Raw genomic sequence first — 114,073 nt, 5'->3', positions numbered from 1 at the left:
TTCGACATGGGTGTCGTCGGGAACGACGACAAAGCTGCGGTCGGCTGGCGGCGTTACGGTGAAACGCCAGTTCAGCACCTTGGGACCGAGAAGAACGGGAAAACGCCGCGCCTCGCCCGTGTCGAGATAGGTCTGCGGCGGGTCGTTCGGCGCAAAGTCCGGCAGGTCCGGCATGATGAACCCGGACAGCCGCACGGCGCGCGCCGCCCGCCAGCTCATCGTCAGATCGAAGGGGAGGTCGATATCCTGAGGATCGGTGGTGGTCAGCTGGCCAAGCGACGGTTGGGGCAGGTCGGCGGCAGCGGTCTTCATGCCCTCCTTGCGCCGCTTCTCGGTGGAGAGCGCATGGCGAAGATAGATGCTGAGCAGCGGCGTCGCCGTTGCCGTGGCCGTGCCGGTCATCGATCCGTCGGCGGCGATGGTGATGGCGCCCTCAGTGGTGAAAACCGCATCCTCCGGCTTCAGCCCCGGCGTCCGCCGCATGGTGGGCTCGGCCGTGGCATGCAGGACCTGCTTGTCGGTGAGCGCATAATCCAGCACGCCGAAAGGCGCGAATTTATCGGTCGGATTGGCGTAGAGGTCGTAATCCGGCAGGTAGAGGATCATGTGGTTGAAGGCGCCCGTTTCCGGTGCCGGCCAATCCTTGCGCGCCTGGGTCCACTTGACGATGACCGGCTCCGACCGGATGCCCCTGGCCTTCAGCAGGGCCTGCAGGAGAACCACGTGATCCTTGCAGTCGCCATAGCCGGCTTTCAGCACCGCGGCCGCATCATGCGGAACATAGCCGGCCTCGTCGCTGAGATAGACGGCCACGTAGCGGATGTTGCGCGCCAGCCAGTCATAGAGAGACTGCGCCGCCTCGCGGCCCGTCTTTCCGGCTGTCACCTGGTCGGCAAGGGCCTGGATTTCCGGCGTCACGGCATCCTTGCCGGCTGCCAGGACATGATACCGCCGCCCGAGATCCTCATAGCCCTTCAGGGTTGAGACGGTCAGAAGCGGCATCAGATCGACAAAGGGCGGCATGTGCCGCTCCTCGCTTTCGACAGACACGTCACGCACCTGCGCGGTGGCCCGGATCAGCCGCTGGCCGGCCTGCGTCGTGTCGGTTACCTTGAAGCCGTTGCGCCAGCCGAGCGACAAAGGCAGATCCGCCGGCGCCTGGATCGTGACATTGACATCGCTGGCGCGCAGCAGCGGCGCGAAGAAAAACGCGTTGTAGCCGGTGGCCGAAAACGGCTTGAAGGTATGGCTTTCCACCTTCACGTGGATCTTGGACCCGACAACCACCTGCGGGATCAAGAGCGTTGCGGTGAGCGTGGAAACGAAGCCGGGAGCATTTTCAGAGGCTCGGCTGGGACGGATCAGGACCGTCTCCGGCGCCACTTCGGTGCGTTTGCCGTCCTCCTGCTCGACCCAGGCCTCGATGATCCTGAACGTCTGATGGTCCGGATCATAGGTATAGGAGAACTTGCCGGCATCGGAAATATCGGCGGTGCGCAGGACGCGGCGATCCATGACCTCGATGAGACGCCCCGTCTCATCGGCATTGATCACCAGGTCATCGTGGAAAATGCTTTCGACACCCTCGGCGAAAATCGTTTCGGCCGCCCGACCCGATGCGCTGGAAACACAAGCAAGGCTGAGACCCAGCAGCAGGCTGACGGCGTATGTCTTCATTGGCGGCACGCTCGTGATCGAATGCGAACCGGCCAAAGATAGGGCGATGCCCTCTGGAAGTAAATTCACGCGGCGAAATGAAAAGCCGGTGCGTCCCCGCGGACACAGTTGCGCCGCCCGGCCCGGACCGCGGGTTTCGCCGGGAGCCTGGGCCAAGGGCTCGCTGGCGGGAGAACAAGGCGTAACGTCGAACCGGGCCGGCCGGGGCGTCACGATGTCAGGGGCGAAGGGTTGCGGGCTTGCTCAGCACCCGCAACCGCTTCTTGCCGCTCAATAGGACAGGATCGTGCCGACCTTCGGCGTTTCCACCCGGGTCTTCAGTCCATCCATGCCTTTCACGAATTTTTCCGGGCTCTGGTCGATGATCGGGAAGGAGCCGTAATGGCATGGAATGGCATGTTTGAAGTCGAAGAAGCGCTGGCAGGCGAGGGCGGCGACGGCGCCGCCCATCGTGAACCGATCGCCGATCGGCACGAGGCCGATATCCGGCTGGTGGAGCTCGTTGATCAGGCCCATATCGGTGAAGATATCCGTATCGCCCATGTGCAGGAGCGAGGGCTCGTTCTCGAAATGCAGCATCAGGCCATTGGCATTGCCGAGCGCATGCGAGACGCCATCCTCGGTGATCTGCGCCGAGGAATGCAGGGCCTGGGTGAAGGTCGCGGTGAAACTGCCGAAACTGACGGTGCCGCCGGTATTGCCCATTTCCAGCCGCGTCACGCCTTTTGCGCCAAGCCATGCGGCGAGATCGGCATTGGCCAGCACCACGGCACCGGTTTCCGCCGCAAGCGCGATGGTGTCGCCCACATGATCGCCATGGCCATGGGTCAGAAGGATATGGGTGACGCCCTCGGCGGCCATCTTGCGATCATGATCGGCAAAGGCAGGGTTTCCGGTGAGGAAGGGATCGATCAGGATCTTGGCATCCTCGGTCTCGATCCGGAAGGCGGAGTGGCCTAGCCAGGTGATCTTCATGGAAAATCTCCTTGTTATCTCTTCGATTTGATGTGATGGCTCGGCCTGACCGAGCGGCGAATGGTGTGATCGGCGCGGGAGGCAGATACAGGGCCGGCAGGTCCTCGATCGGCGCTCTCTCGCGCCACCATATAAGCCTCGGCCGAGAGAAGGAAAGCGGGCAGCCGCCCGATGAAGGAGAACAGCGTGGCGACATGCACGATCGAGGAACTGGCAGCCACGCTCCAGCCCGGCCAGGCGATTGCCGGGCTCGACCTCGGCACCAAGACGATCGGCCTTGCCATGTCGGATCTCGGCCGCCGCTTTGCGAGCCCGCGCCCGGTGATCAAACGGGTGAAATTCACCAAGGATGCCGAGGTTCTCCTGGCTTTCGCAGCCCGGGAGAAGGTGGCGGGCTTCATCATCGGCCTGCCGATGAACATGGATGGCTCGGCCGGGCCGCGCGTCCAGGCGACCCGCGCCTTCGTCCGAACCATGGGCGAGAAGACCGATATTCCCTTCGTCTTCTGGGATGAACGGCTTTCGACCGTTGCGGCCGAACGGGCGCTGCTCGAAATGGATGTCTCGCGCGCCAAACGGGCCGAGCGCATTGATTCGGCGGCAGCGTCCTTCATCCTTCAGGGCGCGCTGGACAGGCTTTCCCTGTTGGCGAGCGATGCCACCGAGCGGACAGACTGGCTCTCGGACGGGCGTGCGGACTGACGGCTGCGCCAGAAGGCGGCAATCTGCTTTCGCCGCCGGAATGCCAGGATCGCAACCACGACGAGACTATCGAGCGCAATCGCCCTTGCGACCAGCGGCGGAAGATCCTGCGGCGCAATGCCCAGGATATTGCCGTAAATCTCGAAGACGAGGTCGTGCGTCTGGCGGGTCAGCATGAAGAAGCCGAAGCTCATATCGTAGTAGGACAGGCCGTACCACGCGCCGAGCAGAAGAACGGGACCAGCCCAGAGGATCAGAAACCACTTCATGCAGCCTCTCCTTTCATCGCCATTTCGTCCACCGGTGCGACGCTCCAGCGGATCAGAGCCATCATGCTCAGAACAACCGCCGGAACGGCAATATCAAGCGGCAGAACCGCAAAAACGGCGAGCGACGTCAGATGCAACGCAAGACTGTAGACGCGGTTTCCCGGCACGGCTCGACCCTTCGACGCATGGTTAACATTTCGTTAACAGGGAAGGTAGAGAACGGCTGGCAAAGTGCAATCCGAACCCGTCAATATGGTTAACGCGCGCCGGACTGTCACTGGCGCAAGCGGCCGCTTTTGCCAGCCTTTGCCGGCTTTACCGGGTCGCGCGCAGGCTGTGGAAAGGCTGGAAGACGCAGCGCGGCATACGGCTGCGTGCGGTCAATTGGCGGCGGGATAGAGAAGATCGACGATATAGGCGGCGTCGAAGCGCGAATCGAGCATGCCATAGGTGGTGCGCCAGCCGCCTGCGAGCCTTGTTTCCAGAAAGGCGTCGGCGATCTTGCCGGCACCGAGCCGGAAGAGTTCGGCGGCACCGGCTGCCAGCGCCAATTGCTCGACGAGAAGGCGCGCCGCCCCCTCGTCCCGCTCTGCAAGCGCCATGGCGGCCCGCAGGACATCCGTCGTCTTGCGGCCGCTCGGCCCCAGATCGCGCTCGAGAGAGGCGAAGACAGTCTCGAAGAGATCCCGTCCGCGGCTGAGCACGCGCAAAACGTCGAGCGCCATGACATTGCCCGAGCCTTCCCAGATCGCATTGACCGGTGCCTCGCGGTAATGGCGGGCAAGCGGGCGCTCTTCCACATAGCCGTTTCCGCCCAGGCACTCCATCGCCTCGTAGATCAGCGAGGGGGCGATCTTGCAGACCCAATATTTAATCACCGGCGTCATGACCCGCGCATAGGCCGCATCGGCGGGATTGCTGCCCGCTTTGTCGAAGGATTCGGCCAGGCGGTAAGAGAGAGCGGTCGCGGCGGCCACGTCGAGCGCCATATCGGCCAGGACGCGCGTCATCAGCGGCTGGTCGATCAGGTTCTTGCCGAAGACGGACCGACCGCGGCAGTGATGCACGGCTTCGGCCAGCGAGGCGCGCATGATGCCGGACGATGCCAAAGCGCAATCGAGGCGGGTCAGCGTCACCATGTCGAGAATGGTGCGCACGCCACCGCCGGCTTCGCCGAGGAGATAGCCGAAGGCATCGGAGAATTCGACTTCGGACGAAGCGTTGGAACGATTGCCGAGCTTGTCCTTCAGCCGCTGGAATTGCAGCCCGTTGGCGGTGCCGTCCTCCAGAAGCCGCGGCACCAGGAAGCAGCATATCCCTTCCTGCGTCTTGGCGAGCATGATGAAGGCATCGCTCATCGGCGCCGACATGAACCATTTGTGGCCTGACAGGCGGTAGACCCCCTCGCCCACCCGTTCGGCGGTGGAGCGGTTGGCCCGCACATCCGTGCCGCCCTGTTTCTCCGTCATGCCCATGCCAAGCGTGATGGCGCTCTTCTGGAAGGCGGGTCGATTGGAGCTGTCATATTTACGCGACAGGATCCGCGGCGCCCATTCCTTGTGCACCCGCGGCGAAGCCATCATCGCCGCCACAGAGGCGCTCGTCATCGTCAGCGGGCACAGATGGCCGCATTCCAGCTGCGAGGACAGATAAAAGCGTGCGGCGCGGGCGCGGTGCTGCGCATTGCGCGATTCCGGCGCATTTTCCCACAGCGAGGAATGCAGGCCGCTGGCCATGGACCGGCGCATCAGCGCATGCCAGGCCGGATGGAATTCCACCGTATCCAGCCTTTCGCCGCGCGGCCCGTGCGTCTTCAGCTTCGGCGGATTCTCATTGGCCATCCGCGCCAGTTCCTGCGCTTCCGGCGAGGTGACATAGCGGCCGAGCGCGTCAAATTCCTCGCGCACGCTGCGATGCAGCCCCGCGGTCAGATCCACCATCAGCGGGTCTGTCCTGTAGGCATTGATACCGGACCAGAGGCTGGGCTGGTTCAGCTCGTTGAATGTATCGTCGGTCCGGGTCATTTGATTCATGCCGTGCTTGTAATCTATATTGGCGGAAATTGCATGGGGATCTCATCGCCTCGATGAAAGCATCCGCTTGCCCCGTGGCCTGCCTGTCTCTATAGACCGCGTGACATCAGCGGAGGACGTTTTTACGTGGTCTTCTTTCCCCACCGCCATCTCCTCGGGATCAAGGGCCTGACCGAGCAGGACATCACCTTCCTTCTCGACAAGGCCGACGAGGCGGTCAAGATCAGCCGGCAGGTGGAGAAGAAAACGTCGACGCTGCGCGGACTGACGCAGATCAATCTCTTCTTCGAAGCCTCCACCCGCACCCAGTCCTCCTTCGAACTGGCCGGCAAGCGCCTCGGCGCCGACGTGATGAACATGTCCGTCGGGAACTCCTCGGTCAAGAAGGGCGAGACGCTCATCGATACGGCCATGACCTTGAATGCCATGCGGCCCGATGTGCTGGTCATCCGCCATGCAAGCGCCGGCGCCGCCGCCCTTCTGTCGCAGAAGGTGGCCTGCTCCGTCATCAATGCCGGCGACGGGCAGCACGAGCATCCGACCCAGGCGCTCCTCGATGCGCTGACGATCCGTCGCGCCAAGGGCAAGCTGTCGCGCATCATCGTCGCCATTTGCGGCGATGTCCTGCATTCGCGCGTGGCACGGTCGAACATCCTGCTCCTCAACGCCATGGGCGCCCGCGTGCGCGTCGTGGCACCGGCAACGCTGCTGCCCTCCGGCATCGCGCAGATGGGTGTCGAGGTTTTCCACTCGATGGAAGAGGGGCTGAAGGATGCCGATGTGGTGATGATGCTGCGCCTGCAGCGCGAACGCATGGCCGGCGCCTTCGTGCCTTCCGTGCGGGAATATTTCCACTTCTTCGGCCTCGATGGCGACAAGCTGAAGGCGGCGAAGCCGGACGCGCTCGTCATGCATCCCGGGCCCATGAATCGCGGCGTGGAGATCGCGTCCGAAGTGGCAGACGGGCCTCAGAGCGTCATCGAGGCGCAGGTGGAAATGGGGGTTGCGGTGCGCATGGCGGTTCTCGAAACGCTTCTGGTCTCGCAGAACAGAGGCCCGCGCAGCGAAGGAGCCGGAGCATGAACAAGCCTCTCGTCCTGAAGAATGCCCGCATCGTCGATCCCTCGCGCAATCTCGACGAGATCGGGACACTGGTCGTCGATGACAGCGGCCGCATTCTTGCGGCAGGCCGCGACGCCCAGAACCAGGGCGCCCCGGAGGGCGCCGAGATCCGCGATTGCCAGGGCCTTGTCGCCACGCCCGGTCTCGTGGATGCCCGCGTCTATCTGGGGGAGCCGGGCGCCGAACACCGGGAGACGATCGAATCGGCCGGACGCGCCGCGGCAGCCGGCGGCGTGACGAGCTTCATCATGATGCCGGACACCGATCCGGTGCTGGACGACATCGCCCTCATCGAATTCGTCAAGAAGACGGCGCGGGACAAGGCTGCCGTCAATGTCTACCCGGCCGCCGCCCTCACCCGGGGTTTGAACGGCGAGGAGATGACCGAGATCGGCATGCTGAAGGCAGCCGGCGCCGTCGCCTTCACGCAAGGGCGCCACGCCATGGCCGATACGCAGGTGCTGCGCCGGGCGATGACCTATGCCCGCGCCTTCGACGCCGTGATTTCACTGGAGGCGCGCGATCCCTATCTCGCCGTGCATGGGGTGATGAACGAGGGCCTGTTTGCCAGCTGGCTCGGCCTGTCGGGCGCGCCGCGCGAGGCGGAAGTGATCCCGCTCGAACGCGATCTGCGGATCGCCGCGCTGACCGGCGCCCACTACCATGCCGCCAAGATTTCGGTGCCGGAATCGGCCGAGGCGATCCGTCTGGCGCGAAAGCGCGGCGCCACCGCCACCTGCGCCGTCTCGATCAACCACCTGTCGCTCAACGAGAACGATATCGGCGAGTACCGGACCTTCTTCAAGCTGTCGCCGCCGCTGCGCAGCGAGGATGACCGCCAGGCCATGGTCGATGCCCTGGCGGATGGCACGATCGACATCATCGTCTCCTCGCATGATCCGCAGGATGTCGATACGAAGCGCCTGCCCTTTTCCGATGCCGCCGATGGTGCGATCGGCCTGGAGACCATGTTGTCGGCGGCGCTGCGCCTGCTGCATGCCGACCGGGTGCCGCTGATGCGTCTGATCCATGCCATGTCGACCCGGCCTGCCGAGATCTTCGGCCTCGATGCCGGCACGCTGAAGCCGGGCGCGAAAGCCGACATCGCGCTGGTCGATCTCGACGAACCCTGGCTGGTTTCCAAGGACATGATCCTGTCGCGCTCCAAGAACACACCTTTCGATGAAGCCCGCTTCAGCGGCCGCGCCGTGGCCACCTATGTCGCCGGCCGCCTCGTTCATTCCCTGTGAGGAGAAAACCTGCATGGCCGATATCCTGACCTGGTCGATCACCCTGCCGGTTGCGGCAATGGCCCTGGCTCTCGGCTATCTGCTGGGATCGATCCCCTTCGGCCTGCTGCTGACCAAGGCTGCCGGTCTCGGCGATATCCGCGCCATCGGCTCGGGCAATATCGGCGCCACCAACGTGCTGCGCACCGGCAACAAGAAGCTCGCCGCCGCCACGCTGTTTCTCGATGCCTTCAAGGCCACCGCCGCCGCGCTTCTCGCGCAGGCGCTCTGGGGTCCGGAAGCCGGGCTGCTGGGCGGGTTTGCCGCCTTTCTCGGCCATCTTTTTCCGATCTGGCTGGGCTTCAAGGGTGGCAAGGGCGTGGCGACCTATATCGGCATGCTGCTCGGCGTCGCTCCGGCCATGGTGATCGTCTTCGCCTTTGTCTGGCTGACGATCGCCAAGCTCAGCCGCTATTCTTCGCTGGCGGCGCTGGTGGCGACCCTTGTCATCCCTGTGGCGCTGTGGATAGTAGGCGAGCAGAAGATCGCGCTGGTGATGGCGGCAATGACCGTGATTTCCTATTGGAAGCACAAGGCCAATATCGAGCGCCTGATCAGCGGCACCGAGAGCAAGATCGGCCAGAAGGGGTAATGCTTCATGCCCACCGACAGCGCAAGACGAAAAGGAATTGCGCTTTCGGACCGGCAGAGGATCGCCTGGCTGCGCTTGATCCGCAGCGATAATGTCGGCCCCTCGACATTCCGCGACCTGATCAATCATTTCGGCTCCGCGGAGGCCGCCCTTTCGGCCCTGCCCGACCTGTCGCGCCGCGGCGGCGCGGAGCGGGCGATCCGGATTGCGTCGGTGGACGATGCCGAGCGCGAGCTGACGCAACTGGCGAGGATCGGCGGACGGATCGTCGGCATCGGCGAGCCGGATTATCCGGCCGCCCTGCGGCAGATCGATGCCGCCCCGCCGATCCTGTCGGTCAAGGGCGATGCCACGGCCGCGGCCCGCCCCTCGGTCGGCATAGTCGGATCGCGCAATGCCTCGATCAGCGGTGCCAAATTCGCCGCCATGATCGCCCGCGATTGCGGCCGGGCCGGCTACACCGTCACCTCGGGCCTGGCGCGCGGCATCGATGCGGCGGCCCATCGCGCCAGCCTCGAGACCGGCACGATCGCGGTTTTGGCCGGCGGCCTGGACCAACCCTATCCGCCGGACAATCTGGGCCTGCTGCAGGAGATCACCGAAGGACGCGGCCTCGCCGTCACCGAAATGCCGCTCGGCTGGGAGCCCCGCGCCCGCGATTTCCCGCGACGCAACCGCTTGATCGCCGGAATTTCGCTGGGCGTCGTCGTCATCGAGGCCGCCGAGCGATCCGGCTCGCTGATTACCGCCCGCATGGCTGCCGAATTCGGCCGGCTGGTCTTTGCCGTGCCCGGCTCGCCGCTCGATCCACGCTGCCACGGCACCAATGCACTTCTCAAGCAGGGCGCAACCGTGACCACCGGATCCGCCGATGTCCTGGAAGCGCTCGCGCCGCTGTCCGAGCTTGATCTCTTCACGCCGCCCATGGTCGACGAGCCGGACGAAAGCGACGTCAATGCACCCGTTCCCCCGCCGGATGCGTCCGAGCGCGCCCGCATCACCGGGGCGCTGGGTCCGACGCCGGTCGAGATCGACGACATCATCCGCCACACCGAACTGCCGGCATCCACCATCTATATGGTTCTTTTGGAACTGGACCTGGCGGGGCGTCTGCACCGTAATCCAGGCGGCATGGTCTCAATTCTGATGCCCGACTGAACGGCCCGCCTGACGGGTCAGAAGGTCGCCTGCCTCCACATAGGCCATCTCGATCAGATAGCACAGGAGATGCGCCTGTTCCCGTGCCGCCACCTGACGCAATTGCCCGAGCATTTGACGGACATAGGCGATGTTCGCCGTCGACATTTCTTCGGTGCCGGGATCGTAATTATTCCTGACCATCGTAACCTTCCACCGATCAATACTACTTTAGCGAGAATAAATAAGTATGATTGCAAGATGACACAGCTTATTAACCGTTGCAATTACATTTATCACCCCTTTTAGTTGCAAGACCCGGCGCCGGCAAAAATGGCTGCTGCCTCTTGACCGCGGACGAAAGCCCATCCATGTCGAGAGGTCAGATCGACGGCCGCTCATCCCGAAGCCGCCACCCGCACGTCCCAGAGAGTCATTATGAATGTTGTCGTCGTAGAATCTCCGGCCAAGGCCAAGACCATCAACAAGTATCTTGGATCCGGCTACAAGGTTCTCGCTTCCTTCGGTCACGTCCGCGACCTTCCCGCCAAGGACGGCTCGGTCCTTCCCGACCAGGATTTCGAAATGTCCTGGGAGGTCGATGGTGCTTCGGCCAAGCGAATGAAAGACATTGCCGATGCCGTCAAAGGATCCGACGGCCTGTTTCTGGCCACCGACCCGGATCGCGAAGGGGAAGCCATTTCCTGGCATGTGCTTGACCTTTTGAAGAAGAAGCGGGTGATCGGCGACAAGCCGGTCAAGCGCGTCGTCTTCAATGCCATTACCAAGAAGGCCGTCCTCGACGCCATGGCCAATCCGCGCGATATCGACATCGCGCTGGTCGATGCCTATCTCGCAAGGCGCGCGCTGGATTATCTGGTCGGCTTCAACCTGTCTCCCGTCCTGTGGCGCAAGCTTCCCGGCGCCCGATCGGCCGGCCGCGTGCAATCAGTCGCGCTGCGTCTCGTCTGTGACCGCGAATCCGAAATCGAGCGCTTCGTTGCCGAGGAATACTGGAATATCTCCGCCCGGCTGAAGACGCCGCGCGGCGACGAATTCGAGGCCAAGCTGGTTTCCGCCGACGGCAAGCGCCTTCAGGCCCGCGGCGTCAAGAACGGCACCGATGCCAACCGCCTGAAGAACCTGCTCGACGGTGCGGCCTATAGCGTGGAATCGGTCGAAGCCAAGCCGGTCAAGCGCAATCCCGGCCCGCCCTTCACCACATCTACGCTGCAGCAGGCCGCTTCGTCCAATCTCGGCTTCTCGGCCTCGCGCACCATGCAGGTCGCGCAGAAACTCTATGAAGGGGTCGATATCGGCGGAGAGACGGTCGGTCTCATCACCTATATGCGTACAGACGGCGTGCAGATGGCACCCGAGGCGATCGATGCGGCGCGCCGCGCCATCGGCGATCAGTTCGGCCAGCGTTACCTGCCCGAAAAGGCGCGCTTCTACTCCACCAAGGCGAAGAATGCCCAGGAGGCGCATGAAGCCATCCGCCCGACCGACTTCAACCGTTCGCCGGACAAGGTTCGCCGCTTTCTCGACAATGACCAGATGCGCCTTTACGAACTGATCTGGAAGCGCGGCATTGCCAGCCAGATGGCCTCTGCGGAAATGGAACGGACGACCGTGGAAATCATGGCCGCCAACGGCGCCGAGCGGGCGGGCCTGCGTGCCGTCGGCTCGGTCATTCGCTTTGATGGCTTCCTGGCCGCCTATATGGACCAGCGCGAAGAAGGCGAATCCGGTGACGAGGACGAGGATGGCCGCCTGCCGGAGATCAATGCGCGTGAGACACTCGCAAAGCGTCAGGTGAATGCAAGCCAGCACTTCACCGAGCCGCCGCCGCGCTATTCGGAAGCCTCGCTGATCAAGAAGATGGAAGAGCTGGGCATCGGCCGGCCCTCCACCTATGCGGCGACGCTCAAGACGCTGAGCGACCGCGAATACATCGTCGTCGACAAGCGCAAGCTCATTCCGCATTCCAAGGGGCGGCTGGTGACAGCGTTCCTGGAGAACTTCTTCACCAAATATGTGGAGTATGACTTCACTGCTGATCTGGAAGAGAAGCTGGACCGGATCTCCTCGGGCGAGCTGAACTGGAAGCAGGTGCTGCGGGATTTCTGGCAGGACTTCTTCGCCCAGATCGAAGACACCAAGGAATTGCGTGTCACCAATGTCCTCGATGCGCTGAACGAGGCCTTGGCGCCGCTCGTCTTCCCGAAGCGGGAGGATGGATCGGATCCGCGCATCTGCCAGGTCTGCGGCACGGGCAATCTGTCGCTGAAGCTTGGCAAATACGGCGCCTTCGTCGGTTGCTCCAACTATCCCGAATGCAATTTCACGCGCCAGCTCTCCTCCGATGGCACGGAGGCGGAGGCCACTGCGCTGAACGAGCCGAAGGCGCTCGGCACGGACCCGATGACGGGCGAGGAACTGACCTTGCGGTCCGGCCGGTTCGGACCCTATATCCAGCGCGGAGACGGCAAGGAAGCCAAGCGCGCCTCGCTGCCACGCGGCTGGAAGCCGGAGGAGATCGACCACGAAAAGGCGCTCGCCCTCATCAACCTGCCGCGCGATGTGGGCAAGCATCCCGAGACCGGCAAGATGATCTCCGCCGGTATTGGACGCTATGGTCCCTTCCTGCTGCATGACGGGACCTATGCCAATCTGGAAAGCGTCGAGGACGTCTTCTCCGTCGGCTTGAACCGTGCGGTAACCGTTCTGGCCGAAAAGCAGAGCAAGGGCCCAGGGCGCGGGCGCACCGCGGCGGCTTCCCTCAAGGAACTGGGGAACCATCCCGATGGCGGCGCCATGACGGTTCGGGAGGGACGGTATGGACCCTATGTGAACTGGGGCAAGGTCAATGCCACGCTTCCGAAGGGCAAGGATCCGCAGAGCGTGACCGTCGAGGAAGCTCTGGCGCTGATCACCGAAAAAGCGGGCAAAATGCCGGCCGGCAAAGCCAAATCGGCGAAGGCCGCCAAGTCCCCGGCGAAGGCCGCCAAGTCCCCGGCGAAGGCCGCCAAGACGCCCAAGTCTGCGGCCAAGGCCAAGGCCGCGGATGGTGACGGGGCGACGCCCGCAAAGAAAAGCCCCGCCAAGACAAAAACCGCCGCCAAACCGAAGGCGGCAGCAAAAACAAAGAAGACGGACACGTGAAGAAGACCACGCGCGAAGCAAAGCCCTCCCCTTCGACCAGCCGCAAGGCTGCCCTTCGCGCGGAGCTCGCCGCCTCCGGTGACACGTCGACGATCGTGCAGGGAATGGTGCCGCCGCGCGAGGTCCTCCTCGAATTCATCGCCGACAATCCCGACCGCGCCACCAAGCGGGAAATCGCCAAGGCTTTCGGCCTGAAGGGCGAGGCGCGGGTGGAGCTGAAGGACCTGCTGCGCGATCTGGAAGATGAAGGCCTGCTGCAGAAGAACCGCAAGGCGCTGACGAGGCCGGGCGCCCTGCCGCCGATGACGGTGCTCGACATCACCACGCGTGACAAGGACGGTGACCTGATCGGCCGGCCCGCCGAATGGCTGGAGGAACAGGGCGCAGCACCCGCGGTGCTCATTCGCCAGTCCTCCGACAATCGCAGCAAGAGCAAGGCGCCCGCCGCAGGTCTCGGCGACCGCGTGCTGGCCAAGATCTTCGCCAACAAGGACCGGTCCGGGCCGGCCTATACGGCGCGTGTCGTCAAGGTCATCGACAAGCATCGCAATGCCTCGCTCGGGGTGATCCGGATGATGCCGGAGGGCGGCGCGCGGCTCATGCCGATTGATCGCCGGGGCGAGGAAATGCAGATTGCGCAGGCGGATCTGGCGGATGCCAAGGATGGCGACCTGATCGAGGCGGATGTCTTGCGCGGCAACCGGTTCGGCCTCACCCGCGCCAAGGTTCTCAAGGTCATTGGATCCGTCGCCTCGGAAAAGGCGATCTCGATGATTGCCATCTATTCGCACGGCATTCCCCACATCTTCCCGAAATCGGTGATGGACGAGGCGGAAGACGCCAAGCCGGCAAGCATGGTGAAGCGCGAAGACTGGCGCCACCTGCCGCTGATCACCATCGATCCGGCAGATGCCAAGGATCATGACGACGCCGTCTATGCCGAGCCTGACGCGTCTCCCGACAATCCGGGCGGGGTGATCGTCACGGTGGCGATCGCCGATGTGTCCTATTATGTCCGCACCGGCTCCCCCCTCGATCGGGAAGCGCTCAAGCGCGGCAATTCGGTCTATTTTCCGGACCGTGTCGTGCCCATGCTGCCGGAGCGCATCTCCAACGACCTCTGCTCGCTGCGGGAGGGCGAGGATCGTCCGGCGCTTGCGGTGCGGATGGTGTTTTCGCGGGAGGGCAAGAAGGCAAGCCACACCTTCCATCGCATCATGATGAAGAGCGCGGCGAAACTCTCCTACAATCAGGCGCAGGCAGCGATTGACGGCAAGCCCGACGACAAAGCCCAGCCGCTGCTCGACCCGATCCTGAAGCCGTTGTGGAACGCCTATGGCATCATGAAGCGCGGCCGCGACCGGCGTCAGCCGCTCGAACTCGACATGCCGGAACGCAAGCTCCTTCTCAAATCCGACGGCACCGTCGACAAGGTCATCATTCCCGAACGTCTCGACGCCCACAAGCTGATCGAGGAAATGATGATCCAGGCCAATGTCGCCGCCGCCGAAACACTGGAAAAGCGACGCCAACCGCTCGTCTACCGCGTCCACGATGCCCCATCGCTGGCCAAGCAGGAGGTCTTGCGCGAATTCCTGGCCAGTCTCGGAATGTCCATGGCCAAGGGCGGGCAGGTCCGCGCCAATTCCTTTAACGGCATTCTGGCCAAGGCCGAGGATACGCCGCATCAGGTCATGGTCAATGAAATGGTCCTGCGCAGCCAGAGCCAGGCCGTCTACAGCCCGGAAAACATCGGGCATTTCGGCCTGAACCTGATGAAATACGCGCATTTCACCTCTCCCATCCGCCGCTATGCCGACCTGATCGTGCATCGCGCGCTGGTGGGATCGCTGGGGCTCGGCGAAGGCGGTATCACCAAGGAGGAAGAGGCTCAGCTCGACGATATCGCGGCCGAGATCTCGACCTTCGAGCGGCGCGCCATGGCCGCCGAGCGCGACACGATCAACCGGCTGATCGCCCATCATCTGGCGGAGCGCGTCGGCCAGGAATTCGAGGGGCGCGTCTCTGGTGTGACCAAGGCCGGACTATTTGTCACGCTTCCCACCTATGGCGCCGACGGCTTCGTGCCCATATCTACGCTTGGAAGCGATTATTTTCACTATGACGAGAGCCGCCAGGCCCTGATCGGCGAAAAGACCGGTCTCGGTTTCCAGATCGGCGATCCCGTCGATGTGAAACTGGCGGAAGCCATCCCGCTGGCCGGTGCTCTGCGTTTCGAAATGCTGAGCGAAGGCCAGAAGATGGGCGCCGCGACCCGGTCCTTCCACAAATCGGGTCGACGCAACCGGCAGGCGCCCCGCAAACCTGGAACGAGGCCGCCCCGTCGCGGTCGGTAGGAGAGAGCAGATGACCATATCGGACAATCATGCCGATACGCTGCAGCGGCCCATCCGTTACGGCGGGGCCGAGACGGCCGAACGCGCCCTTGGCCCATCCGTGCTGCGCGGGCTGAAATGCACCTGCCCCCATTGCGGCGAGGGACGGCTGTTCCGCGGCTTTTTGAAGCCGGTGGATCACTGCGCCGTCTGCGGCGAGGAGTTCACCCATCACCGGGCCGACGACCTTCCGCCCTATCTCGTAATCTTCATCATAGGCCATGTCACGGTCGGCGGGTTCATGATGACGGAGAAGGTCTGGTCGCTGTCGATGTGGGCGCATCTCGCCATCTGGGTGCCGATCACCATCCTGATGTCGCTGGCGCTCATGCAGCCGATCAAGGGAGCCGTAATCGGCCTGCAATGGGCCATGCGCATGCATGGCTTCGGTCAGGAAGACGAGAGCCGCGATCCCGGTCGAGGCGACCCCATCGAATGACGCCGGGCCTCCAGCCGGTTGCTGAGGGGGCGCAAGGGCAGGCGCAGCGGACAGAGCCGCTGCGGCCAAAGCCTTCGGCATCGCTGATCCTGATCGATCGCAGTGGCCCCACCAAGCGCGTGCTGGTCGGCCGGCGGGCCAGCGGCCATGCCTTCATGCCCGATCTCTACGTCTTTCCCGGCGGCAGGCGCGATCTGCGCGACCATGCCCTGCCCTTCGCAAAAGACCTTCATCCCGCCGTCCTGGACATCCTCCTGCGGCGCTGTTCGCCGCGCCTGACGCCGGCCGGCGCCCGCGCCCTGGCTTTGGCTGCGCTTCGCGAATTGCGCGAGGAGACGGGTCTGAGCCTCGGCCCGCAGGCTGGGTCCGAGGCGCCCTATCGCCCGGATCTCTCCTCCCTGCGTCTCATCGGACGGGCGGTTACGCCACCCGGCGCCGTGCGTCGCTTCGACAACCGCTTCTTTGCGACCTTTGTCGATGAGGCGCAGGTGGATCTCGGCAATCTCCAGTCCAGCACCGAGCTTACCGACTTCCATTGGCTGGATCTGGCCGCGCTCGATTCGGTCCGTCTGCCGCCGATCCTGACGGCTGTCGCTGGCGATCTGAAGATTTTGCTTGAGTCCGAGCCGTCTTTGCCGTTTGGAAGCCAGGCCTATGCCTATTCTTTCCGAAAGGGTGAGTTTGTGCGCCATCGGCTGTAACTCTTGTCAAGGATTGTGCGTTAACTCTCCACGCGGCAATGGATGCAGCGATGCGGCTCAAGGCAGTCGGCCACTCAAGACCATTCGGTCGGAATGACGGGAACGAGAAACGTGGCAGCGCAGATTTTCACATCCAGCCGAAGCCGGCCGACAGGCCAGGCCCTTGGCGGCTCTTGCCGGTTGCAGGGCTTGCGACTGCAGCTGCGCGCCGGACCCGTCGCGAAATCGCCCCAGCCATGGTGTCAATGGTGATCCGGCAGACCCCCGGTTCAACCCATCCCACTCACCGAGACCTAATGTAAAATGGATTTGCAGGCGAAGGAACGAGAAATGTCCGAACGGACGTGCGGCGGCGACGGCCACCGGGAAGATATCCACTGGCCCTCGCTCTTTGCCGCCATTTCGGCCATCAGCGCGGTCGGGATCGCCATCGGTCTCGGCCTGCCGCTGCTCAGCATCATTCTCGAAAAGCGGGGCATATCCTCCACGCTGATCGGCCTGAATTCCGCCATGGCCGGGGTGGCCGCGATGATCGCCGCGCCGATCACCACCAGGCTTGCGCATTCCTTCGGCGTCGCGCGCACCATGCTCTGGGCCGTGGTGATCTCCGCCATCAGCGCCCTCGGCTTCTATTACGCGAGCGAGTTCTGGATGTGGTTCCCGTTGCGGTTCGCCTTCCACGGGGCGACCACGACACTCTTCATCCTCTCCGAATTCTGGATCAATGCCGCAGCGCCTCCGCGACGCCGCGGGCTTGTGCTCGGCATCTATGCAACGGTGCTCGCCGTCGGTTTCGCCATGGGACCGCTGATCTTCTCGGCCATCGGCAGCGAGGGCATCCTGCCCTTCCTCATCGGTGCCGCCGCCATCCTGCTGGCCTTTGTGCCGATCTATATAGCGCGCGACGAGAATCCGGTGCTGGATGAGAAGCCGCAGAAACATTTCCTGCGCTATGTGTATCTGGTGCCGACAGCCACGGCGGCCGTCTTCGTTTTCGGCGCCGTCGAAGCGGGCGGCCTGTCGCTCTTTCCGGTCTATGCCAATCGCGCCGGGTTGAACGAATCGCATGCGGCACTGCTGCTGACCGTCATGGGCCTTGGCAACATGGTCTTCCAGATCCCCTTCGGCATGATTTCCGATCGCCTCAAGGATCGCCGTCCCATGCTGTTCATGATGGCCGTGGCGGGCCTGGCAGGGGCTCTGGCGCTTCCCTATCTCATCGAGCACTGGTGGCTGATGGCCGGCCTGCTTCTCGTCTGGGGCGGCTGCGTGTCCGGCCTGTATACGGTGGGGCTGGCGCATCTCGGCTCGCGGCTGACCGGATCAGACCTGGCGGCGGCCAACGCGGCCTTCGTCTTCTGCTATGCGATCGGCACGGTCGCCGGGCCTCAGGCCATCGGCGCGGCCATCGATATCACCGGAAATAACGGCTTTGCCTATGCCCTGGCCGGCTTCTTCGCGCTTTATGTGCTGATATCCATCGGCCGATTGCTTTTCGGCCGCAATCGGGCTTGACTTTTCGGGCGCGATTTGTAGTTTCGCGCCAGATTTCGCCGTGGACAGCGCTCAGGCATTCCCCGGCTTGATTTTTATTTAAAGGCAGGAAGACCATGGCGAAAGCTACGACCATCAAGATCAAGCTGCTGTCGACGGCCGATACCGGTTTCTTCTACGTCACGACGAAGAACAGCCGTACGATGACGGACAAGATGACGAAGACCAAGTACGACCCCGTCGCGCGCAAGCACGTCGAGTTCAAGGAAACCAAGATCAAGTAAGCTTGACCTTGTTCCAGTCAAAGGCGCGGTGCCGCAGGGTTCCGCGCCTTTTTTATTGCCCGCCGCCTTCTTGCCCGCCGCCTTCTCTCCCGCCGGCCCTTACCCGCTATCCGTGCCTGCCCCTCATTCCCGGGTTTTTTGCTGCTCCTCCTCGCTCGCCTGTGGAAGGACTTCGACACGGCAAGCAAGTTAAACGCGCAGCGCGTGACAGCCCCAGCCAGAATCCACGGCGCGAGACAGCGCCGCCGGGATCAGCGGCGCAATGCGGCCTTGCTCCGAAGGACCGGCTGACGATCAGCCGCCCCGGAACTTAAGGCTTACCTTCAATGATGAGAGCGTTTGTGCGGAGCCCCAAAAGGGGGTCGGCCAGCATGCAGGGCGGTACGAGGAACCGCTGATTTGCACGCCGGCCGACCGACCCCACGACCCAGGAGATGCGGCGGACCTGAGCATCATGGGGTATAGCGCGCTCCCGAAGGAGCAAAACCCGATGTCGCTAAACTCGCGTAAAACCTTCCGAAAATCAACCTAATCTTAACGCAACACACAATTCTCGGTACTCATGGTTAAAATTGAAAGCTCCATAACTGTGGCAACCTCAAGTCACAATGTGGAATTTCTTACATTTCAACCCAAAAATACGAGCTTCTCTCGCATCCCAACCAGTTTAAACAGCAGCGGCGTGGTCGGGTCGCAAGCTTGCCGGTAACGGTTATGGTCGCGCTTGCCTTGCCTCGCCTCGCACTGCGCCGAACTATAGGGTCAAAAGAGTGACGTCGTCATGACCAATACCAAATAGCTATGGTAGAACGCAGCTAAGTCGGGTTGCAGACCTTCCGACTGGAACACACTCGCCCGAATGCTCAGCAAGGCACGACAAGATCGAGTAAGGCGGCGAATCGCCAGGCGGCAGGTAAAGTCCGGCACCGATTTTGCGGGATGCAGCAGCACAGATGAACGTCCGGCTGGACCGTTCGCATCGGCTGACCGACACGCCACCGACGCGCGCTGGGCCGGACTTTATGCCGCCGATGCCACGACGCGATTGCGGCCGGAATTCTTGGCCTGGTAGAGCGCGCGGTCGGCATGTTTCATCAGCTGTTCCGGCGTATCGATGGCGCCGCTATTGCTGGCCAGCCCGATCGAGGCGGTGATGGTCAGGCTATGGCCCGTGCCCGGCAGTTGGAAGGGCACCGATTCGATCATGCTTCTCAGGCGTTCGGCAATCGCTGCGGCCGACACGCTGTCCGTATCCGGCATGACCAGCACGAATTCCTCGCCGCCATACCGGCAGGCCAGGTCTGCGCCGCGCACGGTCGCACGGATGCGGCGCGCGAACTCCTTCAGAACTTCGTCACCGATGTCATGTCCATAAGTGTCGTTGACCTGTTTGAACCGGTCGATATCGGTGATGCAGACCGAAAGCGGGCGGCCCCTCGCCGCGGCACGGTTGAACAAGGTCTTCAAGTGGTTGTCGAGATAGCGCCGATTGTTCAGCCCGGTCAGCCCGTCGGTCACAGCAAGCTCGATCGTCTGGCGCACGCTGGAGCGCAGGCGATCGTTGAAGCGCTTGCGCTTGATCTGGGTCAGGGTCCGGGCGACCAGCTCGTTCGGGTCCAGCGGGCGCACGATGTAATCATTGACGCCGAGATCCAGCGCGCGGACAATCATCTCCTCGTCGCCGGTCTCCGTCACCAGCAATAGCGGCAGAAAACGCGTCCGTTCGAGCGAGCGCAGCTGCGAACACAGGCGAAGCGGATCGTAATCTTCGCCATTGCCGCTGATGATCACCAGGTCGAAGGGGTTTTCCGCTGCTTCGAAGACGCCGGCCTGCGGATCGGACAAGGCCGTGACCTCAGCAACCGGCTTGAGGCCTTTGATGATTCGCTCCTGCGAACTGGCGCGCCCATCGATCAGCAGGACTTGGCCGGCGGCGTCGAGATTGTCCATCCGCAGATAGTCCTCGAAGCCGATATTACGGGCCGTTTCGGCGCGGATGCGCAATTCGTCGCTGAGGGTCTTCAGCCGCACCAGGCTTTTGACGCGGGATACGAGCTGCAGGTCATTCACCGGCTTGGTGAGGAAATCGTCGGCACCGGCCTTCAGGCCGCGCACGCGATCGGTCGGCTGGTCCAGCGCCGTCACCATGATCACCGGGATATGGGAGGTCTTGGGATCGGATTTCAGCCTTTCGCAGACCTCGAAACCGTCCATGCCCGGCATCATGATATCGAGCAGAATGATATCCACATGGGTATTGGCAACGATATCGAGGGCCTTGAACCCGTCCTCGGCGGTCAGCACGTCGAAATATTCCGCCAGAAGCCGCGCTTCCAGCAATTTCACATTGGCGGGAATGTCATCGACGACGAGGATCCGTGCGGTCATCGCTTATCGCCTTCCCTCACGCGTCACCGAGATAGGTCTTAATGGTTTCGATGAATTTCGGCACGGAGATCGGCTTCGAGACATAGGCCTCACATCCGCCCTGGCGGATCCGCTCCTCATCGCCCTTCATCGCGAAGGCGGTGACGGCAACAACCGGGATCATGTGCAGCTCGTCATCTTCCTTCAGCCATTTGGTCACTTCGAGCCCGGATACTTCGGGAAGCTGAATATCCATCAGGATGAGATCGGGCCGGTGCTGCCGCGCCAGATCCAGCGCCTCCATTCCATTTCGGGTCTGGATTGTGCTATAGCCGGATGCCTCGATCAGATCGCGGAAGAGCTTCATGTTGAGCTCATTGTCTTCAACAATCATCACCCTCTTGGGCATAAGCACATCCTTAAAATCCGGCGTTGCACGCCTGTCATGCATATATAGGCTTGCAAGGGGCCGATTTCATCATCAGCTTCGGCGAGACTAGAGCGATTTGGTTGAGGAAAAGGAAATTTATTACCGCATGTCCGCAGATCCTGGAAAAACGCAAAATCTGGCTGCCCCGGACGAAACCGCGGCGGCTATCCTGCAATGGCTTGCCAGCGAGCCGGACATGCTGGGCCGCTTCCTGGCGCTGTCCGGCGTCCAGCCCGGCCAGATGCGGGCAGCCATGCAGGATCCGGGTTTCCTGGCGGGCATGGTCGATTTCGTCATGGCGCATGAGCCGACGCTGATGAGCTTTTGCGAAGCGAGCCAGTGGCAGCCGGAGGCCGTTGTGCGGGCCTGGCATCATTATTCGGGGCCGGGCCTCGATTCGGGGCAGTACTGATGAGCGAGATAATCGATCTGGATCACGTCCGGCTGACGGACCGCCCGCTGGTCGTCTGCGATGTGGACGATGTTGTTCTCGAATTCATGATGCCCTTCGAGCAGTTTCTCGTCAGCCTTGGGCATAGGCTGGAGCCCCGCTCCTACCGCCTGCATGGCAATATCCTCTCGACGATCGACCAGCAGCCGCTGGCGGACACGCTCGTATCGCAACTGGTTCTCGATTTCTTCGAGGCCCAGGAACAGTGGCAGACGCCGTTCGGCGATGCCGTTTCCAGCCTGAAATCGCTGGGTGCAGAGGCCGATGTGGTGTTTCTCACCGCCATGCCGCCGCGCTACACGCAGATGCGCCGGCGCCTGCTGGACCAGTTGGAGCTGACCTTTCCCCTTCTGGCGACGGAAACGCCGAAGGGGCCGGTGATCCGCCGGATGCATGGTGAGCGCGACCTGCCGCTGGCCTTCATCGACGACATGGTGCACAACCATGTTTCGGTGGGCGATAGTATGCCGAACTGCCTGCTGGTGCATCTGATGCCGCAGCGGGAGATCCACAAACATGCGCCCAAGCCGGGGCCGCACGTGGTGCAGGTGACGGATTGGCGCAATGCCGAGGACAAGGTGCGCGCGCATTTCAACCAGGCGCTCGACCGGCAGGGCAGCGGCAGCGGCGCGGATTGATCCTCTACGGATCTCTCCGGGACAGGCCTGCTTGCCACGCCGTCAGACCAGGATTATGGTGCGGATGTTCAACCTTTGTTCTGCGCCATGACCCATCTCGCCGCCCATGATCCCGGCTTTTGTCGCGATTGCCTGACCGGACAGCCGGACGGGCGGCGGCGTTGCCGCTCCTGCGGCAGTCCGCGGCTCCTCTATCACCGCGAGCTTTACGACCTGTCCATTGCCCATATCGATTGCGACGCCTTCTATGCCTCGGTGGAGAAGCGCGACAATCCGGATCTTGCCGACAAGCCGGTCATTATCGGCGGCGGAAAGCGCGGCGTCGTCTCGACCGCCTGCTATATTGCCCGCATCAGCGGCGTCCGCTCCGCCATGCCCATGTTCAAGGCCCTGGAAGCCTGTCCGGATGCCGTGGTGATCCGTCCGGACATGGAGAAATATGTCTCGGTGGGGCGGCAGGTGCGCCGGCTGTTCGAAGAGCTGACGCCGCTTGTTCAGCCGATCTCCATCGATGAAGCCTTTCTCGATCTCAACGGCACGCAGAGGCTTCACCATGATCCGCCGGCGCGCATTCTGGCGAGGCTCGTTCGGCGGGTCGAAGAGGAGATCGGCATCACGCTCTCCGTTGGCCTCTCCTATTGCAAATTCCTGGCGAAAGTGGCGTCGGACCTGCAAAAGCCGCGCGGCTTTTCGGTAATCGGTCGCGAGGAGGCACTGGCCTTCCTTGCCGACAAGCCGGTCACCATCATCTGGGGCGTGGGAAAGAGCTTTGCGGCGACCCTGAATGCCGACGGCATCCGCACCATCGGGCAGTTGCAGATGATGGAGGAAGGCGCATTGATGCGCCGCTACGGCGTGATGGGGCAGCGGCTGTTCCGCCTGGCCCGCGGGATCGACGACCGCAGCGTCCATCCGAACGAGGCCGCCAAGAGCGTCTCGGCAGAAACGACCTTCTTCGCCGATTTTGCCCGCTTTGAGGATCTGGTGCCCATCCTGCGGCATTTATCGGAAAAAGTCTCGGCCCGGCTGAAGAAGCAGGCGATTGCCGGCCAGACTGTCGTCCTGAAGTTGAAGACGGCGGATTTCAAAAGCCGAACGCGCAATCGAAGGCTGGACGACCCGACGCAGCTGGCCGACCGGATCTTCCGGACCGGCCTCAACCTCCTCGAGAAGGAAACCGACGGCACGCGCTTCCGGCTGATCGGCATCGGGGTCAGCGATCTTACCGATCCGGCTCGCGCCGATCCGCCCGACCTTGTCAACCCGCAGGCAGGGCGCAGGGCTGCCGCCGAGGCCGCCATGGATCGGCTGCGGGACAAGTTCGGCAAGACAGCCGTCGAGACCGGTTTCACCTTCGATCGCCCCAGAGGCCGGGGGTGAGGCCCGCAGGCCGGGCCTCCTGGATTTATCCTCAGCTTTCGGACGGGCAGAACCGACTGTGTTCACAGTCAAAAAATGCTGCCCAGCTCTGAATTCTGCCATGCTTCAAATCCCGATTCGCTTTGACCCTAAGCCTTCCTTAAGTTCGCTCTGCTAATGTGTGGGCCTGGTTTTGCGTCAAGGGTAGCTCAGTCATGTTCAAGCGTGCGGCGATCGTTTTCACTCTCGTATTGCATGGTGCGACAACGGGCGCCGCTGCCGAGGACAAGCGAAGCCTGCAGATCCTGGTGTCCAAGGACACGCAGTCGCTGACCGTCTATGACGGCGGCAGGGCGATTGCCTCCTCCCGCGTTTCGACCGGAAAGCCCGGCCACGACACGCCAACGGGCATATTCTCGATCCTCGAAAAGCGCAAATATCACGAATCGAATATCTATTCGAACGCCCCCATGCCGTGGATGCAGCGTCTCACCTGGTCGGGCATCGCGCTGCACGAATCCGGCAGTGTGCCACGCTATCCCGCCTCGCATGGTTGCGTGCGCCTGCCGGCCGATTTTGCCAAATCACTTTACAAGATGACGGCGCGCGGCATTCACGTGATCATTTCCGATCGGCCCGTAATGCCGGAACCGATCACGCATGCAAGCCTCTTTGCGCCGCCGGCGCAAAGGCCCGCCGGTGACGTTCTGTCCGATGCAAGTCTTCGCCCCTCCTCCGCCGATCCCTCGATCCGGCATGTCGAGGTGGCAATGAACATGCCGCACCCGCCGCTGCCGCTTGCCTTGCCGAAAGCCGATACGGCGACGGCGGCCGATGAGCCGGAGCCGCTGCGCATTCTCATCACCCGGCGCAGCGAGCGCGACCGGGTGGCCGATGTCCAGGCCATGCTGACGGAACTCGGCTTCGATGCCGGAGCGGCCGATGGCCTTGCAGGCGACATGACCCGCGGTGCCATTACGGCCTATAAGCGCTGGAAGGGCCTGCCGCTGAACGGTCCCCTGCTCGACGACGCCTTCCTCTCCGCCCTCTATGCCTCCACCGGCCGCGCCGCGCCGCCCGCCGGCCAATTGCTGGTGCGCCAGGGATTCCAGCCGGTCCTGTCGGAGCCGGTCGGAATCGCCGATCCGGAGGTAGCGCTCGGGACGTTTTTCTTCACCGTCACCAGGATGGACCGCGACCGCGGCACCGCCGCCTGGCAGGGCCTGCGTCTCGAGGATGATCTGCCGCAAGCCACGCGCAAGCGGCTCGGCATCACCCGGATGACCGCCGGCCTCGAAGAACCGGGCAGCAGCGCCGGAGACCGCACCGCCATGCAGGCCGTGACCATGAAGGCCGTGCTCGACCGCATCCATGTGCCTGCCGCGCTGCGGGCGCGGCTAAGCGAGATGATGTCGACCGGCACCTCGCTGACGATCACCGATGCCGGCCCCGGCCTGGAAACCACCAAGGGCACCGATTTCATCACCGTCACCCATTCGACGCCACGGCGCGCCTCGAAGACCTGACGCGGATCCGAGAGAAGGTCGAGACTCGCGTTAGACGAGTTCGACATCCAGAACGCCCGGCGCGGCACGCAGGGCAGCGGCCACTTCCGGAGAAATGCGGAACCTGTCGGTCAGTTCAACCTCGATCTCGCGGCGGCCGTCATCCTTGATGACCACGAAGGAGACGACGCCGTCGCCGCGGGCATTCAGATGCCGCGCCACAGTTTTCAGCGGGCCGGAATCGCGGATGAAGACGCGCAGCGCCTTTTGCATCTGGACCGATTTCTCCTCCAGCGACTGAACCGTCTGGATGCGCAGACCGATTCCTTCCGGCCGCTCATCGGCCTGCACCGTGATCACCAGCGATTTTCCCGGCTCCAGAAGATCGCGATACTGGTTGAGCGCCTCGGAAAACAGGATGGCTTCGAACTGGCCGGTCGCATCGGAGAAGGTGACAATGCCCATCTTGTTGCCGGTGCGCGTCTTGCGCTCCTGCTTGGAGGTCACGGTTCCGGCCAGGCGTCCGGCGCTCGCGCCGGCCTTCACCGCCGCGGAGAATTCCGCATAATTCTGCACCCGCATCTTGGCGAGGACGTCCTTGTAGGTATCCAGGGGATGGGCCGAGAGATAAAAGCCCAGCACCTGATATTCCCGCATCAGCTTTTCCGACGCCGTCCAGGGATCGAAGGCGGGAAGAATGAGCTTTTCCGGACCTGCGGCCGAAGAGGAACCGAACATGTCGTGCTGGCCGCTGGTCTTGCCTTCGGCCGCGCGTTGCGCATAGCCGATGATGCGGTCGAGCCCGGCGATCATCTCCGCCCGGTCGCGGCCGAAACAATCAAAGGCGCCGGCGAAGATGAGACTTTCCAGAACACGGCGATTGACCTGTTTCGGATCGATGCGCAGGCAGAAATCCTCGATGCCGGCAAAGGGCGTCTCGCCCCGCACCGCCACGATATGCTCGACGGCGGATTCGCCCACGCCCTTGATGGCGGCCAGCGAATAGAAGATGCAATTGTCGCCGGTCTCGAATTTGCGGAAGGAGGTCTGGATCGACGGCGGTACCACCTTGATGCCCAGCCGCGCCGCATCCTGCCGAAAATCGTTCAGCTTGTCGGTATTGGCCATATCATAGGTCATAGACGCGGCGAGAAACTCGACCGGGTAATGCGCCTTCATATAGGCCGTCTGGTAGGAGACGATGGCATAGGCGGCGGCATGGCTCTTGTTGAAGCCGTAATTGGCAAACTTGGCCAGGAGGTCGAAGATCAGATCGGCCTGCGGCTTCGAAACCTCGTTCTGGATGGCGCCGTCGACGAAACGCGCCCGCTGCTTGTCCATCTCCTCCTTGATCTTCTTGCCCATGGCGCGGCGCAGGAGGTCGGCCTCGCCCAGCGAATAGCCGGACAGGACCTGGGCGATCTGCATGACCTGCTCCTGATAGACGATGACGCCTTGCGTTTCCTTCAGCAGGTAATCGATCTTCGGATGGATGGATTCAAGCTCCTCCTCCCCGTGCTTGCGCGCATTATAGACCGGGATATTCTCCATCGGGCCGGGGCGATAGAGCGCCACAAGCGCGATGATATCCTCGATACAGTCCGGCCGCATGCCCAGCAGCGCCTTGCGCATGCCGACGCTTTCCACCTGGAAGACCCCGATCGTCTCGCCGCGCGACAGCATGTCATAGGTCTTCTGGTCGTCGAGCGGGATCGTTGCCAGATCGATCTGGATATTGCGCTTGGCAACGAAATCCACCGCGGTCTTCAACACCGTCAGCGTCTTCAGGCCGAGAAAGTCGAATTTGACGAGACCCGCCTGCTCCACCCATTTCATGTTGAACTGGGTCACCGGCATATCGGAGCGCGGATCGCGATACATCGGGACAAGCTTCGACAGCGGACGGTCACCGATGACGATGCCGGCCGCATGCGTCGAGGCGTGGCGATAAAGACCCTCGATCTTTTGGGCGATATCGAGAAGGCGGGCGACGACCGGTTCGCGCTCGGCCTCCTCCTGGAGTTTCGGCTCCTCCTCGATGGCCTTGGACAAAGGCGTGGGATTGGCCGGATTGTTGGGCACCAGCTTGCAGATCTTGTCCACCTGGCCATAGGGCATTTCGAGCACCCGGCCGACATCCCGCAGGGCAGCGCGCGCCTGCAGCGAGCCGAAGGTGATGATCTGCGCCACCTGCTCGCGCCCATATTTCTGCTGGACGTAACGGATCACCTCTTCGCGGCGATCCTGGCAGAAATCGATATCGAAATCCGGCATGGAGACGCGTTCGGGATTGAGGAAGCGCTCGAAGAGCAGCGAGAAGCGCAGCGGATCGACATCGGTAATGGTCAGCGCATAGGCCACCAGCGATCCCGCGCCCGATCCGCGGCCCGGGCCAACGGGAATATCCTGGATCTTGGCCCATTTGATGAAGTCGGCAACGATGAGGAAGTAGCCGGGAAACTTCATCCGCTCGATGACCGACAGTTCGAAATCGAGGCGATCGCGATAGTCCTGCTCGGTATAGCCATCGGCCATGCCGAGCGCCGCAAGCCGCTGCTCGAGGCCTTCCACCGACTGGCGGCGCAGTTCCGCCGCCTCGGCCCGCTCCGCCTCCTCCTGATCGTCCGTTGCTCCGGTGAAGCGCGGCAGGATGGGCTTGCGGGTCTTCAGGATGAAGCTGCAGCGGCGGGCGATCTCCACCGTATTGTCGAGGGCCTCCGGCAGATCGGCGAAGAGTTTCGCCATGTCAGCCCGGCTCTTCAGATAGTGGTCGGGCGTCAGGCGGAACCGGCTGTCATCGGAGACAATGGCATTATGCGCCACCGCCATCAGCGCGTCATGCGCGTCATATTCGTCCCTGGTGGGAAAGAAGGCCTCATTGGTCGCCACAAGCGGCAGATCGTGTTCGTAAGCGAGTTCGATCAGCTTGCGTTCATGGCGGCGGTCATAGCGCCCGTGCCGCTGCAATTCGACATAGAGCCGGTCGCCGAAGATCGCCTTCAACCGCAGCAGACGCTGGACGGCCTGGGCCTGGTGGCCTTCCTTCAGCAGGGGGTCGATCGGGCCGGAATTGAAGCCGGTCAGCGCAATAATGCCTTCGGCGCCGCCTTCCTCCAGCCAGGACATGCAGATATGCACCGACTGGTGATTGCCCTCGCCCCCCAGATAAGCGCGGCTGACGAGATCCACCAGGCGCTCATAACCCTGCGGATTCGTGGCGAGGAGAATAAGCGCCGGCAATTTCACGAAAGCCGCGGCATTGCCACGCTTCTCCTCGCCCTGATCCTGCATGTCGATGGCCATTTGGCAGCCGATGATCGGCTGAACACCCTCATCCATCGCCTTTTGCGAGAATTCCAGCGCCACGAAGAGATTATTGGTATCGGTGATGGCAATGGCCGGCTGCCCGTCGGCCGAAGCCTTTGCCAGGATCTTCTTGAGCGGCAGGGCGCCTTCCAGCAGCGAATAGGCGGAATGCACGCGCAAATGGACGAAGCCGGGCGTCGCATCCGGCTTGGCAGTGTCCTCCGCCGCGCCTGCCGCCAACCTGATGTCGATCATATCTGCCATGTCACCGCCGCCTTTCAGACTCGGACCTATTTTCGGGCAGTGCGACCGCGAAGTCCAGCCGATGCATCACCGGCGGGACCGAAAGCTGTGAAGATCCGGCGCGATCCGGGCTCAATCAGAAGGCAGAGCAGGATGTCAGGCGCCGAGGAACGGATCTGTCGTCAAAACCGGCCCGGGCGTTTACGCGACAGGCCGACAATCGGGCTCTTAGAGAGCCATCATCAGGACGCCAATGCTGGCGACGAAGGTCATGATCGAAGCGAAGGCGGCTACGTCGCGAATGATATCGGTCATCTGCTTTCTCCTTTTCCCTTTATGTTTTTATTTTGTTCCATTTCTGTTCTGGCGTCAAGAACAAGAACGAAAGCAGAACGATTTTGTTTAACGAGGTGTTACGGGCTGACCCTGCCTCCGCCTTTCCGCAAGGCGGGGTCTGTCGTCACGGTGGCTGTCGTGGTGAGACCAGACCGCTCCACCACCATCCTCGGGTTGGGCCGAAGGATGGTGGTGTGGGCGGAGGTGGGTGGCGCCAGAGGAGACGGCTTGGGTGGGGGCGGGTGGCGCCATAGGAGACGGCGCGGGTGCGGACCGGTGCTGCAAAAAGAGGCGGCGTTGCTGTTTGCGGAAAGGGCGGTGCGCTTGGGATCGAGGCCGGAGCCTCTCTCCCCTCATCCTCGGGTCTGACCCGAGGATCTGCGGAACAGGGAATGTCCACGAGAGACGGTGGGGTCTCCAGAGGAGGATCGCGGATCAGAAATCGCGGATCTTGCCGCCTTCGATCGTTACCCGGCGGTCCATGCGGGCTGCGAGATCGTGGTTATGCGTGGCGATCAGCGCTGCCAGGCCAGACTGGCGCACCAGCGCCTCCAGAGCATCGAAGACATAGGACGCGGTTTCCGGATCGAGATTGCCGGTCGGCTCGTCGGCCAGAAGCAGAAGCGGCGCATTGGCCACCGCGCGCGCAATGGCGACGCGCTGCTGCTCACCCCCCGAAAGCTCGGCCGGACGGTGGCTGGCGCGATGGCCGATGCGCATGTAATCGAGCAGCTGCGCCGCCCGCTCCGCCGCTTCCTTCTTGGCAAGCCCGCCGATCAGCTGCGGCATCATGATGTTTTCCAGCGCCGTGAATTCCGGCAGCAGGTGGTGGAACTGGTAGACGAAGCCGATATCGCCGCGGCGAATGGCCGTGCGCCGCTCGTCGGGCAATCCGCCGCAGGCTTCGCCATCAATATAGATTTCGCCGGAATCGGGATGTTCGAGCAGGCCGGCCAGATGCAGCAGCGTCGACTTGCCGGTGCCGGAGGGCGCCACGAGCGCAACGATTTCGCCGGCATGCAGCTCGAGATCGGCGCCCTTGAGGATCGACAGGACGGTGTCGCCCTGGCCGTAATGACGGTCGACACCGGCAAGCTTCAGGATGGTTCTACGGGGCATGAGCGAGTCGCGATCCTATTCGTAACGCAGAGCCTGAACCGGATCGAGCCGCGAGGCCCGCCAGGCGGGAAAGATGGTGGCCAGGAAAGACAGGGTCAGCGCCATCAGCACCACCGAGGCGGTTTCGCTGACGCTCATTTCCGCCGGAAGCTGGCTCAGGAAATAAAGCTCCGGATCGAACAGCACCGTGCCCGAGACCCAGGAAAAGAACTGCCGGATCGATTCGATGTTCAGGCAGACGACGACGCCCAGCACCACGCCGGCAAACGTGCCGACAATGCCGATCGCAGCACCCGTCATGAAGAAGATGCGCATGATGGCGCCGGAGGAAGCCCCCATGGTGCGCAGGATCGCAATATCGCTGCCCTTGTCCTTCACCAGCATGATCAGGCCGGAAATGATGTTGAGCGCCGCCACGAGGACGATCAGCGTCAGAATCATGAACATGACATTACGCTCCACCTGCAGGGCGGAGAAGAAGGTCTGGTTGCGCTGCCGCCAGTCGCTGACAAAGATCTGACGTCCGGCCGCCGCTTCGATCTGCGGCCGCATCTCGTCCACATGATCGGGATCGGTCAGAAAGAGTTCGATGGACTGCACGATGCCATCGGCGTTGAAATAGGCCTGGGCCTCCGCCAGCGGCATATAGATCATGGATGCATCATATTCCGACATGCCGACTTCGAATATGCCGGAGAGGCGATAGGACTTCACCCGCGGCGTCGTGCCCATCGGCGTCACGTCGCCCTCGGGCGACACGAGCGTGATCTGGTCGCCGGCGCCGAGGCCGAGCGACGCGGCCAGCCGCGAGCCCACCAGCACGCCATCGCCCGTGGCGAAGCCCGTGAGGTCGCCGGAGCGGATATTGCCCGAGACCTCCTTCAGCTTTTCTAGATCTTCCGTGCGAATGCCGCGCACCAGCGCGCCGGTGCCGGCCCCCTGCTTGCCGGAAGCGAGCGCCTGGCCCTCGACCAGCGGCAAGGCCATGGTGACGCCAGGGACGGCGGCGAATTTCTGCGCCAGCTGGGGATAATCGTTCAGCGGCTGATCGACCGCCTGAACGATCATATGGCCGTTGATCCCGAGGATGCGCGAGATCAGTTCGGTGCGGAAGCCGTTCATCACCGCCATGACGATGATCAGCGTTGCAACCCCCAGCATGATCCCGATGAAGGAGAAACCGGCAATCACGGAGATGAAGGTTTCGCGCCGGCGCGAGCGCAGATACCGCCAGGCCACCATCCGTTCAAAGGCGGAGAAAGCGCCGGCAGAGGGGATCTTGTCCTGCTGCTCGACCGGCTTTTCCGCTGCACCCTTTGCCATAGTCTCTCCTGTCGTCGCCCTGCGGGCATGATGTCATCGGTCCGATGCCGGGCCGCCAGGGCGGCCTCAGGCCATCAGCCGGTTCAGCGCCGCCTCGACCGTCATGGTCTCGCGTGCACCCGTCTTGCGATCCTTGACCTCGACTTCGCCCGTGGCTGCCGAACGCGGTCCGACAATCAGCTGGACCGGAACGCCGATCAGGTCGGCGGTCGCGAATTTCGTGCCGGCCCGGTCGTCCGTATCGTCGTAGAGCACATCCTTGCCGGCCTTGGTGAGGCCGTCATAGAGGCTCTGGCACACCCGGTCGCAGGCTTCGTCACCGGCCTTCATCGTGATGACCATGGCATCGAACGGAGCGACCGAGGCCGGCCAGATGATTCCATTCTCGTCATGCGAGGCTTCGATGATGGCGGGAACAAGGCGTGTCGGGCCAATGCCGTAGGATCCCATGTGGACAAGATGTTCCTTGCCGTCCGGACCCTGCACCTTGGCGCCCATGGGCTCGGAATATTTCGTGCCGAAATAGAAGATATGGCCGACTTCGATGCCACGCGCGGAAAGTCGGTCGCCTTCGGCAATGGCGTTAAAGGCGGCTTCGTCATGCATTTCCGACGTCGCGGCATAGACGGAGGTCCATTTGTCGAACACGGACTGCAGACCCGCCACGTCGTCGAAATTGGTGTCTTCGCCGGGAATGTCGAAATCGATGAAGCTCTTGTGCGAGAAGACCTCCGACTCGCCGGTCTCTGCCAGGATGATGAATTCATGGCTGTGATTGCCGCCGATCGGCCCGGTATCGGCGCGCATGGGGATGGCGCGGACGCCGAGACGCGCGAAGGTGCGCAGATAGGCGACGAACATCTTGTTGTAGGAGTGGATGGCGTCCTCGCGGGTCATGTCGAAGGAATAGGCATCCTTCATCAGGAATTCGCGCGAGCGCATGGTGCCGAAGCGCGGACGGATCTCGTCACGGAACTTCAGCTGAATGTGATAGAGATTGAGCGGCAGGTTCTTGTAGGACCGGACATAGGAACGGAAGATATCCGTGATCATCTCCTCATTTGTCGGACCATAGAGCATCGGCCGGTCCTGACGGTCCTTGATGCGCAGCATTTCCTTGCCATAGGCCTCGTAGCGGCCGCTCTCCTGCCACAGTTCAGCCGATTGCAGCGTCGGCATCAGAAGTTCGATTGCGCCTGCCCTGTCCTGCTCCTCGCGCACGATGGCGCAGACCTTGTCGAGCACCCGCTTGCCGAGCGGCAACCAGGAGTAAATGCCCTGACTCTGCTGGCGGATCATGCCCGCGCGCAGCATGAGCCGGTGGGAAACGATTTCCGCTTCCTTGGGGTTTTCCTTCAGGATGGGCATAAAATAGCGGGACAGACGCATCACGTTTTCCGGGGTTCGAGGCCGCTTCCGCCAGCAGGCGGAGAATCGGCGTGGACGCAGGGGTGTTGGGGAGGCTTCATAGCGGTTTCAACCGTCCAAGGGAACCCGCGCAGGCGGCCAAGCGCCGCACTGTCCACCAGTGGCATCGCCACGAAAACCCGGATTGCGCCATTCGTATGACATGTCGGATAAATTTCGTGTCAACTCGAAAATTTCCACAGGGTGTAGCAAAACTGCCAAATTGGGTAGTGACAAAGCCGAAAGTCTAGGCTAGTTTCGGCTCATAAAAGAGGCAGGGAGTTCAAATTTCTGCCAATCGCGGTCAAGTCTTGGGAGGATCAGATCTTAGGCGCGCTCGCACGCAGCCCCGGCAACGGTTAAGGATCACGCGAAACTTTAAACAAGGCTGCAAGGCCTTGTTTTTTTTTGGACTACGCTCTCCTGCCGGCTCCTTCGGCCCCCTCTCTCCGGGGCCTCTCTTCGGGGCTACTCTCGGACCCTTCCCCAGGCTCTGTTCCAGGCCCAGCTCTCCAGACCCCTTTTTCCCGGCGCTCCTTCAACCCTAATTTCGGGCACTGGCGCCCTCGCTTGCGCCTTTATCAGGTGCGACCGAAATCCGGAACGATCCGCGGTAGGGAGGAGAGGCTCAGGCCGAACTGGCTGGAGACGAGATACCAGGTGCCATAGACGAGAGCAGAAATCGCAGTGGTCAGAAGCAGCACCCGAACCGCGCGAAAACGGGCCGGCGCGCTCGCCACGGTTCCCAGGACAACCTCGTTCTCATCCGCCTGCGTGCGCAATCCGATCGGCAGAACGGCGAAGAGCGTGATCCACCAGATGATGAAATAGACGGCGAAGGCCGAGAGAAACGAGACCACAGGACACTCCTCTTCCTGACTGCATTGCATGCAGAGACATTGACGATGACGCTCCGCTTCTAGAGCAGGTCCAGCAAAACTGCGTTAGCGGATTTGCGTCCGGACTGCGTAAAAACAAAGAGATAGACCATTACAGGCGATCCCGTTTCCACCGGAATACTCTAGCCTTCGATCACCCTCGGTCCGCGGCTGACCGAAGACAGGCTGAAGCGGACGGCTAGGATCGGCGACCAGGGAACTGTAGCGGAGAAAGCCGCATCCCTGAAGGGGCCGGGCGCGGACGAGGTGTCACACCGTCTCCGGCCAGGGCGCCGCTCCCCCTCTGCCGCTGAGGCGCCCTTAAACCTCTTCCAGTTCCACCAATGTGCCGCAGAAATCCTTGGGGTGCAGGAACAGCACCGGCCTGCCATGCGCGCCGATACGGGGTTCGCCATCGCCCAAAATCCGCGCTCCACCCTGTTTCAGCTGGTCCCTCGCCGCCCGGATATCGCTCACTTCATAGCAGATGTGATGCATGCCGCCCGACGGGTTCTTGTCGAGAAAGGCCGCGATGGGCGAGCCCTCCCCCAGAGGTTCCAGCAGCTCGACCTTGGTATTGTCGAGTTCGACAAAGACCACGGTGACGCCATGCTCCGGCAGCGCCTGCGCCTGCGAGACCCGCGCGCCCAGCATATCCCGATAGGTGGCGGTTGCCGCACCGAGATCCGGCACGGCAATGGCAATGTGGTTCACACGTCCGAGCATGGCTTTCCTCCCCTTTGCTCCCCGTCTTTGGCCCCTGTTTCGCCACAGGCTGCGGCATCCGGCGCCATGACCATGCGTGCGGCCAATTGCGCCGTGCCTCTAGACCTTGCTGACGAAAACCGTCACCACCGGCTTCTTTCCCCAGGCGGTGTTTGCAGCCGCCCGGATGGCGCGACGCACGGATTCCTGCACGGCGCCCAGATCCTTGCGGCGGCTGCGCGGAATGCTCTCCACGGCGCCGAGAACGGCATCATACAGCGTATCGACCATATCCTCGCCTTCATCATCATATTCCGGCAGGCCAAAGGGCACCAGATCGGGATCGGTGAGGAAGTCATAGCGGCTGTCGAGCAGAATGCTGACGGAGACATGGCCGACATAGCTCAGCTTCCGCCGCTCCGAAATGCCCATTTCGTCGATATCGCCGAGCAGCTTGCCATCCTTGAAGATCCGGCCATGGGCCACATCGTCGATGACTTCGGCCGGACCGGGTGCGAGCCGCAGCACATTGCCATTGCGCACTTTCGGCACGTTGACAATGCCGGCGCCGCGCGCCAGTTCGGCCTGCGCCGTCAGATGCGCTGCCTCGCCATGCACCGGCACGAGCACCTGCGGGCGAACCCATTCATACATTTTCAGCAATTCGTTGCGACGCGGATGGCCGGATACGTGCACCAGGGCATCGGCATCGGTGACGATCTTGACGCCCTGTTCGATCAACCCGTTCATGATTTCCAGGATGGGTTTCTCATTGCCGGGAATGGTGCGGGAGGAGAAGACCACCGTATCGCCGGCCGCAAGCGCGACATGACGCATCTCGTCACGCGACAGCTTGGCAAGCGCCGCACGGGCTTCGCCCTGGCTGCCGGTCAGGATCACCACGATCTTGTCACGCGGGATATAGCCATATTCGTCTTCGGCAATGAAGGGTTTGATATCGTCCATGATGCCAATGTCGCGGGCGACACTGACCACCCGCTTCAGCGAAGACCCGAGGAGAAGAACCTCGCGACCCGCCGCCTGCGCCGCCAGAGCGATCGACCGGATGCGCCCGACATTCGACGAGAAGGTGGTGACCGCGACGCGGCCTTCCGCCTCTTCGATGACCTTTCGCAGCCCCTCGGACACTTCCTCTTCGGATGGCGACACGCCCTGGCGCATGGCATTGGTGCTGTCGCACATCAGCGCCAGCACGCCCTCATCGCCCACGGCACGAAAGCGCGCCTCATCGGTCAGGGGACCGAGCGACGGCTGCGCATCGATCTTCCAGTCACCGGTGTGCACGACATTGCCGAGCGGCGTACGGATCACCAGGGACATGGGCTCGGGGATGGAATGGTTGACGCCCACCGCCTCGACCTCGAAGGGACCGATGGTGATCCGGTCGCCGGCCTTGAACGGCGTGATCGGGATCTCGGCGCGCGTCCCCTCATATTCGCGCTTGGCCTCCAGCATGCCGGCCGTGAAGGCCGATGCGTAGACCGGAACGTTGAGGCCCGGCCAGAGGTCGTTCAGCGCGCCGTAATGATCCTCATGCGCATGAGTGATGATAATGCCCTTGAGCCGCTTGCGCTGATCGGCCAGGAAGCGGATATCGGGCAGGACGAGATCCACGCCCGGCAGGTCGGGGCCGGCAAAGGTCACGCCGCAATCCACCATGATCCACTGGCGTTCGGCGGCCGGGCCATAGCCGTAGAGCGCGAGATTCATGCCGATCTCGCCCACTCCGCCCAGCGGCAGAAATACCAGTTCGTCCTGTTTGGCCATTATGCACTCGTTTCACTGTCAAAGATAAAAGACGTCACCCGCGGCGATCGCCATGGTTGCCTGTCCGGTATCGAGTATCAGAAGTCCTTGCGGATCGATACCGGCAAAACGCCCTTCGATGGACCGGTCCGGAAGGTTGACGCGGATGGGCGCCCCGATGCCGCAGGCGGCCTTGCGCCAACGCTCGGTGATGGTGGCAACCGCCAGTCCCTCGTTCCACTGCGTCAGCACGTCGGCCATTTCCCGGTAAAGATGGGCAAACAGCTCTTCCGGGGCAAGATGGCAGCCCTGCTCCTGCAGCGAGGTGACGCCATAGGGCGCCTCGTCCGGCCGATGGCGCATATTGATGCCAATGCCCGCCACGACGGCCCTCCGGCCATCCGCCAGGGGTTCGGATTCGAGCAGAATGCCGCAGGACTTCTTTCGACCGATCAGCACGTCGTTCGGCCATTTGATCTCAAGGGCTTCGGCATCGGCCGGAAGCACTGCGTGCAGGGCGGCATGAACGGCGAGCGACACGGCCAGCGGCAAGGATCCGATGCGCTCGGGCGGGGCCGGATCGATCAGCAGGAGCGAGGCGTAGAGATTGCCGCTCTCCGATGTCCAGGCACGGCCGCGGCGGCCGCGGCCGGCTGTCTGGCGCTGCGCGGTGATCCACAGATTGCCCGGATCACCCTGGCGCGCGCGGACCAGGCACTCGGTATTGGTGGAGGTGACCTCCCCCAATGCCTCATGGCGGAACGCCTCGAGGGGGTAGCGCCCCCCTCGCCCGGCACTCATCAGAAGAAGGCCCGTGCGGCGGCTTCGGCAGCGCTGCCGACCGGGCCGCCGAACAGGACATAGGCGGTGACGAAGAGGCCCGATACGCCGAAGACAAGGCGAAGCTCACCGGCGATCCGGCTGAACTCGCCGGTCGGCTGATCGAACCACATGACCTTGATGACCCGCAGATAGTAATAGGCGCCGACGACGGAGGCGAGAACGCCGATCACCGCCAGAGCATAGAGCTTGGCTTCGATGGCCGGCAGGATGACGAACCACTTGGCCCAGAACCCGGCAAAGGGCGGGATACCGGCAAGCGAGAACATCAGCGCCGTCAGCACCAGGGCCATGAAGGGATTGGTCGAGGAGAGGCCGGCCAGATCGTCGATATTCTCCACCGCGCCGCCTTCCTTGCGGCGCATGGCCATGATGCAGGCAAAGGTGCCGAGCGTCATCACCATGTAGATCAGCATGTACAGCGCAACGCCCGAGACGCCCGACTGGGAGCCCGCGGCAAGGCCGACAAGCGCATAGCCCATATGGCCGATCGAGGAATAGGCCATCAGCCGCTTGATATTCCTCTGGCCGATGGCGGCAAAGGAACCGAGCAGCATGGAGGCGATGGAGATGAAGACGACGATCTGTTGCCAATCGGCGAAGACGGGCATGAAGGCCTCGGTCACCACGCGCACCAGGACGGCCATGGCCGCGACCTTGGGGCCGGCGGCGAAGAAGGCCGTGACCGGGGTCGGTGCACCCTCGTAGACATCCGGCGTCCACATGTGGAAGGGGACGGCCGAGATCTTGAAGGCAAGCCCGGCGAGGATGAAGACCAGGCCGAAGACGATGCCGAGCGAGCGGGTTTCCGTCGACAGGACAGCGGCGATATTGGCAAGGTTGGTATTGCCGGTAAAGCCGTAGACCAGCGACATGCCATAGAGCAGCATGCCGGAGGACAAGGCGCCGAGGACGAAATATTTCAGGCCCGCTTCGGTGGAACGAAGGCTGTCGCGGTTGATGGCGGCAACGACATAAAGGGCAAGCGACATGAGCTCGAGGCCCATATAGACGGCCAGCAGATCATTGGCCGAGATCAGCAGCATCATGCCAAGCGTCGCCAGCACCAGCAGGACCGGAAACTCGAAACGATCGAGCTGTTCGGAGCGGGCATTGCCGACCGTCATTACCATGGCGGTGATCGAGCCGATCAGCGCAATCACCTTCATGAAGCGGCTGAACGGATCCAGGATGAAGGCACCGCCCCAGGCCAGGCCTTCGGCCGGCACGAGGACGAGCCAGAGGCCCGCGGCGATCATGATCGCCACGGCAAGACCGGTCACCGTCGGAGCCGACCGGTCGCCCGAGAAAACGCCGATCATCAGGAGCGCCATCGCACCGATCGCCAGGATCAGTTCGGGCGTCGAGATCTGCAGGCTCGCAAGCAGGATTTCAGCAGTCATGTCCAGTCGTGTCCCGTCTCAATGCACCAGAAGTGCAAGTTTGCCGGCCGCCTGCAGGGCAGCGGAATAATTGTTGATCAGCATATCCACCGAAGCCGCCGTCGCGTCGAAGACCGGAGCCGGATAGACGCCGAAGAAGATGGTGAGCGCGATCATCGGATAGAGGATGACCTTCTCCCGCGTGTTGAGATCCAGAAGGCCTTTCAGGCTTTCCTTCTCGAGCGCCCCGAAGACCACCCGGCGATAGAGCCAGAGCGCGTAGGAGGCCGAGAGGATCACACCGGTGGCGGCAAACAGCGCAACCCAGGTGTTCACGCGGAAAACGCCGATGATCGTCAGGAATTCGCCGACGAACCCGGATGTGCCCGGCAGGCCGACATTGGCCATGGTGAAGACCATGAAGGCGACCGCATATTTCGGCATATTGTTGACGAGGCCGCCATAGGCCGAGATCTCGCGGGTGTGAAGACGATCGTAGATCACCCCGACGCAGAGGAAGAGCGCGCCCGACACGATGCCATGCGACAGCATCTGGAAGATCGCTCCCTGGATGCCCTGCGCATTCGCCGCGAAGATGCCCATGGTCACGTAACCCATATGGGCGACGGAGGAATAGGCGATCAGCTTCTTGATGTCGTCCTGCATCATGGCCACCAGCGAGGTGTAGATGATGGCCAGCACAGACAGCGTGAAGACGAAGGGCGCGAAGTAATCCGATGCCAGCGGGAACATGGCGAGCGAGAAGCGGATGAACCCATAGCCGCCGAGCTTCAGCATGACGCCGGCCAGGATGACGGAGCCGGCCGTCGGCGCCTGCACGTGCGCATCCGGCAGCCAGGTATGCACCGGCCACATCGGCATCTTGACGGCGAAGGAGGCGAAGAAAGCCAGCCATAGCCAGGTCTGCATGCCGGCCGGGAAGCCGAACTTCAGGAGTTCGGTGACATCGGTGGTGCCCGCCTGCCAGTACATGGCCATGATGGCGACCATCATCAGCACCGAACCCAGCAGCGTGTAGAGGAAGAATTTGTAGGACGCGTAGACGCGATCCTTGCCGCCCCAGACACCAATGATGATGAACATCGGCACCAGCGTCGCTTCGAAGAAGACGTAGAACAGGACGATGTCGAGCGAGACGAAGACGCCGACCATGACCACTTCCAGAAGCAGGAAGGCGATCATGTATTCCTTCAGGCGCTTCTCCACCGATTCCCAGCTGGCCAGGACGCAGAAGGGCATCAGGAAGGTCGTGAGGATCACGAACAGCATGGAAATGCCGTCGACGCCCAGGTGATAGGCAATCCCGGTATTCATCCATTCATGCTTCTCGACCATCTGGAAGCCGGGATTGGAATTGTCGAACCCGATCCAGATGAACAGCGACACCACGAAGGTGAACACCGTCGTCAACAGCGAAACGTTCAGTATATTCCGGCGGCCAAAGGGGCCGTCCTCCCGCGTCAGAAGCAGGAGAACGACGCCGACGAGCGGCAGGAAGGTGACCGTTGAGAGTATCGGCCAATCGGTCATCAGAAGGAACTCCCGAGCATCATCCAGGTGACGAGGGCTGCGATGCCGATCAGCATCGCAAACGCATAATGATAGAGGTAGCCGGATTGCAGCCGCACGACCCCGCGGGTCACATCGGCAACACGGGCGGCAATCCCGTTCGGACCGTAGGCGTCGATGACCGCCACGTCACCCTTCTTCCACAGGAAGCGGCCAAGCGCCTTGGCGGAGCGGACGAAGAGGACATCGTACAGCTCGTCGAAATACCACTTGTTGAGCAGGAACTGGTAGAGGACGCGATGGTTCTCGGCCAGCCGCTTCGGCGTGGAAGGCGACTTGATATACATGTACCAGGCGGTGACCAGGCCGGTCAGCATGGCAATGAAGGGGCTCCACTTCACCCATAGCGGAACATGGTGGAACTCCTCCAGGATCTCGTTGCCGGGTGCCGTGAACAGCGCGCCTTTCCAGAATTCGGCATAGTGGTGGCCGAAGAAATAGCCTTCGAACACGACACCGGCAAAGACGGCGCCAACGGTCAGGAAGGCGAGCGGCAGAAGCATGACCATCGGCGATTCATGCACGTGATGCATGACGTCGGAGGATGCACGCGGCTTGCCGAAGAAGGTCAGGAAAGCGAGACGCCAGGAATAGAAGCTCGTGAAGAGCGCCGCGACCACCAGCATGGTGAAGGCGAAGCCACCGACGGGCGAATGCGAAGCGAAGGCCGATTCGATGATGACATCCTTGGAGAAGAAGCCGGCAAAGCCGATCATCGTGCCGGGAATGCCGACGCCGGTGAGCGCGAGATTGCCGATCGTCATCGCCCAGAAAGTATAGGGGATGTGCTTGCGCAGGCCACCCATGTAGCGCATGTCCTGCTCGCCATCGACGGCGTGGATCACCGAGCCGGCGCCGAGGAACAGGAGCGCCTTGAAGAAAGCGTGGGTGAAGAGGTGGAAGACGGCCGCGCCATAGGCGCCGACGCCGAGCGCCACGAACATGTAGCCGAGCTGCGAACAGGTCGAATAGGCAATGACCCGCTTGATATCGTTCTGCACCAGGCCGACGGTCGCCGCAAAGAAGGCGGTGATGGCGCCGATCAGGGTGACGAAGGTCAGCGCATCCGGCGACAGTTCGAAAATCGGCGACATGCGCGCCACGAGGAAGACGCCCGCCGTGACCATGGTTGCGGCGTGGATGAGGGCGGAAACCGGGGTGGGGCCTTCCATGGCGTCGGGCAGCCAGGTGTGCAGCAGGAACTGCGCGGATTTACCCATGGCACCCATGAACAGCAGCAGGCAGACGCCGGTGATCGCATGGCCCTTATCGAGCTGCATGCCGAAGAGGTTGATCACCGCCTGGCCGGCATCGGCGGCACCCTCGGCCGGCAGATAGGTCTGCGCGGTCGCAAAGATCGTGTCGAAATTGATCGAGCCGAACAGCACGAAGACGCCGGAAATGCCGAGTACGAAACCGAAATCGCCGACGCGGTTGACGATGAAGGCCTTCATGGCGGCCGCCGAAGCCGAAGGCTTCTTGTACCAGAAACCGATCAGCAGATAGGAGGCGAGGCCGACGCCTTCCCAGCCGAAGAACATCTGCGCCAGGTTGTCGGAGGTCACCAGCATCAGCATGGCGAAGGTGAAGAGCGACAGATAGGCGAAGAAGCGCGGCCGATGCGGATCGTGATGCATGTAGCCGATCGAATAGAGATGGACCAGGCACGAGACCGAGTTGACGACGACGAACATCACGGCCGTCAGCGTATCGATCCGGAATGCCCAGTCGAAATCCAATCCGCCGGACTGGATCCAGCGCAGCACGCTGACCTTGATCACCTCATGGCTTTCGCTGTGACCGAGCGCCACGTCGAAGAAGACGACCCAGGACAGGAGGGCCGCAACGATCATCAGCCCGGTCGTCACATATTCGGACGCCTTGGCGCCGATCGAACGGCCGAACAGGCCGGCGACCAGAAAGCCGATCAGGGGGAGAAAGACGATAGCCTTGTAGATCATGTCCTGATCAGCCCTTCATCATGTTGACGTCTTCAACCGCGATCGAGCCACGGTTGCGGTAGAAGACCACCAGAATTGCAAGACCGATCGCCGCTTCCGCAGCCGCAACGGTCAGAATGAACAGCGCGAAGACCTGCCCGACGATATCGTTCAGGAAGGAAGAGAAGGCGATCATGTTCAGGTTGACCGAGAGAAGGATAAGCTCGATCGACATCAGAATGATGATGACGTTCTTCCGGTTCAGGAAGATGCCGAAGACGCCCAGGGTAAAGAGGATGGCGCTGACGGTCAGGTAGTGAGAAAGTCCGATTTCCATAGTCGCTGTTCCTTGATCGCGCGCTCAGAGACCCTGGCCAGGCTTGACCTTGACCACTTCGACAGCCGTTGCCGGCGTGCGGCGCACCTGTCGTGAAATGTCCTGGCGCTTGATATTCTGCCGGTGACGCAGGGTCAGAACGATCGCGCCGATCATGGCCACGAGGAGGATGAGACCGGCCACCTGGAAGAAATAGATGTAATTCGTATAGAGCACGTCGCCGAGGGCGGCCGTGTTGGTGCGTTCAACCGGAGACGGGATCGGCATGGTGATTGCCTGTGCCGCTTCCGGCGTGATGTAGCTGCCGCCGATCACGATAATCAGCTCCGCCGCGACGATCAGGCCGATGAGTGCCCCGATCGGCGCATATTGCAGGAAGCCGGAGCGCAATTCGGAAAAATCGATATCCAGCATCATGACGACGAAGAGGAAGAGCACCGCCACCGCGCCGATATAGACGACGAGCAGGATCATGGCGAGAAACTCGGCGCCGGTCAGCAGGAAGAGACCGGCGGAGTTGAAGAACACCAGGATCAGGAAGAGGACGGAATGCACCGGGTTCCTGGCCGAGATGACCATGAACGCCGACGCGACCGCGACGAAGGCGAACAGATAAAAGAAAACAGCCTGCAAACCCATTGTGGTGCCTTTTCGTCTTCCCCGGCGAGGTCAAGATCCCCTCACCGTCAAAACCTGGCGGTCGGTTTCGCCGGCCAGGTTCAAAGTTCAATATCGATCCGGCACGGAGGAGATCCTGTGCCGGCAGTGTCCATCATCGATGACCGGTTGGGCCGATTACCGGTACGGCGCATCCATTGCGATGTTGCGCGCGATTTCCCGTTCCCAGCGGTCGCCATTGTCCAGAAGGCGCTGCTTGTCGAAATACAGTTCTTCGCGCGTTTCCGTGGAGAATTCGAAATTCGGGCCTTCGACGATCGCATCAACCGGGCATGCTTCCTGGCAGAAGCCGCAATAGATGCACTTCACCATGTCGATGTCGTAGCGAACCGTACGGCGCGTGCCGTCATTGCGGCGCGGGCCGGCTTCGATGGTGATCGCCTGGGCCGGACAGATCGCCTCGCACAGCTTGCAGGCAATGCAGCGCTCCTCGCCGTTCGGATAGCGGCGCAAGGCGTGCTCACCACGAAAACGCGGCGATACGGGTCCCTTTTCGAAGGGATAGTTGATCGTGGCCTTCTGCTTGAAGAAATAGCGCATCGACAGGAAGAAGGCGCCGACAAACTCCTTCAGGAACAGCGAACTGACCGATTGTGCCAGACTTGCCATGGGTATTTTCTCCTTCAGCCGAGTGGCGGCGCCGCTTTAGGCGCCAGCCGTCAGCTTCACAACGAATGCAGTCACGATGACCAGAACGAGCGACAGCGGCAGGAACACCTTCCAGCCCAGCCGCATCAGCTGGTCATAGCGGTAACGCGGAACGAATGCCTTCACCATGGCGAACATGAAGAAGACGAAACCGGCCTTCAAGACGAACCAGATCAGACCCGGCACCCAGTTCAGGAACCAGACATCCACCGGAGGAAGCCAGCCGCCGAGGAACAGGATGGTGGTGAGCGCGCACATCAGGACAATGGCGGCATATTCCCCCAGCATGAACATCATGTATGGGGTGGACCCATATTCGACCATGAAGCCGGCGACAAGTTCCGATTCCGCTTCCGGCAGGTCGAAGGGCGGACGATTGGTTTCCGCCAGCGCCGAAATGAAGAAGATCACCATGGCCGGGAACAGGACGAGCCAGTTCCAGTCGAGGAAGCTGTTGGGCAGTCCGACCATCGTGCCGATGCCGGTCTTCTGGGCAAAGACGATATCCGACAGGTTCAGCGAGCCGACCGTCAGAAGGACGGTGACGATGATCAGGCCCATCGAGACTTCGTAGGAGACCATCTGCGCGGCCGAGCGCAGCGCGCCGAGGAAGGGATATTTCGAGTTGGACGCCCAGCCGCCCATGATGATTCCATAGACTTCGAGCGAGGAGATGGCGAAGACGAAGAGAATGCCGACATTGATATTGGCAATCACCCAGTTCTCGTTCACCGGCACGACGGCCCAGGTGGCGAGCGCCAGCGTCACCGATACTAGCGGCGCCAGCAGGAAGACGCCTTTATTGGCGCCGGCCGGAATGATCGGCTCCTTGAAGACGAACTTCAACAGATCGGCAAAGGACTGGAACAGGCCCCAGGGCCCCACCACATTGGGTCCGCGGCGCAGCTGCACCGCCGCCCAGATCTTGCGGTCAGCCAGCAGGATATAGGCGATGAAGACCAGCAGGCAGACCAAGAGCAACAGGGACTGACCGATCATGACGATCGCCGGCCAGAGATAGGTCAAGAAGAAAGAGTCCATGTTATTTTAAGCCTTTACTCTGCCGCAGCCTTGAAGTTGTTGCGGGCCAGCGCAGAACATTCCGCCATCACCGCCGAAGCACGTGTGATCGGGTTCGTGAGATAGAAGTCTTTGATCGGCGACGCAAACCCCGTCTTGCTCATGCCCACCGGTTTTGTGGCCAGAGTGGCAATATGGTCGACGGTGCCGGGCGCAATCTCGTCCAGATCGTTGAAATGCGGATAGGCCGCATAGAGCTTCTGGCGCAATTGCGACAGCGAATCGAAGGGCAGTTTCTTGCCAAGCACGTCGGACAGCGCCCGCAGGATCGCCCATTCCTCACGGGCCTCGCCCGGAGCAAAACCGGCGCGATTGCCCATCTGTACGCGCCCTTCAAGATTGACCCAGGTTCCGGATTTCTCGGTATAGGCTGCGCCGGGCAGGATCACGTCGGCATTGTGCGCGCCGGCATCGCCATGGCTGCCGATATAGACGGTGAACTTGGCGTGCTTGGAGGAGAATTCCATCTCGTCCGCGCCGAGCAGGAAGAGGACATCCATGGAGCGCAGCATGGTGGCCGCATTGGCGCCTGCCGCCCCCGGCACGAAGCCGAGATCGAGGCCGCCGACCCGCGAGGCCGCCGTGTGCAGGACGCCGAAGCCGTTCCAGCCCTCGCCGACCGCGCCGACCGTCTGCGCCAGATTGGCCGCGACTGCCAGAACGCTGTCGCCGTCATCGCGCGTCAGCGCACCCGGACCCAGCACGATCATCGGCCGTTCGGCCTTGCGCAGGATCTCCAGGAAGCTGTTCGACCCGTTGACCAGATCGTTCAGCGTTTCCGGACCGGCGCCGAGATAATCGTAAGTGTAGCGCAGATCCGAGGCTTCGCCGATCACGCCGATCGGGAAATTGCCGCGGCGCCAGCGCTTGCGGATCCGGGCATTCAGGATGGAGGCCTCGTAGCGCGGATTGGCGCCGATCAGGAGCAGCGCATCCGCATCCTCTATGCCCTGAATGGTGGGGTTGAAGAGATAGGAGGCGCGGCCGAGCGACGGATCGAGCTTGGCGCCGTCCTGGCGGCAATCCATGTTCTGCGAGCCGAGTGCGGTCAGCAGTTCCTTCAGGGCATACATTTCCTCGACCGAGGCAAGGTCGCCGGCAATGGCGCCGATCCGCGCACCGGTTGTAGCCGACACCGCGCCCTTGATGGCGGCGAAGGCCTCGCCCCAGCTCGCCGCCTGCAGGCGACCGTCGCGCCGCACATAGGGGCGGTCGAGACGCTGAGTCTTCAGGCCATCCCAGATGAAGCGGCTCTTGTCGGAAATCCACTCTTCGTTCACCTGCTCGTTCACCCGCGGCATGATGCGCATGACTTCGCGACCACGGGTATCGACGCGGATGGCCGAGCCGACAGCATCCATCACGTCGATGGATTCGGTCTTGCCCAGTTCCCAGGGACGCGCGGTGAAGGCGAAGGGTCGCGAGGTGAGAGCGCCGACCGGGCACAGATCAATCACATTGCCCTGAAGCTCGGAGGTCATCGCATGTTCGAGATAGGTGGTGATCTCGGCATCCTCGCCGCGGCCGATCAGGCCGAGCTCGGAAATGCCGGCCACTTCCGTGGTGAAGCGAACGCAGCGCGTGCAGTGGATGCAGCGGTTCATCACCGTCTTCACCAGCGGGCCGATATACTTGTCCTCGACCGCACGCTTGTTTTCCGTGTAGCGGGAGGAGTCCATGCCGAAGGCCATGGCCTGGTCCTGCAGATCGCATTCGCCGCCCTGGTCGCAGATCGGACAATCCAGCGGATGGTTGATCAGCAGGAATTCCATCACGCCTTCGCGGGCCTTCTTGACCATGGGCGTGTTGGTATAGATCTCCGGGAGCTCGCCATTCGGGCCGCCGCGGACATCGCGCACGCCCATGGCGCAGGAGGCCGCCGGCTTCGGCGGGCCGCCCTTCACCTCGATCAGACACATACGGCAGTTACCGGCCACTGACAGGCGTTCGTGAAAGCAGAAGCGCGGTACTTCGGCACCAGCTTCCTCACACGCCTGCAACAGCGTGAAGTGATCCGGAACCTCGATCTCTTTGCCGTCAACCTTGAGCTTAACCATCGTCACTTACGTCCTGTTTCCAGTCCCCCTGCCCTCTCCGATCGAGAGAGCGGCGACACTTTCCGTCACCGCAGCAGGGCCTTGGCCTGCGCGATCCAATCGTCCTTGGCAATACGCCCGTCGAGCCCGAGCTCGCGGTCGAATTGCTCCACATCCTTTTGCGTCCAGGCAGCGATCTGCGCATAGCGGCGCACACCCATCCCGGCCAGTAGTTCGGCAAGCTTGGGGCCGATGCCGGCGATCGCCTTGAGATCGTCACCGGCCTCGACTGCCTGGCTTGCAGCCTTCTTTCGTCCTGCCGGCTTTGCCACCACCGGCTTGTCCTTCAACGGTTTCGGCGCCGAAGGCTGATCCAATCCCGCAAGGCCAGGGCCGGCTTTGACAGGCCCGAGCGGCTTGCGCGCCGTATCGGCCTTGCCGGTTGCGGCCGTCACCACCTCATCTGCCAGCGGCGCGGCGCCTTTCGCCTTGCGGGCAAGGCCCGATTTGCCGGCCGGCTTTGCCTCTGCCGGCGGCAAAACCGCCGTCTCGCTCAGCAACGCGGTCTTCACGACGGCTTTGGCCCGACCGGCGCCGGGCGCCTGCCTTGCCGATCCGTCCGCGGCCTCCTTGGCAATGCGCGGCCGGGCCGCTGCCTTGCCTGCAGGCTTTACCGGTCCTGCGCGCGTCACATCTCCGGTCGGCAAGATTGCCGTCGGATCGCTTTCCATCGACAGGCCCTCCGTCGGCAGGCTTTCTGCCGGCGAAACATCTCTCGTTGCGGTCCGGCCGTGTCCGGCTTGCTCCGCTCCCGCCACTGGCGAAACCGGTGCCGCGGCTTGCGGAACCGATTCGGGCGCGGTTGCCGGAGTGGCAGCCGAAGGGCTGGCCTGAGTGGCTGCCTCAGCGGCCGCAGGGCCTTCAGGAGCGGTCGGGCGCTTGGCCGATACGGGCCTGCCGGATGCTTCCATGGCCGCCTGCATCATGCCGAAGAAGGCGCTGGCGAAATGCGTGCTGAGCGCCATGCCCGCGGCTGTCGCCGCAGCCATCATCTCCATCGGATTGGCCGGCGCACGTTCTGCGAAGGGCAGCGAAAATCCAACAGACGGCTTGCCTGTCGTTGTCTCTTTACCGTTCTTGTCCGTCTCGCCTGCCATGGTTCGTCACTCCGCTGCTTCGAGAACCGCTCCGACGCTTGTGGCGTTGGCGGTATATTGATCGATCCGCTTTTCGATTTCCGGGCGGAAATTGCGGATCAGACCCTGAACCGGCCAGGCCGCAGCATCGCCCAGAGCGCAGATCGTATGACCTTCGATCTGCTTGGAGACCTGCAAGAGCATGTCGATCTCGCGCTTTTGCGCATTGCCCTTCACCATACGCTCAAGGACGCGCATCATCCAGCCGGTGCCTTCACGGCACGGCGTGCACTGGCCGCAGCTTTCGTGCTTGAAGAAGGCCGCAATCCGCCAGATCGCCTTGATGATGTCCGTCGACTTGTCCATCACGATCATGCCGCCGGTGCCGAAGGAGGACTTCACCTCGCGCATGCCGTCGAAATCCATGATCGCGTCGGCCATGTCCTCGCCGCGCACCACCGGGCAGGATGCCCCGCCGGGAATGACGCCGAGAAGATTGTCCCAGCCGCCTCGAATGCCGCCGCAATGGCGCTCGATGATCTCGCGGAAGGACAGGCCCATGGCTTCTTCGAAGGTGCAGGGCTTGTTCACGTGGCCGGACACCATGAACAGTTTCGTGCCGACATTGTTGGCGCGCCCGATCGACGAGAACCAGGAGGCGCCACGACGCAGAATGGTCGGGGCGACGGCGATGGATTCGACATTGTTGACCGTGGTCGGGCAGCCATAAAGGCCCATATTGGCCGGGAATGGCGGCTTCAGGCGCGGCTGGCCCTTCTTGCCTTCCAGGCTTTCGAGAAGGGCGGTTTCCTCGCCGCAGATATAGGCGCCCGCGCCGTGATGCACGTAGACATCGAAATCCCAGCCGCATTTGTTGTTGGTGCCGAGAAGGCCGGCATCGTAACACTCGTCGATGGCCGCCTGCAGCGCCTCGCGCTCGCGGATATATTCGCCGCGAACATAGATATAGGCCGTATGCGCGCCCATGGCGAAGCCGGCGATCACGCAGCCTTCGATCAGCGTATGCGGATCGTGACGCATGATATCACGGTCCTTGCAGGTCCCGGGCTCCGACTCATCGGCATTGACGACGAGGTAATGCGGACGGCCATCGCTCTCCTTCGGCATGAAGGACCATTTCAGGCCGGTGGGGAAGCCGGCGCCACCACGACCACGAAGACCGGAGGCCTTCATCTCGTTGATGATCCAGTCGCGGCCCTTCTCGATGATCTGCTTGGTGCCATCCCAATGGCCACGGCTCATGGCGCCCTTCACGGACTTGTCCTTGAGACCGTAGATATTGGTAAAGATGCGATCCTGATCTTTCAACATGATCTATTCCACCAGTCCGCCGCCACCTTAGGTCGGCTTTTTCGAATGCAAGATGCGCCGGCTGGCCGGACGCGGTTCCTCAGGCGGTTCCGTTACCGATCGCCGTCGGATGTCGTGGTCTTCGTCTTTGCGGCGTCCGCCACCGGTGCGCCCTCGGCGGTGCTGCCGGGTGCCTTCGGATCGGGCTCGGAGGCCTTGGTCGCCGAAAGCTCTCCGGTCTCGGCGGCCTTGGCATTGGATTTCGCAGCCTCGGGTGCCGTCACCGGGGTCTTCAGCGAAGGATTGGTCTCAGCGGCCGTGTCCTTCGGCCGGCCGGCTTCCGCCGGCGGGACCGAGGCGGCCGGCGCCTCCGGCTGCGCTTCCAGATTGGTGCGGACAGGCTTGACCTCTTCCAGAAGCGTCTTCGGACCGCCTTCCGGTGCGGATGTCACTCGGTCGATCTGCGGGCCGGTCTTCACCTGCGCCCCCTTGCCTGCATCGAAAGCATCGATGATCTCTTCCAGACGCTCCGGCGTCAGGTCTTCATAGGCGTCCTTGAAGATCATGACCATCGGCGCATTGACGCAGGCGCCCTGACATTCCACCTCTTCCCAGGACAGCGTGCCGCTGGCATTGCGCTCGAAGGGCTCGTGGTGGATCTTGCGCCTGCAGACATCCATCAGCGCCTCGGAGCCTCTCAGCATGCAAGGGGTCGTTCCGCAAACCTGGACATGCGCCCGGGTGCCGATCGGCTTCAGCTGGAACTGGGTGTAGAAGGTCGCCACCTCCAGCACGCGGATATAGGGCATTGCCAGCTTCTGCGCGACAAATTCGATGGCGGCCCGGGTGACCCAGCCATCCTGCTCCTGGGCGCGCATCAGCAGCGGAATGACCGCCGATTGCTGGCGGCCTTCCGGATATTTCCGGATTGTCGCCTCTGCCCAGGCTGCGTTATCCGCAGTGAAGGCAAAGGCGCCCGGCTGGAACTGATCTTCGGCTAGTCGACGAACGGACATTCTTTCTCACGCCTTATCAATTGATCGATGCACAACGCGTCTTCGCGACATTGACGAATTCGCAGGCATAAGCAGACGTGCCCTTCTGCATGAAGACGATCAGCTTCGATCCATTGGGCACGGCAGATTTGATTTCATACTCCCGGACGAGAAGTTCCGCCATGGTGGCGTCGGCGCCCCGCTCCGTCTGGACGCTGCCGTTCAGGCTCTGGGCATTGGCCGCAGAGGCGAGACAGAATCCCAACAGGGCGAGAGCGACGCCACGCATCAGCGGTCCACCTCGCCAAACACGATGTCAAGCGAACCAAGGATCGCCGACACGTCGGCAAGCTGGTGGCCACGGCACATGAAGTCCATCGACTGCAGATGCGCATAGCCCGGCGCCCGGATCTTGCACCGATAGGGCTTGTTGGTGCCATCAGAGACCAGATACACGCCGAACTCGCCCTTCGGCGCCTCGACGGCGGCATAGACCTCGCCTTCCGGCACGTGGAAGCCCTCGGTATAGAGCTTGAAGTGGTGGATGAGCGCTTCCATGGAGCGTTTCATCTCGCCACGCTTCGGCGGCACGATCTTGCCGTCGATCGACGAGACCGGGCCGGTCTTGGCATCCGACAGAAGGCGATTGACGCACTGCTTCATGATCTTCACCGACTCGGCCATCTCGATCATGCGGATCAGATAGCGGTCGTAGCAATCGCCATTCTTGCCGATGGCGATATCGAAATCGAGGTCGGCATAGCATTCATAGGGCTGCGACTTGCGCAGGTCCCATTTCGCGCCGGAACCGCGCACCATCACGCCGGAGAAGCCCCAGGCCCAGGCGTCTTCCAGCTTCACCACGCCGATATCGACATTGCGCTGCTTGAAGATGCGGTTGTCGGTGATCAGGCCGTGAATGTCGTCGAGCGCCCGCGGGAAGGCATCGCACCACTTGCCGATATCCTCGACCAGTTCGTGCGGCAGGTCCTGGTGAACCCCGCCGGGGCGGAAATAGGCGGCGTGCATGCGCGAACCGGACGCCCGCTCATAAAACACCATCAGCTTTTCGCGTTCCTCGAAGCCCCAGAGCGGCGGCGTGAGCGCGCCGACGTCCATGGCCTGCGTGGTGACGTTGAGCAGATGCGACAGGATGCGCCCGATTTCCGAATACAGAACGCGGATCAACTGGCCGCGGATCGGAACCGTGATGCCGAGCAGCTTTTCCACCGCCAGGCAATAGGCATGTTCCTGGTTCATCGGCGCGACGTAATCCAGCCGGTCGAAATAGGGAAGCGCCTGGAGATAGGTCTTGGCCTCGATCAGCTTTTCGGTGCCGCGATGCAGGAGACCGATATGCGGATCCACGCGCTCGACGATTTCCCCGTCCAGTTCGAGAACCAGACGCAGAACCCCGTGCGCCGCAGGATGCTGCGGGCCGAAGTTGATGTTGAAATTGCGGACGTTGTGTTCAGTCATTGGCGCGCTCCGCGCATCGAGGCATTAGCCAGTAGGCAATAGCCATTAGGGCTTTTCATCACTCGTGCGACCATTCCGTTCATCCTGTAAGCTGCGGATCAGCGACCACAGCATTTTCCCGATTTCCTCGGCCAGCATCATCGCGTTCTTCAAGCGACTTTCCGGGACCAAGCTGAGGCGAACACTCAGGAGCAAATGCGTTTCCAATTCCTTGAGAGAACCCTGAGCGATCTTCAGGTGCTGGACATATGCACCTGTCGAATGTCGACCGTAGCCTTCCGCTATGTTCGCCGGGACAGAAGTGGCTGCCCTTTTGATCTGGGAGTTCAACCCGTAGGCCTCGCTCGCCGGAAAGCTCCTCGTAAGCTCATAGCTCTCAACCGCCAGATCCATAGCGCGTTGCCACACCTTCAGATCACGGTAGGAGTTGATTGTCGTCTGACTGCTCCCTGTTGTTTTTCCTACTGCCTACCGGCATTACCCACTGGCTATTGCCTATTGCCTATTGCCTATTGCCCGAAGCCTACTTCGCGGCCTTCTCATCCCCCGGCAGCACGTAATCCGTGCCTTCCCAGGGACTGAGGAAGTCGAAGCTGCGGAATTCCTGCCTGAGATTGACCGGCTCGTAAACGACCCGCTTGGCGCTGTCGTCGTACCGCACTTCGACAAAGCCGGTGAGCGGGAAATCCTTGCGCAGCGGATGCCCTTCGAAACCATAATCGGTGAGAATGCGGCGCAGGTCCGGATGGCCGGTGAACATGATGCCGTACAGGTCCCAGGCCTCGCGCTCGAACCAGTCGGCACCCGGATAGACGGAACAGGCCGAGGGAATGGCCACGTCTTCCGCCGTCTCCACCTTCACGCGCACCCGCATGTTCTGGCGGGGCGACAGGAGGTGGTAGACCACGTCGAAACGGCGTTCCCGCTGCGGCCAGTCGACGCCGCAGACATCGATCATGTTGACGAAGCCGCACTGCACGTCGTCGCGCAGGAAGGTCAGCAATTCAAGCAGCCGGTCCGGGTCGGTCGTCAGGGTCAGTTCGCCATAGGCGATCGTCGCGGTCTGAACCAGGCCGGGGCGAGCCTCGGCCAGGTAGGCGGCGAATTCGTTCAGGGCTTCACTCATTGTCCGTCCTCGCCCTTATCGCTCGATCGTGCCGGTCCGGCGGATCTTCTTCTGCAGCAGAAGCACGCCGTAAAGCAGCGCCTCCGCCGTGGGGGGACAGCCGGGAACATAGATATCCACCGGCACGACGCGATCGCAACCGCGCACCACCGCATAGGAATAGTGATAATAGCCGCCGCCATTGGCGCAGGATCCCATCGAGATGACGTAGCGCGGCTCCGGCATCTGGTCATAGACCTTGCGCAGCGCGGGCGCCATCTTGTTGGTCAGCGTACCGGCAACGATCATCACGTCCGACTGGCGTGGGCTGGCGCGCGGCGCAAAGCCGAAGCGCTCGACGTCATAGCGCGGCATGGAAAGCTGCATCATTTCGACGGCGCAGCAGGCCAGACCGAAGGTCATCCACATCAGTGAGCCCGTCCGGGCCCAGTTGATCAGTTCGTCGGTCGAGGTGACCAGAAAACCCTTGTCGGCGAGCTCATTGTTGATCTCGCCGAAGAAAGCGTCGTCGCTGCCGATTGGCTTGCCCGTGCGGGGATCGATGATGCCCTTGGGCTGCGGCGCCATAAGGGTTGTAGAATGATCCACTACTCCCATTCCAGCGCTCCTTTCTTCCATTCATAGATAAAGCCGATGGTCAGAACCCCGAGGAAGACCATCATGGACCAGAAGCCGAACCAGCCGATTTCCCCGAAGGACACAGCCCAGGGGAAGAGGAACGCCACTTCCAGATCGAAAATGATGAAGAGGATCGACACGAGATAAAAACGAATGTCGAACTTCATGCGCGCATCGTCGAAGGCATTGAAGCCGCATTCGTAAGCGGACAGCTTTTCCGAATCGGGCGCCTTGTAGGCCACGGCGAAAGGCGCGATCAGAAGCGCCAGGCCGATCACGAGGGCGATGCCTATGAAGATCGCAATCGGAACATAGGAACTGAGAAGTTCTGTCATGGTATTCGATCCCTGCTTGCCAAGCAGTGCCGGGCGGCACGAAAGCGAATGCGCGGCAAGCGAACGTGCATTGCAACAAGCCGTGACTAGCGCAGGCGGGGTCCGGGCGCAAGAGCTTTGAGGGCCCGGTCCCGAACCAAAATGGCACATGGTGCAGTGCAAGCGATCCATTCCGGATCATGCCTGCCCCAGCCCCCTTCGCCGGCCGCCACGTCAAGCCCTGGCAGGGCCGAGCAGCAAGGCCCTTGCCCGTGGCAGGTCGCGCACGGACTTGCTGCGCTGCGCCCTTGAACCATCAGGCAAAACCGACGGGGCAAAACCATGGAACCGGGCCATGGCCCGAACCCCCGCTCACGACTGATGCGCCGGACATAAGACTCGGCACCGCCGCCTGCAATGGCCCGGATTAATATTTTAGCAGTTGCTGATAAAATGTCGCAGCCGGTTTGGGCGGGATGGCACTTTCGCACGTCTCGACAGTTTGAGCAGCCGGAAATCGACGTCAACAGAAAGGAGAAGAGCACGACCGATCACGGAAAGATGACAGGGACCAGCGCCGTTTCCAGGATGCGGCGTGACTGGTCCGCGGCGGTGGCAGGAAAGACAGATTGGGAAAAAAGGAGGCAACGCCTCGAGCGGCGTGGGAGAATGGCGCGAGTGACGGGGCTCGAACCCGCGACCTCCGGCGTGACAGGCCGGCACTCTAACCGACTGAGCTACACCCGCGCATTGCTGCCACTTGCGTGACAAGGGTTTGATTTTGAATGGCGCGAGTGACGGGGCTCGAACCCGCGACCTCCGGCGTGACAGGCCGGCACTCTAACCGACTGAGCTACACCCGCGCATTTCAAAGGGGAAAACCAACCCCGTCGACCGGCAGCGCCAATCGATGTGCGGCTCTCTAAGGGGTTCATCCGGAGGTGTCAAGCAGGTTTCAAGACAAAACGGTGACGAAGCCGAAAATGATGCCAGAGCCCTCCGCCCCATGCTGCCAAAGCTGTGGACGAGACTTCATGGCACCGCAGTCAAATCGCTGAATTTGAAAACTTTTCTTGCAGCTGGCAGAAGGCGGCGGCGAAAAAAATCAAAAAAAATTCACAAACACTCTTGCGTCTTTTCCGCGATCCGCATAGATGACGGCCACCGACGCGGCGGACACTGGTTCGCCATCACGTCCGGGCGATTAGCTCAGTTGGTAGAGCGCTTCGTTTACACCGAAGATGTCGGGAGTTCGAGTCTCTCATCGCCCACCATTTCTTCCCAATCTCCCATTTTTCCCGCAATACCTAATCTTGACGCTGGCCCGCCAATCGTTACGGCCTTGCCGATGCGTTCGACTGGCGCGTGGAGCCAGCGTGGCAGGCTTTGCGACCCTATTTTTTATATTGAAACTGGCTTGAGGTGCGAAAGCCTCGGGCGAATCGTGCTTCACGCTGGCGAGATCCGGCGGACTGCAGACCACCCGAGGCTTCTTCTCGATTGAGGTCAGCTGGAGCGGCAGCGGCCGGTCTTCGTCGTCTCCTTGTCGCCGTCATCATAGGCGATACCGATCTTCTCACCGGCCAGCGACGAGATCGTGCCGGAATACCATTGTCCCTGCCCCTTGAAATTGCACTCGACCTTCTTGCCGATCGACCAGTCATAGGGCCTGGTTTCATTGATCGACACGGTTTCACGGTCGCCGTCATCGTATTGGATGGTGATTTTCGACCCCTGGATAGAAGAGATCACGCCCGGATACCAATAACCGGCGCCCTTGTAATTACCGAGCACCCAATCGCCCTTGGTCTGTGCAAGCGCAACAGACGAGACAGACATAAGAATGGCCGTTGCTACGGCCGCTGCAAGACGAAATTTCACGATGACTTTCCCCCCGGGACTGTGTCCCAACCGCCCGCCGAATGGCGGAAGCGAGCCCAGCCTGGCTGGACGAGGAATATTCATGTTTACTTAATGAACGGCGGCTGAATAACAGCAGCGCGCAGCCGCAAGTTCAAAACAAAAAAGGCCGGGGCAGAATTGCACCGACCTTCCTCATCATTGCTTCTAAATCCAGTGCCGGTACATCCATGGTCAAAGGCTTGAGCAATTGCAGCCTTGAAAGCGGCGAGTTCATTCACCCGCTTATCAACGCCGATGAGGATCTTATAGTATGGCAATGTGTCCACAATGAGTCCGACGCCTAAACCACACTGCGGGCCGCCCGGTGCGGCATCACCTGCTTCGTGCCCGCGCCGTCTGGACACGCAGCCCCGCCTCTGCCACAGGTGTCGCGGGGCGCGACTGCCGTTAACTCAAGAACGGGGTCGGGCGGCAGATTGACGTCACGTCGCTGTCACGAGAGCACGTGACCGCCCCTCTCCTTACCGGACATCCTTGCCCAGGGCGCTGCTCCGTTCCTAAAGATCCAGTTCCTCGCGGTGATCGAGATACCAGTCGACAAAGGCCCTGACGCCCTCGTCCAGACCGGTCTCCGGCTTGCGACCGGTCAGCGCCACCAGAAGATCCGGGCTGGCAAAGGTGCGCGGTACGTCGCCTTTCTGCATTGGCAGCATCTTGCGCCGCGCCGGCTTGCCCATCACCTTTTCGATCGTCTCGACGAAATCCAGGAGTCCCACCGGCTGACCCCCGCCGATATTGACGATGCGGAAGGGCGCCTGATGCGACAGCGTATCGGTGATACCACCCGATAAGACGCGATTCGATTCGTCGGGGATGACATGCGAGAGGGCGATGATCCCCTCCACCAGGTCATCGATATAGGTGAAATCGCGGCTCATCTTCCCCTCGCCGTAGATCTCCACCTCGCCACCTTCCAGCATGGCCTTGACGAATTTGAACAGCGCCATGTCGGGTCGGCCCCAGGGTCCATAGACGGTGAAGAAGCGGAAGGCAGTGGTGGGCACTTTGTGGAGATGGGAATAGGAATGGGCCATCGCCTCCATGGCCTTCTTGGTGGCCGCGTAGAAGGTCAGGGGCTCGTCCGCGCGATCCGATTCGGCAAAGGGAATCTTTTCGTTCGCCCCGTAGACGGAGGAGGTCGATGCCAGCATCAGATGCTGCACGCCGATGGTCTTGGCCAATTCGAGGATATTCCACGAGCCGGCAAGGTTGGAATCGAAATAGGCTTTCGGATTGTCCAGGCTGTAACGGACGCCGGCCTGGGCGGCCAGGTGGATGATCACATCCGGCCTCCCCTCCTCCAGCGTCGATTCGAGGATCCTTTGGTCCTCCAGCCTGCCGATGACCGGACGGAAGGCGGGAAACTGGCCCAGCGCCGCGTGCCGTGCCTCCTTCAGGCGCAGGTTGTAATAGGGTGTCAGACCATCCAGCCCCGTCACGCGATGCCCCTCTTCCAGAAGGCGCCGGGCCAGGTGAAAGCCGATAAAACCTGCGGTTCCGGTGATCATATAGTGCATCGTCTGGGCATCCCTGTCATTGCGGAGCGGATAGAAAACCATCCTTGGGCGAGATGCAACCGCATTCCCGAAGCCCCTAGGACCTGCCTCCCGCTCCGCTGGACAAAAAAAGGGCCCCGGCCGCACAGCCGGAGCCCTCCCATGTCAAAGCGATCGCAGCCCCAGGTCGATCAGTTCGTTGCGGTCATATTGACGGGGAAGAAGATCGTCTCGCCGGAGGAATCATCCACGCCGTCATTGTCGGTCACCGCATAGGCCTTGCCCGATTTGTCAAAGGCAAAGCCTTCGAGCTTATCCAGGACATAGCCATTGGTGGCAGCCTTCAGGTCCGGCAGGAAGTCATGCACATCCTCCTTCTTGACCACCGGCAGCTCGCCGCCGAGCTTGGCGCCCTTCAGGTCGGCAATCGCCACGCGGTAGAGCTTCTTGAGCATTGCCTTGTCGCCGATCTGGTTGTCGCGCTCGACGATATAGACGTAATCGCCATGGGCGGTGATTTCCGACAGGCCGACCCAGCCCTCGCCCGCCTTTTCCAGCGGATAGCGCACGGCAGACCATTCCCTGGTCTTCGGCTTATAGGCAACGAGCTTGACGCTGCCCTTCGGATCGTCCTTCCATTCGCGCTGCATGGCCATCCAGAGCGTCATGTCATCGCCCGTGCCGACCGTGGTCACGCCCTCGAAACCGAAGCGGGTTTCGCCGGCAAGAAGCTCCGCCGGCAGGGCGATCTCCGACTTGATCTCGCCCTTGGCGTCGACATTGTAGAGCGCATGCGCCACGAGCTTGGCACTATCGCCTTCGGAGGCGAGCCAGAAGCCGCCCTTGCCGTCAAGCGCGATACCTTCCAGATCCAGCTTCTGTGCCGGCTGGCCACCGCGCGTCACGCGCACGACATTGGTGATCTCCGCCGGCATCTTGGAGGCATCGATCGTGAAGATCGACGGCTGCATGCCGTAGAAGGAATCCGACACCGCATAGAGGATGCCGTCCTTCTCCGCATCGCCGACCAGGCCGGACAGAGCGCCCCAGCCGATGATCTTGCCATCAACATCCTTGGAGACGAGCGTCGGATAGGCTGGCTTGCCTTCGGCATACTGGTAGAGCATCACATGCGACCGCACACCGCCATCCTTGCCGAGATCCAGTTCGTTGGCCGTGGCGAGCAGATTGCGGCTGGGGATCGCGACGGCACCTTCCGGCGAGACGCCGGAGGGCAGCAGCTGCGTCAGCTGAGGCTCGGCGCCGGTGTCCTTGTAGACGCCAACGATCGAGGCGCGCTCGGAGAGCACGAAGAAATACTTCTGACCGCCGAAGGTCGCGGCTTCCAGACCTTCCGGCTCGATGCCCTTTGATTTGGCGCGCTTGTCCGGGAAATGGCCGATGCGGGCAATGGCCTGCTCCAGCGAGGCGCCGGATTCGAAGACGACCTTGCCCGTCTTGTCGAAAATGGTGAAGCCGCGGGTGCCGCCCTTCCAGTCGCCTTCATTGGCGACGACGAAGCGATCATTGTCCAGCCATTTCACGGCATCCGGCTCGCGCGGGCGCTCGTCCACCTTGCCGGTGAAGGTCAAAGCACCGTCCGACTTGCTGTCGACGCCTTCGACAGCCGTCTTGCCGGCGGAGAAGCTGGTCTTCACCGTGCCGGTCTTGCCATCGATGATGACGATATAATTGTTTTCCTGCAGCGTCAGCGCAATCTCGCCGAGGCTGTTGATCGCGACGAATTCCGGCTCCGGATCGTCGCCGGCAACATCTGCCAGACCCGTCAGCGTGACATGCTTGACCGAGGCGCAATCGGCGGCACCGTCCTTCAAAGACAGGATGACGAGGTCGCCAGCCGGCATTTGCGGGATGGCGCCGTCATTCACCTTCTCGTCACGCTCGTTTTCGATGGCGATGGCGGCAAAGCTCTTGTCAGGAGAGACCGAAACGGAGTCCGGTTGGCCGCCGAGATCGCAGCTCGCCTCGATCGTCTTGGTGGCAATATCGACCACGCGCAGCTGACCGGACGGCTTGACATAGCTTTCCGACGTATTGACGGCCGCCAGAACCTTCGAGCCGATCACGGCCACCGATGTCGGCTCGCCGTCCATCATCACGGCGCCGGCTGCTTTCGGCGCCATGGGGTCGGTAATATCGACAAAGCCGATCGCGCCAAGCGGGCTGTCGGAATAGATCAGCATGGTGCCGTCTTCGGAGGCGGTGATGATCTCCGCCGAGCTTGGCGTCAGCTTATCCTTGTCGGCCGGCAGGTTCTGCGACACGGCAAAGGATGCGATGCGGTTGAAGACCGGCTCGGCAGAAGCCGGTGCGGCGACGGAGGCAAAGAGCGCGGCGGTCATCGCCGCGCGGGAAATTCTGTTCTTCATGGGACAGCCCTTTTCGTTCCTGTAGCGAACAGGGCGGTTTTGCGGCAAACGCGTAACAGTAAGATGACACGCTGCCCGCCGCGGTTAGCGGGCCAGGGCTTGGGATCAGGCCTGCCGGCGCTGCCGCTCGCGCCGAGCCTCATGCATCATCAGGGTCAGCGAGGCCCCCAGGATCAGCAGCGCGCCGAACCACAGCGTGCCGGAGGGGGCATAGCCGAAGATCAACCAGCCGGCCGCCACGTTGAAGGGCAGCTTCAGATCGTCGAAGGGCTGCACATAAGCGGCATCGGCGGCGCTATAGGCAAGCGTCAGGAGATATTGCCCGAAGGCGGTCAGCAGGCCGGCGGAGAGCAGCAGCCAGAAGGCAAGGCCGTCCGGAACCGCAAAGCCGGTGCCGAGCGCAAGCCCCGCATTGATCGGCGTCAGCAGCACCAGCAGCCACACGGTGACGGTCTCCGCCGGCTCGTAATGGGTGAGGTTCTTCATGATCAGTGAGGACCCGCCCCACAAAAGGGCGGAGGCCACCGGCAAGAGCGCGGCAAGCGTGAAGCTGTCCGACCAGGGCTGCAGGATGATCATCGCGCCGGCAAAGCCGCAGAGCGTCGCCAGCCAGCGGGAGGGGCCGATGCGCTCTCCGAGAAACAGCCGCGCGCCGATGATGACGAAGAAGGGCGAGGTCATGACCAAGGCGATGGCCTGCCAGATGGGAACGGTTGCCAGTCCGACGACCCAGGCCTGCACGCCAAGCGCCGCCAGCGCGACGCGCAGAATATGGCGCACGGGATAGCGGGTGCGCATTGCGCCCAGCCCGTGCCGCCACAACAAGGGCAGGCTGAAGACGAGGGCAAATCCATATTGCCAGAACGCGGTGGAGGCCGCCGGGAATTGCAGCAACATGGCCAGCCACTGGGTGACGACATTGAGCACGGCGAAGACGATGCCGGCCAGGATCATGTAGGAGGCGCCCAGCACGGCCGGCAGGCGGAACAGGGTCATCAGCGGGCGATTCTTCAACGGCGGCTTCCTGGCGAATGGTGCGGGCGCCGGGACCGGCGGACGCAGGCGGTTCAGGATCACGCACATGACGCGATCGGGTCTGTCGTCTCGCGGGCGGGATGCCGCGGGGAGATATCGCCGGGACATCGCCCTCGATGCGACGAAAAAAGGCCCGGCAGTACTGCCGAGCCCGGTTCGCGGATGCGCCGCTCGAAGCGGGCTGTCGCCATTAGCTGTTGACGGCGTCCTTCAGGCCCTTGCCGGCCGAGAACTTCGGCACGTTGCGTGCCGGGATGTCAACTTCCGCGCCGGTCGAGGGGTTGCGGCCCTTCGAAGCTTCACGACGCGAAACAGAGAAGCTGCCGAAGCCGGCGAGACGAACTTCGCCGCCGCTCTTGAGCTCGCTCTGAACAGCGTCAAATACGGCATCAACTGCAGAAGCTGCGTCGGCCTTGGAGAGACCGGCCTTTTCAGCAACGGCGGACACCAATTCGTTCTTGTTCATGTTTCCACCCCTTTCAATGGTTTCACACACAATGGATCAGTCGGGGGCGACTCTCCGGTTGGCGAGGCCCCTTCGCCTTTTCAAAAGCTCCGCAATGGCCTTAAAAACAAGGGGTATCAGGCGGTTTTCACAAAAAAGGCCGGCGTAGTGCCGGCCTTTTTTCGTATCGAGTGTCATTTTCACACAGGTCACGCCCCTCAATGGGCGAGAGAGGCCCCGTTATCGTCGGCACCATCCACCGTTGCGATGACCGGCGTTTCCACCGTTCCATCCCATTCGATGGGCTCCGGCATGCGGGTCAGCGCATGGCCGAGTACTTCCGACATCATGGCAACCGGGATGATTTCCATGTTGTTCTTCACATTATCCGGAATGTCGGCCAGATCCTTTGCATTCTCTTCCGGAATGAGAACCTTCTTGATGCCGCCGCGAAGCGCCGCCAGAAGCTTCTCCTTCAGACCACCGATCGGCAGGACGCGGCCACGCAGGGTGACTTCACCGGTCATCGCGACATCCTTCGAGACGGGAATGCCCGTCATGATGGAGACGATGGCCGTCGCCATGGCGATGCCGGCAGAGGGACCATCCTTCGGCGTCGCACCTTCCGGCACGTGGACGTGAATGTCCGACTTGTCGAAGAGCGGCGGCTGGATGCCGAAATCGACGGCGCGCGAGCGGACATAGGAGGCCGCCGCCGAGATCGATTCCTTCATCACGTCCTTCAGGTTGCCGGTCACCGTCATGCGGCCCTTGCCGGGCATCATGACGCCTTCGATCGTCAGCAATTCGCCGCCGACCTCCGTCCAGGCCAGACCGGTGACGACACCGACCTGATCCTCACGCTCGGCCTCGCCGTGGCGGAAGCGCGGGACACCCAGATAGTCATGGATGTTTGCCGCGGTGACTTCCACCGCCTTGGTCTTGCCCTTGATGATTTCGGTAACGGCCTTCCGGGCAAGCTTCATCAGCTCACGCTCGAAATTACGCACACCGGCCTCGCGGGTATACTGCTGGATCACGGCATTCAGGGCATCGTCGCTGACGGAGAATTCCTCCGGCTTCAACGCATGTTCCTTGATCGCCTTCGGCAGAAGGTGGCGCTTGGCGATCTCCCGCTTCTCATCTTCGGTGTAACCCGCGATGCGGATGATTTCCATGCGGTCCATCAACGGCGCCGGAATGTTCAGCGTATTGGCCGTGGTGATGAACATCACGTCCGACAGGTCGTATTCCACTTCCAGATAGTGGTCCATGAAGGTGGAGTTCTGCGCCGGATCCAGCACTTCGAGAAGTGCGGACGACGGGTCGCCCCGGAAATCCATGCCCATCTTGTCGATTTCATCGAGCAGGAAGAGCGGATTGGACTTCTTGGCCTTCTTCATCGACTGGATGACCTTGCCAGGCATCGAGCCGATATAGGTGCGGCGGTGGCCCCGGATTTCCGCTTCGTCGCGCACGCCGCCAAGCGCCATGCGAACATATTCGCGGCCGGTTGCCTTCGCGATCGACTGGGCGAGCGAGGTCTTGCCGACGCCCGGAGGGCCGACGAGGCACAGGATCGGACCCTTGATCTTGGTCGCACGCGCCTGGACCGCCAGATATTCGACGATTCGCTCCTTGACCTTGTCGAGACCGTAATGGTCCTGCTCAAGGATGGATTCGGCGTGGTTCAGATCGACCTTGACCTTGGACTTCTTGTTCCACGGAATGCTCAGGAGCCAATCCAGATAGTTGCGCACGACGGTGGCTTCCGCCGACATCGGGCTCATCTGCTTGAGCTTCTTCAGTTCCGCATCCGCCTTTTCGCGGGCTTCCTTGGTCAGCTTGGTCTTGGCGATACGCTCCTCGAGTTCGGCCATCTCGTCACGGCCGTCCTCACCCTCGCCAAGCTCCTTCTGAATGGCCTTCATCTGCTCGTTCAGGTAATATTCGCGCTGGGTCTTTTCCATCTGGCGCTTGACGCGCGAGCGGATGCGCTTTTCGACCTGAAGAACCGAGATCTCGCCTTCCATGAAGCCGAGCGCCTTTTCCAGACGCATCTTCACGCTCACCGTTTCAAGCATTTCCTGCTTTTCGGTGATCTTGATCGACAGATGCGAGGCAACGGTGTCGGCCAGCTTCGAGTAATCCTCGATCTGCCCTGCCGCGCCAACCACTTCCGGCGAAATCTTCTTGTTCAGCTTCACGTAGTTTTCGAATTCGGAAACCACGGAACGGGCCAGAGCCTCGACCTCGACGGAATCATCTTCCGGTTCGGCCAGGATATTGGCATGAGCCTCGTAGAAATCCTCGCGGGGCGTATAGGTATCGATCTTGGCACGCGCCCGGCCCTCGACCAGAACCTTTACGGTGCCGTCGGGCAGCTTCAGGAGCTGAAGAACATTGGCCACCGTACCCACATCGTGAATGGCTGCGGGTGCCGGGTCGTCATCACCGGCATTGATCTGGGTGACCAGCATGATCTGCTTGTCGGAACCCATGACCTCTTCAAGCGCGCGAATGGATTTCTCGCGTCCGACGAAAAGAGGTACGATCATGTGCGGGAAGACCACGATGTCGCGCAGAGGCAGGACCGGATAGATATCGCCGCCAGGTGCCGTAGACGCTGAATTCGTCATGTCATTTCCTTTCACTCGTCCCGTTTCCGGGAACCGGCTCGTTCACGAGGAGCGAGCGCTTCTTTCTTCCCCAAAGTGGAGGTTTCAACACGTCATTTCAAGCCTTGCGAACCGCACCTCACAACGCAGGCAGCTGAGGGCAGGCCGATCAGGGCAGTATATGACGAGATGCTTACGCGTGACTGATTATGTCCGTCCGGCCGCTGGCCTCTGTTGCAGCCGTCTGTCGTGCGACGGCGTTCGACGTGCAACGGGATCTGCCCGGTCCGTGCCGCCGATCAGCCAGAACAGGCTTCGGCGCTGCTTCGCCCGCGGAACAAGACCGAGAGGCGTTGGCCGCTTGCGAAGGCGGCAGGACGAGGCGCCTTGCGGCCCCTCGCCCGTCTTGTCGCGATCAGGCCGAAACGTTAGCCTTTTCGTCCTGTCGATCGGCATAGATGTAGAGCGGGCGGGCAGCGCCGCGGGCCACTTCTTCCGAGATCACCACTTCCCGAACGCCTTCGAGCGCCGGAAGTTCGAACATCGTGTCCAGCAGGATCTTTTCCATGATCGAGCGCAGACCGCGGGCGCCCGTCTTGCGGACGATGGCCTTGCGGGCAATCTCGCGCAGAGCATCCTCGTGGAAGGTCAGTTCGACATCTTCCATCTCGAACAGCCGCTGATACTGCTTCACGAGCGCGTTCTTCGGCTCCGAAAGGATCTGGATCAGCGCGTCCTCGTCGAGATCCTCCAGCGTTGCCAGAACAGGCAGACGGCCGATGAATTCGGGGATGAGGCCGAACTTGACCAGGTCTTCCGGCTCCAGCTCACGCAGCACTTCGCCGACGCGACGGTCATCCGGCGCCTTGACGGTCGCGCCGAAGCCGATCGACGTCTTCTCGCCGCGGGCCGAGATGATCTTGTCCAGGCCGGCAAAGGCGCCGCCGCAGATGAACAGGATATTGGTGGTGTCCACCTGCAGGAATTCCTGCTGCGGATGCTTGCGGCCGCCCTGCGGCGGAACCGAGGCTACCGTGCCTTCCATGATCTTCAGGAGCGCCTGCTGGACGCCCTCGCCCGAAACGTCGCGGGTGATCGAGGGATTGTCCGACTTGCGGGAGATCTTGTCGACTTCGTCGATATAGACGATGCCGCGCTGGGCGCGCTCGACATTGTAATCCGCCGCCTGCAGGAGCTTCAGGATGATGTTTTCGACATCCTCGCCCACATAGCCGGCCTCGGTCAGGGTCGTGGCATCGGCCATCGTGAAGGGGACATCGATGATGCGCGCCAGCGTCTGGGCAAGATAGGTCTTGCCGCAGCCGGTCGGGCCGACCAGCATGATGTTCGACTTCGCCAGCTCGACCTCGCCGTTCTTCGACGCATGGGCCAGGCGCTTGTAGTGGTTGTGCACCGCAACGGACAGGATCTTCTTGGCCTGCCGCTGGCCGATGACATATTCATCCAGCACCTTGATGATGTCCTGCGGCGTGGGAACGCCATCGCGGGACGACTTCATCATGGAGCTCTTGTTCTCCTCGCGGATGATGTCCATGCACAATTCGACGCATTCATCGCAGATGAAGACCGTCGGTCCGGCAATCAGCTTGCGGACTTCGTGCTGGCTCTTGCCGCAGAAAGAACAATACAACGTATTCTTGGAGTCGCCGCCGTTGCTGCCGCTGACCTTGCTCATATCACTTCCCTTCCAGCACACCGCCTGCCCGTCACGCGGGCGCGGACACTTCTCTTGCCGGCTGGCCATGCCTTATGACAAAGGCAGTGCCTGCCACTCCTTCAAGGGGTACTCTGCCGGCAGGGAGCTTCAAGATCCCCGGTCCGGTGGCAACGAAACCCCGTCCAGACCGCATGCTATGTCATAAAATTTCAACACAGCATTAATAACAACTCATAGCGCCAAATTGGAGCGGTGAAACCCCCTATTCCGGTCACAACGGGGTTACACCCTTTCCTGGCTATACGCCCTGGCGCTTTCCCGGGTCAATCGCGGCCCGGGAGCCGGCCCAAAACGCGGACCCAAAACGCGGACTCGAGACACTGGCCAAAGAGGCCGCTCAAGTCTTTGACAAGGACGAAGACCAGTTCCAGAGCCAGTTCGCGGCCCCGGACGGGCCTGATGACAGGCCCGAGAACCCGGTCACCTCTCCAGTCAATTCCCGGCGCCGCCTTCGAGTTCCTGACGAGATGTCAGAACCTTGTCGACAACGCCCCATTCCAGCGCCTCGTCGCAATCCATGAAATGGTCGCGGTCGAGCGTCTTTTCAACTTCTTCGTAAGTGCGGCCCGTATGCTTCACATAGACATCGTTCAACCGCTTCTTCATTTTCAATATGTCACGAGCATGGCGTTCGATGTCCGAGGCCTGGCCCTGGAAACCGCCCGAGGGCTGGTGCACCATGATTCGCGAATTGGGCATGGCAAACCGCATGCCCTTCTCGCCGGCCGCCAGAAGCAGCGAGCCCATGGACGCCGCCTGGCCGATGCACAGCGTCGAGACCGCCGGCTTGATGAACTGCATCGTGTCATAGATCGACATGCCGGCCGTAACGACGCCGCCCGGCGAATTGATGTAGAGCGCGATCTCCTTTTTCGGGTTTTCCGCTTCCAGGAAGAGGAGCTGCGCGCAGACGAGCGAGGCCATATGGTCCTCGACCGGTCCCGTCAGGAAAATGATCCGCTCTTTCAGCAGGCGCGAATAGATGTCGTAGGAACGCTCGCCGCGGTTGGTCTGCTCCACGACCATCGGAACCAGGGCCATAGCGGTATCAACGGGGTTTCTCATGGTCTTCCTTTGTTTCATCGGCGCCCGACGGTTACAGAATCGCGCCAGGAATCGTCATCATCACGTTAGCTCTCTACATAGAGCTTCGACGCCCCGCACTTCAAGAGTCGGCTATCGATATCCTTAATCAGCGGGGACTTTCGCCGCCCGCACGGTGTCTTGCGCCACACTGTCCACAGCTGCAGCCATCCTGGCGCATGCCGGCAGCCGCATCCCAAGCCGGACATCACCGCGCGGGCACCCCATTTTCCAGCGGCGGCGAAGCGCAACCCACAATTGTCTTTCCGCAGACTTACCTTCTGCAGGATTGTCTCCGGGAGGATTGTCATCTCAAGGATTGTCGGCCACACTCCGGGCTTTGGCAGCAGGAGGATCCGATGCGGCACTCATCCCCGACAGGGCACCAGAACGATTATCCGCTTTGCAAAGCGCCCGCCTTGCCGCCAAGTCCCGTCAAGCCAGCCGCCCTGCGGCGACCGGTCCTGTACGCCATTGCCGTCACGGCTCTTGCCGGCGCGCTGCTTTCAACCGGTCTGCGAGCCCCGGCCCTGGCGCAGCAGGCATCCGATACGGCGATCCCCGAAAAGGCGACCGAGACCACATCGGCCAAGCGGGTCGAAGCGTCATCCTTCATGGTTGCGGCCGCCAATCCGCTGGCGGCGCAGGCCGGCCACGCTATCCTCGAAAAGGGCGGCAATGCCGTGGATGCGCTGGTGGCGGTGCAGACGGTTCTCGGCCTCGTCGAGCCGCAGAGCTCCGGCCTCGGCGGCGGCGCCTTCCTTGTCTATTACGATGGGGCATCCGGCAAACTCACCACATTCGACGGGCGCGAGACGGCGCCCATGGAGGCGCATCCCAAGCTTTTCCTGGACGAGAAGGGGCAGCCGCTGACCTTCATGGACGCCGTTGTCGGTGGCCGCTCGGTCGGCACGCCGGGCACGGTGCGGCTGATGGAGGATGTGCACAAGCGTTTCGGCAAGCTTGCCTGGGCCGATCTCTTCGCGCCGGCGGAAAAGCTTGCCAGCGAAGGATTTTCGGTCTCTCCGAGGCTTGCGGGCCTGGTGGCCGGCGAAGGCGACAAGCTGAAGCGCTATCAGCCGACGACCCGCTATTTCTTCGGTCCGGACGGCGCGCCGCTCAAGGCGGGGACGCTCCTGAAAAATCCGGATTACGCCGCAACCCTTCAGGCCATTGCCAAGGGTGGCGCCGAGGCCTTCTATACCGGACCGATCGCGGAAGCGATCGTCAGGACGGTGCGCGAGGCCGAAGGCAATCCCGGCACGCTCTCGCTTCGCGATCTCTCCAATTACCGGGTGAAGGAGCGCCCGCCGGTCTGCGTCGCCTATCGGGCGCTCGATATATGCGGCATGGGTCCGCCCTCGTCCGGCGCCGTTGCGGTCGGCCAGATGCTCGGCATGCTCGAGAATTTCGACCTCAAGGGTTTCGGCCCGGACAATGTGGAAAGCTGGCGGCTGATCGGCGATGCCCAGCGGCTCGCCTTTGCCGATCGCGAGCGCTATCTCGCCGATACCGATTTCGTTCCCGCGCCGATCAAGGGGCTTTTGTCGAAGGATTATCTCGGCAGCCGCGCCGATCTGCTGGACACCGACCGGGCCCTCTCCGCCGAACAGGCCAAGGCCGGCGAGCCGAGCTGGGATCATGCGCTTCTCTTCGGCCGCGACGCGGCCATCGAACTTCCCTCCACCAGCCATTTCAGCATTGTCGACAGCCAGGGCAATGTCGTCTCGATGACGACGACCATCGAAAACGGCTTCGGCTCGCGCTTGATGACCAACGGCTTCCTCCTCAACAACGAGCTGACCGACTTCTCGTTCAAGACGCATGATGCCGGCGTGCCGATCGCCAATCGCGTCGAGCCCGGCAAGCGGCCCCGCTCCTCCATGGCGCCGACCATCGTGATGCAGGACGGCAAGCCGCTGCTGGCCATCGGTTCGCCCGGCGGCAGCCAGATCATCGGCTATGTGGCCCAGGCGCTGATCGCCTATATCGACTGGGGCATGCCGGTGGAGGAAATCGTTGCGCAGCCGCATCTCATCAACCGCTTCGGCCGCTATGATATCGAGGCTGGCACCGCGGCCGAACGTTTCGCAGCGCCGCTGGAGGCGATCGGCTACGAGGTGAAGGCCGGCGAGATGACATCGGGGCTGCAGGCGATCGAGATCACCGCCAAGGGCCTCGCCGGCAGCGCCGATCCGAGACGCGAAGGTGTGGCGACCGGCCGCTAAGGACCGGATTTCGGCGCCGGTTCGATCGTCGAAGGCGCGGCAGATGGGCTGGACTGGCGAAATGGGTCGGCCAGCCAGAAAATCCCGCTTTTCTTGCCGCGCAAGATAATCTACCCCATCGGGCATGACACAAGTGCCCGATTGCCTGCAGATCGACCCCGCCTCTCGCATGGTCTCGCTCGATGCCCGCGACCCCGCCTTCTACGGCGACCCGAACCGGGTTTACGCGGCGTTGCATGCGCACTGTCCGACCTTCTACTGGAAGGAGCAGAAACAATGGTTCTTCTGCGGTTATGACCATGTGAACGCGCTTCTGCGCGACCGCCGCTTCGGCCGGCAGGTCCTGCATATTGCGAGCCGCGAGGAGCTCGGCATGGCCGAGCCCCAGGCCCATACGGCCCATTTCGATCTCGCCGAGCGCCATTCGCTGCTGGAGATCGAGCCGCCGGAACACACGCGGCTGCGCACGCTGGTCAACCGCGCCTTCGTCTCGCGCCATGTGGAGAAGATGAGCGGCGAGATCAAGATGCTCGCCAACCACCTGATCGACGGGTTCGAGAAGGATGGGAAGACGGAGCTTCTGTCGAGCTTTGCCGATATCATTCCGGTCACCATGATCGCCCGGATGATCGGCATTCCCGACGCGATGGGGCCGCAGCTTCTGAGATGGAGCCATGACTATGTCGGCATGTACATGTTCAAGCGCTCGCGCGCCGACGAGGACGCCGCCGACCGCTCGGCCAAGGCATTCGCCGATTACGTAAAGACGGTGATTGCCGAGCGACGCGCTGCCCCGCGCGACGATTTGCTGAGCCACATGATCCATACCGAGCACAAGGGCCAGTTCCTCACGGAAGACGAGCTTGTCTCCACGACCGTCGTCCTGCTGAATGCCGGCCACGAGGCGACCGTGCACCAGATCGGCAATTCGGTCCGGGTGATCCTGGAGAGCGGGCTCGACCCGCAGGCGCTGTTTGCCGATCCGGGCAGGACCGAGCGAGCGGTGGAGGAAAGCCTGCGCATCTGCGCGCCGGTGCACATCTTCCAGCGCTATGCGCTCGAGGATGTGGAAGTGGACGGCGTGCGCCTGAAGCGCGGCGACAAAGTGAGCCTTATTCTGGCTGCGGCCAATCTCGACCCGCAGAAATTCTCCGAGCCGCTGACCTTCAAGCCCAGCCGCGACGAGGGCGCCAACCTCTCCTTCGGCGCCGGGATCCATTTCTGCATCGGCGCACCGCTGGCCAGGCTGGAGCTCAACATCGTGCTGCCGCTTCTGTTCCGCCGGCTGCCCGGCCTGCGGATGGCGGCGCAGCCGAAGGTCAAGGATGTCTACCACTTCCACGGCCTGGAGCGGCTTGATCTGGCGTGGTGAGCCGTGCCAGCTTTCCTGTGACAAGCGTTATGTGTAGTCTCGTTCTCTGAACAGCGGAGCCCGACCATGCGCCATGTCACCATTGCGGAAGCCAAGGAACATTTCGATGAGCTGATTGCGCTGGTGCGCGAGGGCGAAACGGTCATCCTGACCGAGGGCGGGCAGACGGTGGGTGAACTGAAAGCGACACCACCTGTGCCGAAGAAGGTGGATATCGAGGCGCTGAAGCGGGATCTGGCCGAGTTGCGTGCCTCGATGAAGGGCGTTACGCTTCAAGAGTTGATGAGCTATCGCCACGAAGGACATCATCGTTGACACTGCTCATCATCGATGCGTCCATCGCCGCGGCATGGCTTTTGCCAGACGAGGACAATCCGCGTGGCCAGTTGTGGCTGGAGCGCGTGATCACGAATGGTGCGTTTGTGCCCGTCATCTGGCACTATGAAGTGCGGAATGTGCTTCGCATTTGCGAGAGACGCGGACGCCTTGGCTCTCTCGCAATGACAAAGGCTCTGGAGACCATCGCAACATTGCCTATTACAACAGGCAACCTCAATGGCTGGGACCAGGTTATGCGGTTGAGCGCCCGCCACAACCTCACCATCTACGATGCGGCCTATCTGGAACTGGCCCTCAGGCTGGAGGGGCAGCTGGCGACCTTTGACAGGGCCTTGGCCGCTGCGGCACATGCCCATGGCGTGCTCGCCAATCTTTGATCCTATCCTACAGCCGGATTACGTAATCCTTGCGAGTCGTTTCAACCACTTCCCAGATTCCCTTGAAGCCCGGTCTGAGGATGAGGCGGTCGCCTGTCTTAAGGTAAAGCGGCTCGCCGCCATCCTCGGTCAGGATCGAATGGCCGGCCAGGATGTGGAAATACTCCCACTCGTCATAGGAGACGCGCCAGGCGCCGGGTGTCGCCTCCCAGACGCCGGCATAGATCCCGCCCTCTGCTTCCTCGATGCTCCAGGTGCGAAATCTCGGATTGCCAGAGATCAGCCGATCCGGTGCCGGCGCCCCCTCCTCCGGCTGGATGGCGGAGAGATCGAAGGCAAGCGCATGGGTCATCCGGTCCATTCCTCTGTTATCTGGCAGCCCACCCTGGCCTGCCGCCGCCGCGGGCATCCGGCTGAAACCGCCTGAACGCCCGCCTGTTATTGTACCTGATCCTGATCTTGTGCCTGAAGCGTGGCCGGCATGCCAGGCCTCATTCCTCGCCCGGATATTGGCTGGCCTTCAGCAGACCCGCCAGATGCACCGTATTGCGCGCCAGCATGTCCACTGTCGAGGTTACCTTTTCCGGCACCGGGTCGACATCCGTGAAGTCGGTGCTGCCCATGGCTTCGCCGACCCAATAGGCAACCGCATTGGCCGGAATGGTGAAGCCGACATCGTTCAGGGCCTGGTAGATCTCTGCGGACACGTGATGGGCGCCATCCTCATTGCCGACCACCGCCACGGCCGCCACGCGGCCATAGGAGACCATGCGCCCCTCATCGTCGGTTTCCGACAGAAAGGCGTCCATGCGCTCGAGGGCCCGCTTGGCAACACTCGAGGGCTGACCGAGCCAGATCGGCGTTCCCAGGATCAGGATATCGGCCGACAGGATCTTGGCGCGAATGGCAGGCCAGGCGTCGTCAGGTCCCTCGTCGGAGGTCACGCCGGGCAGAATATTGTGATCGGACAGACGGATGATCTCCGTCTTCACGCCGCCTTTCTCCATGGCCTTCGCGATCAGTCCAAGCATGCGATCGGTCGAGGATGGTTCGCCGGCGCTGCGCTTGAGGGTGCCATTGAGGGCAACAGCCTTGAGGCTCATCGTTCTGTCTCCTGTCAGTGTATCGGAAGAGACCGAACTTCGCAGGCGGGTGGCGGTTCCGTTGCAACCGCCACCCGCCGTCCGTCATACCCGTGCCAGCGATTGTTGCAGATCGGCGATGATGTCCTGGACATCCTCGATTCCGACGGAGAGCCGCACGACATCCGGTCCGGCACCGGCGGCCACCTGCTGCTCCGGCGTCAATTGCCGGTGGGTGGTGGAGGCGGGATGAATGACGAGCGAGCGCGTATCGCCGATATTGGCCAGATGCGAGAAGAGCTTCAGCCCCTCGACGAAATTCTTGCCCGCCTCATAACCGCCCTTCAGGCCGAAGGTGAAGACGGCGCCGGCACCTGAGGGCGAATAGCGCTGCTGCAGCGCATGATTCGGATCATCGGCAAGCCCCGCATAGTTCACCCAGGAGACTTTCTCATGCGCCTTCAGCCATTGCGCGACGGCCGCGGCATTATCGCAATGGCGCTGCATGCGCAGGGACAGGGTCTCGATGCCGGTCAGAATCATGAAGGCGTTGAAGGGCGAGATGGCCGGCCCGAGATCGCGAAGACCGAGCACGCGGGCCGCAATCGCGAAGGCGAAATTGCCGAAGGTCTGGTGCAGGACGACCCCCGCATATTCCGGCCGCGGTTGCGACAGCATCGGATACCGGTCGGAGGCGGACCAGTCGAAGGTGCCGCCATCGACGATGATGCCGCCCATGGAATTGCCGTGCCCTCCAAGAAATTTGGTGAGCGAGTGCACGACGATATCGGCGCCATGCTCCAGCGGCCGCACCAGGTAGGGGCTTGCCATCGTGTTGTCGACGATCAGCGGCAGGCCGTGGCTCTGCGCGACATCGGCAATCGCGGCGATATCGACAAAGGTGCCGCCGGGATTGGCAAGGCTCTCGATGAAGATGCCGCGCGTCTTCTCGTCCACCTGGGCGCTGAAGCTCTCCGGATCGGCCGGATCGGCCCAGCGCACCTCCCAGCCGAAATTCTTGAAGGCATGTCCGAACTGGTTGATCGACCCGCCATACAGCCGCTTGGCGGCAATGAAATTGCAGCCCGGCTGCATGATCGTGTGGAAGACCAGCATCTGCGCGGCGTGACCGGAGGCAACTGCAAGCGCGGCCGTTCCTCCCTCGAGAGCCGCCACCTTTTCCTCCAGCACCGCCTGCGTGGGATTCATGATGCGGGTATAGATATTGCCGAACTGCTGCAGCCCGAAGAGCGCCGCCGCGTGATCGGCATTTTCGAAGACGAAGGAGGTGGTCTGGTAGATCGGCGTCGCCCGCGCACCGGTGGCGGGATCGGGCTTGGCACCCGCATGGATTGCGAGCGTGGAAAAGCCGGGATTGCCCGGATTTGCAGAGCCACCTGATTGATCTGGATTGCCGGCAGTGTCTGTGCTCACGATCTTTCCTCCCGTTTCGCGGTTGACGTCATCCTCTGACCGGGAGCCGATTGGCGCCCATCGGGCCGACTATAGGCAGGGAGCGGCGGGGCGCACAGCCGCCTGCATGACAAAACGGTCGCCCGGTGCGGAAAATTTTGCTCCCGCCTGCCGGGACCGCGCGCAAGCATCTCTCCCACCGCGGTCCGAGATCAAATGTCGATGATGGAGACCGGTTGCGGGGGACCATCCGGAGGACAGGTTTGACCAGGATCAAGGTGGCGCCGGCCGGCTATGGCAGTTTGGCACCAGCAAGCAAACCTGGAGCTTTCCCATGACCATGAACGATGCCACATCGCATCTTGCCCAGCGCGTCGGAAAACAGCTGGTGGACTGGTATTCCGACCTGCGCACGCGGCATGCGGATGAAGACGCGCTGATGCAGCTGGACCCGGACGGTCGCCGGCAGCTGGCCGCCGATTGCAACGTGAATTTCGAGACGCTTCTGGCTGTGGTGCGGGCAGGCGCGCATGGCGCGGACGAGATGGTGGAGATGCTGAAGGCGCTTCACATCGATCCGGCCGATCTCGAAGCCCATCTTCCGGCGCTGTTTCGCGACATGCAGGTCACCTGCGCCACCTGCGAGGACAAGAGCCGCTGTCGCCATGAGCTGAAGGACGGCACCGCACCGGTGCATTTTGCCGATTATTGCGCCAATGCCCCGGCACTCAACGTTATGCGTGCGGAGCCGCCGCTTCTGCGCGATTAGAACGGATGGGCGAAAGCGGGCGCGGTCCCCGCCGCAGATCCGCTTCGCCTCTCAGCCGGTTCCGCTCTGCCCCTTGAAATGAGGGTGCCTTTCGTCCTGGCGGCCACGGACATGCGTGATTTCCATGTCAAACCCGCTCACCGGGGCCGCTGGTGCTGGCCGAATCAATGGCCGAGCAGGCGCGGATATTCGATGGCCGGGCAACGGTCCTGGACGACCTTGATGCCAGCTGCCTCCGCACGGGCGGCTGCGGCGTCGTCTCGCACGCCGAGCTGGGTCCAGAGAACCTTCGGCCTGGCGGGCAATGCCAGCACCTCGTCGACCACCTCCTCCAGAAATTCCGGCGCGCGAAAGACATCCACCATGTCGACGGCATCCGGAACCGCGCCGAGCGTGCCGTAGACGGTCTGGCCCTGGATCGTCTTGCCGGCCTGGCCCGGGTTGACCGGGATCACACGATAGCCTTTGGACAAGAGAAAGCCGATCACGCCAAAGCTCGGCCGGGCCGGATTGGGAGAGGCACCCAGCACCGCGATCGTCTTCACCGTCTTCAGGATGTCTGCAATATAAGCGTCGTCATATCGATCGTGATTCATCGCCTCATTCTCCAGGTTCGGCCAATTCGCCATCAGCGCACTTGGCCATAAAGCATTGTGCACTATCTCCGTTCCATCAGCTTTAACAGAGGTCGAAGATGCGCCAGACCCTGATTGCCCTCCTGTCCGTCCTGTCGCTGTGTCTGGCCTGCGCCGGGCCGGCCGAGGCCATATCCCGGTACAATTCCAGGAGCATGAGCTGCGAAGCGGTCCAGTCCACCCTTGCCAGGGAAGGCGCCGCCGTCCTGCGCTATCCCGGCCGGTCCGGAGCCACGCTCTATGACCGCTATGTCGCGTCCAATCGTTTCTGCACGATCGACGACGTGGCCGATGAGACAACGATCCCGACGCGCGACCGGGAGGATTGCCCCGTTCTTCACTGCGTGAAACGGCCCACTCCTGAAGACTGCGGCAGCTTTTTCGAACCCAGCTGCTCCGGTTTTCCGTGAGAATATATGTGGTATTTTAATACCACAAAACTAAGCCACTGAATTTACTGATTTCTTTTTGCGACATCCGGATCGGCCGCGATTGACGCATTTTGTGCGCTTCAGTATAAGCGCGCCTGGATGGTCCACTCACCGGTGGACGGTCCTCAGGCCCTATCGGCCGAACTCAAGCAACAAGAAACGCCCGCGGTCGAGGTTTCCTCGCTACGGGATCATCAAGAAGAGAGCTATTATGTCTACCTTCGTACAGAAGCCCGCTGAGGTGGAGAAGAAGTGGGTGCTGATCGACGCGGAAGGTCTCGTCGTCGGCCGCCTCGCCACCATCATTGCAACCCGTCTGCGCGGCAAGCACAAGGCCACCTATACACCGCATGTTGACGATGGCGACAATGTCATCGTGATCAATGCCGACAAGGTCGTCTTCACGGGCAAGAAGTATTCGGACAAGAAGTACTACTGGCACACCGGTTACCCGGGCGGCATCAAGGAGCGTACTGCACGCGCCATTCTCGAAGGCCGCTTCCCGGAGCGCGTCGTTGAAAAGGCCGTTGAGCGCATGATCCCGCGCGGCCCGCTCGGCCGTCGCCAGATGAAGAACCTGCGCGTTTATGCCGGCTCCAATCATCCGCATGAAGCACAGCAGCCGGTGACGCTCGACGTCGCCAAGCTCAGCAACAAGAACACAAGGAGCGCCTGATTATGGCTGACCTTTCCTCTCTCAAGGACCTCGGCACGGCCGCCCAGGCTTCCGCTCCGGTTCATGAGCGCAAGGTTGACGCTCAGGGCCGCTCCTACGCAACCGGCAAGCGCAAGAACGCTGTCGCCCGCGTCTGGGTCAAGGCTGGTTCCGGCAAGATCATCGTCAACGGCAAGGACTATTCGGCGTATTTCGCCCGTCCGGTCCTGCAGATGATCCTGCAGCAGCCGATCGTCGCGGCTGCCCGTTCGGGTCAGTTCGACGTGGTTGCAACGGTTGCCGGCGGCGGCCTCTCCGGCCAGGCCGGTGCCGTCCGTCACGGCATTTCCAAGGCCATGACCTACTTCGAGCCGGGCCTGCGCTCGGTTCTGAAGAAGGGTGGCTTCCTGACCCGCGACAGCCGCGTTGTCGAGCGTAAGAAATACGGCAAGGCCAAGGCCCGCCGTTCGTTCCAGTTCTCCAAGCGTTAATCGCTGGATCCTCTGGATGCGACGAAATCAGGCGGGGCTTCGGCTCCGCCTTTTTTGTTTGCGAACACAACCTTCGAAGGCCAGCTTTGCCGGGCATGGTCCGGGCGGCCGGCTGAAGGGCTCGCAGGATCCAGCCGATCGCGCCGGCGCCGTGACCATGGCAACGCCCACAAAAACCGGCTTTGCCTGCGCGTCGAAAGCGCCCTATGACGTTTCAAGATCTGCCGGTCCTAGAATGGATGGCAAGATATCGCCTCGAAGAAGGGATCAGAAAGAATGGCTTCCAGATCCATCGACAATGCATTCACGGCCAAGGGCTTGCGCGGTGCCGCCAGCGACCCGACCTATGCCGGGGCGCTGTCCTTCATGCGGCGCCCCTTTTCCAAGGCCGTCGAAGACGCCGATGCGGTCATTCTCGGCATTCCCTTCGATGCGGCGGTCTCCAATCGTCCGGGCGCGCGCTTCGGGCCGCAGGCCATTCGCCGCGCCTCCGCGATCTTCGACAATGATCCGCAATATCCCTTTGCCCGCGATCTTTTCGAAAGCATGGCGGTGGCGGATTACGGCGATGTTCTGCTGGATTACGGCAATCACCAGGCGACGCCGGCGCTGATCGAGCAGGAAGCTGCCAGGATCATCGCCGGCGGCGCCTATCTGCTCGGCCTCGGCGGTGACCATTTCGTCACCTGGCCGCTACTCAGGGCCCATTTTGCCAAGCACGGACCGCTGGCACTGGTGCATTTCGACGCCCATCAGGACACTTGGGATGATGACGGACAACGCATCGACCACGGCTCCTTCGTCGCCCGCGCCGTGCGCGAGGGCGTCATCGATGCGGGCCATTCGATCCAGATCGGCATCCGCACGCAAGCACCGGCGGATTTCGGCATCCGCATCCTCTTCGGCCATGAGGTGGAGGATATGGGCGCCGAGGCGATCGCGCAGACGATCCTCAACCATGTCGGCCAGCGCCCTTGCTATCTGACCTTCGATATCGATTGCCTCGACCCGGCCTTTGCTCCCGGAACGGGCACACCTGTCGCCGGCGGCCCGTCCTCGGCCAGGATCCTCTCGGTGCTGCGCAAGCTCGGCCCTCTCGACATTCGCGGCTCGGATGTGGTGGAGGTGGCGCCGGCCTATGATCATGCCGATATTACCGCCATTGCCGGTGCAACCGTCGCCATGTATATGCTTGGCCTGCGGGCGGAGCGGCTTTCCGCTGCCCGTTAAGAAACTGATTCATGCTGCGGATAAACTGAATCCGCCGATCCTGCCAACCCTCTGATCTTCTGGACAAATGACATGAGCGCGAAAATCTTCATCGATGGCGAACACGGTACCACGGGGCTGCAGATCCGCACCCGCATGGCCGGCCGCCGCGATGTCCAGCTCCTGTCCATTCCGGAAGCGGAACGGCGCAATGCCGCCATGCGCGAGGATCTTCTCAACAGCGCCGATATCGCCATCCTGTGCCTGCCGGACGATGCCTCGCGGGAGGCGGTCTCCATGCTCTCCGGCAATAACAAGGTGCGGATCATCGATACTTCCACCGCCTATCGGGTGGCGGAGGACTGGGCCTATGGCTTTGCCGAAATGGACAAGGCGCAGGCAGACAAGATCCGCTCGGCCCGTTGCGTCGCCAATCCGGGCTGCTATCCGACGGGCGCAATCAGCCTGATCCGGCCGCTGCGCGCGGCGGGCCTCCTGCCGGACGGCTATCCGGTCTCGGTCAATGCGGTTTCCGGCTATACGGGCGGCGGCAAGCAGATGATTGCGCAGATGGAGGATGCCGGCCGCGCGGACGCAATCTCCGCCAATAATTTCCTCTATGGCCTGACGCTGAAGCACAAGCATGTGCCGGAGATGAAGATCCACGGCCTGCTCGATCGTGCGCCGCTCTTTTCGCCGTCGGTGGGGCGGTTCCCGCAGGGCATGATCGTGCAGGTGCCGCTTTTCCTCGACGATCTGAAGGCGGGAACGACGCTGGAGAGCATTCACGCCGCGCTGATCTCGCATTATGCCGGCCAGGACATCGTCCGCGTTACGCCTCTCGAGGAGAGCGCTGCGCTGTCGCGCATCGATGCCGAGGAACTGGCCGGTCAGGACACGATGAAGCTCTTCGTCTTTGGATCGGAGGGCGGCGCGCATGTGAACCTCGTCGCCCTGCTGGACAATCTGGGCAAGGGCGCTTCGGGCGCGGCCGTCCAGAACATGGACCTGATGCTCTCGGCCTGACAGAGCAGCAAAGGAGGCGGGAATGCTGGATCATATCGGTCTTTCGGTCGCGGATCTTGCCGTTTCCCGCGCCTTCTACGAGGCTGTGATGCCGACGCTCGGGGCAGCCTGCGTGATGGCGGTGACGGCGCAGGAGACCGGCGGCACCTATGAGGGCGCGGGCTACGGCCTGAATGGCAAACCGTCCTTCTGGATCGGCAGCGGCGGGCGCAGCCGCGGCAGCGTCCATCTTGCCTTCGTGGCGCAAAGCCGGGCCGCGGTGGACGCGTTCTACGCGGCGGCCATCGCCGCCGGGGGCCGCGACAACGGTCCGCCGGGACTTCGCGTGCACTATCACCCCCATTATTACGCCGCCTTCGTGCTCGATCCGGATGGCCACAATATCGAGGCCGTGTGCCACCACCCGTCTGCGACGCCGTGAACGGCCATGACAGGCGGTCTCCAGAACGGTCCGCAAAACTTTTCCCAGGGCGATCCCCAGGAAGACCCCCTGCTGATTCGTGACCGCCTGACCGCCTGGCAGTTGAAAGCGCCACGCCTGCTCGCAGATACCTATACGAGCCGCCTTTACCGCGTTGGACGGGCGGATGGTACGGGGGCCATCCTCAAGCTCCTGAAGCCGGAGGGACAGCATGAGCGGGCAGGTTTTGTCTATCTCGCTTGGCGGGACGGTTCTGGCGCGGTGCGCCTGCTGGCACAGGATGCTGACGCCTGCCTGCTGGAGGATGCCGGTGCGACGAGCCTTGCCGACCTGCACGCGCGCGAGGGAGATCGGGGCGCGACCCCGATCCTTAGCGCTCTGCTACCGCTCCTGCACGCCCCTTCCCGTCAATCGCCGCCGGCCGATCTCGTGCCGCTGGAGCGGCATTTCCGAAGCCTCTTCATGCTTGCCGGCACGGATGGCCCGCACCGCGAGATGGCGCTTTGGGCGACGGAGGAAGCACGCGACCTTCTGGCCTCAGAGGCGCGCCGCATTCCACTGCATGGCGATTTGCATCACGACAATGTCCTGCAGGGTGCGGATCGGCGGTGGCGGGCGATCGACCCCCAGGGGCTGATCGGCGATCCCGCCTACGAGGTGGCCAATCTCTTCGGCAATCCGTCTGGTCCGCATCTGTTTGCCCCGGAGCGCGTTACCGCCCTTGCGCAGGCATTCGCCCCGGCTGTGGGGTCGTGCAGCCCTGCAAGGATCCTGCGCTATGGCGGCGTCCATGCCATGCTCTCGGTCGCCTGGTCGCTGGAGCGGCCGGATGATGCCGACGCGGTGACCAATATTCGCGAGCGACTGGCCGTCGCCGGCTTCATCCGCTCTCAGCTCGCGCGCGCCGGCTCGCTGCGGCGAAATTCTCCGTAGAAGCCACGCCAGTGGCTCAGGGCGAAGGCCAGAACCAGAAGGCCACCCGCCTGGTGCAGCAGGCCGAGCTCGATCGGCACATGCAGCAGAAGCGTTGCAATGCCGATCATGGCCTGCAGACAGACGAGGCAAAACAGCAGCATGGCACCCTTGGCATGGGTGGTTCCGGGCCGCCGGGCGATCGAGACCAGCATGTGGACCAAGGTCAAGGTGAGCAGCAGGTAGGCGCCGCAGCGATGGACGAACTGCACCGTCTTCGGATTTTCGAAGAGATTGATCCACCACGGCTGCTGGACGAAGAGATCGCCGGGAAGGAGCGCCCCATCCATCAGCGGCCAGGTATTATAGGCATAGCCGGCATCCAGGCCGGCAACCAGCGCGCCGAGATAGATCTGGATCAGAGCCAGCACCGCCAGCCCGCCCGCGGCAAGATGCGAATGGCGGCTCGGAGGCGCATCGACGCACTGCGGTGTCAGCCCCCGCATGATCCAGACGCAGGCGGAGAAAATAAGACAGGCAATCGTCAGATGGGTGGCCAGGCGATATTGCGAGACATCGGTGCGTTCGGCGAGTCCCGAGGAAACCATCCACCAGCCGATGAAGCCCTGGAACCCGCCCAGCGCTAAGAGCCCGACCAGCGGCATGCGCAGGCGCTTCTCGACCCGGCCGGTCAGCCAGAAGACCAGGAGCGGCAGGCCGAAGATCAGCCCTATGGTGCGCGCCAGCAGCCGGTGCGCCCATTCCCACCAGAAAATGGTCTTGAACTCGTCCAGCGACATGCCCCTGTTGATCTGCTGATATTCAGGGATCTGCTTGTAGAGCTGGAATTCTTCCTCCCATTCGGCCACCGAGAGCGGCGGAATGACGCCGTGGATCGGCTTCCACTCGGTGATCGACAGGCCGCTATCGGTCAGCCTTGTGGCGCCGCCGACCAGCACAAGACAGACAAGCGTGATGATGACAACCTGCAGCCAGCGACGCAGCAGCAGGCGATTGCGCTCCACATCCCGGTCGCGCACCTGCTTTTCATCGAGGATCGTCTGCGAGGCCACCATGACCTTCTCCTGACATTTGTCATTACTGTCATCTGGCGTTGATTTGCCTCATTAGCCGGTGCAAAACAAGGCCAAGGGCTTTGCGGCATGCGGTCGCGGCAGCTGGCCGCAGAACAGGTCATGCTGCGGGTGATGATCCCGATCGTTCTACTGGTCGTGGTCCACGAATGTGGTAGATGGGGTCGCAGGCGGTCGGCACGGCCGCGATGGTACCGCAATGGTAATGGGAGGCGCAGCATGCCGGTTCGGCTGAAAAAACTCGTCGGCACGATCCTTCTGGTCGTCCTGGTGTCGCTCTATGCCGTGCTGGCCACGACGATCGCAACGCTGGCGCTCTCGCAGCAGCCCTGGTGGGTGCATCTTCTGTATTTCGGCTTCAGCGGCATTCTGTGGGTCCTGCCCGCTATGCTGATCATCAAATGGATGGCAGGGCCTCGCGCTCGCTGAATTCACGCTCTGTTTACCACAGCCTATCATGAGCGGGTGTCGCAGAGGCCTGCTTAAACGGCTTGTTGGCACCTTGGCCCTACCCTGAGCAGGTTCCGGAAAAATGTCCCACGGTTTTCCGACCAGAACCTGCGTCAAAACAATAAACTAAGCGGACGAAGCGTTGGCGGGCCAATGCAAGTCTGCTTAGCCGGCGGTGGCAAAGGAGCGTAGGCGTGCAAAAACTCAATCCGGCGATCGTGATGGCGGACAGCGCGGCAGATCCCCCGGGCGAGACTGCCGCCACCGCAACCACGGTCGGTTCGTTGCCTGTCGGGGGTTCCGAGGGCGGCCCCTCCCCCTCCGGCGGCAAATTCTGCGTGGTGGAGCTCTGTGACCTCAGCGAGGGCCTTCTTGCCGATTGGCGCGATCTGGAACCTTTCCCGCACAATTCCCCGCATCAGAGCCTTGCCTGGTGCCAGACCTGGTGCGCCGCACATGGCGGAAGCCTGCTCATCGTACGCGGCCGGACGCTGGATCGGACCGTCTTTCTCCTGCCGCTTTCCGTCTCAAGCCGGCTTGGCCTGCGCATCGCGCAGTTCCCCGGCGGCCGCTACAACAATTTGAATACCGGCCTCTTCGCCGAGGACTTTCAGCCCGGTGCCGAGGAGCAGCTGCATATTGCCAGTGGGTTGCGGGAGGTGCTGAAAGGCCGTGTAGACCTGGTGGCGCTGGAAGCCATGCCGCGCGTCTGGCGCGGGCGTCGCCATGCCCTCTCCGATCTGGCCGGCCACGAACATGCCAATCATTCGTTCCAGCTGCCGCTTCTTTCCAGCTTCGAACAGACCCTGGCGCAGGTGAATGCGAAGCGGCGGCGCAAGAAATTCCGGCTCCAGACAAGGCGCATGGAGGAGATCGGCGGCTATCACTATGTCACGCCGGCCGATCACGCCGAAAGCCATGCGCTTCTCGACCTCTTCTTCCGGCAGAAGGCCGCCCGCTTCAGAGCTCAGGGCCTGCCGGACGCGTTTGCCGAAGCAGCTGTCCGGCAGTTCTTTCACGGCCTGCTCGATGGCTGGCCTTCCGGCCTCGACCATCCGCTGATGCTGCGGGCAATCCGCCTCAAGGCCGGCGATGAGGATCTCGTTCCCGCCATTGCCGGCCTGACCCGCAAGGGCGATCACATCATCTGCCAGTTCGGGTCGATCGACGAGACCATCGTGCCGGAGACCAGCCCCGGCGAACTGCTCTTCTGGCACATGATCGAGGAGGGCTGCCGCAGCGAGGCCGCACTTTTCGATTTCGGGGTCGGCGACCAGCTCTACAAGCGCAGCTGGTGCCCGGTTGAAACCGTGCTTTACGACGTGGTCGTGCCGATCTCGAGGCTCGGCGCCATGGCCTCGCTCGGCCATTCGGCGGTGACCCAGGCAAAGGCCAGGATCAAGCGTCACCCGCTCGCCTATCGTCTGGTGCAGCGCCTGCGCTCGAAGCGGCAGACGGTATCGGAAACAGCGGACTGACGCCTGCCCGGCCTAAGGGTCAAAACGTGATCACCTGAAATGCTCTATCCCTTTGTTTTTTACGCAGTCCGGACGCAAAACCGCTGACGCAGTTTTGCTGGACCTGCTCTAGCATGCTCGTCAGGCGGCGTAGCGTCCGCTGCGGCTCGGCCGCCCATCGATCTGTGCCGACATGACCAGCGGTTCGGGATGTCCGGCGGCTTCGAAGGCCTGGAGATGCTCATTGACCCCCTCGGCATCCGCCTGCGGCATGGAGAGGATGAGCTCTGCGGCCTCCCCGCGCGTCAGACGCCCCAATCCGCGCGCATCGGCCTGACCGCATTCGACCAGAACCAGATCATAGGCGCCGGTCAGCGCGTCGAGGATCATCGTCAGGCGATCGGCGCCGCGCATGGCCTGCTCGGCATCGGCATTGCCCTGTGGGATGATGTGGGCTTCCGACAGGCGATCCGGGTGGATCGTCTCTCCGAAGGGTGTGGTGCCGCACAGAAGATCGGTAATGCCCGGAAGGCGGCTGCTCTCGGCCATGAGCCGGGTCGGGCAGCCCGAGCCTGTCATGTCGACCAGGACGACCGTCCGGCCGGCCTCCGCAATTTCCCGGGCCAGCAGCACGGTGGCGGTCGATCCTTCGTCGCCGGTCGGCGAGACGGCAATCGCCAGTGGCGAATTGCGCCGCAGCAGGTAGTCGCGCACCGCTTCGAGGCTGAGCGCAACCGATTCGCCTGCCACGATCTCCAGCCTGTCGTCCTGCTGGTCTTCAGCGGGATCCTGCGCTTCGTGCTGCGGCGCGGTCGCCGGCGTCAGTGCGGCGAGATCCCGATCGGCAGAGGCCGCGAATTCATCGTCCTGCGGATTGTCGGCCGCCCGGCCCCGCTCTCTGTCCGGCTGGCTGTCCAGCTCACTTGCCGGCGCCATCCGCCGCTGCTCCTGCAGGGCCGCCAGGCGTGCATCCGTTCGACGGTCATAGTCATGCTCGCTCTCGACGGGGCGAAGTCCGCGACCCGTAAACAAGGCAAGCACGATGATGCCGATGCAATAGAAGAGGAAGGCCGCCAGCGCGACGACGATGGTGATCGGAATGATCTTCGGGAAATAGGGCTCCACCGGTTCGATGGCGGTGGATACGACGCGGGCATCGGCCGGGCTGGAATTCGGATCCACCCGCGATGCCGCCTCGCGATAGCGGGCCAGGTAGGTTTCCAGAAGCTGGCGCTGGGCAGCCGCCTCGCGTTCCAGATCGCGCAGCCCCACTTCGTCTTCGCCGGCGCGGGCCGAATCGGCCTTGACGCCGTTCAGCTGCTGCATCAGCTGCTGTTCGCGCAGCCGCGCCACGCCGGCTTCGTTTTCCAGGCTCGCCAGGATCTTGCGGGTCTCCGCTTCGATCTGCTGGCGAATGCCGGACAGTTGCGCACGAAGGCCCTTGAGGCGCGGATGCCCTTCCATCAACGAGATGGAGGCCTGCGAGACTTCCGCCTGGATATTTGCCTCGGTATCCTTCAGGCGCTGCACGACGGAGGAGCTGACCACGTCCGACAGCGTGTCGAAGCCGGTGCCGGCCTTCAAGGCGGCGCTGACATTCTGGGCACGCGCTTCGGCATTGGCACGCTCGGCACGCACGCGTGCCAGTTCCTGCGATATGTCGTTCAGCTGCTGCGAGGAAAAACTCGTATTCTCCCCCGACTGGAAAAGCCCGGCCGTGGTGCGATAATCGGCGACCTTCTTCTCTGCCTCGCGGACGCGTTCGCGCAAGCCCGCGATTTCGGGTTCGAGCCAGCGCGTCGTCTCCGAATGCGTATCCAGCTTCACGCCGCTCTGTGTCGACAGGTAGACTTCCGCCATCTTGTTGGGGATGGCTGCGGCGAGTTTCGGATCCTCAGAGGCCATTTCGATGGCGATCACGCGCGAGCCTTCGACGGGGAAAACCTGCAGCTTCTCGCGGAATGCCTTGATGACCCGGTCCTCCGGCGGCAGGTCCATCGGATCCTGCTTCAGCCCCATCAGCACGAGGGGATCGGGCAGAAGCGCATGGGCATCCGGATCGAATTCCTTCAGGTCCGAGAGCTTCAGGTCGCGCGCAACCTGACGGATCAGGTCCGCCGACTGCAGGATCTGCGCCTGGCTGACGATATTATATTGATCGAGTACCTGCTCATTGCCGTCCTGCGACGCACTGCCGGTCAGGTTGGTGTCGCGGGTTTCGATCAGGAGCCGCGTTTCCGCCTTGTAATCCGGCGTCATCAGGCTGGAGCCGACAAAGGCAAGCACGGCGGCAACGGCCGTTGTCGTCAGGATGGAGGTGCGACGTTCCCAGATGGCAGCGAAGAGCTGTCCGATATCGATATCCGCATCCTGATGACTGCTTACGCCCGACATTGCGCCACTCCAACTCATGAATGAAGAGCAAACCTAAATCAACGTGGTAAGCGCCGGGTTAACGGAGGCGGTCCTGCCGGAAAAAACCGACACCTGCGCGTATCTTTACCCTGCATTAACCCTAACGGTTGGATAACAGCAGAACGTTACTTCTCTCAGCCGGAGTCCGCGCGGATGGTGTTCGCACGTCGCAAACCTATGATGGCCCTGGCGCTTGCCAGCGCCCTGGTCGCAGCCCTTTCGGGATGCACCTCCTATCAGCCGGCGCCGCGCTCGTTCCAGCAGGCAACGATCCAGCCCTATCGTCTCGATAGCGGCGACCGCCTGCGTGTAACCGTCTTCGACCAGCCGAACCTGACCAATACCTACACGGTCGACCAGGCCGGCTATATCTCCTTCCCGCTGGTCGGCCAGGTGCCGGCGCGCGGCGAAACATTGGCGAGCCTCGAAGGCGGCCTCGCTGCCAAGCTCCGGCAGGGCTTCCTGCGCGATCCGGATGTCAGCATCGAGGTCGACCGCTACCGGCCCGTCTTCGTGATGGGTGAAGTCGGACGCCCAGGCCAATATTCCTACGTGCCCGGCATGACGATCCAGAATGCCGTGGCTGTCGCCGGCGGCTTCACGGCGCGCGGCAATCAGCGGGATGTCGATGTGACGCGCAAGATCAATGGCCGGGTGCTTACGGGGCGCACCGGCATTTCCAGCACGGTGCTCGCCGGCGATACGATCTATGTCCGCGAGCGGCTGTTCTGATCGCAATGATGTCAGATGCTCCTCCCCTCCGGATCATCCACTGTTTCCGTTCGCCGGTGGGTGGAATTTTCCGACATGTCCGCGACCTGGTGGAGCGGCATGTGGCAGAAGGCCACCAGGTGGGCATATTGTGCGACAGTTCGACCGGCGGCGCCCATGAAGATGCTTTGTTCAAGGCGCTGCTGCCGCAGCTTTCTCTCGGCCTGATCCGTCTGCCGATCCGGCGGGCGATCAGTCCATCCGACCTCCTGGCCCTGCAAGCCAGTTACAGACATATCAAGAAATTGCAGCCGGATATCCTGCATGGACATGGCGCCAAAGGCGGCCTCGTCGTGCGGTTGATCGGCTCGAAGCTGCGGGCAGAGAAGTATTGCGTCGCCCGCTTCTATTCCCCGCATGGCGGCAGCCTGCATTACGACCGCAAGCGGCCGTCCGGCCAGATCGTGCTGCGGGCGGAGCGCTTTCTGGAGCGCTTCACCGATCAGCTGGTCTTCGTCTGTCGCTACGAGCAGGATGTCTATGAGGAGAAGGTCGGCCGGCCGCGCACGCCTGCACGGATCATCTACAACGGCATCACCGCCGCCGAATTCGCACCGGTCGAGACTCAGGCCAGCGCGGCGGACTTTCTCTATATCGGCATGATGCGCGACCTCAAGGGGCCGGATGTCTTCATCAATGCGCTCGCGGCGGCCGAACATCGCCTCGGCCGGACGCTGTCCGCCGTGATGGTGGGGGACGGGCCGGACAAGGACCGTTACCGCGGCATGATTGCCGAGCGCGGCCTGACGCAACGCGTGCGGCTATACGATGCCATGCCGGCGCGGGAGGCCTTCGCCCTTGGCCGCATCGTCGTGGTTCCGTCGCGGGCGGAGGCGATGCCCTATATCGTGCTCGAGGCGCTGGCGGCGGGCAAGCCGCTGATCGCCTCGCGCGTCGGCGGCATTCCGGAAGTGCTCGGCGGTGACAGTGCGGCGCTTGCCACAGCAGGCGACGCGGATGATCTCGCCCGCCTGATGCAGGACACGATCCAGGACAAGGATTGGCAGCAACGCGTGATGCCGGATGCGCAGGCCTTCCGCGCCCGCTTCTCCGCCACCAGCATGGCCGACGACATGTTGCGGCTCTATCGCGAACGACTTGCCGTCATAAGCGCAAAACTTTCTTAGCTTCTTGCTGATATTCCAGCAGCATCGCGCATCATGTAGACGCACGGCGCTGTTGGCGGCACTTCAGGGGCGCAGGCATCATGCCTCGACGCCCCTCCCGGGCTTGCCGCGGGTGACCGAGGGATAGGAGCCTGGCCATGACCGAGCCGGCACAGGAAGAGTTCGATGTGGAGGCCCTGCGCCGCAAGGTTTCCGATTTTTACGATCGCAACACGACCGCCGGCCAGACCGCGCTTCCGGAACTGAACCCGTTCGCGCGCCAGATTGCCGAACAGTTCCGCGACGCCACCAAGAGCCCGGCCATGCTGATCGGCCAGATCCGGCTGCTTGAGGGCGCCATGCTGTCGCTGGCGGGCCTCGCCAGCGCTCTCGTGACCGGCTTCGGCGAGCGGGCTGACCTGGCCTGGCATCTCCTCGCAATGGGACTGACGGGCGCTCTCTGCGTATTTTTCCTGCAGATCGCCGATGCCTACCAGATCCCGTCCCTGCGGGCGGCACACCGCATCACGCTGCGCCTCGTGGCGGCATGGCTTGCGGCTTTCGCGCTGCAGATCCTCATCACCAGTGTGTTCGGCCTTCGCCTGCCTCTTGCGACGCTGATCCTCTGGGGCGCCGGCGGCACGGTCCTGCTTCTCGGCCTGCGCCATCTGGTGGCATTCGGCATTCGCAACTGGTCGCGAAACGGCATCATGGAACGGCGCGCCGTGATCGTCGGCGGCGGACAGCCCGCCAAGGATCTGGTGCGGGCGCTCGAAAAACAGGCCGATAACGACATTCGCATCTGCGGCATATTCGACGATCGCGGCAGCGGCCGCTCGCCGGACGTGGTGGCCGGCTATCCGAAGCTCGGCACCTTTGGTGAACTGGTGGAATTTGCCAGGCTTGCCCGCATCGACATGCTGATCATTGCCCTGCCGGCAACGGCGGAACAGCGCATTCTGCAATTGGTGAAGAAGCTCTGGATCCTGCCCGTCGACATCCGCCTCGCAGCCCATGCGCATCAGCTGCGCTTTCGCCCGCGCGCCTACAGCCATGTCGGCGCCGTACCGATGCTCGATATTTACGACAAGCCGCTCCGCGACTGGGACTCGGTTGCCAAGCGGCTGTTCGACATCACCTTTTCGGTCCTGGCCCTGCTCTTGGCCTGGCCGGTGATGATCGGCTGCGCGATCGCCGTCAAGGCGACCTCGAAGGGGCCGGTCTTCTTCGTGCAGAAGCGCCATGGCTTCAACAATGAGGTGATCGACGTCTTGAAGTTCCGCTCCATGTATACCGAGCTGAGCGATCCCACTGCCAAGAAGGCGGTTACCAAGAATGATCCGCGCGTGACGCCGGTTGGCCGCTTCCTGCGCAAATCCTCGCTGGACGAGCTGCCGCAGCTGTTCAATGTCTTGCGCGGCGAACTTTCGCTCGTCGGACCCCGCCCGCATGCCGTCCATGCGCAGACCGGCGAACGCAAATATGTCGATGTCGTCGAAAGCTATTTCGCAAGGCACCGGGTCAAGCCCGGGGTGACAGGCTGGGCGCAGATCAACGGCCTGCGCGGCGAGCTGGACAGCGACGAGAAGATCAGGGCCCGCACCGCCCACGATCTGGATTACATCGAGAACTGGTCCCTCTGGCTCGATCTCAAGATCCTGTTCCTGACACCGATCCGGCTTCTCAATACGGAGAATGCCTATTGACCGGCGCCGTCGACAGTCGATCCCGGCTTCTCAAACCGCAGCTCGCCGGTGTGCGCCTGTTCGGTTCGGCGCTGGTCTTTGCCGGCGTGTTTCTCTCGGGCTTCGTGATATCCGAGCCCGCGCCCTACGAGCTGCTGATGGCGGTGCAGATCGCATTGTGGTTCCTGCTCGGCCTGAAGATTTCAAAAACGGTCGGCGCGCTCCTGATCTTCTTCCTGCTCTTCAACATCGGCGGCCTGTTCTCCCTGACAGTCATGGGCGATCTCACCGGCGCGCCGATGTATATCGCCGTTTCGCTGTTCCTGGCGCTCTCCTCGGTCTTCTACGCGGCAATCGTTGAAGACGACCACCGGCGCCTGGTGCTGATCTGCCAGGCCTGGGTGCTCGGCGCCACACTCACCTCGCTGCTCGGAATACTGGGCTATTTCCATGCTTTTCCCGGTGCCGAGATCTTCACGCTTTACGATCGTGCCAAGGGCGCCTTTCAGGATCCCAACGTCTTCGGCCCCTATCTCGTCGCCCCTGCCCTCTATCTGATGTACCGCATTCTGAGCGCGCCGCTGGCCCGCACGCTGCTTTATCTGCCGGGGCTCTTGATCCTCGTTCTCGGCATCTTCCTGTCCTTCTCCCGCGCCGCCTGGGCGCTGTTTGCCTTTGCCGGTTTGGCCCTCGTCGTCATCATGCTGCTGAAGGAGCGCACCGCAGCCTTCCGCCTGAAGATCTTCACGCTGGCGATCGCTGCCATTGTCGTGGTGCTTCTGGCCATTGCCGGCGCCATGCAATCCAAGAAAGTGTCCGATCTCTTCCTCAGCCGGGCGAAGCTGGTGCAGGATTACGATGATTCCCGGCTCGGACGCTTCGAGCGGCACAAGATCGGCTTCCTGATGTCGATGGAACGTCCGCTGGGCATGGGTCCCATGGTGCTCGGCAAGACATTCGGCGAAGATGAACACAACATATGGCTGAAGTCGCTGACGACTTACGGCTGGCTTGGTTTCGTGGCCTATGTCGCGCTGATGTGGACAACGCTCATCATCGGGTTTCGCGGCCTGCTTCGCGAGCGGCCATGGCAGCCATTCCTGATGATCGCCTGGATCACCCTTCTGGGGCATGCCCTCATCGGCAATGTCATCGATATCGATCACTGGCGCCACGTCTATATCCTGTTCGGCATTGTCTGGGGCTGCCACGCCCTGGAACGGGCGAGCGAGCGCCGGGCCAGACGCGTGCCCCGACCAGGTTCCGCCCGGCTTCAAGCTCCGGCAACGCCCTAAGCCCGACCCTACGCGACCCTTGACCTCGGCGCCCTCGGTTCCACATCCTGGGGATCGACAGACACAAGACGATTGGGAGCATGGCATGCCTATCAAAGGTTCGGATCCGACGGCGACATCGCCGGTCATTGCAGCCGGCGCAGAGGGGCTCCAGCGCCGCGGCCGGACTTCAGTGACCGCGCAGATCTCAGCCCTGGTATCGGCCTGGGTGTTGGCATGATCAGCAAGGAACAGATCCGCGCCGCCCGCGCCATGCTCAACCTCTCGCCGGAAGCGCTCTCGGCCGAGGCCGGGCTTTCGCATCACGATTATCTGGCCATCGAGACGGGTCAGCAACCCGGCGACCTGGCAAGTCTCGAAATGCTAAGGGCGGTCTTCGAACGCCACGGCGTCGTGTTCTTGGCATCGGGCGAAGACGATCCCGGCGCAGGCCCTGGCCTGCGGCTTCGGACCGGCCCTTCGGAGGAAGGGATCCGGCCCGAAAACCTGAGCTCCGCCAACGACGGATAAATTTTCACGCGCGAGGAACCTTGCGGGTTTTGCAACGTTTACGCGTGAAGGGAAGATGATGAGCCCGCAGGCTTCCAGTCTGCGGCGCTTGAGGCTGTGACGAAGCGCGATATCCACCCTGCAAGGATTGACAGTGTCGGCGACGAAGGTCGCCCGGCCGAAAGCCGCAGCTTCGAGGCGGCAAAGCGCGAGGAGTAGTTATGACGCAGCATCTTGATCAGCAGAGCGTGAGCGGCCAGGGCCTTCGCAAGGTGTGGAACGTCAGCGAATTTGCGCGGCGCTACCGGCTCGACCAGCGCGAGGAGAACCGTCTCCTGAAGCTCCTCGGCCCCTATGCATCCGAACAGGAACTGTTGATGAACGCGACCCGCGCGCCGATCTTCCGCTAGGCCGCCTTCATCGCTTGGCGGTCTGGCGTCACGCGCTTTGCCCGAAGCCTGACCCGCCGGACAGGCCCGTCTTTGCCTCGCGGACAGGCGCGCCTTTCCGGCGCACGGCATCCGCATCGATGCCAGCAATCGCGCTTTGCGATACTCCCCATAAATGCTGACCGGGATTGCCATTTTGGCCTTGCACCTTCGAGCCCGAGTCTTTAAGGAGGTCGTGCTTCACACGTGAAGCGGGTCGGGGCGTAGCGCAGCCCGGTAGCGCACTTGACTGGGGGTCAAGGGGTCGCTGGTTCGAGTCCAGTCGCCCCGACCATTTTCAACTTCCACAGCCATTTCCCCCAGGAATGGCTCCACCAATCCTCCAGCGTCAGACGGCCGTTTCGGCCCCACGAGCGGCTCTCCTCCGCCCCGCGGCGTCGCGCAACTGCGCCTTTGGCGGAACCGATGGCCGCCCAGCCGGTTTTCCTTCCATCATTCTGGAGAAATATCTCCAGAAGTATGGAGGATTTGACATGAAAACCGATACCTGGCTGACGATCATCTGCAGCATGATGGTGAATGCCGTTCTGTTCGGAACAGGCGCCATCGCCGTTCTCTCCGTTCCCCTCCTCTCCGCCCATGCGACCATTCTTCTGCCGGCGGTAATCGTCGCAAGCTTCGTTGCCGCGCCGTTCATTGCCGCAAAAATCGCACCGCGCATGCGCATCCGCGCCTGGGGCCGCGATGCCTGGTGTGAAGGCGATGTCCTGTCCGGCTAAGGCCCTTGTCGAGGGTCGGAAGACCACGACATGATTAGGCACGACGAGTTCCGGGATGGCGAACGAGACCGAAGCTCGCCATCGGCTCGCGCCGGGCTTGGACCTGTTCGATCGGAGCATGATTGGATCGGAACCGGACAGGTCCGAGGAGCAGCGAACCGAGAGCAGGTCCAGCAAGAATGCGGCAGCGGTTGCGTCCGGACCGCTAAAAAACAAAGAGATAGAGCATTTCAGGTGATCCCGTTTTTACCGGAAATACTCTAGCGCACCTGATCCAGAAGCCGCTTGCATTCCAGAAGATCGAACAGGGCTTCCTGCAGCAGCGCGCGGTCTTCCTTGCCGACCGAACTCTTGCCGATGGAGAGTTCCGGCGCCCCGTCATCCGCACCATTGCCGAAGCCGAAGAACCGGCCGCTCGGCTTGGGCTTGGCCCGTCCCACCAACTGATCCTCTTCGTCCAGGCCGACCTTCGGCTCAGCGCCGCCGCGATCGCTGTTGGCGGCCATGATGGCCTCCATCGTCGCCACGTCGCCAGAGGCGATGGCGGAGACGAATTTGTTGCCATTGGTCTTGAGGAGCTTCTGGACGCCCTTGATCGTATAGCCATGATCATAGAGCAGATGCCGGATGCCTTTCAGAAGATCGACATCTTCCGGACGGTAATAGCGGCGTCCGCCGCCGCGCTTCATCGGCTTGATCTGCGGGAAGCGGGTTTCCCAGAACCGCAGCACATGTTGCGGAAGATCAAGGTCGTCGGCCACTTCACTGATGGTCCGGAAGGCGTCCGGGCTTTTTTCCACGCAACTGATCTCCGAGAAGCTGTTTGCGACTCACAAACGGCGAGTTTGCCACATCGGCATCATTTCAACGATTTGCGTGGGGGATTTCAAGCTTTTTCAGAAACAGGCGGCGATCTTCCCGCTGGATTCAGCTGGCCGGGTTGACCGGCTTCTGCTTGGCCTTGCGCAGCAGATGCGCCTTCAGGATGCGCTGCTTCAGCACATTGGAGGCCTTGAAGGTCATCACCTTGCGCGGCGAGATCGGCACTTCTTCACCGGTCTTCGGATTGCGGCCGATGCGCTCGTTCTTGGAGCGGATCTGGAACGTGGCAAAGGAGGAGAGCTTGACCGTTTCGCCACGCACGATGGCGTTGCAGATTTCATCGATCACCGTTTCGACGAGTTCCGCCGACTCGGTGCGGGAAAGGCCGACCTTGCGAAACACCGACTCCGCCAGATCTGCTCGTGTCACTGTTTTGCCGGCCATCTTCCCCGCCCGTCGAACTTCGTTTCTGTCACCGCCGCCAAACACTATGTTCCTTGCAGGCCAGGGTCAAGCACTTGTAAAAGCGAGATTACCAGCGCAGCAGGAGCGCGCCCCAGGTAAAGCCGCCGCCCATGGCTTCGAGCATTACCAGATCGCCCTGCTTGATGCGTCCGTCCGCTGCGGCAACCGACAGAGCCAGCGGGATCGACGCCGCCGAGGTATTGCCATGCAGGTCCACGGTCACCACCACCTTCTCCGGTGCGATGCCGAGTTTCTTCGCCGAGCCGTCGATGATCCGGCGATTGGCCTGGTGCGGCACAAGCCAGTCGAGGCTTTCGGCCGTGGTGCCGGTGGCGGCAAAGGCTGCCTCGATCACGTCGGTGATCATGCCGACCGCATATTTGAAGACCTCGCGGCCCTCCATGCGCAAATGGCCGACAGTGCCGGTGGATGAGGGACCGCCATCGACATAGAGCTTGTCCTTGTGCGAGCCGTCCGACCGCAGATGGGCGGTCAAGACACCGCGATCCTCGACAGTCCCCGCACTGTCCACCGCTTCAAGCACCAAAGCGCCCGCGCCGTCGCCGAACAGCACGCAGGTCGTCCTGTCGGTCCAGTCGAGAATGCGGGAAAAGGTCTCGGCGCCGATGACCAGCGCGCGCTTGGCCAGACCCGCCCGCAGATGCGCATCGGCGGTCGCCATGGCATAGACGAAACCGGTGCAGACGGCCTGGACGTCGAAGGCGTAGCCATGCGTCATGCCCAGGCGGTGCTGGATATTCACCGCCGTCGCCGGAAACGTGTTGTCGGGCGTCGATGTGGCAACGATGACAAGGTCGATATCGGCGGGCGTCAGGCCGGCCCGGTCGAGCGCGGCGCGGGCCGCCTGCTCGCCAAGCGATGCCGTTGTTTCGCCGTCGCCGGCAATATAGCGCTGGCGGATACCCGTTCGCTGAACGATCCAATCGTCCGACGTCTCGACGAGTTCCTCCAGTTCCTTGTTGGGAACCACGCGTTGGGGCAGAGCCGAACCAAAGCCTCGAACAACTGAACGGATCATACTTGACTGTTTCCTGTCTTCACGCTGCTTCTTCCGGCCCTGCAGGGGGCAGGCGGCGGGCGTGATAAGCTTTCAAATCCTGCGCTATCTTCTCGTTCAGCGCATTGCGGGCCATATCGTAGCCGACATCGATCGCCGAGGCATAGCCTTCCGCATCCGTGCCGCCATGGCTCTTGATGACGATGCCGTTCAGACCGAGGAAGACGCCGCCATTGACCTTGCGCGGATCCATCTTCTCGCGCAGCCGGTCGAAGGCGCCCTTGGCAAAAAGATAGCCGATCTTGGCAAAGATGGTGCGCGACATGGCCGCCCGCAACAGTTCCGCCATCTGCTTGGCCGTGCCTTCGGCCGTTTTCAAGGCAATATTGCCGGTAAAGCCCTCGGTCACGACGACATCCACCACACCGCGGCCGATATCGTCGCCTTCGACGAAGCCGTGATAGGAAATGGTCGACAGGTTGGCCTCGCGGATCATGCGGCCGGCCTCCCTCACCTCTTCCTGACCCTTCACCTCTTCGACGCCGACATTCAGAAGGCCGACCGTCGGACGGTCGATCTCGAAGAGCGCGCGCGCCATGGCGCCACCCATAAGCGCGAAATCGAGCAATTGCTGGGCATCGGCGCCGATCGTCGCGCCAATATCCAGGACGATGCTCTCGCCGCGCAGCGTCGGCCAGATCCCGGCGATCGCCGGCCGCTCGATGGTGGCCATTGTCCGCAGACAGAATTTGGCCATGGCCATGAGGGCACCGGTATTGCCGGCGGACACAACGACATCCGCCTCGCCCGTCTTCACCGCCTCGATGGACCGCCACATGCTGGACACGTAGCGCCCACGGCGCAGCGCCGCGCTCGGCTTCTCTTCCATGGTCACGGCGACTTCGCAGTCATGGAAGGTGGACTTTTCCTTCAGCTTCGGAAAGCGATCCAGAAGCGGCTCGCACTCGTCCTTGCGGCCGAAGATGATGAAAGTCGCATCGGGATGTCGTTCCAGCGCCTTGGCGGCGCCGGGGATTACGACAGCGGGACCGAAATCGCCACCCATCGCATCAAGAGAAATTCTGATCACGCGTTCCTGGTCCTTCTGTCCCACTTCTGGCGAAATCGCGACCGACTGCATCGGTCAAGCCGCCCCATACAACTCATTGGCAGATGAATGCAAACGCTAATCCTCGTTTTTCCAATCCTTCAGCACCGCAAAGGGATTGGGCTTTCCCGTGCCCTTCGTTTCATCCGCCTCGATATGATCGGCGAATTGCACGCCCGGCTTGCGCGGGTAAGGATCGATCGCCAGCGCCACGGCTTCCGCCACCGTTTCGCCCGCATCGATCGTATCGCCCGAGAATGTCTCCGGCAGGTCGGGCCCGTCCGGGTCCAGGATCATTTCGGCACTGTCGCCGGCGCCCATCATGCGGGCAAGCTTCGAGCCTTCGGGCACGTAGACCTGTTCGAACGGCTCCGAAATCACGTTTTCCACCGGCTCCAGCGTCACGACGCAGGACTGGGTGATCCTGGCGCGGACATCGCCCTTGATGCGCACGCCATCCTTCTTCCAGCGCGAAACATGCAGGTCGGCGGTGAGTTCCTCAACCGACATGACCTTCCACAGTTTGGCGAGCGCCAGCCTTTCGCGCTCGTCCGCCTCGATCCGCACGGCGACCGGATTGGCCGAGATATGGCCCACCTTGACGCTGTAGGAAAAAGGCGGCTTTGCCGGCCGGTTGTTTCTGTCGTTCATCATAACCTCAATGCTGGCCCGGCACGGGCAGCGCCAGCCGCCCCTGCGCGATGGTCTCCTCCGGGACGGCCTTCAGCTGCCGCTCCGCATCCACCATCCAGCGCGCCAGCGACAACATTGCGGGTGCATCCTGCCTGTCCGGATGGATATTCCGTTTCAACGCCGCTGCAAGCTGCGGCTCGTCGCCTGCCTCAAGCGCCGTACCATAGGCCTCCAGCCGCCCGTAAAACATGCCGGCGAGTTTCTTCATGCGTTTGGGCACTCCCTGGTCACCAATGCCCAGTTCGCGGATCGAGTGATCGATATCCGTAAAGAAGGCGTCGATGATTTCCTGAGCGAGCTCCTGGCCGCTGGTCTGCGATACCGCCGTGCGGCGAAAGAACAGAATCATCACGACGGACAAAAGCTCGAAACGGCCCATCACCGTGTCCGGCACGTCCATTTCTGTGTAGAAGAAAGGAAGCCGGGCCGTCGAAGTCAAGGCTGCGTATTGCCGATCGACGATGATCCGATTGTTATTTTTCTTCCGGAAGAGACCGAAGATCATAAAAGCCTGCTCTCTTCGCCGCCAAAGCGACGGCTGGCGCTGCCAGCCTTGTTGCATGGAAACCAAAGCTGGTTTACCGAAGCAGGCACGAATTGCAATGCCGGAGCGCATTTCCCTTCACAGGATGATCCGGACGCGGTTCGTGCGGTTTCCTGCGGCACCGTTCGCGGAATAGCCACAATGCTGTTACAGCAGAAGCCGGAAGTCGTGGCCGGTGAGCTTTAAGAGGTCAAGGTGTTGAAGAAGCGTGCATATCACAGCGAGATGGGAATGACGGGCAAGTCAGCTCTAGTGGCGCTTGGCGTTTGCCTTGGCCTTTCCGGCTGCACGACAAGCGACCTGGGCCTGAACATGGGGCAGACCATCTACAACGGCTATGTGCTGGACCAGGATTCGCTGGATCTCATTCCCGAAGGATCGAGCCGCGAACAGGTTCTCCTGTCGATGGGCACGCCATCCACCACGGCGACCTTCGACGGCGAGGTCTTCTACTATATTTCGCAGAAGCGCGAGCGTCCGGTGGCTTTCATGAAGCCGCGCCTTGTGGAGCAGACGGTCGTCGCCGTCTATTTCAACAAGGAAGGCACGGTAGCGCGTCGCGCGATCTACAAGCTCCAGGACGGCAAGGTCTTCGACATGATCAGCCGCACCACGCCGACCGGCGGCAAGGATCTCACCTTCCTGCAGCAGCTCCTGACCGGTGGCGGCGGGGCGGCCGGCGCTGCGGGCTCGGCGGTGCGCAACCTTCTGGGCGGCCGCTGATCGCAAAGCGCGCGACGAGGCTCACGCCTCCGCGCCTTCCGCGACAAGGTCTCTACAATAGGAAAAACCCGCGGAGCGATCCGCGGGTTTTTTTATGCTGTCGGAAGGAAGATGGCGCGCGGCTCAGGCCGCCAGCACCGCCAGGAGCAGAAGCGCCACGATATTGGTGATCTTGATCGCCGGATTGACGGCGGGGCCGGCCGTATCTTTGTAAGGATCGCCGACAGTATCACCGGTCACGGATGCCTTATGGGCTTCCGAACCCTTCATGTGGCGGGTGCCGTCCTTGTCGACGAAGCCATCCTCGAAGCTCTTTTTGGCATTGTCCCAGGCGCCTCCGCCGGAGGTCATCGAGATCGCCACGAAGAGGCCGTTGATGATGACGCCGAGCAGCGACGCGCCGAGGGCTGCGAAGGCCGATGCCTTGGAGCCTGAAATCAGCAGGACGCCGAAATAGACGACGATCGGCGCGAGGACCGGCAGCAGCGAGGGCAGGATCATTTCCCGGATCGCGGCCTTGGTCAGCATGTCGACCGCGCGACCGTAATCCGGCCTGTCGGTGCCCTGCATGATGCCGGGCTTTTCGCGGAACTGTCGGCGGACCTCCTCCACCACCGCGCTTCCGGCCTTGCCGACCGCGGTCATGGCCATGCCGCCGAACAGATAGGGAATGAGGCCGCCGACGATCAGGCCCGCCACCACATAAGGATTGGCGAGGCTGAAGGAGATTTCGCCGACATCGGCAAAATAGGGATATTGCTGGCCATTGGCCGCGAAGTAGCTGAGGTCATTGGCGTAAGCTGCGAAGAGGACCAGCGCGCCGAGACCAGCCGAGCCGATGGCATAGCCCTTGGTGACCGCCTTGGTGGTATTGCCGACGGCATCCAGCGCATCGGTCGACTTGCGCACTTCCGGCGGCAAGCCGGCCATTTCGGCAATGCCCCCGGCATTGTCGGTAACCGGACCGAAGGCGTCGAGCGCCACGATCATGCCGGCCAGACCGAGCATTGCGGTGACCGCGATGCCGGTTCCGAACAGTCCCGCCAGCTGGTAGGTGGAGATGATGCCGCCGACGATGACGATGGCCGGCAAAGCGGTTGATTCCAGCGAGACCGCCAGGCCCTGGATGACATTGGTGCCGTGGCCGGTGACGGAGGCCTGGGCGATGGAATTGACCGGCCGTTTGTTGGTGCCGGTATAATATTCGGTGATGACGACGATCAGCGCGGTGACCACAAGGCCGAGTATGCCGCAGAAGAACAGGTTGATGCCGGTAATGTCCATGCCGGCCACGGTGCCGATCGATCCCCAGCCAATGGTGACGGATGTGGCGACGCCGAGCCCGATGATCGACAGGGCGCCGGTAGCGATCAGTCCCTTGTAGAGCGCCCCCATGATCGATCCATTGGCGCCGAGCTTGACGAAGAAGGTGCCGACGATCGAGGTGAGGATGCAGGCTGCGCAGATCGCCAGCGGATAGAGCATGATGGCGCCGAGCAGCGGCGCGCCGGCGAAGAAGATCGCGGCGAGCACCATGGTGGCGACCACGGAGACTGCATAGGTTTCGAAGAGATCCGCTGCCATGCCGGCGCAATCGCCGACATTGTCGCCTACATTGTCGGCAATGGTGGCCGGATTGCGCGGATCGTCCTCCGGAATTCCGGCTTCCACCTTGCCGACGAGATCGCCGCCGACATCGGCGCCCTTGGTGAAGATGCCGCCGCCGAGGCGGGCGAAGATCGAGATCAGCGAGGCGCCGAAGCCCAGCGCGACGAGTGCGTCGATCACATGCCGGCTGCCGGGCTCAAGCGCCATGCCGTAGACGAGGATGCAGTAATAGAGCGAGACGCCGAGAAGCGCGAGGCCCGCCACCAGCATGCCGGTAATGGCACCCGACTTGAAGGCGATGTCCAGGCCGGCCGAGAGGCTGTGCGAGGATGCCTGGGCGGTGCGCACATTGGCGCGGACGGACACATGCATGCCGATGAAGCCGGCAGCGCCCGACAGGACGGCACCGATGATGAAGCCGATGGCGGCCAGGCCCGAAAGCAGAAGCCAGGTCCCGATGGCCACCACCACGCCGACAATGCCGATTGTCATATATTGACGGGTCAGGTAGGCCTGTGCGCCCTCCCGAATATAGCCTGCAATTTCCTGCATGCGTTGATTGCCCTGATCGGCCGCAAGGACCGACCGTGTGGCCCAGGCGGCATAGACCACCGACAGGAGGCCGCAGACGATCACACCCAGTATTACTGTCATACGCTTGTTCCTCTCCCAAAAAGCCGCCGCAAGGATTGCACCGGCGTGGACAAGGCCGGGCATCCCTCCCAAGATTCCCATGCCATTCCGGCAGGGAGATTGCGACCCTGCGGAAATGGCGTCAAGGGCCAAGCCGACAAGGGTACGCTCGGAAGGCGAGTTGAGAACAGGAGAGAGGGTATTTGGCGGATCAGGCCGCAGCCGCAGGACGGCCGCGCAGGATCAGCAGGCCGATGAGGATCAGGCACAGCAGCGAGACCGGCCAGATGACGAGGTTCATCACGCTCCAGCCAAAGGCGGTGAAAACCTTGCCGGAGGAAAAGGAGGAGAGCGCCACGGTGCCGAACAGCAGGATATCGTGGAAGCCCTGCACCTTGTCGGCCTCATGCGGCCGATAGGTGGAGGCGATGATCGAGGTCGCGCCGATGAAGCCGAAATTCCAGCCTATCCCCAGCAGGACGAGGGCTGCCCAGAAATTCCACAGCTCGATGCCGAGATGGGCGATGACCGCACACAGCATCAGCGTGACGAGGCCCAAGGCCACGACCTTCTCTGCCCCCAGGCGGGCGATGATCATGCCGGTGAAGAAGCTCGGACCGAACATGGCCAGCACATGCCACTGGATGCCGAGGGTGGCGAGCTCGGTGGGAAAACCGCAGCCGATCACCATGGCCAGCGGCGCGCCGGTCATGACGAAAGACATAAGCGCATAGGTACCGATGCCGCAGATCATGCCGGTGGCGAAGCGCTGCGTGGTGATGATTTCGCTGAGCGGCCGGGCCGGCTCGCTGGCCGCATGGCTTGCCGCCGGTTCCGGCAGCTTGAGGAAAACGAGAATGCCGATGGCCGCCAGACAGAGCGGCACCAGCGCCAGAAAGGTTCCGGCAAAGGTGATCGGCGCGAAGAGGTCCTTCGCCCAGATCGCCAGCTGCGGCCCGATGACGGCCGAGACGATGCCCGCCCCGAGAATCCAGGAAATCGCCTTGGGCTTGAACGGGCCGGGCGACGCATCGGCTGCGGCGAAGCGGATTTTCTGGGTAAAGCCCGAGCTGATGCCGATCATTAGAAGGCCGGCGGCAAACAACCAGAAATCGGCGCGGATCAGCGCGATAGTGGCGAGCGCGCCTCCCGCGGCGCCCAGCAGCGCGCCCGTCATGAAGGCCGTCTTGCGGCCCATGAAGCGGGAGACGAAGGCGATTGCCATGGCACCCACGGCCGTTCCGATATTGAAGCCGGTGACAGGCGCCGTGGCGAGCGATTTGTCCGCCACCAGAAGCTGATAGCCGGCGAGCGAGCCGACAGAGATGGAAAGCGGCGCGGCGGAGCCGAGTATGGCCTGCGCCGCCGCCAGAAAGGCGACATTGCGCTTGGCGTCCTTCAACTGCCGTTCCAGTCCGTGTCCGCCGGCGCTATCCATGTCGTGACCGCCTATTTCTTCGTTTCGCCGCGGATCTGTTTGGCAATGCGATCAAGAACCGCGTTAACGATCTTCGGCTCGTCGCCTTCGAAGAAGGCCTGGGCAATCTCGACATATTCCGTGACGATGACCGGCACAGGCACGTCCTTGCGCTCGAGGATTTCGAAGGTTCCGGCACGCAAGATGGCACGCAGGGTCGAATCGAGGCGGGAGAGCGGCCAGCCTTCCTGCAGCGTCGCCCGCACCAGCGGATCGATCTTCGTCTGGTCGCGCACGACGCCGGCGACGATGGAGCGGAACCAGGAGGGATCGGCCTTCAGATAGGTATCGCCGTCCAGTTCCTGCCCGAGGCGGTGTTCCTCGTATTCGGCCACCACTTCCAGAACGCCGGTGCCGCCGATATCCATCTGGTAAAGGGCCTGCACGGCCGCAAGCCGGGCCGCGCCCCTCTGATTGGCCGGCTTGACCGGCTGCTGCAGATCCTTCGACATGGCTCAGGCACCCAGCCTTTCGCGCAACTCGATCATGGTCAGCGCCGCACGCGCCGCAAAGCCGCCTTTGTCCTTATCGCTCTTGCGAGCCCGCGCCCAGGCCTGCTCGTCGTTTTCGACGGTCATGATGCCATTGCCGATCGCCAGCGATTCCGAGACGGCGAGATCCATCAGCGCCCGCGAGGATTCATTGGCGACGATGTCGAAGTGGTAGGTCTCGCCGCGAATGACCATTCCAAGCGCAACGAAACCGTCGTAATTGACGCCGCCCTGCTCTGCCGCATCGAGCGCCATGGCAATGGCCGGCGGAATTTCCAGCGCGCCGGGCACCGTGATCACGTCATAGGTGGCGCCAGCCTCTCCCAGCGCCGAGGTTGCGCCATCCAGGAGCGCATCGGCCATGTCATCGTAGAAGCGGGCTTCGACGATCAGAAGATGAGGCTTTTGAGAATCGGTCATGGGTCGTCCTGGTCGCAAGGCTGCGATTGTTCATGTTGGGGATTTGCGCGGTCAAACCATGCCACGGGCGGAATGGCAAGCGCTTTTCGCAAGCGGCATGGCTTTACACCTTGCGCAGCTTCCCCGTAGAAACGCAATCTTGGCCTTTATCGTGCGAGTCTGCCGCGATGTCCTTCATGCCGACCATCACCACCGAGAGGCTGATCCTGCGCCCGCACGCGCTGGGCGATTTCGAAGCCTTTTCCGCGCTCTGGGCCGATCCGCAGACGGTGCGCTTCATCGGCGGCGTGCCGTCCACGCCGCAGGCAAGCTGGATGCGGCTGATGAACCGGCCGGGCATGTGGCATTTCATGGGATTCGGCTTTTTGGCCATCGAAGAGCGGGCGAGCGGCCGCTTCGTCGGTGAGGCCGGTTTTCACGAGGTGCGGCGGGACATGACGCCGTCGCTGATCGGCACGCTGGAAACCGGCTGGGTTCTGCTGCCGGAATTCCACGGCCTCGGCTATGCCTTCGAAGCCGTGTCCGCGCTCATTGCCTGGGCGGAGCCGCGTTTTGCCGGTTTGGACATGACAGCCATCATCGCGCCGGACAATCTAAGCTCCCTCAAGCTTGCCGACCGGCTGGGCTTCAAGGCCTTTGCGCGCGCCGAACACCAGGGCGAAGTCGTGGTCCTCAGGCGCTCCCGGATCTCTTGACGGGCGGGCTTTGACTTTTCTCGCTATCAGCATGGCTTCTGGCCGCTGCGCCGTTGATGTTGCCCTGGCCCAGTTTTTTGTCTAAGAGCAGCCCATCACCAGGACCCGGGTGCGATCCCCGGGTGGCTCTTCCGGCCGCCGATCCGCCGGACAACGCGAAAAGCATCTGCCCTTTCCGACCTGGACACGCTCCCGGCCGATGCACGTCTTTTGCGAAACGATCCTCATGATATCTCTCTCCACCTACCGCCGTGAATGGTTTTCCAGTATCCGCGCGGACCTTTTGTCCGGCATCGTCGTCGCCCTTGCTTTGATCCCGGAGGCGATCGGCTTTTCCGTCATTGCCGGCGTCGATCCCAAAGTCGGCCTGTTTGCCTCCTTCGCCATCGCCTGCGTCTCGGCCATCACCGGAGGGCGTCCGGGCATGATCTCGGCGGCGACCGCAGCAACGGCCGTCTTGATGGTGACGCTCGTCAAGGAACACGGGCTGCAATATCTCTTCGCTGCAACGCTTCTCATGGGACTGCTGCAGATCCTGGCCGGACTTGCAAGGCTCGGACGCGTCATGCGCTTCGTGTCGAAATCGGTGATGACCGGTTTCGTCAATGCGCTTGCCATCCTGATCTTCATGGCACAGCTGCCTGAACTGATCGGCGTGCCGGTCGCGACCTATGTCATGATCGCGGCCGGGCTGGCGATCATCTACCTCTTCCCCTATGTCACCAAGGCGATCCCCTCGCCGCTGGTGGCGATCGTCGTGCTGACCGGACTGTCGATCGGCTTCGGCATGGATCTGCGCACCGTGGGCGATCTGGGCGAATTGCCCTCCAGCCTGCCGATCTTTGCCCTGCCGCAGGTGCCGCTGACCTTCGAGACCCTGCAGATCATCTTTCCCTATTCCGCGGCGCTGGCCGCCGTCGGCCTCCTGGAATCCTTGCTGACGGCGCGCATCGTCGATGACATGACGGACACGACCAGCAGCAAGAGCCAGGAATGCATCGGCCAGGGCGCCAGCAATATCGCCTCCGGCCTGATCGGCGGCATGGGCGGTTGCGCGATGATCGGCCAGTCGGTGATCAACATCTCGTCGGGCGGCCGCGGCCGGCTTTCGACATTTGTCGCCGGCACATTCCTGCTCTTCCTCATCCTCGTGCTGGATGACGTGGTCAAGATCATTCCGATGGCGGCACTGGTTGCGGTCATGATCATGGTCTCGATCGGCACTTTCTCCTGGCGCTCGATACCGGATCTGCGCCGCAACCCGCTGCCCTCGTCGATCGTCATGCTGGCCACGGTCATCACTGTGGTCGCCACGCATGACCTGTCGCTCGGCGTCCTCGCCGGCGTCCTGCTGTCGGGCATCTTCTTCGCCGGCAAGGTTGCCAAGCTCTTCCATGTGCGCTCCACCCTCAGCGAGGATGGCGGTCACCGCATCTATCGGATCGACGGCGAGATCTTCTTCGCATCGACCGAAGGCTTCATCGCGGCCTTCGATTTCGCCGAGCCGGTAAAGGCCGTGACGCTCGACGTCTCAAGGGCGCATCTATGGGATATTTCCGCCGTCGGGGCGCTCGACCAGGTGGTTTTGAAGTTCCGCCGCCATAACATCCTCGTGGATGTGATCGGCCTCAACGAGGCCAGCAGCAGCATGATCGACCGCTACGCCCTGCACGACAAGGAGCATGCTTCCCTGTCCGCCGCGGCACATTGAAGATCGGTCAGGCTCTCCGAAAAGAAAAAGCGCGGGAAGAAAAAGGAAAGGACCGGCGGGATCACATCTGCCGGTCCGAGCGCGGCCCTCAGCCCGCGGCAGGAAATTCCGCCAGCCTGGCTGCGTAACGCGCCATGGTATCCACCTCGAAATTCACGAAATCGCCGGCCTTGCGCTCGCCCCAGGTGGTCACTTCCAGGGTATGGCGGATCAGCAATATATCGAACTCCGCTCCCTCGACGGCATTGACGGTGAGGGATGTGCCATCAAGCGCAACCGAGCCCTTTGGCGCCACGAAGCGCGCAAATTCCGCCGGAGCGCGCAGCCTTATCCGCACCGCCTCTCCTTCCGGCGTGACGGAGAGGATTTCGCCCTTGCCATCGACATGGCCGGAAACGATATGGCCGCCGAGCTCGTCACCGATTTTCAGCGCCCGCTCCAGGTTCACCCTCGTGCCGGGGCCCCAGGAGGAGATCGTCGTCAGTCGCAGCGCCTCCTCCCAGGCTTCCACCTCATACCAGCGGCTATTGCTGTTGGTGTCGGAGAGATTGGTGACCGTCAGGCAGACTCCTGCATGCGAGATGGAGGCGCCGATATCGATGCCGGCGGGATCATATTGGGTGGCGATGCGCAGCCGAATGCCTTCATCCAGCGGGACAAGCTCCGAGACGCTGCCGACATCGGTCACGATACCCGTAAACATTCGAATTCCCTTTCATAATCGCAACAGCTGTCCGTACCGAAGCGCAGGCGCCGCACGGGCTTGTAATCCTCCGGGATATCGTGTGCCGTCAGGGGGGATTCAATGCCGGCCGCGCCAATCGTCCCCTCCCCTTCGAAGAGAAGGATGCGATCCACGAGCCCTGCGTCCAGGAAAGCGCGCGCCACAGTGGCTCCGCCTTCGACAAGCAGCGAGGACAAGCCGCGGCCGGCAAGCTGCGGCAGGAGATGGGGCAGATCGGCCGCATCGAGGATCTCGACACCGGCCTGTGTGAGGGCCTTGCGGCGATCGGCCAGGATTTCCGGTTCGGCGCGGGTCTCGGCGCCTCCGGCACCGCCCTGCGCGACGACCATCACCGGCACATCCTTTGCGGTGCGCACCAGCCTCGACGTCAGGGGCAGGCGCAGATGGCGATCCAGCACGATGCGCAGCGGCGAGCGCTCCTCAAGGCCCGGCAGACGCACCGTAAGATCCGGATCGTCGGCGATCGCCGTGCCGATGCCGACAAGGATGGCATCCATTTCCGCCCGCAGGACATGAACCTGCGCGCGTGACACCGGCCCGGTGATGGCAAGCTGGCCTTCGCCGTGCCGGCCGATCATGCCATCGGCAGAAAGCGCAAGCTTCAGAGTCACATGCGGCCGCCCCTTCATCTGGCGCATCAGATAGGCTTCGAGCGCCAGGCGACCCTCCTCCTCCAGAATGCCGCTATCGACCGCGATATGGCCGTCGCGCAGGATGGCCAGGCCGCGGCCCGAGACGCGAGGATCCGGATCGGTAAGGCAGACGACGACGCGCGAAACGCCGGCCGCAACCAGCGCATTGGCGCAGGGCGGCGTCCGGCCGTAATGGGAACAGGGTTCCAGCGTAACATAGGCGGTGGCGCCGCGGGCGGCTTCGCCGGCAAGCGCAAGCGCCTGCGCCTCGGCATGCGGCCGGCCGCCTTTGGCAGTGACGGCCGAGGCGATCACCACGCCATCCTTGACGAGTATGCAGCCGACGGAGGGATTGGTGGAGGTCTGGCCCGTATGGCGCCGCGACAGCCGGATTGCGGCTGCCATGAAGCGCCGGTCCTCGGGCGTGGCGGACATGGCGCTCAGGACTCCGCCGTGGAATCGCGGCCGATGCGCGCGCTGATTTCCGCGATGACCTTCTCGAAGTCCTCGGCATGCGAGAAATCGCGATAGACCGAAGCATAGCGGACGAAGGCCACGTCATCGAGGCTCTTCAGCGCCTCGAGTACCTGCAGCCCGATCTGCTCCGAACTGATTTCGCTCTCACCCGAACTTTCGAGCCGGCGGACAATGCCGGATACGGCCCGTTCGATGCGGTCGGCATCGACCGGGCGCTTGCGCAAAGCGATCTGGAAGGATCGCACCAGCTTGTTGCGATCGAACGGCACCTTGCGGCCGGTCTTCTTGATGACCATCAGCTCGCGCAATTGCACGCGTTCGAAGGTGGTGAACCGGCCACCGCAATCCGGACAGATGCGCCGCCGGCGGATGGAGGTAAAATCCTCCGCCGGACGCGAATCCTTGACCTGCGTGTCTTCGGAACCGCAATAGGGGCAGCGCATCGCTTCGGGTGCCTCTTACATGTAGGGATACATGGGGAAGCGATCGGTCATCGCCACGACTTTTTCGCGCACGGCTGATTCGACGACGGCATTGCCCTCGTCGGAATTGGCGACTTTCAGACCGTCGAGGACTTCGGCGATCAGATTGCCGATCTCGATGAACTCGGCCTCCTTGAAGCCGCGCGTCGTACCAGCCGGCGTTCCAAGGCGCACACCCGAGGTGACGAAGGGCTTTTCCGGATCGAACGGGATACCGTTCTTGTTGCAGGTGATGAAGGCTCGGCCAAGTGCCGCTTCCGCCCGCTTGCCGGTGGCATTCTTCTTGCGCAGATCGACCAGCATCAGATGGTTGTCGGTGCCGCCGGAGACGATATCGAGATTGTGCTTGATCAGCGTGTCCGCCAGCGCCTTGGCATTCTTGACGATCTGGGCGGCGTAATCCTTGAAGTCCGGCTGCAGCGCTTCGCCGAAGGCCACAGCCTTTGCCGCGATGACATGCATCAGCGGACCGCCCTGCAGGCCCGGGAAGACGGCCGAATTGAACTTCTTCGCCAGATCCTCGTCATTCGTGAGAATCATGCCGCCACGCGGGCCGCGCAGCGACTTATGCGTCGTCGTCGTGGCAACATGGCAATGCGGGAAGGGAGACGGATGCACGCCCCCGGCCACCAGGCCGGCAATATGGGCCATGTCCACCATCAGATAGGCGCCGACCGAATCGGCGATCTCGCGGAAGCGCTTCCAGTCCCAGATGCGCGAATAGGCGGTGCCGCCGGCGATGATCAGCTTCGGCTTGTGCTCTTCTGCCTTGCGGGCGACCTCATCCATGTCGAGTTGATGATCGTCCTCGCGCACGCCGTAGGAGACGACATTGAACCATTTGCCGGACATGTTGACCGGCGACCCATGGGTCAGGTGGCCACCCGAGTTGAGATCGAGGCCCATGAAGGTGTCGCCGGGTGCCAGGAGCGCCAGGAAGACGGCCTGGTTCATCTGCGAGCCGGAATTCGGCTGGACATTGGCGAAGTTGACGCCGAACAGCTTCTTGGCCCGATCAATGGCCAGTTCCTCGGCGATATCCACGAACTGGCAGCCGCCATAATAGCGCTTGCCCGGATAGCCTTCCGCATATTTGTTGGTCATGATCGAGCCCTGCGCTTCGAGCACAGCGCGCGACACGATGTTCTCCGAGGCGATCAATTCGATCTCGTGACGTTGACGACCCAGTTCCTTCTCGATCGCGCCGAAGATTTCGGGATCGGTCTCGGCCAGCGGACGGGAGAAGAATGCATCTCTATGCGACATGTCGGGGCTCCTGCAGGAAACTGATGCGATGGCGTCTTAGCGGGAGGGCCCGCCAAGGGCAAGTCACAGAGCGCGATTTGCGGATCAAACAATGCTCAGCATGAAGCTTTCGCCCCGTCCAAGCGGTCACTCGCCCGCAGGCTGCGACGATCCGTCTGCCTTTGCGCCCGGCGCCCTTTCCCTCTCGCTCTGCGTCCCCGTCTCCGTCTTCGCTTCCGTCTCGGTCTTCCGGTTCGGCAGCTTGGCGAGGATCTCGTCGAGATTGCGGATGGTAATGTCGCTCTGGGCGAAGGGGATCTCGATGCCCGCTTCGGCAAAGGCGGCATTCAGCGAAAAGAGCAGATCCGAACGCACGCCGATCTCGGTGCCGACATCGCGCAGGAAGCAGCGCAGTTCGAAATCCAGGGCATTATTGCCGAAATTGCGGAAGAAGACCTGCGGCTCCGGATAAGACAGGATGCCCGGATGCGTTTGCGCGATGTCCAGAAGGATGTTCCGGGCGCGATCGAGGTCGCTGCCATAGGCAAGGCCGATCGGAATGATCATGCGGCCGACATGCGAACTGAGCGTCATGTTCTTGACCGTTCCGGCGATCAGATCCGCATTCGGAATGATGACGTCGTGGCGATCGAAGGTTTCGATCCTTGTCGACCGCACCGCGATCTTTCGCACCGTGCCGGAAAAGCCGGACACCTCGATCCAGTCGCCCTCCTTGATCGGCCTTTCGATCAGGAGGATGATGCCGGAAACGAAGTTCGAGACGATGGTCTGCATGCCGAAGCCGACGCCGACCGAAAGCGCCCCGGCGATGATGGCAAGGTTGGAGAGGTCGAGGCCCGCCATGGAAATGGCCAGCAGGGCCGACAGAATGAACCCGACATAGCCGAGACCGGTGCGGATCGCATTGCGGCCGCCAGGGTCGATCTGGGTCTTCGGCAGGATCATCCTGTCGACGACGCGCTGCGACCAGCGGGTGACGAAAAGGCCGAGGATGAAGGTTCCGAACAGGACGAACAGGATCTTGGGTGACAGGCGGATGCCGCCGAGATCGATGCCGTTCTGGAGGACGCGCCAGACCTCGCCCACTTCGGCTTCGCGGGCGCCCCAGATCAGGGCAAACAGCGGCAGGCAGACGAGAAACAGGCCGAGGCCGACGAGGAGCGAGGCCAGTTCGGCGGAGGAAGAGCGCCTGGCAAGCGTTGCCCGGATCGGCATCATCAGGGCGTGATGCAGGATGAAGGCGAGGCCGAAGACCATCAGCGTCAGCATGGTCGGCGAGAGCGAGGCGCGGGCAAGCGGCACGTAGCCGAGGCTTGCGGCCACAAGCGAGAGGATGGCGAGCGCCTGCATCATCCGGCTGCAGACGCGGAAGAAGGCCGGGCCGAACAGGCTGTCGTCCAGGACGGGACTGCTTCCCGCCGGGCCGCCTGCGCCAGCCGGGCCGCTTGGTCCGGCCAGGCCTGTCGGTCCTGCCCCGCCCACTCCTGTGGGGCCTTCCCCGATGGCGGCCGCCGCTCCATCCGCCGGCGCCTCCATCTCGTCTGCCACGCGCCGCAAGACGCGCGCCAGCACGCTCAGCACCAGACATCCGATGAGAATGCTGATGCCTTCGAGCATGGAAAGGCTCGCAGGCGCAAAGGCGTAGTCATCCGACGCGCCGTCCACCAGAGCATCGACGCCGAGCGAGGCGGCAAAGGCCATGGCCAGCCAGTAGCAGGTGCGCGCAAGACCCGTGCTGAGCGAGACGAGGCGCAGCGAAGGCTGGTTGGGATTGAACAGGACATTGCCCAGCCAGTCGGCAATGATGAAGATGAGGATCATCACGGTGAGGGCGCCCGACAGATTGTCGGCCGAATGGATACCGTCCTGCACCAGGATCAGCGCCGCGATGATGGCCATTCCCGCGATGAAGGACAAAGCGAGCCGCATCAGATGGAGGCCGGCAACCTTCATGATGAAGCGCAGGGGCGTGCCGCCCCTCCGGACGCGCCGCTCAAGCGAGATCAGGACGAAATGCCCGATCCCGATCGGCAGAACGAGCGCGACGACGATGATCAGCAGGGCCGGCAGCAGCCGATCCTCGACGAAACTCATCCGCTCCGCCGTCGGCTGGAGGCTGCGCTCAAGATCATCCTCCAGCTTTTCGGCATAGATCCTGAGGTCGGCGGCGGCTTGTTCCCAGGTGGCGGGGATGAGCGGCGAGGGTTTGCGCTCCAGAAGGCTGGTGGCGGACCGGGAGCGGACCAGCGTGTCGATCTCCTCGATCAGAACATCGGCGCGGGCATAGGCCTGCCGCGCCTCGACCACCGGCTGCTGGGCCCGTGCAAGTTCCGCCGTCAGCTGCTTGCGCCGCTCGGCAACGATTTCGGGCTCCGGCTGATCCTTGGGTGGCGGCGGACCAAGCGATGCGATCTGCGCGGTCAGCGAGCGAATGATGACATCGGCGGCGCTGGACGCCGTTTCCGCCTCCTGCCTCTGCGCGGCCAGCTCGGCCCGCAGCACTTCAAGCGAATCCGAAGAGGCGCGCCCCGCCTGCAGCACTTCTTCGGCGCGTCGGGCGGTTTCCGACCATGTTCTGACGGGATCGGCGCGCTCTGACCGATCGGTCTTCTGGGCGAAGGCGGGTGTGGCGACGGGACCGGGGCCGGCGCCCAGAAGGATGGCCAGCAGCAGCCAGCCCAGGATCAGGCTGCCTTTGCGACACAGGCACGAGCAAAGGCACAGGGACAGGCACAGGAATGACCGAACTTGCATGTTTTCGCTATGATCCCGTTGGCGCCACGATTGCCTGCCGGCCGGACAGATCGACAGCCACGCCGACGGAGGGCTCGACAGACGAATCGATGCGCCGCGCCGGTGCGCAGGACGGCGGCTTTCGTCACTGAAGCAAATGCAGCCGCCGACGGCAACACAGTGCAGTGATCAAGGCCGGGTCTTCAACAGCTTGGCGCGGGATTGGATGCCAGACCGGGCAGTCTGACATCATCATGATCCAGGCCGGCATTACCCTTTCAGGTAGCCGGCAGCCATGAGGGCAAGCGAGAGGCCGGCGGCATGCATGGCGGAGGCAAAGCCGCCGCTGCGCAGCAGGGCAATCGCCTGCGCAATCGGCATCAGCACCACCTGCAGCCCATCCTCGCCGGCTTCCAGCACGGGATCCCGCTCGAGCACGACCTGCCGGCAGAGGAAGGTATGGATGGTATTCGTATGCGTTGCCGGATTGGCATGCAGGGCGCAGACCGGCTCGAGATCCGCGGCCGTTTCATAGCCGGTCTCCTCCAGAAGTTCGCGCCGGGCCGAAAGGTGCAGGGCCTCGTCCTGCTGATCGGCAATGCCGCCGGGCAGTTCGGTGACCCAGTCGCCGATTGCATGCCGGTACTGGCGGACGAAGACCAGTTCCTGCCGTGCGGTAATGGCAACCACATTCACCCAGTCCGGATAGGACAGCACGTAATAGGGTTCGATCCTGGCGCCGGAGGCGGTGACGCAGCGGTCCGCCCTGACATTGATCCACCGGTCCCTCAAAAGAACCTCCTGATCGAGGACCGTCCATTTCCTGTCCACCACGCGCTCCTGCCTTCCTGCCCTGCCATAGGCCGATCGCTCGAGGCCGCGCGGCATCTATGGGGCATACCATGGTCCAATCGTGAAAACGGCCACCCCGGAATGGGGCGGCCGTCAAGATAATTCGAAATTTGCAGGTCTTATTGCGGAGGCAGCATATCGTCGTCGATCGAACCGGGATTCTGCTCGACACCGAATCTCGTCTGCAGGGCAAGCTCCGTCGCCCCATCCCGCTGATAGATATCGTCGCGGAACTGCACGACGCCGTCCTTCGCCGACCAGGCCGTGATGTAGACGATATAGACCGGGACTTCCTGTGCCAGCTTGATCGGCGTGCTGACGCGCGCGGCGATCACCCGCTCGATCTCCTGACGCGACCAGCCGGGCGTATCGCGCAGCAGCCAGGTCACCAGGTCGCGGACATTCTGGACGCGCATGCAGCCGGAGGATTCAAAGCGCATCAGCTTGTTGAACAGGCCCTGCTGCGGCGTATCATGCATGTATTCATTGTTGGGATTGTGGAAATTGATCTTGGTGGATGCCATGGCGTTGATCTTGCCAGGGTCCTGCCGGAACATCAGGTTCGGCGCCTTGGGTGCGAACCAGTCCACGGTTTCCGGCGATACTTCCGTGCCCTTGCCGTCGAAGAGACGGATATTGTTGCGCGCCAGATAGGTCGGATCCTTGCGCATCAGCGGCACGATATCCTTTTCGACGATCGAGCGCGGCGCCGTCCAGTAAGGATTGAGGATGACCTCATAGACCTTGGAATTGATGGTGTGGGTGGGGCGGTCGATCCGGCCGACAACGGCCGTGTTGCGCAGGGCGACACGTTCGTTTTCCACGGCTTCCACATAGGCCGCCGGAATATTGACCATCATGTAACGGGGACCGAGGTCGCCGGCCATCGACTGCAGGCGAACGAGATTGGTGCTCAACTGGTTGAGGCGGACATCGGCGGAGACATTCATCGCCTTCAGCGTGAATTCGCCGAGTACGCCGTCCGCCGGGAGACCGTGGCGGGCCTGGAAGCGCTTGACCGCGCCATCGACATAGGAATCGAAGGAGCTGGACATGCCGGCCGATTGCGGCAGATCGCCCGAGATCATCAGGCGCTGACGCAATTGCTGCACGGCAGGTTCGGCAGCGCCGAGGCGCAGGCCGTCCTGCATGGGGGTCACCTGCGGCCAGCCGCCGGATCCGACAATCTGCTGATACTGAATGATGGCCTGCTGGATATTGGCGGGCCCCATGGGTCCGAGCACCGGATTGTTGGACGTCACCGTGGCGGCGGTGCGCGACGCGGCGGTCGCATCGAACTGGTCGTCCCAGGTGCCGCGGCGGGGAGCCGAGATGATCCCCTGCAGCGCATCCTGTGCCAGAACGGGAGCGGCGATGGAGGCTGCTCCAAGGGAGACGGCGGACCGCAGAAGTTTACGGCGGGAGAACAGTTCGGCTTCGCTCTTTTTCGACATCATTCGATCCATGTTATCCGCAGGCAGGCGATCTTACCTGCCTACAGCGATATGGTTAACAAAGCACCGCTCGCCGAAAAACGCCCCTGCCCGCCTCAAGCGGTCAGCATCATTGTCGAAAAACACGCGTCCAAGCGCAGGATTTCCGAAAGTCCCGATTCGGCGCCCCGGCAATACGGCCTCATGGCAGCTGCGCTCCCATATCAATATGGCCAATTATTGTCAGCGCCCGCCACCTCACATCCCTGTGTTGCCAGGTCCTGCAAACGTGATCGGATTTGCGATCCCACAGCGACGAGACCACGAGACGACGAGACGACAGGCGATATCGCGAAACGGGCGAAGACCGGATGCGGCAAGGCGCATCCGGTTTCGATCGCGACGGGAGGTCAGGTGTCGAGGGCATGCCTCGGGGCCGGTGGATCGGCGCCCGATGCCCGACACGGGTCAGAGGCGATACATGATCTGGTCGTTCCAGAAGCGGTCGAGGCGCTGCAGGAGCTTGTTCATCTGGTTGAATTCGCTCTCGCCGATCCCGCCGACCTTTTCGATCGAGCCGATATGGCGCTCGTAGAGCTTGGCAACCACTTCGGCGATCTCCTGACCGGCCTTGGTGAGGCTGATGCGCACCGAGCGGCGGTCAATCCGCGAGCGCTGGTGGTTGATGAGACCGAGGTCCACCAGCTTCTTGACATTGTAGGAAACATTCGAGCCGAGATAGTAACCACGCGAGCGCAGTTCGCCGGCCGTCAGTTCGGAATTGCCGATATTGAAGAGCAGCAGTGCCTGGATGGCGTTGACATCATCGCGGCCCTGGCGATCGAATTCGTCCTTGATGACGTCGAGCAGGCGGCGATGGAGACGTTCGACCAGGTGGAGCGACTCCAGGTAGAGGTTGTGGAGGGCTTCTTCGTGGGTGCCGGCGTTCGCAGTTGCCTGCGGCTTGATCTTGGTGTTCAACATGTCTGCCTCACTGTTTTGTTTGGCGGTGTTTGTTTCTTCCCGCCTTGTGAGAGACCCTATCGAAAGCGCATAAAATTCGACTTAAAACACGCGGCTAATGAGCGGTTAATGCCGGCCTCCCCCCTGCCCCAAGCTGTGGGACAGCGTGCAGTCGCAAATAAAACATCTTACAAAATCAATATTTTAGGGGATTTTTTCGGACCAAAAGCAGCCGTGAAAGCTTGAAGATCAGGGTAAATCAACCCTTACCCGCTCTTCCATCTTGCGCCGTTCTTCCAGCGCAATGGCCAGGCGGAAGACAATATAGAGCGCTGCCACGAGGCCATGCAGAAGCGGGATGACGACATTGTGGCCGAAGATCTGCGGCCAGACCTGGTACATCAGGACCTGCCCGCCGGCAGCGATCACCCAGAGCACGGCGCCC

106 protein-coding genes, 4 tRNA genes, 1 pseudogene and 1 other annotated feature (2 of these 112 only partly in view) are annotated in these 114,073 nt (G+C 62.4%); of the genes and pseudogenes, 42 read left to right on the top strand and 69 right to left on the bottom strand.

Going from position 1 to position 114,073, the window contains the following annotated elements; all coding sequences use genetic code 11:
• Together QTJ18_RS10970 and QTJ18_RS10965 are read right to left on the bottom strand one after the other, a co-directional pair.
• Positions 1-1,677 carry the 5' portion of a DUF3857 domain-containing protein gene (locus QTJ18_RS10970; protein ID WP_252751389.1) on the bottom strand. The gene continues 189 nt to the left of window position 1, outside the view, so 1,677 of the gene's 1,866 nt are visible here — the first part of the coding sequence; its start codon is at positions 1,675-1,677; its stop codon lies beyond the left edge, outside the window.
• Between the two features lie 270 nt (positions 1,678-1,947).
• Positions 1,948-2,652, bottom strand: coding sequence for a metal-dependent hydrolase (locus QTJ18_RS10965; protein WP_252751390.1), 705 nt, complete (start codon positions 2,650-2,652; stop codon positions 1,948-1,950).
• A 186-nt stretch (positions 2,653-2,838) separates the two neighbouring features.
• On the opposite strand from QTJ18_RS10965, the gene ruvX reads away from it, so the two are divergent.
• Entirely contained in the window at positions 2,839-3,354 is a 516-nt protein-coding gene (gene ruvX, locus QTJ18_RS10960; protein WP_252751391.1) for a Holliday junction resolvase RuvX, read from the top strand.
• Here the strand turns inward: ruvX and QTJ18_RS10955 are convergent.
• The 3 genes from QTJ18_RS10955 to QTJ18_RS10945 form a co-directional block, all read right to left on the bottom strand.
• Positions 3,270-3,623, bottom strand: a complete 354-nt coding sequence (locus QTJ18_RS10955; protein WP_252751392.1) for a DUF6105 family protein — start codon at positions 3,621-3,623, stop codon at positions 3,270-3,272. The genes ruvX and QTJ18_RS10955 overlap by 85 nt on opposite strands.
• Positions 3,620-3,790: a hypothetical protein gene (locus QTJ18_RS10950; protein WP_252751393.1), complete on the bottom strand. Its 171-nt coding sequence runs from the start codon at positions 3,788-3,790 to the stop codon at positions 3,620-3,622. Before QTJ18_RS10950 ends, QTJ18_RS10955 begins: the two co-directional genes overlap by 4 nt.
• A 213-nt stretch (positions 3,791-4,003) precedes the next feature.
• Positions 4,004-5,656 carry an acyl-CoA dehydrogenase family protein gene (locus QTJ18_RS10945; protein ID WP_252751394.1) on the bottom strand — a complete coding sequence of 551 codons (1,653 nt, stop codon included), beginning with the start codon at positions 5,654-5,656 and terminating at the stop codon, positions 4,004-4,006.
• A gap of 126 nt (positions 5,657-5,782) precedes the next feature.
• Between QTJ18_RS10945 and QTJ18_RS10940 the strand changes: the two genes are divergently transcribed.
• The 4 genes from QTJ18_RS10940 to dprA are packed head-to-tail and all read left to right on the top strand — an operon-like array spanning position 5,783 to position 9,817.
• On the top strand, positions 5,783-6,739 hold the full coding sequence (locus tag QTJ18_RS10940; protein ID WP_252751395.1) for an aspartate carbamoyltransferase catalytic subunit: 957 nt from the start codon (positions 5,783-5,785) through the stop codon (positions 6,737-6,739).
• Complete coding sequence (locus QTJ18_RS10935; RefSeq protein WP_252751396.1) at positions 6,736-8,028, top strand: dihydroorotase; 1,293 nt, start codon at positions 6,736-6,738, stop codon at positions 8,026-8,028. The genes QTJ18_RS10940 and QTJ18_RS10935 overlap by 4 nt, the downstream gene beginning before the upstream one ends.
• Positions 8,029-8,041: 13 nt before the next feature.
• Complete coding sequence (gene plsY, locus QTJ18_RS10930) at positions 8,042-8,659, top strand: glycerol-3-phosphate 1-O-acyltransferase PlsY (RefSeq protein ID WP_252751397.1); 618 nt, start codon at positions 8,042-8,044, stop codon at positions 8,657-8,659.
• 6 nt (positions 8,660-8,665) lie between these two features.
• Positions 8,666-9,817 carry a DNA-processing protein DprA gene (dprA, locus tag QTJ18_RS10925; RefSeq protein ID WP_252751398.1) on the top strand — a complete coding sequence of 384 codons (1,152 nt, stop codon included), beginning with the start codon at positions 8,666-8,668 and terminating at the stop codon, positions 9,815-9,817.
• Here the strand turns inward: dprA and QTJ18_RS10920 are convergent.
• The gene (locus QTJ18_RS10920; RefSeq protein WP_252751399.1) at positions 9,797-10,000 is read right to left on the bottom strand and encodes a hypothetical protein; all 204 of its coding nucleotides are present in this window, start codon (positions 9,998-10,000) and stop codon (positions 9,797-9,799) included. The two genes, dprA and QTJ18_RS10920, sit on opposite strands and share 21 nt — an antisense overlap.
• 234 nt (positions 10,001-10,234) lie before the next feature.
• On the opposite strand from QTJ18_RS10920, the gene topA reads away from it, so the two are divergent.
• From topA to rpmG, 6 genes are all read left to right on the top strand, one after another.
• On the top strand, positions 10,235-12,961 hold the full coding sequence (gene topA, locus QTJ18_RS10915; RefSeq protein WP_252751400.1) for a type I DNA topoisomerase: 2,727 nt from the start codon (positions 10,235-10,237) through the stop codon (positions 12,959-12,961).
• Entirely contained in the window at positions 12,958-15,318 is a 2,361-nt protein-coding gene (rnr, locus tag QTJ18_RS10910) for a ribonuclease R (protein ID WP_252751401.1), read from the top strand. The genes topA and rnr overlap by 4 nt, the downstream gene beginning before the upstream one ends.
• Positions 15,319-15,328: 10 nt before the next feature.
• On the top strand, positions 15,329-15,796 hold the full coding sequence (locus tag QTJ18_RS10905; RefSeq protein ID WP_252751402.1) for a DUF983 domain-containing protein: 468 nt from the start codon (positions 15,329-15,331) through the stop codon (positions 15,794-15,796).
• The gene (locus QTJ18_RS10900; protein WP_252751403.1) at positions 15,793-16,497 is read left to right on the top strand and encodes an NUDIX hydrolase; all 705 of its coding nucleotides are present in this window, start codon (positions 15,793-15,795) and stop codon (positions 16,495-16,497) included. The genes QTJ18_RS10905 and QTJ18_RS10900 overlap by 4 nt, the downstream gene beginning before the upstream one ends.
• A gap of 330 nt (positions 16,498-16,827) precedes the next feature.
• Positions 16,828-18,012: an MFS transporter gene (locus tag QTJ18_RS10895; protein ID WP_252751404.1), complete on the top strand. Its 1,185-nt coding sequence runs from the start codon at positions 16,828-16,830 to the stop codon at positions 18,010-18,012.
• A gap of 95 nt (positions 18,013-18,107) precedes the next feature.
• On the top strand, positions 18,108-18,275 hold the full coding sequence (gene rpmG, locus QTJ18_RS10890; protein WP_007626161.1) for a 50S ribosomal protein L33: 168 nt from the start codon (positions 18,108-18,110) through the stop codon (positions 18,273-18,275).
• 1,020 nt (positions 18,276-19,295) lie between these two features.
• On the opposite strand, the gene QTJ18_RS10885 is transcribed toward rpmG, so the two are convergent.
• Both QTJ18_RS10885 and QTJ18_RS10880 read right to left on the bottom strand, forming a co-directional pair.
• A complete protein-coding gene (locus QTJ18_RS10885) occupies positions 19,296-20,663 on the bottom strand; it encodes a PleD family two-component system response regulator (RefSeq protein WP_252751405.1) in 1,368 nt (455 codons plus the stop codon).
• A 16-nt stretch (positions 20,664-20,679) separates the two neighbouring features.
• A complete protein-coding gene (locus QTJ18_RS10880) occupies positions 20,680-21,051 on the bottom strand; it encodes a response regulator (protein ID WP_252751406.1) in 372 nt (123 codons plus the stop codon).
• Between the two features lie 127 nt (positions 21,052-21,178).
• Here QTJ18_RS10880 and QTJ18_RS10875 point away from each other — a divergent pair, with 127 nt between their 5' ends.
• The 4 genes from QTJ18_RS10875 to QTJ18_RS10860 all read left to right on the top strand — a co-directional run bounded on the left by QTJ18_RS10875 (position 21,179) and on the right by QTJ18_RS10860 (position 25,046).
• The gene (locus tag QTJ18_RS10875) at positions 21,179-21,484 is read left to right on the top strand and encodes a DUF3572 domain-containing protein (RefSeq protein WP_252751407.1); all 306 of its coding nucleotides are present in this window, start codon (positions 21,179-21,181) and stop codon (positions 21,482-21,484) included.
• Entirely contained in the window at positions 21,484-22,161 is a 678-nt protein-coding gene (locus QTJ18_RS10870) for a hypothetical protein (protein WP_252751408.1), read from the top strand. Before QTJ18_RS10875 ends, QTJ18_RS10870 begins: the two co-directional genes overlap by 1 nt.
• A gap of 87 nt (positions 22,162-22,248) precedes the next feature.
• Positions 22,249-23,541 carry a DNA polymerase IV gene (locus tag QTJ18_RS10865; RefSeq protein ID WP_252751409.1) on the top strand — a complete coding sequence of 431 codons (1,293 nt, stop codon included), beginning with the start codon at positions 22,249-22,251 and terminating at the stop codon, positions 23,539-23,541.
• A gap of 194 nt (positions 23,542-23,735) precedes the next feature.
• Complete coding sequence (locus tag QTJ18_RS10860; RefSeq protein WP_252751410.1) at positions 23,736-25,046, top strand: L,D-transpeptidase family protein; 1,311 nt, start codon at positions 23,736-23,738, stop codon at positions 25,044-25,046.
• 30 nt (positions 25,047-25,076) lie between these two features.
• On the opposite strand, the gene dnaE is transcribed toward QTJ18_RS10860, so the two are convergent.
• The 27 genes and pseudogenes from dnaE to QTJ18_RS10725 all read right to left on the bottom strand — a co-directional run bounded on the left by dnaE (position 25,077) and on the right by QTJ18_RS10725 (position 54,482).
• The gene (gene dnaE, locus QTJ18_RS10855; protein ID WP_252751890.1) at positions 25,077-28,586 is read right to left on the bottom strand and encodes a DNA polymerase III subunit alpha; all 3,510 of its coding nucleotides are present in this window, start codon (positions 28,584-28,586) and stop codon (positions 25,077-25,079) included.
• A gap of 759 nt (positions 28,587-29,345) precedes the next feature.
• Positions 29,346-30,029, bottom strand: a complete 684-nt coding sequence (locus QTJ18_RS10850; protein WP_252751411.1) for an ABC transporter ATP-binding protein — start codon at positions 30,027-30,029, stop codon at positions 29,346-29,348.
• Between the two features lie 15 nt (positions 30,030-30,044).
• Positions 30,045-31,352 carry a lipoprotein-releasing ABC transporter permease subunit gene (locus QTJ18_RS10845; RefSeq protein WP_252751412.1) on the bottom strand — a complete coding sequence of 436 codons (1,308 nt, stop codon included), beginning with the start codon at positions 31,350-31,352 and terminating at the stop codon, positions 30,045-30,047.
• Positions 31,353-31,418: 66 nt separating this feature from the next.
• A complete protein-coding gene (proS, locus tag QTJ18_RS10840) occupies positions 31,419-32,741 on the bottom strand; it encodes a proline--tRNA ligase (RefSeq protein ID WP_252751413.1) in 1,323 nt (440 codons plus the stop codon).
• Between the two features lie 599 nt (positions 32,742-33,340).
• On the bottom strand, positions 33,341-33,619 hold the full coding sequence (locus tag QTJ18_RS10835; protein ID WP_252751414.1) for a DUF1467 family protein: 279 nt from the start codon (positions 33,617-33,619) through the stop codon (positions 33,341-33,343).
• 339 nt (positions 33,620-33,958) lie between these two features.
• A complete protein-coding gene (gene mce / locus QTJ18_RS10830) occupies positions 33,959-34,363 on the bottom strand; it encodes a methylmalonyl-CoA epimerase (protein ID WP_252751415.1) in 405 nt (134 codons plus the stop codon).
• A gap of 99 nt (positions 34,364-34,462) precedes the next feature.
• Positions 34,463-36,130, bottom strand: a complete 1,668-nt coding sequence (locus QTJ18_RS10825; RefSeq protein ID WP_252751416.1) for a ribonuclease J — start codon at positions 36,128-36,130, stop codon at positions 34,463-34,465.
• 18 nt (positions 36,131-36,148) lie between these two features.
• Positions 36,149-36,910, bottom strand: a complete 762-nt coding sequence (locus QTJ18_RS10820) for a biotin--[acetyl-CoA-carboxylase] ligase (protein ID WP_252751417.1) — start codon at positions 36,908-36,910, stop codon at positions 36,149-36,151.
• Complete coding sequence (gene nuoN, locus QTJ18_RS10815) at positions 36,910-38,352, bottom strand: NADH-quinone oxidoreductase subunit NuoN (RefSeq protein WP_252751418.1); 1,443 nt, start codon at positions 38,350-38,352, stop codon at positions 36,910-36,912. Before nuoN ends, QTJ18_RS10820 begins: the two co-directional genes overlap by 1 nt.
• Positions 38,353-38,370: 18 nt before the next feature.
• Positions 38,371-39,882: an NADH-quinone oxidoreductase subunit M gene (locus tag QTJ18_RS10810; protein WP_252751419.1), complete on the bottom strand. Its 1,512-nt coding sequence runs from the start codon at positions 39,880-39,882 to the stop codon at positions 38,371-38,373.
• Positions 39,882-41,882 carry an NADH-quinone oxidoreductase subunit L gene (nuoL, locus tag QTJ18_RS10805; protein ID WP_252751420.1) on the bottom strand — a complete coding sequence of 667 codons (2,001 nt, stop codon included), beginning with the start codon at positions 41,880-41,882 and terminating at the stop codon, positions 39,882-39,884. The genes QTJ18_RS10810 and nuoL overlap by 1 nt, the downstream gene beginning before the upstream one ends.
• Positions 41,883-41,889: 7 nt before the next feature.
• A complete protein-coding gene (nuoK, locus tag QTJ18_RS10800) occupies positions 41,890-42,198 on the bottom strand; it encodes an NADH-quinone oxidoreductase subunit NuoK (protein WP_165220304.1) in 309 nt (102 codons plus the stop codon).
• Positions 42,199-42,222: 24 nt separating this feature from the next.
• On the bottom strand, positions 42,223-42,837 hold the full coding sequence (locus tag QTJ18_RS10795; protein ID WP_252751421.1) for an NADH-quinone oxidoreductase subunit J: 615 nt from the start codon (positions 42,835-42,837) through the stop codon (positions 42,223-42,225).
• A gap of 156 nt (positions 42,838-42,993) precedes the next feature.
• Positions 42,994-43,485 (bottom strand): NADH-quinone oxidoreductase subunit NuoI, encoded by a 492-nt coding sequence (gene nuoI / locus QTJ18_RS10790; protein ID WP_252751422.1) that lies wholly within the window; start codon positions 43,483-43,485, stop codon positions 42,994-42,996.
• A gap of 36 nt (positions 43,486-43,521) precedes the next feature.
• Positions 43,522-44,565: an NADH-quinone oxidoreductase subunit NuoH gene (gene nuoH / locus QTJ18_RS10785; protein ID WP_252751423.1), complete on the bottom strand. Its 1,044-nt coding sequence runs from the start codon at positions 44,563-44,565 to the stop codon at positions 43,522-43,524.
• 14 nt (positions 44,566-44,579) lie between these two features.
• Positions 44,580-46,661: an NADH-quinone oxidoreductase subunit NuoG gene (nuoG, locus tag QTJ18_RS10780; protein WP_252751424.1), complete on the bottom strand. Its 2,082-nt coding sequence runs from the start codon at positions 46,659-46,661 to the stop codon at positions 44,580-44,582.
• Between the two features lie 65 nt (positions 46,662-46,726).
• Positions 46,727-47,797 carry a hypothetical protein gene (locus QTJ18_RS10775; protein ID WP_252751425.1) on the bottom strand — a complete coding sequence of 357 codons (1,071 nt, stop codon included), beginning with the start codon at positions 47,795-47,797 and terminating at the stop codon, positions 46,727-46,729.
• Positions 47,798-47,803: 6 nt separating this feature from the next.
• Positions 47,804-49,108 carry an NADH-quinone oxidoreductase subunit NuoF gene (gene nuoF / locus QTJ18_RS10770; RefSeq protein WP_252751426.1) on the bottom strand — a complete coding sequence of 435 codons (1,305 nt, stop codon included), beginning with the start codon at positions 49,106-49,108 and terminating at the stop codon, positions 47,804-47,806.
• A 218-nt stretch (positions 49,109-49,326) separates the two neighbouring features.
• A pseudogene (gene nuoE, locus QTJ18_RS10765) lies at positions 49,327-50,103 on the bottom strand (NADH-quinone oxidoreductase subunit NuoE); the annotation flags it as partial.
• A 16-nt stretch (positions 50,104-50,119) separates the two neighbouring features.
• The gene (locus QTJ18_RS10760; RefSeq protein WP_252751427.1) at positions 50,120-50,371 is read right to left on the bottom strand and encodes a hypothetical protein; all 252 of its coding nucleotides are present in this window, start codon (positions 50,369-50,371) and stop codon (positions 50,120-50,122) included.
• Positions 50,371-51,561 carry an NADH-quinone oxidoreductase subunit D gene (locus QTJ18_RS10755; RefSeq protein ID WP_252751428.1) on the bottom strand — a complete coding sequence of 397 codons (1,191 nt, stop codon included), beginning with the start codon at positions 51,559-51,561 and terminating at the stop codon, positions 50,371-50,373. The genes QTJ18_RS10760 and QTJ18_RS10755 overlap by 1 nt, the downstream gene beginning before the upstream one ends.
• A gap of 45 nt (positions 51,562-51,606) precedes the next feature.
• Positions 51,607-51,954, bottom strand: a complete 348-nt coding sequence (locus QTJ18_RS10750) for a four helix bundle protein (RefSeq protein ID WP_252751429.1) — start codon at positions 51,952-51,954, stop codon at positions 51,607-51,609.
• Positions 51,955-52,084: 130 nt separating this feature from the next.
• Positions 52,085-52,687 carry an NADH-quinone oxidoreductase subunit C gene (locus tag QTJ18_RS10745; RefSeq protein WP_252751430.1) on the bottom strand — a complete coding sequence of 201 codons (603 nt, stop codon included), beginning with the start codon at positions 52,685-52,687 and terminating at the stop codon, positions 52,085-52,087.
• A gap of 15 nt (positions 52,688-52,702) precedes the next feature.
• A complete protein-coding gene (locus QTJ18_RS10740) occupies positions 52,703-53,284 on the bottom strand; it encodes a NuoB/complex I 20 kDa subunit family protein (protein WP_252751431.1) in 582 nt (193 codons plus the stop codon).
• Entirely contained in the window at positions 53,275-53,640 is a 366-nt protein-coding gene (locus tag QTJ18_RS10735; RefSeq protein WP_210102857.1) for an NADH-quinone oxidoreductase subunit A, read from the bottom strand. The genes QTJ18_RS10740 and QTJ18_RS10735 overlap by 10 nt, the downstream gene beginning before the upstream one ends.
• 649 nt (positions 53,641-54,289) lie before the next feature.
• A tRNA-Asp gene (locus QTJ18_RS10730) sits at positions 54,290-54,366 on the bottom strand.
• A gap of 39 nt (positions 54,367-54,405) precedes the next feature.
• Positions 54,406-54,482, bottom strand: a tRNA-Asp gene (locus QTJ18_RS10725).
• A gap of 335 nt (positions 54,483-54,817) precedes the next feature.
• Here QTJ18_RS10725 and QTJ18_RS10720 point away from each other — a divergent pair.
• Positions 54,818-54,893 (top strand) — tRNA-Val (locus QTJ18_RS10720).
• Between the two features lie 232 nt (positions 54,894-55,125).
• On the opposite strand, the gene QTJ18_RS10715 is transcribed toward QTJ18_RS10720, so the two are convergent.
• The 9 genes from QTJ18_RS10715 to clpP form a co-directional block, all read right to left on the bottom strand.
• Positions 55,126-55,500, bottom strand: coding sequence for a tudor domain-containing protein (locus QTJ18_RS10715; protein ID WP_252751432.1), 375 nt, complete (start codon positions 55,498-55,500; stop codon positions 55,126-55,128).
• A gap of 86 nt (positions 55,501-55,586) precedes the next feature.
• Positions 55,587-55,886, bottom strand: a complete 300-nt coding sequence (locus QTJ18_RS10710) for a hypothetical protein (RefSeq protein WP_252751433.1) — start codon at positions 55,884-55,886, stop codon at positions 55,587-55,589.
• Between the two features lie 153 nt (positions 55,887-56,039).
• A complete protein-coding gene (locus QTJ18_RS10705) occupies positions 56,040-57,059 on the bottom strand; it encodes an NAD-dependent epimerase (RefSeq protein WP_252751434.1) in 1,020 nt (339 codons plus the stop codon).
• A 170-nt stretch (positions 57,060-57,229) separates the two neighbouring features.
• Positions 57,230-59,428, bottom strand: a complete 2,199-nt coding sequence (locus QTJ18_RS10700) for an esterase-like activity of phytase family protein (protein ID WP_252751435.1) — start codon at positions 59,426-59,428, stop codon at positions 57,230-57,232.
• 105 nt (positions 59,429-59,533) lie between these two features.
• Positions 59,534-60,424, bottom strand: coding sequence for a DMT family transporter (locus QTJ18_RS10695; protein WP_252751891.1), 891 nt, complete (start codon positions 60,422-60,424; stop codon positions 59,534-59,536).
• A gap of 229 nt (positions 60,425-60,653) precedes the next feature.
• Entirely contained in the window at positions 60,654-60,929 is a 276-nt protein-coding gene (gene hupB, locus QTJ18_RS10690; RefSeq protein WP_252751436.1) for a DNA-binding protein HupB, read from the bottom strand.
• A 197-nt stretch (positions 60,930-61,126) separates the two neighbouring features.
• A complete protein-coding gene (gene lon / locus QTJ18_RS10685) occupies positions 61,127-63,547 on the bottom strand; it encodes an endopeptidase La (protein WP_252751437.1) in 2,421 nt (806 codons plus the stop codon).
• A gap of 394 nt (positions 63,548-63,941) precedes the next feature.
• Positions 63,942-65,222, bottom strand: a complete 1,281-nt coding sequence (gene clpX, locus QTJ18_RS10680) for an ATP-dependent Clp protease ATP-binding subunit ClpX (RefSeq protein WP_252751438.1) — start codon at positions 65,220-65,222, stop codon at positions 63,942-63,944.
• Between the two features lie 474 nt (positions 65,223-65,696).
• The gene (clpP, locus tag QTJ18_RS10675; RefSeq protein WP_252751439.1) at positions 65,697-66,329 is read right to left on the bottom strand and encodes an ATP-dependent Clp endopeptidase proteolytic subunit ClpP; all 633 of its coding nucleotides are present in this window, start codon (positions 66,327-66,329) and stop codon (positions 65,697-65,699) included.
• Between the two features lie 377 nt (positions 66,330-66,706).
• On the opposite strand from clpP, the gene ggt reads away from it, so the two are divergent.
• The 4 genes from ggt to QTJ18_RS10655 all read left to right on the top strand — a co-directional run bounded on the left by ggt (position 66,707) and on the right by QTJ18_RS10655 (position 70,663).
• Complete coding sequence (gene ggt, locus QTJ18_RS10670) at positions 66,707-68,575, top strand: gamma-glutamyltransferase (protein ID WP_252751440.1); 1,869 nt, start codon at positions 66,707-66,709, stop codon at positions 68,573-68,575.
• A 124-nt stretch (positions 68,576-68,699) separates the two neighbouring features.
• A complete protein-coding gene (locus QTJ18_RS10665) occupies positions 68,700-69,947 on the top strand; it encodes a cytochrome P450 (RefSeq protein WP_252751441.1) in 1,248 nt (415 codons plus the stop codon).
• A 66-nt stretch (positions 69,948-70,013) separates the two neighbouring features.
• A complete protein-coding gene (locus QTJ18_RS10660; protein ID WP_252751442.1) occupies positions 70,014-70,262 on the top strand; it encodes a type II toxin-antitoxin system Phd/YefM family antitoxin in 249 nt (82 codons plus the stop codon).
• Positions 70,259-70,663, top strand: coding sequence for a type II toxin-antitoxin system VapC family toxin (locus QTJ18_RS10655; protein ID WP_252751443.1), 405 nt, complete (start codon positions 70,259-70,261; stop codon positions 70,661-70,663). Before QTJ18_RS10660 ends, QTJ18_RS10655 begins: the two co-directional genes overlap by 4 nt.
• A 7-nt stretch (positions 70,664-70,670) precedes the next feature.
• Here QTJ18_RS10655 and QTJ18_RS10650 read toward each other — a convergent pair whose 3' ends face one another.
• The 3 genes from QTJ18_RS10650 to QTJ18_RS10640 form a co-directional block, all read right to left on the bottom strand.
• Positions 70,671-71,015 (bottom strand): cupin domain-containing protein, encoded by a 345-nt coding sequence (locus QTJ18_RS10650; RefSeq protein ID WP_252751444.1) that lies wholly within the window; start codon positions 71,013-71,015, stop codon positions 70,671-70,673.
• Between the two features lie 139 nt (positions 71,016-71,154).
• On the bottom strand, positions 71,155-71,766 hold the full coding sequence (locus QTJ18_RS10645) for a flavodoxin family protein (protein WP_252751445.1): 612 nt from the start codon (positions 71,764-71,766) through the stop codon (positions 71,155-71,157).
• An 84-nt stretch (positions 71,767-71,850) separates the two neighbouring features.
• On the bottom strand, positions 71,851-73,179 hold the full coding sequence (locus tag QTJ18_RS10640; protein WP_252751446.1) for an O-acetylhomoserine aminocarboxypropyltransferase: 1,329 nt from the start codon (positions 73,177-73,179) through the stop codon (positions 71,851-71,853).
• Positions 73,180-73,492: 313 nt separating this feature from the next.
• Here QTJ18_RS10640 and QTJ18_RS10635 point away from each other — a divergent pair, with 313 nt between their 5' ends.
• Positions 73,493-73,927: a DUF6455 family protein gene (locus QTJ18_RS10635; RefSeq protein ID WP_252751447.1), complete on the top strand. Its 435-nt coding sequence runs from the start codon at positions 73,493-73,495 to the stop codon at positions 73,925-73,927.
• 164 nt (positions 73,928-74,091) lie between these two features.
• On the opposite strand, the gene QTJ18_RS10630 is transcribed toward QTJ18_RS10635, so the two are convergent.
• Complete coding sequence (locus QTJ18_RS10630; RefSeq protein ID WP_252751448.1) at positions 74,092-74,523, bottom strand: CoA-binding protein; 432 nt, start codon at positions 74,521-74,523, stop codon at positions 74,092-74,094.
• Positions 74,524-74,621: 98 nt separating this feature from the next.
• Here QTJ18_RS10630 and QTJ18_RS10625 point away from each other — a divergent pair, with 98 nt between their 5' ends.
• The 7 genes from QTJ18_RS10625 to QTJ18_RS10595 all read left to right on the top strand — a co-directional run bounded on the left by QTJ18_RS10625 (position 74,622) and on the right by QTJ18_RS10595 (position 79,728).
• Positions 74,622-74,972, top strand: coding sequence for a hypothetical protein (locus tag QTJ18_RS10625; RefSeq protein WP_252751449.1), 351 nt, complete (start codon positions 74,622-74,624; stop codon positions 74,970-74,972).
• A 232-nt stretch (positions 74,973-75,204) separates the two neighbouring features.
• A complete protein-coding gene (gene rplM, locus QTJ18_RS10620; RefSeq protein ID WP_252751450.1) occupies positions 75,205-75,669 on the top strand; it encodes a 50S ribosomal protein L13 in 465 nt (154 codons plus the stop codon).
• Positions 75,670-75,671: 2 nt separating this feature from the next.
• Positions 75,672-76,139, top strand: a complete 468-nt coding sequence (gene rpsI / locus QTJ18_RS10615; RefSeq protein WP_252751451.1) for a 30S ribosomal protein S9 — start codon at positions 75,672-75,674, stop codon at positions 76,137-76,139.
• 276 nt (positions 76,140-76,415) lie between these two features.
• Positions 76,416-77,369: an agmatinase gene (gene speB / locus QTJ18_RS10610; RefSeq protein WP_252751452.1), complete on the top strand. Its 954-nt coding sequence runs from the start codon at positions 76,416-76,418 to the stop codon at positions 77,367-77,369.
• Between the two features lie 72 nt (positions 77,370-77,441).
• Complete coding sequence (gene argC, locus QTJ18_RS10605; RefSeq protein WP_252751453.1) at positions 77,442-78,374, top strand: N-acetyl-gamma-glutamyl-phosphate reductase; 933 nt, start codon at positions 77,442-77,444, stop codon at positions 78,372-78,374.
• Positions 78,375-78,396: 22 nt separating this feature from the next.
• Positions 78,397-78,795 carry a VOC family protein gene (locus QTJ18_RS10600; RefSeq protein ID WP_252751454.1) on the top strand — a complete coding sequence of 133 codons (399 nt, stop codon included), beginning with the start codon at positions 78,397-78,399 and terminating at the stop codon, positions 78,793-78,795.
• 6 nt (positions 78,796-78,801) lie between these two features.
• On the top strand, positions 78,802-79,728 hold the full coding sequence (locus QTJ18_RS10595; RefSeq protein ID WP_252751455.1) for an aminoglycoside phosphotransferase family protein: 927 nt from the start codon (positions 78,802-78,804) through the stop codon (positions 79,726-79,728).
• On the opposite strand, the gene QTJ18_RS10590 is transcribed toward QTJ18_RS10595, so the two are convergent.
• A complete protein-coding gene (locus QTJ18_RS10590; protein WP_252751456.1) occupies positions 79,686-80,783 on the bottom strand; it encodes a COX15/CtaA family protein in 1,098 nt (365 codons plus the stop codon). The two genes, QTJ18_RS10595 and QTJ18_RS10590, sit on opposite strands and share 43 nt — an antisense overlap.
• 237 nt (positions 80,784-81,020) lie before the next feature.
• Here QTJ18_RS10590 and QTJ18_RS10585 point away from each other — a divergent pair, with 237 nt between their 5' ends.
• Complete coding sequence (locus QTJ18_RS10585) at positions 81,021-81,230, top strand: DUF2842 domain-containing protein (RefSeq protein WP_252751892.1); 210 nt, start codon at positions 81,021-81,023, stop codon at positions 81,228-81,230.
• Between the two features lie 215 nt (positions 81,231-81,445).
• The gene (locus tag QTJ18_RS10580) at positions 81,446-82,729 is read left to right on the top strand and encodes a GNAT family N-acetyltransferase (protein ID WP_252751457.1); all 1,284 of its coding nucleotides are present in this window, start codon (positions 81,446-81,448) and stop codon (positions 82,727-82,729) included.
• A gap of 120 nt (positions 82,730-82,849) precedes the next feature.
• Here QTJ18_RS10580 and QTJ18_RS10575 read toward each other — a convergent pair whose 3' ends face one another.
• A complete protein-coding gene (locus tag QTJ18_RS10575) occupies positions 82,850-85,102 on the bottom strand; it encodes an exopolysaccharide transport family protein (protein WP_252751458.1) in 2,253 nt (750 codons plus the stop codon).
• A gap of 174 nt (positions 85,103-85,276) precedes the next feature.
• Between QTJ18_RS10575 and QTJ18_RS10570 the strand changes: the two genes are divergently transcribed.
• The 8 genes from QTJ18_RS10570 (at position 85,277) to QTJ18_RS10535 (ending at position 91,637) form a co-directional block, all read left to right on the top strand.
• Positions 85,277-85,855, top strand: a complete 579-nt coding sequence (locus QTJ18_RS10570) for a polysaccharide biosynthesis/export family protein (RefSeq protein ID WP_252751459.1) — start codon at positions 85,277-85,279, stop codon at positions 85,853-85,855.
• Positions 85,856-85,860: 5 nt separating this feature from the next.
• A complete protein-coding gene (locus QTJ18_RS10565; protein ID WP_252751460.1) occupies positions 85,861-87,021 on the top strand; it encodes a glycosyltransferase family 4 protein in 1,161 nt (386 codons plus the stop codon).
• A gap of 131 nt (positions 87,022-87,152) precedes the next feature.
• The gene (locus tag QTJ18_RS10560) at positions 87,153-88,706 is read left to right on the top strand and encodes an undecaprenyl-phosphate glucose phosphotransferase (RefSeq protein WP_489667178.1); all 1,554 of its coding nucleotides are present in this window, start codon (positions 87,153-87,155) and stop codon (positions 88,704-88,706) included.
• A complete protein-coding gene (locus QTJ18_RS10555) occupies positions 88,703-89,980 on the top strand; it encodes an O-antigen ligase family protein (RefSeq protein ID WP_252751462.1) in 1,278 nt (425 codons plus the stop codon). The genes QTJ18_RS10560 and QTJ18_RS10555 overlap by 4 nt, the downstream gene beginning before the upstream one ends.
• 216 nt (positions 89,981-90,196) lie before the next feature.
• On the top strand, positions 90,197-90,490 hold the full coding sequence (locus QTJ18_RS10550) for a helix-turn-helix domain-containing protein (RefSeq protein WP_252751463.1): 294 nt from the start codon (positions 90,197-90,199) through the stop codon (positions 90,488-90,490).
• 200 nt (positions 90,491-90,690) lie between these two features.
• Positions 90,691-90,879, top strand: a complete 189-nt coding sequence (locus QTJ18_RS10545; protein WP_252751464.1) for a hypothetical protein — start codon at positions 90,691-90,693, stop codon at positions 90,877-90,879.
• Positions 90,880-91,115: 236 nt separating this feature from the next.
• A tRNA-Pro gene (locus tag QTJ18_RS10540) sits at positions 91,116-91,192 on the top strand.
• 199 nt (positions 91,193-91,391) lie between these two features.
• A complete protein-coding gene (locus QTJ18_RS10535) occupies positions 91,392-91,637 on the top strand; it encodes a hypothetical protein (RefSeq protein WP_252751465.1) in 246 nt (81 codons plus the stop codon).
• 260 nt (positions 91,638-91,897) lie between these two features.
• On the opposite strand, the gene QTJ18_RS10530 is transcribed toward QTJ18_RS10535, so the two are convergent.
• The 6 genes from QTJ18_RS10530 to QTJ18_RS10505 all read right to left on the bottom strand — a co-directional run bounded on the left by QTJ18_RS10530 (position 91,898) and on the right by QTJ18_RS10505 (position 96,359).
• Positions 91,898-92,437 carry a MerR family transcriptional regulator gene (locus QTJ18_RS10530; RefSeq protein WP_252751466.1) on the bottom strand — a complete coding sequence of 180 codons (540 nt, stop codon included), beginning with the start codon at positions 92,435-92,437 and terminating at the stop codon, positions 91,898-91,900.
• 127 nt (positions 92,438-92,564) lie between these two features.
• Entirely contained in the window at positions 92,565-92,903 is a 339-nt protein-coding gene (locus QTJ18_RS10525; RefSeq protein WP_252751467.1) for an integration host factor subunit alpha, read from the bottom strand.
• Positions 92,904-92,991: 88 nt separating this feature from the next.
• Positions 92,992-93,963 carry a beta-ketoacyl-ACP synthase III gene (locus tag QTJ18_RS10520; protein ID WP_252751468.1) on the bottom strand — a complete coding sequence of 324 codons (972 nt, stop codon included), beginning with the start codon at positions 93,961-93,963 and terminating at the stop codon, positions 92,992-92,994.
• A 19-nt stretch (positions 93,964-93,982) separates the two neighbouring features.
• Complete coding sequence (plsX, locus tag QTJ18_RS10515; protein WP_252751469.1) at positions 93,983-95,032, bottom strand: phosphate acyltransferase PlsX; 1,050 nt, start codon at positions 95,030-95,032, stop codon at positions 93,983-93,985.
• Positions 95,033-95,128: 96 nt separating this feature from the next.
• Positions 95,129-95,704: a YceD family protein gene (locus QTJ18_RS10510; protein WP_252751470.1), complete on the bottom strand. Its 576-nt coding sequence runs from the start codon at positions 95,702-95,704 to the stop codon at positions 95,129-95,131.
• Positions 95,705-95,708: 4 nt separating this feature from the next.
• A complete protein-coding gene (locus tag QTJ18_RS10505; RefSeq protein ID WP_252751471.1) occupies positions 95,709-96,359 on the bottom strand; it encodes a ubiquinol-cytochrome C chaperone family protein in 651 nt (216 codons plus the stop codon).
• 153 nt (positions 96,360-96,512) lie between these two features.
• On the opposite strand from QTJ18_RS10505, the gene QTJ18_RS10500 reads away from it, so the two are divergent.
• On the top strand, positions 96,513-97,010 hold the full coding sequence (locus tag QTJ18_RS10500) for an outer membrane protein assembly factor BamE (protein ID WP_252751893.1): 498 nt from the start codon (positions 96,513-96,515) through the stop codon (positions 97,008-97,010).
• Between the two features lie 123 nt (positions 97,011-97,133).
• Here QTJ18_RS10500 and QTJ18_RS10495 read toward each other — a convergent pair whose 3' ends face one another.
• From QTJ18_RS10495 to ribH, 4 genes are all read right to left on the bottom strand, one after another.
• Complete coding sequence (locus tag QTJ18_RS10495; protein ID WP_252751472.1) at positions 97,134-99,272, bottom strand: sodium-translocating pyrophosphatase; 2,139 nt, start codon at positions 99,270-99,272, stop codon at positions 97,134-97,136.
• A gap of 190 nt (positions 99,273-99,462) precedes the next feature.
• Positions 99,463-100,689 (bottom strand): MFS transporter, encoded by a 1,227-nt coding sequence (locus QTJ18_RS10490; RefSeq protein WP_252751473.1) that lies wholly within the window; start codon positions 100,687-100,689, stop codon positions 99,463-99,465.
• 11 nt (positions 100,690-100,700) lie between these two features.
• A complete protein-coding gene (gene nusB / locus QTJ18_RS10485) occupies positions 100,701-101,180 on the bottom strand; it encodes a transcription antitermination factor NusB (RefSeq protein WP_252751474.1) in 480 nt (159 codons plus the stop codon).
• A gap of 3 nt (positions 101,181-101,183) precedes the next feature.
• Positions 101,184-101,639 (bottom strand): 6,7-dimethyl-8-ribityllumazine synthase, encoded by a 456-nt coding sequence (gene ribH / locus QTJ18_RS10480; protein ID WP_252751475.1) that lies wholly within the window; start codon positions 101,637-101,639, stop codon positions 101,184-101,186.
• A gap of 167 nt (positions 101,640-101,806) precedes the next feature.
• Here ribH and QTJ18_RS10475 point away from each other — a divergent pair, with 167 nt between their 5' ends.
• On the top strand, positions 101,807-102,334 hold the full coding sequence (locus QTJ18_RS10475) for a GNAT family N-acetyltransferase (protein ID WP_252751476.1): 528 nt from the start codon (positions 101,807-101,809) through the stop codon (positions 102,332-102,334).
• Positions 102,335-102,432: 98 nt separating this feature from the next.
• Positions 102,433-102,490 (top strand) — a sequence feature (sul1 is cis-regulatory element that is thought to sense ions involved in sulfur or methionine metabolism; They are found in Alphaproteobacteria).
• A 70-nt stretch (positions 102,491-102,560) separates the two neighbouring features.
• Positions 102,561-104,045, top strand: a complete 1,485-nt coding sequence (locus tag QTJ18_RS10470) for a SulP family inorganic anion transporter (protein WP_252751477.1) — start codon at positions 102,561-102,563, stop codon at positions 104,043-104,045.
• An 88-nt stretch (positions 104,046-104,133) separates the two neighbouring features.
• On the opposite strand, the gene QTJ18_RS10465 is transcribed toward QTJ18_RS10470, so the two are convergent.
• The 5 genes from QTJ18_RS10465 to QTJ18_RS10445 form a co-directional block, all read right to left on the bottom strand.
• The gene (locus QTJ18_RS10465; protein WP_252751478.1) at positions 104,134-104,748 is read right to left on the bottom strand and encodes a riboflavin synthase; all 615 of its coding nucleotides are present in this window, start codon (positions 104,746-104,748) and stop codon (positions 104,134-104,136) included.
• Positions 104,730-105,857: a bifunctional diaminohydroxyphosphoribosylaminopyrimidine deaminase/5-amino-6-(5-phosphoribosylamino)uracil reductase RibD gene (gene ribD / locus QTJ18_RS10460; RefSeq protein WP_252751479.1), complete on the bottom strand. Its 1,128-nt coding sequence runs from the start codon at positions 105,855-105,857 to the stop codon at positions 104,730-104,732. The genes QTJ18_RS10465 and ribD overlap by 19 nt, the downstream gene beginning before the upstream one ends.
• A 5-nt stretch (positions 105,858-105,862) precedes the next feature.
• Entirely contained in the window at positions 105,863-106,342 is a 480-nt protein-coding gene (nrdR, locus tag QTJ18_RS10455) for a transcriptional regulator NrdR (RefSeq protein WP_252751480.1), read from the bottom strand.
• Positions 106,343-106,357: 15 nt separating this feature from the next.
• On the bottom strand, positions 106,358-107,647 hold the full coding sequence (gene glyA / locus QTJ18_RS10450) for a serine hydroxymethyltransferase (protein ID WP_252751481.1): 1,290 nt from the start codon (positions 107,645-107,647) through the stop codon (positions 106,358-106,360).
• 126 nt (positions 107,648-107,773) lie between these two features.
• The gene (locus tag QTJ18_RS10445; RefSeq protein ID WP_252751482.1) at positions 107,774-110,401 is read right to left on the bottom strand and encodes a DUF3772 domain-containing protein; all 2,628 of its coding nucleotides are present in this window, start codon (positions 110,399-110,401) and stop codon (positions 107,774-107,776) included.
• On the opposite strand from QTJ18_RS10445, the gene QTJ18_RS10440 reads away from it, so the two are divergent.
• A complete protein-coding gene (locus QTJ18_RS10440) occupies positions 110,386-110,532 on the top strand; it encodes a hypothetical protein (RefSeq protein WP_252751483.1) in 147 nt (48 codons plus the stop codon). The two genes, QTJ18_RS10445 and QTJ18_RS10440, sit on opposite strands and share 16 nt — an antisense overlap.
• A gap of 118 nt (positions 110,533-110,650) precedes the next feature.
• Here QTJ18_RS10440 and QTJ18_RS10435 read toward each other — a convergent pair whose 3' ends face one another.
• The 4 genes from QTJ18_RS10435 to QTJ18_RS10420 all read right to left on the bottom strand — a co-directional run.
• On the bottom strand, positions 110,651-111,211 hold the full coding sequence (locus QTJ18_RS10435) for an NUDIX hydrolase (protein WP_252751484.1): 561 nt from the start codon (positions 111,209-111,211) through the stop codon (positions 110,651-110,653).
• A gap of 140 nt (positions 111,212-111,351) precedes the next feature.
• Positions 111,352-112,686 carry a L,D-transpeptidase family protein gene (locus QTJ18_RS10430; RefSeq protein WP_252751894.1) on the bottom strand — a complete coding sequence of 445 codons (1,335 nt, stop codon included), beginning with the start codon at positions 112,684-112,686 and terminating at the stop codon, positions 111,352-111,354.
• Positions 112,687-113,133: 447 nt separating this feature from the next.
• Positions 113,134-113,646 (bottom strand): transcriptional regulator LdtR, encoded by a 513-nt coding sequence (gene ldtR, locus QTJ18_RS10425; RefSeq protein WP_252751895.1) that lies wholly within the window; start codon positions 113,644-113,646, stop codon positions 113,134-113,136.
• 231 nt (positions 113,647-113,877) lie between these two features.
• Positions 113,878-114,073, bottom strand: the end of a protein-coding gene (locus QTJ18_RS10420; protein WP_252751485.1) for a DUF6163 family protein. Its footprint extends 245 nt past the window's final position; the window shows 196 of its 441 coding nt (coding positions 246-441); its start codon lies off the right edge, out of view; it ends in the stop codon at positions 113,878-113,880.

The sequence above is a fragment of the Rhizobium sp. SSA_523 genome, from assembly GCF_030435705.1.
Classification (GTDB): domain Bacteria; phylum Pseudomonadota; class Alphaproteobacteria; order Rhizobiales; family Rhizobiaceae; genus Neorhizobium.
The sequence above is the reverse complement of the archived record's forward strand: the minus strand, read 5'-3'. Positions and strand labels throughout refer to the sequence as shown.

Excerpts from the sequence above, each read along its gene's own strand:
- QTJ18_RS10965 (WP_252751390.1), bottom strand. The coding sequence starts at position 2,652 with ATGAAGATCACCTGGCTAGGCCACTCCGCCTTCCGGATCGAGACCGAG.
- QTJ18_RS10955 (WP_252751392.1), bottom strand. The coding sequence starts at position 3,623 with ATGAAGTGGTTTCTGATCCTCTGGGCTGGTCCCGTTCTTCTGCTCGGC.
- QTJ18_RS10945 (WP_252751394.1), bottom strand. The coding sequence starts at position 5,656 with ATGAATCAAATGACCCGGACCGACGATACATTCAACGAGCTGAACCAG.
- QTJ18_RS10935 (WP_252751396.1), top strand. The coding sequence starts at position 6,736 with ATGAACAAGCCTCTCGTCCTGAAGAATGCCCGCATCGTCGATCCCTCG.
- plsY (WP_252751397.1), top strand. The coding sequence starts at position 8,042 with ATGGCCGATATCCTGACCTGGTCGATCACCCTGCCGGTTGCGGCAATG.
- dprA (WP_252751398.1), top strand. The coding sequence starts at position 8,666 with ATGCCCACCGACAGCGCAAGACGAAAAGGAATTGCGCTTTCGGACCGG.
- QTJ18_RS10920 (WP_252751399.1), bottom strand. The coding sequence starts at position 10,000 with ATGGTCAGGAATAATTACGATCCCGGCACCGAAGAAATGTCGACGGCG.
- topA (WP_252751400.1), top strand. The coding sequence starts at position 10,235 with ATGAATGTTGTCGTCGTAGAATCTCCGGCCAAGGCCAAGACCATCAAC.
- QTJ18_RS10905 (WP_252751402.1), top strand. The coding sequence starts at position 15,329 with ATGACCATATCGGACAATCATGCCGATACGCTGCAGCGGCCCATCCGT.
- QTJ18_RS10900 (WP_252751403.1), top strand. The coding sequence starts at position 15,793 with ATGACGCCGGGCCTCCAGCCGGTTGCTGAGGGGGCGCAAGGGCAGGCG.
- QTJ18_RS10895 (WP_252751404.1), top strand. The coding sequence starts at position 16,828 with ATGTCCGAACGGACGTGCGGCGGCGACGGCCACCGGGAAGATATCCAC.
- rpmG (WP_007626161.1), top strand. The coding sequence starts at position 18,108 with ATGGCGAAAGCTACGACCATCAAGATCAAGCTGCTGTCGACGGCCGAT.
- QTJ18_RS10885 (WP_252751405.1), bottom strand. The coding sequence starts at position 20,663 with ATGACCGCACGGATCCTCGTCGTCGATGACATTCCCGCCAATGTGAAA.
- QTJ18_RS10880 (WP_252751406.1), bottom strand. The coding sequence starts at position 21,051 with ATGCCCAAGAGGGTGATGATTGTTGAAGACAATGAGCTCAACATGAAG.
- QTJ18_RS10875 (WP_252751407.1), top strand. The coding sequence starts at position 21,179 with ATGTCCGCAGATCCTGGAAAAACGCAAAATCTGGCTGCCCCGGACGAA.
- QTJ18_RS10870 (WP_252751408.1), top strand. The coding sequence starts at position 21,484 with ATGAGCGAGATAATCGATCTGGATCACGTCCGGCTGACGGACCGCCCG.
- QTJ18_RS10865 (WP_252751409.1), top strand. The coding sequence starts at position 22,249 with ATGACCCATCTCGCCGCCCATGATCCCGGCTTTTGTCGCGATTGCCTG.
- QTJ18_RS10860 (WP_252751410.1), top strand. The coding sequence starts at position 23,736 with ATGTTCAAGCGTGCGGCGATCGTTTTCACTCTCGTATTGCATGGTGCG.
- dnaE (WP_252751890.1), bottom strand. The coding sequence starts at position 28,586 with ATGATCGACATCAGGTTGGCGGCAGGCGCGGCGGAGGACACTGCCAAG.
- QTJ18_RS10850 (WP_252751411.1), bottom strand. The coding sequence starts at position 30,029 with ATGCCCCGTAGAACCATCCTGAAGCTTGCCGGTGTCGACCGTCATTAC.
- QTJ18_RS10845 (WP_252751412.1), bottom strand. The coding sequence starts at position 31,352 with ATGGCAAAGGGTGCAGCGGAAAAGCCGGTCGAGCAGCAGGACAAGATC.
- proS (WP_252751413.1), bottom strand. The coding sequence starts at position 32,741 with ATGCGTCTGTCCCGCTATTTTATGCCCATCCTGAAGGAAAACCCCAAG.
- mce (WP_252751415.1), bottom strand. The coding sequence starts at position 34,363 with ATGCTCGGACGTGTGAACCACATTGCCATTGCCGTGCCGGATCTCGGT.
- QTJ18_RS10825 (WP_252751416.1), bottom strand. The coding sequence starts at position 36,130 with ATGGCCAAACAGGACGAACTGGTATTTCTGCCGCTGGGCGGAGTGGGC.
- QTJ18_RS10820 (WP_252751417.1), bottom strand. The coding sequence starts at position 36,910 with ATGAGTGCCGGGCGAGGGGGGCGCTACCCCCTCGAGGCGTTCCGCCAT.
- nuoN (WP_252751418.1), bottom strand. The coding sequence starts at position 38,352 with ATGACTGCTGAAATCCTGCTTGCGAGCCTGCAGATCTCGACGCCCGAA.
- QTJ18_RS10810 (WP_252751419.1), bottom strand. The coding sequence starts at position 39,882 with ATGACCGATTGGCCGATACTCTCAACGGTCACCTTCCTGCCGCTCGTC.
- nuoL (WP_252751420.1), bottom strand. The coding sequence starts at position 41,882 with ATGATCTACAAGGCTATCGTCTTTCTCCCCCTGATCGGCTTTCTGGTC.
- nuoK (WP_165220304.1), bottom strand. The coding sequence starts at position 42,198 with ATGGAAATCGGACTTTCTCACTACCTGACCGTCAGCGCCATCCTCTTT.
- QTJ18_RS10795 (WP_252751421.1), bottom strand. The coding sequence starts at position 42,837 with ATGGGTTTGCAGGCTGTTTTCTTTTATCTGTTCGCCTTCGTCGCGGTC.
- nuoI (WP_252751422.1), bottom strand. The coding sequence starts at position 43,485 with ATGGCAAGTCTGGCACAATCGGTCAGTTCGCTGTTCCTGAAGGAGTTT.
- nuoH (WP_252751423.1), bottom strand. The coding sequence starts at position 44,565 with ATGGACTCTTTCTTCTTGACCTATCTCTGGCCGGCGATCGTCATGATC.
- nuoG (WP_252751424.1), bottom strand. The coding sequence starts at position 46,661 with ATGGTTAAGCTCAAGGTTGACGGCAAAGAGATCGAGGTTCCGGATCAC.
- QTJ18_RS10775 (WP_252751425.1), bottom strand. The coding sequence starts at position 47,797 with ATGGCAGGCGAGACGGACAAGAACGGTAAAGAGACAACGACAGGCAAG.
- nuoF (WP_252751426.1), bottom strand. The coding sequence starts at position 49,108 with ATGTTGAAAGATCAGGATCGCATCTTTACCAATATCTACGGTCTCAAG.
- QTJ18_RS10760 (WP_252751427.1), bottom strand. The coding sequence starts at position 50,371 with ATGCGTGGCGTCGCTCTCGCCCTGTTGGGATTCTGTCTCGCCTCTGCG.
- QTJ18_RS10755 (WP_252751428.1), bottom strand. The coding sequence starts at position 51,561 with ATGACTGAACACAACGTCCGCAATTTCAACATCAACTTCGGCCCGCAG.
- QTJ18_RS10750 (WP_252751429.1), bottom strand. The coding sequence starts at position 51,954 with ATGGATCTGGCGGTTGAGAGCTATGAGCTTACGAGGAGCTTTCCGGCG.
- QTJ18_RS10745 (WP_252751430.1), bottom strand. The coding sequence starts at position 52,687 with ATGAGTGAAGCCCTGAACGAATTCGCCGCCTACCTGGCCGAGGCTCGC.
- QTJ18_RS10740 (WP_252751431.1), bottom strand. The coding sequence starts at position 53,284 with ATGGGAGTAGTGGATCATTCTACAACCCTTATGGCGCCGCAGCCCAAG.
- QTJ18_RS10735 (WP_210102857.1), bottom strand. The coding sequence starts at position 53,640 with ATGACAGAACTTCTCAGTTCCTATGTTCCGATTGCGATCTTCATAGGC.
- QTJ18_RS10705 (WP_252751434.1), bottom strand. The coding sequence starts at position 57,059 with ATGCACTATATGATCACCGGAACCGCAGGTTTTATCGGCTTTCACCTG.
- QTJ18_RS10700 (WP_252751435.1), bottom strand. The coding sequence starts at position 59,428 with ATGAAGAACAGAATTTCCCGCGCGGCGATGACCGCCGCGCTCTTTGCC.
- QTJ18_RS10695 (WP_252751891.1), bottom strand. The coding sequence starts at position 60,424 with ATGACCCTGTTCCGCCTGCCGGCCGTGCTGGGCGCCTCCTACATGATC.
- hupB (WP_252751436.1), bottom strand. The coding sequence starts at position 60,929 with ATGAACAAGAACGAATTGGTGTCCGCCGTTGCTGAAAAGGCCGGTCTC.
- lon (WP_252751437.1), bottom strand. The coding sequence starts at position 63,547 with ATGACGAATTCAGCGTCTACGGCACCTGGCGGCGATATCTATCCGGTC.
- clpX (WP_252751438.1), bottom strand. The coding sequence starts at position 65,222 with ATGAGCAAGGTCAGCGGCAGCAACGGCGGCGACTCCAAGAATACGTTG.
- clpP (WP_252751439.1), bottom strand. The coding sequence starts at position 66,329 with ATGAGAAACCCCGTTGATACCGCTATGGCCCTGGTTCCGATGGTCGTG.
- ggt (WP_252751440.1), top strand. The coding sequence starts at position 66,707 with ATGCGGCACTCATCCCCGACAGGGCACCAGAACGATTATCCGCTTTGC.
- QTJ18_RS10665 (WP_252751441.1), top strand. The coding sequence starts at position 68,700 with ATGACACAAGTGCCCGATTGCCTGCAGATCGACCCCGCCTCTCGCATG.
- QTJ18_RS10660 (WP_252751442.1), top strand. The coding sequence starts at position 70,014 with ATGCGCCATGTCACCATTGCGGAAGCCAAGGAACATTTCGATGAGCTG.
- QTJ18_RS10650 (WP_252751444.1), bottom strand. The coding sequence starts at position 71,015 with ATGACCCATGCGCTTGCCTTCGATCTCTCCGCCATCCAGCCGGAGGAG.
- QTJ18_RS10645 (WP_252751445.1), bottom strand. The coding sequence starts at position 71,766 with ATGAGCCTCAAGGCTGTTGCCCTCAATGGCACCCTCAAGCGCAGCGCC.
- QTJ18_RS10635 (WP_252751447.1), top strand. The coding sequence starts at position 73,493 with ATGACCATGAACGATGCCACATCGCATCTTGCCCAGCGCGTCGGAAAA.
- QTJ18_RS10630 (WP_252751448.1), bottom strand. The coding sequence starts at position 74,523 with ATGAATCACGATCGATATGACGACGCTTATATTGCAGACATCCTGAAG.
- QTJ18_RS10625 (WP_252751449.1), top strand. The coding sequence starts at position 74,622 with ATGCGCCAGACCCTGATTGCCCTCCTGTCCGTCCTGTCGCTGTGTCTG.
- rplM (WP_252751450.1), top strand. The coding sequence starts at position 75,205 with ATGTCTACCTTCGTACAGAAGCCCGCTGAGGTGGAGAAGAAGTGGGTG.
- rpsI (WP_252751451.1), top strand. The coding sequence starts at position 75,672 with ATGGCTGACCTTTCCTCTCTCAAGGACCTCGGCACGGCCGCCCAGGCT.
- speB (WP_252751452.1), top strand. The coding sequence starts at position 76,416 with ATGGCTTCCAGATCCATCGACAATGCATTCACGGCCAAGGGCTTGCGC.
- argC (WP_252751453.1), top strand. The coding sequence starts at position 77,442 with ATGAGCGCGAAAATCTTCATCGATGGCGAACACGGTACCACGGGGCTG.
- QTJ18_RS10600 (WP_252751454.1), top strand. The coding sequence starts at position 78,397 with ATGCTGGATCATATCGGTCTTTCGGTCGCGGATCTTGCCGTTTCCCGC.
- QTJ18_RS10595 (WP_252751455.1), top strand. The coding sequence starts at position 78,802 with ATGACAGGCGGTCTCCAGAACGGTCCGCAAAACTTTTCCCAGGGCGAT.
- QTJ18_RS10590 (WP_252751456.1), bottom strand. The coding sequence starts at position 80,783 with ATGGTGGCCTCGCAGACGATCCTCGATGAAAAGCAGGTGCGCGACCGG.
- QTJ18_RS10585 (WP_252751892.1), top strand. The coding sequence starts at position 81,021 with ATGCCGGTTCGGCTGAAAAAACTCGTCGGCACGATCCTTCTGGTCGTC.
- QTJ18_RS10575 (WP_252751458.1), bottom strand. The coding sequence starts at position 85,102 with ATGTCGGGCGTAAGCAGTCATCAGGATGCGGATATCGATATCGGACAG.
- QTJ18_RS10570 (WP_252751459.1), top strand. The coding sequence starts at position 85,277 with ATGGTGTTCGCACGTCGCAAACCTATGATGGCCCTGGCGCTTGCCAGC.
- QTJ18_RS10565 (WP_252751460.1), top strand. The coding sequence starts at position 85,861 with ATGATGTCAGATGCTCCTCCCCTCCGGATCATCCACTGTTTCCGTTCG.
- QTJ18_RS10550 (WP_252751463.1), top strand. The coding sequence starts at position 90,197 with ATGATCAGCAAGGAACAGATCCGCGCCGCCCGCGCCATGCTCAACCTC.
- QTJ18_RS10545 (WP_252751464.1), top strand. The coding sequence starts at position 90,691 with ATGACGCAGCATCTTGATCAGCAGAGCGTGAGCGGCCAGGGCCTTCGC.
- QTJ18_RS10535 (WP_252751465.1), top strand. The coding sequence starts at position 91,392 with ATGAAAACCGATACCTGGCTGACGATCATCTGCAGCATGATGGTGAAT.
- QTJ18_RS10525 (WP_252751467.1), bottom strand. The coding sequence starts at position 92,903 with ATGGCCGGCAAAACAGTGACACGAGCAGATCTGGCGGAGTCGGTGTTT.
- QTJ18_RS10520 (WP_252751468.1), bottom strand. The coding sequence starts at position 93,963 with ATGATCCGTTCAGTTGTTCGAGGCTTTGGTTCGGCTCTGCCCCAACGC.
- QTJ18_RS10510 (WP_252751470.1), bottom strand. The coding sequence starts at position 95,704 with ATGATGAACGACAGAAACAACCGGCCGGCAAAGCCGCCTTTTTCCTAC.
- QTJ18_RS10505 (WP_252751471.1), bottom strand. The coding sequence starts at position 96,359 with ATGCGCTCCGGCATTGCAATTCGTGCCTGCTTCGGTAAACCAGCTTTG.
- QTJ18_RS10500 (WP_252751893.1), top strand. The coding sequence starts at position 96,513 with ATGGGAATGACGGGCAAGTCAGCTCTAGTGGCGCTTGGCGTTTGCCTT.
- QTJ18_RS10495 (WP_252751472.1), bottom strand. The coding sequence starts at position 99,272 with ATGACAGTAATACTGGGTGTGATCGTCTGCGGCCTCCTGTCGGTGGTC.
- QTJ18_RS10490 (WP_252751473.1), bottom strand. The coding sequence starts at position 100,689 with ATGGATAGCGCCGGCGGACACGGACTGGAACGGCAGTTGAAGGACGCC.
- nusB (WP_252751474.1), bottom strand. The coding sequence starts at position 101,180 with ATGTCGAAGGATCTGCAGCAGCCGGTCAAGCCGGCCAATCAGAGGGGC.
- ribH (WP_252751475.1), bottom strand. The coding sequence starts at position 101,639 with ATGACCGATTCTCAAAAGCCTCATCTTCTGATCGTCGAAGCCCGCTTC.
- QTJ18_RS10475 (WP_252751476.1), top strand. The coding sequence starts at position 101,807 with ATGTCCTTCATGCCGACCATCACCACCGAGAGGCTGATCCTGCGCCCG.
- QTJ18_RS10470 (WP_252751477.1), top strand. The coding sequence starts at position 102,561 with ATGATATCTCTCTCCACCTACCGCCGTGAATGGTTTTCCAGTATCCGC.
- QTJ18_RS10465 (WP_252751478.1), bottom strand. The coding sequence starts at position 104,748 with ATGTTTACGGGTATCGTGACCGATGTCGGCAGCGTCTCGGAGCTTGTC.
- ribD (WP_252751479.1), bottom strand. The coding sequence starts at position 105,857 with ATGTCCGCCACGCCCGAGGACCGGCGCTTCATGGCAGCCGCAATCCGG.
- nrdR (WP_252751480.1), bottom strand. The coding sequence starts at position 106,342 with ATGCGCTGCCCCTATTGCGGTTCCGAAGACACGCAGGTCAAGGATTCG.
- glyA (WP_252751481.1), bottom strand. The coding sequence starts at position 107,647 with ATGTCGCATAGAGATGCATTCTTCTCCCGTCCGCTGGCCGAGACCGAT.
- QTJ18_RS10440 (WP_252751483.1), top strand. The coding sequence starts at position 110,386 with ATGACCGAACTTGCATGTTTTCGCTATGATCCCGTTGGCGCCACGATT.
- QTJ18_RS10445 (WP_252751482.1), bottom strand. The coding sequence starts at position 110,401 with ATGCAAGTTCGGTCATTCCTGTGCCTGTCCCTGTGCCTTTGCTCGTGC.
- QTJ18_RS10430 (WP_252751894.1), bottom strand. The coding sequence starts at position 112,686 with ATGTCGAAAAAGAGCGAAGCCGAACTGTTCTCCCGCCGTAAACTTCTG.